The sequence below is a fragment of the Streptomyces sp. NPDC001507 genome, from assembly GCF_042894765.1.
GTDB lineage: Bacteria > Actinomycetota > Actinomycetes > Streptomycetales > Streptomycetaceae > Streptomyces.
Map to the genome: position 1 here is coordinate 649242 of NZ_JBIAVV010000001.1, position 115343 is coordinate 764584.

The following is a 115343-nucleotide window of genomic DNA, read 5'->3' on the forward strand; positions in this document are numbered from 1 at the left end:
CGCCGGGCTCCAGCTGGAACTCGGCGGACTCGTAGACCGGATCCGCCGACGCGCCGAGCAGCATGCCGGTCGGCCGGTCGAGTCGGTAGGCCCTGCCCCCGCGCACCAGGAGGGGCGGCGGGTGCCCCGCCTGGGCCCAGGCGAGACGCCGCTCGGCCGGGTCGTAGCGGGCCAGGACGAGCGTCGCGGTGGACTGGGAGTCGCGCGAGTGCAGAAGCAGGAAGTTGAGCCGGGCCAGCGCACCGGTCAGGGAGGAGCCGGTACTCACCATGCCCTTGGCGGTGAACCGCAGCTGGGCCATCGTGGCGACGGCGTCGACACCGTGGCCCGCGACGTCGCCGACCACGAACAGCGCGGCCTCGTCGGGCAGTTCGATGGCGCTGAACCAGTCGCCGCCGACGTGCACCCCCGCCTGTGCGGGCAGGTAGGCGACCTCGACGCGCAGCCCGTGCAGCTGCACCGGGTTGCTGGGCAGCGGCAGCAGCGCGTGCTGGAGCCGGGCGGCGAGCGCGCGCTCGGCGTCCAGGACGCCGCGCTGCACGAGGATCGCGCGCTCGCTGTCCACCAGGGCGAGTTCGGCGCTGCGCTGCGCGGTGAGGTCCTGCACGAACCCGTGCACCTCGACGACCGTGCCGTCGGCGGCGCTCACCGCCTCCGCGACGGCCCGCAGATGCCGCACCGCGTTCCCGGTCCTGATCCGGAACGGCACGTCGAACGACCGGCCGTCACGGGCGAGTCCGGCGACGGCACGGGCCAGCGCGTGGGCGTCCTCGGGCAGTACCAGGTCCGGCAGCAGGTCCAGCGGCACCGCGCCGCGTCCCGGGTCGCGGCCCAGGATGGTGTACACCTGGGACGACCAGTTGACCTGGCGGGTGACCAGGTTCCAGTTCGCCCAGCCGAGGTTGCCCAGCCGCTGCAGCTCCGCCAGCCGCTGCTCCTGGCGCTCCTCGGTGTCGTGCCGCAGCCAGGTCACCAGCAGCCCGTCGCCGAGCCGCGCCGCCCGCACCGAGTAGGTGGCGGACACGGTCACCCCCGCGACGATCTCCTCGTAGACGAACGGTTCGCCCTCGTACGGCTCGCCTCCGGCGAGCGCCTTCAGGTACCCCTGCCACAGCGCTTCGCCGGCGACGGAGGGATAGCTCTCCAGGATGTGCGAGCCGATCAGCTCCCGGCCGGTGCGGCCCAGGATGTCGACGGCTCCCGGAGTGGCCGCCTCGATGCGGTAGTCCTCCACGTCCCCGGCGGCGGTGCGCAGCGGGACCAGCAGGACCGTGGCCCCCGGCAGGGCGTCGAGGACCGGCTGCACCGCCGTGGCGAGGCCCGAGGCCACCGGCGCCGTGGGGGCACCGAGGGCGCCGAGGCGGCCGGCGCCGAGCCGGGCGACCGACTGCAGCAGCTCGCGGTCCGCCTGTCCGAAGGCGGCCGCGGGGCGACGCAGCACGCCGAGGACCGTGTCCGCCGTGACCGGCACCCAGGCCCGGGACAGCCAGTGCCCGGGCGGCTCGTCGATGAGCTGATAGACCTGCCGGTCCTCGGCGAAGTGCTCGAGCCAGAGCGGCTCGCCCGCCTTCAGCACCTCCAGGGGGGCGAACCCCTTCAGCGGCGGGACCTGGTGCCACCGGGCGGCGAGCGCCGCGTCGAGCCCCGCGTGCCCGACGAGTTCGAGCCCGCCGCTGGGCAGCCGCCGGTACAGCAGCACCGCGTCGGCGTCGGCCCCGGGTGCCAGGTGCTCGTGGAGTGCCTCGGCCAGCTCCTGCGGGGAGCCGACGTGCAGCAGGGCCTTGCCGAGGCGGCTGAGGACCTCGGCGGTGCCGGACGGGGCGGGCGATCCGGAGGGCGCCTGCGGGGCGGGCGGTTCGGCGGCGGGGACCGTGGCGGCGGGCGGGGTGGGCGTCAGGGCGCCGAGGGTGAGCCAGCACTCCTCCAGCAGGGTGCGGTTCCCGGCCTCGGCCCGCTGTGCCAGCGCCTCGTGCGCGGCGTCGGGGGAGCATCCCGTGGTGGCCATCAGCGCACCCTTGGCACGCTCCACCACCGCGGAAGTGGCCGCCGACTCCCGCAGCCGGTCCAGCTCGGCGCGCTGCCTGGACACGATCCGGGCCAGGGCTGCCGACTCGGCGACGGCACCGGTGTCCGCGGCAGGCACGTACTCGCTCGTCACGGGTCGAGCATGGCACAGGACGGTGCCCTCGATCACACCCGTACCTGATCCGTGAAAGATATGGGCATCCGTGCACGGATATGGTCAGCGTCCGGTGCTGTGCCCCACGAGCGCCTCGGTGACCACGCGCACGCTGCGGGCGATGTGCTGCAGCTGCATGACCTCCGCCGCGTACAGCTTGATGGTGTGCTCGATGACCGACTCCGGCAGGCCCAGCAGGGGCAGCTCGGCCCGCGCGGTCTGCAGCGCCGTGCGCGCCACCCGGACCTCCTGCTGCACCTGGATCTGCGCGTGCCGGGCGAGCAGCACGGGGTGCCGGATCAGTGCCGGATAGCTGGCGTAGCGGGCCGGGACCAGCTCGCGCAGCCACTTGGCGGCGGAGCGCTCCCAGTCGTAACTGCCCGGTGCCTTCACCTGGCAGGGCCAGTCGGGGCTGATGCGCGCGGTCGTCGTCAGAGTCATGATCATCGCTTCCGGGTGTGCGGCGTCGTGAGGGTGCTCGACGGAGGTCTTGGCGGCTCCGGCCTAGGGGATGGCCGGAGCCGCCGCGGGCGGATCGCGCAGGCGATGCCCGTTCGAACATCCCCGGCGCCGACGCGGGTAGGAGACGGCGGCTGGGGATGTCCGTGCGAGGCCCCGGCCGCCGGCCGCCGGCACTGCGGGTGGTGCTGCGTGCGCATGGGCGGTCCGTCGGCTTTCTCGGGGCGGGTGCGAGCGGTGCGTCCTCGGGTGCGGAACGTGCCCGGAGTGGGCCGGGTGGGTGATCCGTGAGCAGTATTTATATATGCCGTCCGGTTTGCAAGACGCATGAAAACATTCATGCGTGAAATGAGGTGAATACTCCCCTTACGAGATCCCGCGGGGGCACCGGCCCGGGTCAGTCCTTGAGGAAGAACTGATGTTCCTCGGCGACCTGCTCGTACTCCTCCAGCCGCGCCTGGGTGCGCCCGGGGTCGGCGTCGGTCATGGCCTGGAGCAGGGCGGCGGCCATCAGACCGGGCGCCGCGTAGGTGTCGAAGACCAGGCGGGACCCGATGCCGGTGCTGAAGGTGACGTCGGCCTCGTCGGCGAGCGCGCCGAGCGCCAGGTCGGTCACCAGCGCGACCCGCAGCCCCGCCGTGCGCGCCACCCGGATCGCGGTCAGCGTCTCCTGCGCGTGCCGCGGCATGCCGAACGCCAGCACCCAGGTGCCGCCCGCCTCGCGTGACTGCAGCAGGGCGTCGTAGGCCACGCTGCCGCCCCGGGTCACCAGCCGGACGTCGGGGTGGATACGGCGGGCGGCGTAGGCGAAGTACTCCGCCAGCGAGACGGAGATGCGCAGGCCCAGCACGGTCAGCGGCGACGACTGGGACAGCTCGCGGCCGATCCAGATCACCCGGTCCGGGTCGGCGAAGTCCCGGCGCAGGTTCTCCAGGTTCTCGATCTCGGCGTCCACGGCGGCCTGAAGCTCGTTGCTGCGCTGCTCGGTGGCGGCCCCGGTGCCGCCCGCCAGGGTGCGCAGCGCGATCGACTGGAGCCGCTCGCGCAGCGCGGGGTACCCGCTGAAGCCGACCGCGCCCGCGAACCGGGTCACCGACGGCTGGCTGACCCCGGCCCGGTCGGCCAGGTCGGTGATCGACAGGAAGGCCGCCTCGGTGATGTGGTCGATCAGGTACTGGGCGATGCGGCGCTGGCCGGGGGAGAGCCGGGGACCGTCGAAGAGTTCGCGGAGCTGGGAGGTGGGCGCGGCCTCCGCCTCCGGCACGGTTTTGCCCGAGGTGATCGCGGATGCCTGTGCACGTGCCTGCTGCGGCGATGGCACCGAAGCGCCTCCTTTGTCTCCCACGAGGACTCAACATAGCTCACGGACCGTGGTGACCAGGGGTTGTGCGGTACGCCGGACCGTCCCGTGGCCGGACGCCCGGGATGCGGAAACAGCACCGGGATTCCGGTGCTCACCGGCGGCGGATGCGGTGGCCCTCGCCGGTGGATCGGGTGGATAGTACGGTCACCGCCGATAGATGGTGATCGAATGACCGACATCATCGACCGGACGGCTGGTGTCGATCAATTCGGCCAGCCTGCCCCGCGCCTTGGCGGCCGACGAGTCCGAGACGACCAGCAGCCCGTGCACCTGCCCGGGCGGCACCTTGCGGGGGTCGGCGGCGTGGATCCCGTAGTACGCCGGGACGCCACTGCCCTTGTAGACGAGCCAGATCCGCTCGCCCGGGTAGCGCCCCTCGAGCCGGTCGGCGAGCCTGCCCAGGTCCTGCCCCCAGTCCACGTTGGAGTCGTGCAGCCACAGATGCGTCCTCGCCGGCCCCCCGAACGCCTCGTTGGCGTACGGCAGATAGAACGGGAACGTCCGCAGCGAGCTCACCGCGACGAACAGCACCAGCGCCCCGCCCACCGGCCGTGCCCAGCGCCGGCGCACCGTCACAGCCGCGGCCCCGGCCACCGCGAGGAACATCGGCATGAAGACCGCGTACCGCGTCCCGAAGTCCCGCGACCCGGTCATCGCCGAGGCCAGCAGCACGGCCGGCGGCACCAGCAGGTAGGGCGCGGCCCGCCGCAGCCGCCGTACCGCCACCAGCGCGACGGCACCCGCCGTCCACAGCGCCAGCATGCCGAGCGGGGTCTTCACCAGCAGGGCGGCCGGCAGGTAGTACCAGCGGGAGCCGGTGTAGAGGTGCCCGAACAGATAGCCCTGCCAGGGGTAGTCCTCCAGCGCGAACTGCATCCGCATGCCGTCCCGGTAGGACTCCGGGAAGGGCAGCAGGCCGGTCAGCAGGCCCCGCAGACCGTGCACCGCGGGCACCGGCTCGGCGGACGGCGCACGCAGCCGGGGATCGACCGCCAGGTAGGAGAGCCAGACGACGGCGACCGCCGTCACCGTCACCACGACCGCGGCCCCGAGGGCGCGCAGCGCACGGCCCGGGCGTGCCCCCCACACCGACACCACCGCCAGCGCCACGAGCACCGGGATCGCGGGCAGCGCGCTCATCTTCGTCGCCACCGAGGCCCCCAGCGCGGCCCCCGCCAGGGGCAGATACAGCCGGGGCCGGCGCCGGGCCCGCCACACCAGCCACGCCGACGTCAGCACGAACCCGGCCGAGGGCACGTCCAGGGTGGCCAGCGAGCCGTGCGCGATGACGTCGGGCGAGAAGCAGTACAGGGCGAGCGCCAGCAGCCCGGCGGCCGTACCGAGGACCTCGCGGGCGAAGGCGAACGCCACCAGGCCGAACAGCAGCGTCAGCACGATCACCGGCAGCCGCGCCCACAGCATCACCCGCCAGGGATCGTTGCCGGACGCGTACAGCAGATGCCGTCCCACCTGCCCCTGGTCGCCGTGGTACGACGGGTCGTAGTGCGGGTCGGCGACCGCGATCCCGGCCATGATGACGAGCTTGCCGAGCGGCGGGTGCTCGATGTTGTAGCGCAGCCGGTGCTCGTGGAGGTAGTCGGTGGCCGTGGCCACGTAGACCGGCTCGTCGATGGTGGGTGTCTGCTGGACCGCGGTGGTCACCATGGCCGCCGCCATCTGGGCGAGCAGCAGCACCGCGAGGACCGGCACCAGCCACCGGCGGCGGGCGCGCAGGGCGGCGGTCAGCCGGGCCGCGCGGGCGGGCGGGGGAAGGGGACCGGGGCCGTCGGGGAGGCCGGGAACGCCGGGTTCGAGGACCGACTGCTGTTCGCTTGCCATCATCCGCCCCGCGGGGACACCTGGCCCGCGGTGACGGGAGCGATCACGAGCAGTCATGGGCCCTACTGTCGCATCGCTCCCGTCACCGGGCGCGTCACCGCTTCACGAGTCGTACCGACAGACCGTCTGCCGTGTACACGGGTACGGCCCGCAGCGTGGCGGAGTTCAGCTCCACCGTGTCGAACTGGCCGCGCAGCCGCGGCGCGTCGACGACCGGCAGGGTGCTGCCCGCGGCCGGGGGGTGTTCGGTGTCGAGGGTGAGGGACAGGGTGGCGCCCGTGCCGAGGACGGCCAGGTGCTTCACCGTCAGCGGCGCCTTGCAGCCCTTCGCCACGGTGACCGAGAGGGCGCCCGCCTCCTGCGTGTACGTGCCGCGCACGAACAGCTCCCCGTCGACCCGCAGGGTGCCGGCCGAGACCCGGACGTCACCGCGGCCCAGCGCGTCCTCGGACGCGGCGACCAGGGTGCCGCCGGCCAGCACGGTGCCGCCCCGGTAGTCGTTGTCGCCGGTCAGGGTCAGCGTGCCGGTGCCCTTCTTGGTCAGAGAGCCGTGGCCGTCGATGTCGTTGCGCCAGGTGTCCGCCGCCGCGAAGCCGCCGGCCGCCGCGTCCAGGGTGACCGTGACGTCCGCGTCGAAGGCGCCGTAACCGTCCGCCGCGGCGAACAGGTTCAGGCGCCCCCACTGCTCCGGGCCGTCCAGCAGCACGTACCCGGAGGGCAGGCCGGTCGTGCGCAGCACCTCACGGCGCTGGTCGGCGGTGAGGTACGGCTGCCGGGTCTCCAGCAGCACCTCCGCGCCCTTGGGCACGTCGAACGGCAGCTCGCGGCCCTCCCGGTCCAGGATGTAGGTCAGCCGTGGCGTGGCCGCGCGCTCGTTGGCCTCGCGGTCGGCGTACGGGTCGGTCGCGGTGCCGGCCGAGTGGGCGTAGGCGTACAGGGTGTCGGCGGTGGAGCCGGTCTGCGCCGCGAAGTAGGCGAGGGCCTGGGCGCGCGCGGCCGCCTTGAGGCCGGCGTTGGCCGGGTCGGCGAGGGTGGCGGCGGCGAGCGCGGTGGCCATGATGCGGCCGCCGATCACGTCGACCGTGTTGTGCATACCCGCGACGATCCGGGTGTCGCTCAGCTCCAGGGCCCGGGTGACCAGCTCCTGGAAGCGCTCAGGCACCGCGTACGCGTAGGCGAGGCCCGCCAGGTGGAAGGCGTTGGTGTGGCCGGAGGGGAAGCCGCCGTCGTCGGTGGGGGAGGTGCTGCGCTGGCGCAGCAGCTGCGGGGCGACGACCACGTCGGACTCGTAGACCGGGTAGCCGTAGGCGTCCGTCGTGCCGGTGTCGACGACCTCGCTGTCCTCGTTCATGCGCCACGGACGCGGGTACTGGTAGGCGTACTTGGACGGGTTGCCGGACGCGTAGTTGCCGCGCAGGGTGTCGACCAGGGTGGCCACCTTGCCCAGCGCCGAGTCGTGCGAGCCCGCGCCGAGTGCGGCGCCCGCCGGGGCGTCGGCCGGGACGGCGTCGCTGACCGTGGTGGCGGGCGTGCCGTCGGGGGCGCTGGTGATCGAGGTGACGGCGAGGGCACCGGCCCGGTAGAGGTCGGCGAGCGGGCCGAGTCCGGCGATCATCGCGTAACTCTGGTGCTGGCGGTCGTAGATGAACGCCTTCTTCGCGTCGGCGGCGCTGCGCCTGCGGGTGATCTTCGCGCAGTAGCGCATGTTGTCGCGCAGGACGTCGGCGCGCAGCACGCTCCCGGTGTTCCAGGCGGAACCGGTCTTCCAGACCCGCGCGAAGCCGCCGAGGATGCGGACCACCGCGTTGGTGTCGGCGGTGAGGTTGGTGCTGATGTTCGTCTTGTAGTCGTCGACGAACGCCAGGGCGGTGGCGGCCTTGGCGTCGGCGGCCGCGAGCCAGCCGACGAAGGTCGGTGCCGCCAGCACACCCGCCGACGCACCGAGCGAGGTCTTCAGGAATCCCCGTCGGCCGACGGCGGTTCCACGGACCGGAGGAGCGGAGTGGTGCCCGGCAGGTGACGGCATGGGTGTGCCTCTCTTGAGTTCTTGGCGGAGTTCACGCGGACGGCCGGTGCTCCAGATGCGCGTGAGCGTGTGGGTTCGCGTGCGAAAAGTGTTGAACGAGCGCAGTTCTAGGGCGAGTTCGTGTCCCGGCGGTCATCGCCCGACGACCGTCGCGTGACCCGGAGTTGAACGGCGGCTCTGTGGTTCACCGGAGGAACCGGCCTGGACCTGCGCGTTCGCAGCCTCGAACGGCCCGTGGTCCAGTGGTGCGGAACCGGGCGGGCTGCGGACGGGTTTCTCACAGGATCGAACGCGCCAGCGCCACCGCTCCCTCGACCGGAGGGAGCCGCAACGGCTGCGGCCGGGCGCCGGGTACGGCCTCGGCGAGCGCGGCGGCGAAGGCGTCGTACAGCCGCGGCTGGGAGAGGATCGTGCCGCCCGCGACCACCACGTCGTCCACGGCGAGACCGCGGGCGGCGAGCCGGGCCACGAGGGCGGCGAGGGCGCGGCCGCCGTCGGCTATCACGTCGGCGGCGAGCCGGGAGCCCGCGTCGGCCGCGGCGAAGAGCACCGGGGCGTGCCGGCCCCACTCGGCGGAGACGTCGGAGGCGCCCTCCAGTGCGGCGCCGAGCGCGGGCACCTCGGCCACCCCGAAGGCGGCGACGAGCCCGGTCGCGAGGGCGTCGGGGCCCTCGCCGCGGTCGTGTGCGGCCCAGACGGTGCGGGCGGCCTCCCGGACCAGTCCGGCGGCGCCGCCCTCGTCGCCGAGGACCGCGCCCCAGCCGCCCACCTGCACGGGGCTGCCGTCGGCCTGCCGGCCGACGGCCACCGAGCCGGTGCCGGCCACCAGGCCGACGCCCTTGTCCAGGCCGGCGGCGGGGACGAGGAGTTCCGCGTCGCCCACCACCCGGACGGGCACGCCGAGGAGGTCCCGCAGCGCGGCGGCGATGCCGGCGCACTGGCGGGGCGTCTCACAGGCGTGCCCGCCGACGGCCAGGGCGGCCGGGCGGGTGCCGGTGGGGAGGGCTTCGTGGACCAGCGCGGCCAGCCAGCGGGCCGCGGCGGCCGCGTCGTGCGGCCGCCAGCCGCTGCTCGGCCGGACGTGGTCGGCGACCGGGTCCGGCCCGGCGAAGGCGCGGAGCTGGGTCTTGGTGCCGCCCACGTCGACGCCGACCACGAGCGAGGGAGAAGGTGTGTCCTGCACGGATCCTCTTTCGTCGTCCGGGCGAACAGCGCCGAAGAGCTTGGCCCGGAACGGGTCCGGCGAAGTCCGCCGCGGTTCGGCGGCGCCCCCAAGGGCGCGAGGCGGTAGCCGATGTTGCGGCTACCGCCGCATGGACGCGAACAGCCACGACGGCGCCGCGGGTGAACGACGGCGCATCGCGGCACTTCCAGCGGAGTGCTTGGCTGCGACGGCGGGCGAACCGTGTCTGGCCGAACAGGAGTTGGACAAGTAGGGAAGCCCCGGGACGGGCTTCTTGCGGAGCACGGCAGGCGAGTACCGTGTACTTCGTTAGGAAGTTAACTAACGAAGTACAGTGCGTCAAGAGTTGCCGCGGACTCGATCAACGGGACGCTGTCGAGGCCAGAACCGCGCGGCACAACGGCACCGCATCGCCGCGCTCCCCCGGCACCCGGGGGAGCGCGGCCCCTGACCCATGGGGGAACTGTGGAACACGTCGTGGCTGAGGCCCCCCGGCTCACCGAGAGCGCCGGCGCGGTCTTCGCCGTACTGACCCAGGCCGGCAGCGCCACCCGGCCGCAGCTCGCGAGCCTGGCGGGCCTGTCCAAACCGACGGTCTCCGCCGCCGTCGCGGAGCTGGAGGGGGCCGGGCTCGCCACCCACTCAGGCACCGCCTCCAGCGGCACCGGCCGCTCGGCCGCCGTCTACGGCCTCGGGCCCGCCGCCGGCTCGGTCCTCGCCGTCGACCTCGGCCCGGCCCGCACCCGGGTCCGCGCCTGCGCCCTGGACGGAACCCTGCTCGCCGAGGCGGACACGCCCCGCACCCGGGCGGCCGACGCCGTCCGCGAGGCCCTGGCCGCACTGCCCGCCGGGGCCCCGCTGCGGGCCATCGTCGTCGCCGTCGGCGACGTCACCGCCCCCGACCGGGCGGGCACCGGCATGCGCCCGGCGACGGCCAAGGCGGGGCCCGTCTTCGACGCGGTCTCCGTCGCCCTGCCGCCGGGGGTCCCCGTCCACCTGGAGAACAACGTCAACTGCGCGGCCCTCGCCGAACTCCACGAGGGCGCGGCCCGGGGCCGCCACACCTTCGGCTACCTGCGGATCGGCGTCGGTATCGGTCTGGGCATCGTCATCGGCGGCCACGTGCTGCGCGGCGCCAACGGCGCGGCCGGTGAGCTCGCCCGGCTGCCCTACCCCTGGGACGACGACCGGGAGCCCCGCCAGGAGGCCCTGGAGGCCTACGTCGGCTCGCAGGCCCTGCTGCGCCGGGCCGCCGAGGCCTGGCCGGAGACCGACGGTCCGTGCCCGCGCACCGCCGAACGGCTCTTCGCGCTGGCGGCCCAGGGCCGGGAGCCCGCCCGTGCCCTGGTCGCCCGGCACGCCGCCGACGTGGGCCGGCTGGCCGCCGCGGTGGCCGCCGTACTGGATCCGGGGCTGATCGTGCTGGGCGGCAGCACGGGCGCGGACCCGCAGGTCCTGCCCGGGGTGCGGGCCGAGCTGGGGCGGCTGAGCTGGCCCACCGAGGTGGTCAGCAGCCAGATCGGCGATCTCGGTACCGTGGTGGGCGCCGCCCGGCTTGCCGTGGCCAAGGGAGTCCAAACCGTGACCGAAGGCGCGCAGGCGAAGGATTGACGGTTCCTGATCGGTCTGCCAATGTCCGGACAAGCGCTTTCTAAGTCGGCCGGGACGCCGGCTTGGGGCGAGCCTCCCAGCCCGTACACGACGTACGGCAACCGCACGAGGGCGTGCCCGTGCGGTGACGGCCAGGACGGCCGGGGACCTCACTCCGCGTGGATGATGCGGCCGGGCGAGGCCGCACCCCCCGGAAAGCGACCTTTCCTTCAAAATGCACCAGTGCCGCCTCAGCCGGCGCCGTGCTCCGTCCGTTCGACGAAATGGGATCGAAGATGACCACTGTGGGTGTGCGGCGCACCAGCCGACTCGGCCGCGGCGGTATGCGCCGCCTGATTCCCCTCGCTGCCGTGGCCTCGGCAGGAGCCCTGCTGCTCTCCGCCTGCGGGTCGGGGTCCGGCTCGGGCGGTACCTCCAAGTCGCTGACGTTCTGGATCTCCACGGTTCCGGGACAGGACGCGGGCTGGAAGAAGCTGGTGGCGCAGTACAAGAAGGAAACCGGCGTCGACGTCAAGCTCGTCAACATCCCCTACGACGGCTACCCGACGAAGCTGCACAACGCCGCCCAGGCGAACTCGCTGCCGGATGTCGCCGACGTCCCGGCCCTTGACCCGATCTGGTCGAACAAGCTGATCGACCTCAGCTCCATCGCCGACAACAAGAGCTACAACATCAACGCCAACTTCCTCGCCAAGGACTCGTCCGGGAAGGTGCTGTCCATCCCCTCGGACGTCACCGCCTCCGGCCTGTTCATCAACAAGACGCTGTTCGAGAAGGCCGGCGTCTCCGTCCCGGCCTCGCCCTCGGACACCTGGACCTGGACCGAGTTCATCGCGGCGGCGAACAAGGTCCGGGAGAAGACCGGCGCCAAGTACTCGCTGACCTTCGACCAGTCGCCGTCCCGGCTGCGCGCCATGGTGTACGAGATGGGCGGCAAGTACGTCCACGCCGACTCCTCCGGCAAGTTCTCGGTGGACGACGCGACCAAGAAGGCCGTGAAGTACTTCGTCGGACTCAACGACGACAAGACCATGCCGAAGTCGGTGTGGACCAGCGGCGCCGACCCGTCCGCCATGTTCCAGAGCGGTGACGTGGTCGCCTACTGGTCCGGCGTGTGGCAGGTCGCCTCCTTCGCGGACAGCATCAAGAAGTTCGAGTGGGCGAGCGTCCCGACCCCCGCCCAGCCGGTGCAGGCCAGTGACGTCAACAGCGGCGGCATGATGGTCGGCTTCAACAACAACGGCGCCGCGGCCACCGCCGCGGAGAAGTTCATGTCCTGGGTGTACGACCCGAAGCAGTACACCGAGCTGGTCGAGACCTCCGGGTTCCTCCCGGTCGAGAGCGGTCTGAGCCCGAAGTACCCCTTCACCTCCGACGCGGCGCAGGCGGCGTTCAAGCTGTACAACCAGGAGATCCCGCTCTACGACCCGATCTCGGGCTACTTCAACAACGCGCAGTCCGCGTGGGTGCTGAAGGGCAAGAGCCTCACCACCGACCCGACCAAGACGGAGCTCGGCAAGGCGATCAACGGCCAGCAGTCGGCCGACAAGGCCCTCCAGAACATCGTGGACGGCTACAACCAGCAGGTCGGCGGCTGATCGCGGGCCGGCGGGCCGGGCAGCGGGGTCGAGACGCCGCCGCCCGGCCCGGGCGCCCCCACGAGCACGGGCTCAGGGCCTGGGCCCACGGCAATCCATCCCCACAGCACGGAGTCAGGAAGATGACAAAACGCGCCTCGGACGTGTCCGGGAGCCCGCCCAGGCGACGCAGCACCTACACCTTCGCGCCGCTCGTCCTCATCGCGGCCAACGTCGTGCTCTTCGCACTGTTCTTCGTGTGGCCGGCGGTGATCGGGCTCGTCTACTCCTTCACGAACTACACCGGCGTGGGAGCGTTCCAGTTCATCGGACTGGACAACTACACCAACCTGTTCGGCGACTCCACCTTCTACGACGCGCTGACGCGGACGCTGCTGTACACCGTGCTGGTCGTGCCGCTGAACTTCGCGCTCTCGCTCCTCATCGCCAACCTGGTGGTGAGCAAGCAGGCCAAGGGCGCGTCGATCGCGCGGGTCATCTTCTTCGTCCCGTGGCTCATCTCGCCCATCGTCGTCGGCGTCCTGTGGCGGTGGCTGTTCGGTGAGAACTTCGGACTGATCAACTACGTCATCGAGAAGCTCGGCGGGCACGCGATCGCCTGGCAGTCCAACGCCGACCTGTCGCTGGGCGTGGTCGTGATGGCCGGCGCCTGGTGGGGAACGGCCTTCTCGATGCTGCTGTTCATCGCGGCGATCAAGAACGTGCCCACCTCGTACTACGAGGCGGCCTCGCTCGACGGCGCCGGCCCCTGGCGCCAGTTCATCAGCATCACACTGCCGAGCATCGCGCCGACGTCCTTCATCGTCATCCTCCTCAACACGATCAACGCGATGAAGGAGTACCCGCTGTTCGTCTCCCTCAACAACGGCGGACCCGGCACCTCGAACAACCTGCTTGTCCAGTACATCTACCAGACCGGATTCAACCGGGGCCAGATCGGCTACGCGAGCGCCGCGTCGTTCGTGCTCATGCTCATCCTGATGGCCGTCGCGATCATCCAGCTGATCGCCAACCGGCGGATGGAGAACCGATGACCACCACAGACACGCCGCGTCCGGTCGACGCCGGTTCCGTGCAGGCCCTCTCCAAGAGGCGGCCCCGCGGCGGGCGCGACGGCGGGCTCAGGCGGGCGGTACCCGCGACGACCCTGCTGTGGGTCCTGGCCGCCCTCTACGGGCTGCCGGTGCTGTGGTTCGTCCTCAGCTCCTTCAAGCCGGCGGGAGACCTCTTCTCCCTTCCGCTGACGGTGGTTCCGCACCACCCCACCCTGTCGGGCTACAAGGCCGCGTGGGACAGCGCCAACTTCTCCCAGTACTTCATCAACACGGCCCTCGTGTGCGTGATCACGACGATCCTCACGGTGGGCGTCAGCTGCTGCACCGGGTACGCACTGGCCAAGTACGACAACAGATGGCTCAAGGCGTTCTTCATCTGCATCCTGGCCACCACGATGCTGCCGTCCGAGGTCATGCTCGCCCCGGAGTTCCTGGTCGTCCGCGACCTCGGCCTCTACAACTCGTTCGGCGGCATCATCCTCCCGGCCGTGCTCACCGCCACCGGATGCTTCATGTTCCGCCAGTTCTTCCTGACGGTCCCCGACGAACTCGTCGAGGCCGCCCGCATCGACGGCGCCCGTGAACTGTCGATCTTCCTGAGGATCATGGTGCCGATCTCCCGGCCCATCATGCTGACCCTCGCCATCCTGTCCTTCCAGTGGCGGTGGAACGACTACATCTGGCCGCTGCTGATGCTCAACGACCCCAACAAGTTCACCGTGCAGATCGGCATCCAGAGTCTCGTCGGGGCGCAGAACATCAACTGGTCGGTGCTGCTGGGCGGATCGGTCATCTCCATGATTCCGCTGATCCTCGTCTTCCTGGTGTTCCAGCGGTACGTCATGAGCGCCGACATCAACGCCGGACTGAAGGACTGACCTTGACCGCCCTGCTCGACCACGAGTTCGTCCGCGCAGTGGCGCTCGCCGCCGACAGGTCGGCCGCCCTGCTCGAGGCCGACCCGTCGGCGGAGTTCATCGGGCCGCACCGCGCCCTGGCCCGGCGGGTGAAGACCCTGGTCGCGGCGTACCGCTCGCCGGAGTCGGCCCTGCACGGCAGCGAGCGGGCCGTCGCCGCCGCGCTGACCCACCTCCGTGCCCTGCGGTCCCTGCAGACGGCCTCCGGCCTCTTCGCGGGCGGCGACAACGTGCAGTCGCCGCCGGACTCCGCGTTCACCGTCAACGACGTGTGCGACGCGCACGTCCTCGCCGCGGACGCGGGGCCGGAACTGGCTGACGTCACGGCGGCGCTCGCCGACATCGCGGGCGCCGCCACCGGCCCTCTGCTGACCGGCGGGGTGCACACCCCGAACCACCGCTGGGAGCTGTCCGCGGCGCTGGCCCGGCTGCACCGCTCGTTCCCGGACGCCCGGCTGCTCGCCCGCGCCGAGGAATGGCTCGCCGAGGGCGTCGACATCGACGCGGACGGCCTGTACTCGGAACGCAGTGCCGTCTACGCGTCCATCGTGACCAACCCGTCGCTGCTGTTGCTGGCCCAGGTGCTCGGGCGTACCGACCTGCTGGACGCCGTCGAACGCAACCTCACCGCGACCCTGGACCTGATCAGGCCGGACGGCACGGTGGAGACCGTCCACTCGCGACGGCAGGACCAGAAACACCCGTTCCCGCTGGCGCCCTACCTGCCGCACTACCGGCTGCTCGCGATCCGCACCGGCCGGGGCGACTTCGCCCGCGCGGCCCGCCTGGCGGCCGCCGACGGCATCAACGACCCCGACCTGCTCGCCCAGACCCTCCTCACCCCGGATCTGTGCCGTGCACTGCCGGCCCCGGCCGCGGAGAAGCTGCCGCGCGACCGGTACCTCCCCGCCGCACGCCTCGCCGCGCACGTCTCGGCCACCGCGCACACCGTGGTGTACGGCGGCTCCGACGTGCCCGAGCACCGGCGCATCCGCTCGGGCCTCGCCAGCAACCCCACCTTCCTGCGCCTGTTCGCGGGTGCCGCCGTCCTCGACGCGGTCCGCCTCTCGCGGGTGTTCTTCGACCTGGGCCCGTTCCGCGCCGCCGCCATGGAACAGCTCGCCGACAACCGGTACCGGCTCACCCAGACCCTCACCACCGCCTACTACCAGCCGCTCCCGAAGGACCGGAGGCGCGACGACGGCGCCTACCGTCTGGTGGACGAGGGCCGCTTCTCCGCGGCGATGGCCTTCCCCGACCGCCCTCAGGACGAGGTCTCCCACACGACCCGAGTCGAGGTCGACCTGCGGGAGGACGGGGCCGACCTGCGGATCGACATCAGCGGCCCCTCGGTGCCCTGGGCCCTCGAACTGACCTTCCGGCCGGGCGGCGAGCCGCAGGGCGCCGTACCGCTCGGGGACGGACGCTGGTGCCTGACGACCGAGCCGGTGACCTACCGCGTCGGCGACGACGAGATCCGGGTCGAGGCCGCCGTCGAGACGGGTGGACCGCTCGCCGGACCGGACCGGAGCGACGTACTGCGCTACGACCCGGGGCAGGACTACACCGTGGTCGGCGGCACGGACGCGACGACCGGCAACCGCGTCTACCTCGGCGGACACGGACCGCAGACACTGACCCTCACACTGCGCGCCACATCTCAGGCATGAAGGGCTGATCTCCTTGCACCTCCCACGCCAGCTCGGGCCGCTGCACGACCTGCCGGACACCCCGGAGGCATACGACGCCGTCCTCGCCGACGTCACCGAGCAGGCCCTCGCGCGCCTCACCCCCGAGGGCAACCTCGAACACCCGGAAGCCGACGACGACATCGGCGACACCTCGCTCGGCGTCACCTCCCTGCTGGCCCTCGCCTGGCAGCGCTCCAAGGACCCGCGCCTGCCCGAGGCGGTGCACCGCAGCCTCGCCTTCCATCTGCGGGAGCGGGTCTACCGCGAGGACAACCCCGGCTACCCGAACCTCAGGGTCCGCAACTCCGGCCTGCCGTACGCCCGTTACGTCCTCGATGCCGGCGCGCACCCCATCGGCGACTGGCCGAGCACCGTGTGGGCGCTGCTGCAGACGGTCAACCTGCTCGACCTGGCCGAGGGACTCGTCGACGAGGAGCAGCGGACCGAGCTGCTGGAGGTGGCGCGGGGCTACTGGCGCTGGCTCACCGAGGCGACCTTCTTCAACCCGCAGGAGGCCGGCAACCAGGCCATCGGGTGCGTGGTCGGCGGACTGATGCTCGCCCGCCATCTGCCGGACGCCCCGGCGGACGCGATGCGCGAGCGCGCCCTGCGGCTGTACCTCGACGAGATCCGCGCCCACCGGGTCCCGGACCGGGGCGCGCTGCTGCCGCCCGAGCACGGCGGCGCCTACGACAACAACTACGGCCCGATCTCGCTGTCCTTCCTCGCCCAGGCCCACCGGATCAGCGGCGCCGAGATGTTCGCCGAGGACGGCGACGCGCTCGCCCGCTACATCGACGCCCGCCTGCCGAACGGCGGCTTCGACAACGGCGGCCCCCGCTACAGCGAACAGCACTCCGGCTTCGAATCCGTGCTCGGGCTGCGCTACTTCGGCGCCCGGATCGGCTCCGACCTGGGCCGCTACCGGGGCGACACCAACTGGGGCCGGCACGCGGTCAAGCCGGACGGCGGTGTCGACGGGCACTTCGCCTGGATGCTGGTCTGGCAGATCCAGGACCCCACCCCCTGGCACCGCGAACCGTCGACGGCCCCCGCCCGCCACCAACTCCGCGCCGAGTCGGTCTCGGTGGCCTTCGACCACCGCATGACCCCGTCGCTGATCGAGGCGGGCGGCACCTACTACCTGCCGGCGGCGGTGAACCGGCAGCACGGCTTCGGCCCGGTCCTGGACGGCTTCCTGTACTGCCGGCCGATGGGCGAGGTCCGGGTCCGGGACGTCCATGCCGACGGCCTGACCGCCAAGCTGGTCAGCAAGCCGGTCGTGGGCCGCGACCAAGTCCTGCGCCACGTGCGCTCCCTGTACGTCACGGACGGCACCCGGCTCTGGGTGACGGTGGCCGTGGAACGCCTGGACGGGTCGCCGTACCTGCTGGCCGGGCTGCCCTATGCGGCCGACGACGGCGACCGGGTGCGGCGGGTCGCCGAGGGCGAGATCGCCGCGGCGGGCGCCCTGCGCCTCACGCACCCCGCCGGGCAGAGCGCGGACCACTTCGACGCGCGCGCCGAACTCACCCAGGAGCAGGCCGCGTTCGTCCTCGCCGCCGACCCGCGCGGGTACGGCAACCCGGACGAGGGCTGGCGCCACCTGGTCGCCTCCACGGCGTACGAGGCCGAACCGGCGCCGGGCGCGCCGGAGAAGCTGCACGTGTTCGCCGTGCGGTACGGGGCCGGTGGCGACTTCGCGCCGACGTTCGAGGGTGATCTGACTGTGCGGACCGAGGCGTTCACGGCCGTCGTCGGGGCCGAGGATGCGCACGGGGTTCCCGGACTGGCGCTCGCCGCCTGCTGAGCGCTGCCCGGGCACTGCGCGACAGGCCGTCTGCCGACTGCGGCGACGTCGTGGCTGGTCGCGCAGTTCCCCGCGCCCCTTACGGGGCGCTTCACCTGCCCGCGTCGTAAGGCGCGGGCAGGGCCGTCCCGGGAACGACCAGGTCCGCCCGGTCCCGGGTGGCGGCGACCAGGTCGGCGTTGAGCTGGTCGGTGCCCGCCACCCAGGCCACCGCCTGGTCGTGGCCCTTGCCGAACTCCTCGTGCCGGGCGACCAGCCGACGTACCCGCTCGCCCTCGTCGATCTCGCAGAACCACACCTCGTCCAGGGCCGGCCGCACCCGCGCCCACAAACCGTCCGTCAGCAGCAGGTAGTTGCCCTCCGTCACCACCAGCCGGGCGGTCGGCAGGACGGGGATGGCGCCCGCGATCGGCTGCTCCAGGACCCGCTCGAAGCCCGGCGCGTACACCACGACGTCCGGCTCCGCGCGCAGCCGCCGCAGCAGCGCCGCGTATCCGCCCGCGTCGAAGGTCGCGGGCGCCCCCTTGCGGTCCCGCAGGCCGAGGCGGTCCAACTCGACATCCGCCAGGTGGAACCCGTCCATCGGCACGTGTGCGGCCCACGGCTCACCGGCGCCGTTCAGCTCCCGCACCAGATGCTCGGCCAGAGTCGTCTTGCCGGCACCGGGGCTGCCCGCGATGCCGAGGATCGCACGCGGGGCCCGTTCGGAGAGTGAACGGGCACGGTCGAGAAGGTCGTCGAAAGTCAGCGGCACGCAAAAAGTGTGACACCGGGCCCGGAATGTGGTGTGCGCCACCCCCTTGAATCCGTCCGGTGGGGAAGATGCGGGTCATGACTGCACTCGGTCTGCCCGACACCATCCAGGCCTGTCTCTTCGATCTCGACGGGGTCGTCACCAAGACGGCCGTCGTGCACGCGGCGGCCTGGAAGGAGACCTTCGACGCCTTCCTGCGCGGCCACGACGGACAACGGCCCTTCGACGCGGTCGCCGACTACGACGAGTACGTCGACGGACGCCCGCGCGCCGACGGGGTCCGCGCCTTCCTCGACTCCCGCGGCATCCACCTGCCCGAGGGCACCGCGGACGACCCACCGGACGCCCCGACCGTGCACGGCCTCGGCAACCGCAAGAACGAACTGCTGCTGGAGAAGATCCGCACCCAGGGCGTCGAGGCCTACGACGGCACCCTGCGCTACCTGGAGGCGGTCCGCGCGCACGGGCTGCGCACCGCGATCGTCTCCTCCAGCGCCAACTGCCGTGACGTACTGCGTTCCATCGGCGCCGAGCACTTCTTCGACGTCCGGATCGACGGCGTCGTGGCCGCCGAGCGGCACCTCCCCGGCAAGCCGCACCCGGACACCTTCCTGGCCGCCGCCCACGACCTGGGGGTCGAACCGGCCGCCGCCGCGGTCTTCGAGGACGCCCTCGCAGGGATGGACGCGGGTCGCGCGGGCCGTTTCGGGTACGTCGTCGGCGTGGACCGCGTCGGGCAGACGGACGCCCTGTACGCACACGGCGCGGACACCGTCGTGAAGGACCTCGCCGAGCTGGGAGGCAAGGAGTGATCACCCAACGGGCGTACGCCGTGGAACCCTGGACGGTCCGCGAGACCGCGCTCAACCTCGACGTGCTCGCACAGAGCGAGTCGGTGTTCGCACTGTCCAACGGGCACGTCGGCTGGCGCGGCAACCTCGACGAGGGCGAACCGCACGGCCTGCCGGGCAGCTACCTCAACGGCGTGCACGAGGTGCACCCGCTGCCGTACGCGGAGGCCGGCTACGGCTACCCGGAGTCCGGGCAGACCGTCATCAACGTCACCAACGGCAAGATCCTGCGGCTGCTGGTCGACGACGAGCCCTTCGACCTGCGCTACGGCCGGCTCGTCGCCCACGAGCGGGTCCTCGACCTGCGCCGCGGCGTCCTGGAGCGGACCTGCGAGTGGACCTCGCCGGCCGGCTCCACCGTGCGGGTGCGCTCGACCCGGCTGGTGTCGCTGACCCAGCGGGCGATCGCCGCCGTCTCCTACGAGGTGGAGGCCGTCGACCGCCGCTGCCGGATCGTGGTCCAGTCCGAGCTGGTCGCCAACGAGCAACTGCCCGAGGCGAACGGCGATCCCCGTGCCGCGCTCGCACTGCAGTCGCCGCTGGAGCAGGAGGACGACTTCGCCTCCGGGCAGCGGCTGCGTCTCGTGCACCGCACCCGGCGCAGTGGCCTGCGGGTCGCGGTCGCCGCCGACCACACCGTCTCCGGCCCCGAGCGGACCTCGGTGCGCGCCGAGAGCGGAGTGGACGTGGCCCGGATGACCGTCACCTCCGTCCTGGAGCCCGGGCAGCGGCTGCGGGTGGAGAAGTTCGTCGCCCACGGCTGGTCCGGGGTGCGCTCGCTGCCCGCCATGGCCGACCAGGTGGACGCGGCGCTCGCGGCCGCCGCCCACGAGGGCTGGCAGGGGCTCGCCGACGAGCAGCGCGGCTACCTGGACGACTTCTGGTCCCGTGCCGACGTGGAGGTGGACGGCGACGAGGAGGTCCAGCAGGCCGTCCGCTTCGCCCTCTTCCACGTCCTGCAGGCGGGGGCCCGCGCCGAACAGCGGGCGATACCCGCCAAGGGCCTCACCGGCTCCGGGTACGACGGGCACGCCTTCTGGGACACCGAGATGTTCGTGCTGCCCGTCCTCACCCACACCGCCCCCGGCGCCGTCGCCGAGGCGCTGCGCTGGCGGCACAACACCCTGCCCGCCGCCCGCGAACGTGCCGCCCAGCTCGGTCTGGAGGGGGCCGCGTTCCCGTGGCGGACCATCGCGGGACCGGAGGGCTCGGCCTACTGGCCGGCCGGCACCGCCGCCTTCCACGTCAACGCCGACGTCGCCGACGCCGTGGTCCGCTATGTCGCCGCCACCGGCGACACCGACTTCGAACGGGACACCGGCGTCGAGCTGCTCGTCGAGACCGCCCGCTTGTGGCGCTCGCTCGGCCACCACGACAGCCGCGGCGCCTTCCACATCGACGGCGTCACCGGCCCCGACGAGTACAGCGCGGTCGCCGACGACAACACGTACACCAACCTGATGGCCCGCGCGAACCTGCTGGCCGCCGCCGACGCCGTCGAACGCCACCCGCGGCAGGCGGCGGAGCTCGGCGTCGACGCGGAGGAGAGCGCCGCCTGGCGCGACGCGGCCGAGGCCATGCACATCGCCTACAACCACGAGCTCGGCGTCCACGAACAGAGCGCCGGGTTCACCCGCTACCAGCGCTGGGACTTCGAGAACACCCGCCCCGACCAGTACCCGCTGCTGCTGAACTTCCCGTACTTCGACCTCTACCGCAAACAGGTCGTCAAACAGGCCGACCTGGTCCTCGCGATGTACACCTGCGAGTCGTACTTCGACGAGGAGCACATCGCCCGCAACTTCGCCTACTACGAGCCGCTGACCGTACGCGACTCCTCGCTGTCCGCCTGCTGCCAGGCCGTCGTCGCCGCCCAGGCCGGCCACCTCACGCTCGCCCACGCCTACACCGCCGAGGCCGCGCTGATGGACCTCGACGACCTGGAGCACAACACCCGCGACGGACTGCACATCGCCTCCCTCGCCGGCACCTGGATGGCCCTGGTCGCCGGGTTCGGCGGACTGCGTCACTACGACGACGGCGCCCGCTTCGCCCCCCGACTGCCCGAACGGCTGCGCCGTCTCGCCTTCAGCCTGCAGCTGCGCGGCAGCAGGCTGCGCGTGGAGATCGGCGCCGACAAGGCGACGTACACCCTGCTGGACGGCCCGCCGCTGACGGTGTACCACCACGGCGAGCCGGTGACGGTCGGCACGGAGAGCCCGGCGGTACGGGCGGTGCCGCCCACCAGGCCGGGGCCGACACCGACCCAGCCGCTGCACAGGGCACCGACTCGACCGGTGTGAGCGACGGCGCCCCGTCGTTCAGGGGCGCGGGGAACTGCGACCAGCCACACACGACCGGCACTCGACGACGCGTCGGTACCCCTACGGCGTGATCGGTCGTCCGCGCCGCCGTCGTGGCTGGTCGCGCAGTTCCCCGCGCCCCCGAAAAGAACCCCGAAAAGAAGGGGCGCTCACGTGAGGGCGTCGTACAGGAGCCGTACCAGGTCGCCCGTCGCGTCCGCCGCGAACAGGGCCGCCAGTGCGCCCAGGGCGAGGACGGCCGCTGCGGCGGGCCACAACTGCGGGGGCGGAGTCTTCTGGAGCGCCGCGATCCGGCGCGTCACCGCGCGGTCCGTGAAGTGGAGGGCGCAGGCCGGGTGCGCGGCGCGGCCCGCGCTGAGGGCCGCCCGGGCGAGCGCCCGGGCGGTGGTGCCGCGGTCGCCGACCTCGGTCGCCGCCTGCTCGTCCGCCCACCGCTCCGCCAGGAAGGTCACCGCGGAACGGACCGGTCCGAGCAGCGGATCGGCGGCGGCCGCGAGCGTCACCGCCGTCACCAGGCGGCCGTGCCGGTGGCGCAGGTGGGCGCGCTCGTGCGCGAGCAGCACCCGCCGCTCCGCCGGTGCCAGCGCGCCCAGCATCGCCGAGGTGACCAGGATGCGGCCCGGCCGGCCCGGGATCGCGAACGCCTGCGGCACCTCGCAGGCCGCCACCACCAGTTCGGTGTCCCGCGGATGCCCCTCGCACAGCCGCCGCAGCGCCCGCCGGGTGCGCCGCTCGGCCCGCACCGCCCGCTGCACCCGCCACACCACCACGACCAGCGCCAGGCAGGCGGCGACGCCGATCACCTCGGGCACCGGGTCGGCCAGCGAACGCCCGTCCTCGTGCGCCTCCCGGACCACCGACGGGGCGTCGCCCAGCAGGGCCGTCGCCAGGAGGATCAGCGACCAGGTGGCCGCGGCGGCGGTCAGCACCGCGGCGGACGCGAGGACGCGCGCCGCCAGCGCCGGCGCGACCCGGCGCGCTGTCACCGGGCTGACCAGGGACAGCAGCAGGGAGACCAGCAGCGGGGTGTAGACGTCGAACCTCATGCGCCGCCTCCGGCGAACAGGTTCCGCAGCGCCCGCTCCTCCTCCGGGCTCAGCCCGGACACGAACTGCTGGAGCGCCGCGATCGGGTCCGGTCCCCGGTCCAGGGCCTCGTGCATGGCCTCGGCGGTCAGCTCTGCCGCGTTCTTCGCCGGCCGGTACGCACCGCGCCGCCCGTCCGCGTCGCGCAGGACGAGCCCCTTGTCGTACAGCCGCTTCAGGATGGTGTGGACCGTGTTGTACGCGAGTCCGCCACCGATCTCGGTCTGGATCTCGGCCGGGGTCAACGGGCGCTCGGTCGCCCACAGGGCCGCCAGGACCTCGCTCTCCAGCTCTCCGGCGCTGCGCCGCTCCGTCCTGCCGCGGGACCCTGTGCCAGCCATGGCCCAACCTTACAGCGCGTAGTGCCGCCGTTCGTATGGACGTACCCGCGCTGCCTCCGCCGGTAAGTCCGGTTAATTTGTCAGTGTTTGTCCCTGAAGCCCGTTGAGGGTCCTGCGCGCCGCAGGGGAACAGGGGTGGGTGCCTCGATGGTCTCGAACGTGAACGCCACGCCCGTCATGGGCCGCCGGGGACTCTACTGGCGGAGCGGTGCCTGCCTGGTGCTGCTGCTCGGCGCGGGCTGGCTGGTCCGGGGGCACTGGCCGGTCGTGGTGCACGGGGCGGCGCGGCTCGCCGGCGCCGACCAGAGGTGGCTGCTGGTGGCGGCCGTGGCGGCGGCCGGGACCTGGGCGTCCTCCGCGCTCGCCCAGCAGGGCGCGGTCACCCGCCGGCTGCCCGGCGGCCGGCTGGTCGCCGCACAGTTCGCGGCGTCGGCCGCCAACCACGTGCTGCCCGCCGGGCTCGGTGCGGGCGCGGTGAACCTGCGGTTCCTGATGCGCTGCGGGATCACGGCGGGCCGCGGTGCGTCGGCCCTCGCGGTCAAGGCCGCCTCCGGGGCCGTGGTCCGGTTGGCGTTGATCGCCGTGCTCGCCCCCGCATGCCCGGGATTGCTGCAGATCCCGCACGTGTCCGCAGTCGCGCTGCTCGCCGTGGCCGCCGCGGCCGCCATGGGCGTGGTGCTGCTCCGGGTCCGGGTGTGGCCCCGCTGCCGGGGAGCGGTGGCCGTGGTGGCCGCCGACATCCGGGCCCTGCACGCCCGTCCGGTCCGCGCGGCCGCGCTGTGGGGCGGTTCGCTGGCCTTCGCCGGACTGCACGCGCTGGTGCTCTTCGCCGTCACCCGGGCGGTCGGACTGCCGCTGCCCCCGGCCCGGGTGGCGCTGCTCTACCTCGCCGCCAGCGGCGCCGCCGCGCTGCTGCCCACCCCGGGCGGCCTCGGCTCCCTCGACGCGGCCCTCGCGTTCGCCCTGACCGCCTCCGGGGCACCGGCCACCGCGGCCGCCTCCGCCGTACTCGGCTACCGGCTGCTCACCATGTGGCTGCCGCTGCTGCCGGGCCTGCTGGTGCTCGGCCTGCTGGTCCGGCGCCGGGCACTGTGACGACGACTCGGCGGCCGGCTGCCCCGGCCCCGGCCGGGGACCTGACCCGGGAGCCGGCCGGCCGGCGCCGCACCCGCCCGGACGGGCCGGGCGCCACGCCCTGACTCAGGGTGCGGCCACCGGTCTCTCCGGAACGCCGTCCCGCGCCCACGCGTCCGGAACCCACCGGGCCGCCAGGCACGCGCAGAACCCGAGCCACCCGGCCGCGAACAGCCAGCCGCCGAGCACGTCGGTGCACCAGTGCACACCGAGGAACACCCGGGTGGCCCCCACGGCGAGCCCCCAGCAGGCGACGGCCGCGCACCACGGGCCGCGGCCGTGCGGGGCCCTCGTCCAGATCGCGAGGACGACCAGGCCGGCGGCGAGCGCGGCGGTGGTGGTGTGGCCGGACGGGAAGGAATAGCCGGAGGCCGACGTCTGCCAGTCGGCCTGCGGCGGCCGGGGCCGCGCGACCAGCTCCATCACGCCCCACCGGACCGTCTGGCCCAGGGCGAGGCAGCCCGCGCCGAGCAGCGCGGCGACCAGCCGCTGTCGCCGGGTGCGGCCCACGACCAGCCCCACCGCCACGACCAGGGCGTACGGCACGACCCCGGTGCCGGTCGTGGTGATCCCCCGGGCCGCGGCCACGGCCACGTCGGTCCGGTGGCGGAGGGACCAGGCCAGCAGGGTGCGGTCCGGCGCGAGCGGGGTGCCGTGCCGGCCCGCCACCACCAGCGCGAGCACGGCGAACGCCGCCCAGGCCCCGAGCGCGACACTCCCCGCGAACTCCGCGGTCCTCTTGCGGTCCATGACGCCGACGACGGCCCCCTCGGTGTGACGAGCTGCAACGCGAGTGATGACTACGTACCTGTAGACGGTCTACCCGAATGTAGACGATTGCTGTCCCGTCGGTGTTCCCGGGTGTGCGCGTCGGCGGCCGGCCGCGGCTTTTACCGCACCATTGCCAGTTCATGACCGACTGACTACATGGGTGTAGTCATCATGGTCGGCGGAGTAAGGCATGCCTTCACTAAGTTCGAAGCCAAGGGGCGGGGACGGGCCTGCCGGGGAGGGCTGCGGCCGATGTGGGACGACGCGTTTCCGAGTTTCCTGATCGGACTGAGGGAAGGTCTTGAGGCCGGGCTGATCGTGTCGATCCTCGTCGCCACGCTGGTGCGGGCCGGGGCCAAGAAGCGGCTGCCGCAGGTGTGGACGGGTGTCCTGGCCGCGATCGCGCTGGCGATGAGCTTCGGCGCGGTCCTCACCTTCACCGCCGCCTCCCTCTCCGCGACCGCCCAGGAGGCCTTCGGCGGCACCCTCAGCGTGATCGCGGTCGCCTTCGTCACCGCGATGGTCTTCTGGATGCGCCGCTCGGCCCGCAGCCTCTCCGGGGAGATCAAGGAGAAGGTCACCGGCGCCCTGGCCATGGGCTCGGGCGTGCTGGTCCTGACCTCGTTCCTCGCCGTCGGCCGCGAGGGCCTGGAGACCGCGCTGTTCCTGTGGACCACCGCCCGGGCGGCCGGCGAGTCCGCGGGGCCGCTGACCGGCGCCGGGATCGGCCTGGTCCTGGCGGCCGGCCTCTGCTGGGGCCTGTACCGCCGGGTACTGAAGATCAACCTCACGAAGTTCTTCACCTTCACCGGCGCCGTCCTGATCGTGATCGCGGCCGGCGTCCTCGGCTACGGGCTCCGCGACCTCCAGGAGGGCGGCGTCCTCCCTGGCAACACCGCCTACGCCTTCGACCTCGGCAGCCACATCGACGCGGGCTCCTGGTACAGCACCCTCGTCCAGGGTGTCCTCAACATCACGCCGACGATGACCTGGCTGCAGGTGGCCGGGTACGTCGGCTACCTGGCCGTCGTCATGACCCTGTTCGTGCGCGGAGTGCGGACGTCCGTACCGAAGCCGGCCGCCCAGCGGAACGAGCCGACCGCTGCCGCGAACCGGCCGGAGTCGAAGCCGGAGCCGCAGCCGGTCGAGGGTGCGGCCGAGGCGGAGTCCGCTGCCGGCGGATCCGTGCCGGATCCCGGCGCGGAGGGGCTCGTCGAGCCGCGGCCTGAGCCCGCCGCAGGGGAGCCCGGACCGCAGGCGCGGCCGGACCTCGCCGCCGGCCGGCCGGAGCCGGGCCCGAAGGCCGCCGGGCGGCCGTGGCGCAGGCCCGCCTGGGTGGTGCCCGTCGCCGTGGTCGCCGTCCCCGCCGTGGTCGCCGGACTCGTCGTCGCCCTGGCCCGGCCCAAGCCGGGCGGCGGGCAGACCGTCGCCGTCTCCGCAACCGAGTGCGGCAAGGGCTTCACCGCGCCCAAGCCGGGCCGCCAGACCTTCCAGATGCAGAACACCGGCGACAAGACCTCCGAGGTGTACCTGATCGACCCGAGCAGCAACGCGGTCTACGGCGAGATCGAGGGCCTCGCCCCCGGCACCACCCGCGACCTGGTCGCCACGGTCGCCGGCGGCACCTACGCCTGGCGCTGTGTCCCCTCCACCGGCAAGGCCGTCACCTCCAGGTCGGTCACCGTCAGCGGCGGCACGGGCAGCACCAAGGCGGTCGTACCCGTCTCCGAGAACGACCTCGCGGCGCCCCTGGAGGCGTACAAGGCGTACGTCGAACAGGGCCTGGCCACCCTCGTCGCCCAGACCCGCACGCTCGACGCCGACATCGCGGGCAACCACCTCGCCCAGGCGCGCACCGACTGGCTGGCCGCCCACCTCACCTACTCCTCCCTCGGCGCCGCCTACGGCACCTTCGAGGACTACGACCAGAAGATCAACGGCCGTGCCGACGGCCTGCCGGGCGGGGTGGCCGACAAGGACTTCGCCGGGTTCCACCGGGTCGAGTACGGGCTGTGGCACGCGCAGACCGCCGGACAGCTGAAGGCTCCGGTCCAGGCGCTCGCCGACGCGGCGGCCGGGCTGCAGAAGGCGTTCCCCGCCCAGGACTTCGCCCGGGGCGACCTGCCGCTGCGCGCCCACGAGATCCTGGAGAACACCCTCCAGTTCGAGCTGACCGCCGACACCGACGAGGGCAGCGGCACCAACCTCGCCACCGCGAACGCCAACCTCGCCGGTACCCGCGAGCTGCTCACCGTGCTGCGGCCGCTGCTGACCACCCGGGCGCCGCAGCTGCTCCCGGCCGTCGACGCGGACATCGCCCGTCTCCAGCAGCTCCTGGACGCCGAGCACCAAGGCGCGAGCTGGACCCCGGTCGAGCAGGTCGACACCGTCACCCGGCAGCGGATCACCGGCGCCACCGGACAGCTCCTGGAAGACCTCGCCCCGGTGCCGGACCTCCTGGAGATCAGGAAGTCCGCCTGATGAACCCCGCACAGCACCCGCACCCGTACGACGAAGGGAACCCTCCGATGTCCGCTGCCGACACCCCGTCCTGCCCGATGGGCACGGGCCGCCGCTCCTTCGTGCGGACGGCACTGGGCGCCGGCGCCGCGGGCGCGGTCCTGGCCGGCGGCGGCTTCGCGCTGAGCCAGGCCGGGGGCACCGCCGAGGCCAGGGCCGCGGACGCGACCGGCACCGCGAAGGTCCCCTTCCACGGCACCCACCAGGCGGGCATCCTCACCCCCGCCCCGGCGGCCGCCACCTTCGTCTCCCTCGACGTCATCGCCGAGAGCCGGCAGGAGCTCGCCGACCTGCTGAAGACGATCACCGAGCGGGCCCGCTTCCTCACCTCCGGCGGCGCCCCCGAGGACCTCGGTGTCGGCGCACCGCCCGCCGACAACGGCATCCTCGGCCCCGAGGTCCCCTCCGACGCGCTCACCGTCACCGTCGGCGTCGGCGCCTCCCTGTTCGACGACCGCTACGGCCTGGCGAAGGCCAAGCCGGCCCGGCTGACCCCGATGCGGACCTTCCCCAACGACAACCTGAAGCCCGCCGAGTGCCACGGCGACCTCTCCCTCCAGATCTGCGCCAACAGCACCGACACCGTCCTGCACGCACTGCGGGACATCACCAGGCACACCCGTGGCGCCATGCAGATCAAGTGGCGGATCGACGGGTTCCAGAACGCCCCGCGGCCGACCGGCGCCCAGCGCAACCTGCTCGGCTTCAAGGACGGCATCGCCAATCCGGACGTCACCTCGGCCCGGGAGACCAACCGGCTCATATGGGTCGGTGCCGGGCAGGGTGAGCCCGCCTGGACGGCGGGCGGCAGCTACCAGGTGGTCCGGATCATCCGGATGCTCGTCGAGTTCTGGGACCGGGTCTCGCTGAGCGAGCAGGAGCTGATGTTCGGCCGCCGCAAGGACACCGGCGCCCCGCTGGACGGCGCCAAGGAGACCGACATCCCGAACTACGCCAGGGACCCGAAGGGCAACGCCATCCCGCTGGACGCCCACATCCGGCTCGCCAACCCGCGCACCGCGAAGACGGACAGCTCCCGCATCCTGCGCCGCGGCTACAACTACGACCGGGGCGTGGACGGCGTCGGCAACCTCGACATGGGCCTGGTCTTCTGCTGCTACCAGCAGGACGTCCAGCGCCAGTTCGAGGCCACCCAGACCCGGCTCATCGACGAGCCGCTCGTCGACTACATCTCCCCGACCGGAGGCGGCTACTTCTTCGCCCTGCCGGGCGTGCAGGACGCCAAGGACTGGCTGGGGAGCGGACTGCTGGCGGCCTGACCGGCCTTTACCTTCTCATGACGTTCTCTTGGTGAAGGCCTGTCGCGGGCCTTGCTGCGAACCATGTGCAAGTACGGGAGGATGGCACAAGGCTGCCGATGGCAGCTGCCCATCGCTCGACCGAAGGATGTCACCTCCCGATGACGGCCGCCCCTGGTTCCGCTCCGTCCCTCCCCGCCCAGGCCGAGACCAAGCGCTCGGCCTGGCGCCGTGTCCGCGGCTCCATGACACGCCAGGAGTGGATCAGGGTCGGCGGGATGGCGGGCTTCGTGCTGGCCCTGCACGTCATCGGCTGGGGCACCCTGGTCGGGATCATCGCGCCGCAGCACTTCAGCGTGGGCACCGAGTCCTTCGGCATAGGCATCGGCGTGACCGCGTACACGCTGGGCATGCGGCACGCCTTCGACGCCGACCACATCGCGGCCATCGACAACACCACCCGCAAGCTGATGGGGGAGGGCCAGCGGCCGCTGTCGGTCGGCTTCTGGTTCTCCCTCGGCCACTCCAGCATCGTCTTCGGCCTCTCCCTGCTGCTCTCGTTCGGGATGAAGGCCGTGGCCGGACCCGTCCAGAACGACAAATCGAACCTCCACGACGTGACCAGCCTGATCGGTACGACGGTCTCGGGCACCTTCCTCTACCTCATCGCCGGCATCAACCTCGTCATCCTGGCCGGCATCTGGAAGGTCTTCCGGCAGATGCGCTCCGGCGCCTACGACGAGGCCGCCCTGGAGACCCAGCTCAACAACCGCGGTTTCATGAACCGGCTCCTCGGCCGGGTCACCGGCTCGATCAGCAAGCCCTGGCAGATGTACCCGCTCGGGCTCCTCTTCGGCCTCGGCTTCGACACCGCCACGGAGATCGCCCTGCTGGTCCTCGCCGGCTCCGGCGCCGCCTCCGGCCTGCCCTGGTACGCCATCCTGACCCTGCCGGTGCTCTTCGCGGCCGGCATGTCGCTCCTGGACACCATCGACGGCTCGTTCATGAACTTCGCCTACGAGTGGGCGTTCTCCAAGCCGGTCCGCAAGGTCTACTACAACCTCACCATCACGGGCCTGTCCGTGGCCGTCGCCCTGATCATCGGCACGGTCGAACTCCTCGGCCTGCTCGCCGACAAGCTGGACCTGCACGGCCTCTTCTGGGACTGGGTCGCCGGGCTCGACCTCAACACCGTCGGCTTCGTCATCGTCGGCCTCTTCTTCGTCACCTGGGCGATCGCGCTGGTCGTGTGGAAGGCGGGCCGCATCGAGGAGAAGTGGACCAGCGGCCTCGCCGAGCAGACCGAGGGCTGAGCAGTGCCCCGTAAGGGGCGGCGTATCAACCACGCATCTTCAGATCCGCCCGCCACTTGATGATCTGCTTCTCCGCGTCACCCGTGTACGACCACGGCGTGCGGGTCGCACGCCGCCCCTGGAGCCGCAGCAGCTCCACGGCGAGTTCCATGACGCCCGCCTGGCAGGCCGCGTGCGTCAGGTGGTTGAGGTCCCGCAGCTCGCCGGGAGCGACCGGGCCCTCGGGGCGCTGGGCGATCCAGCGCTCCCAGGTGCGCCGTACGTCGCTGACCGCGCCGTCGTGCTTCCAGTGCTGGCTGAGCGCGACCGCGTTCTGCTGTCCCTGCGCCGCGTCCAGGGCGTACCGGAACTCCTCGACGCGGGCGTACTGCACCAGGACGGGCAGCGCGCAGCCCGGCGGGGCGACCCCGGCCGCGTCCCGGGCGAAGTCGTACATCAGGCCGTGCGTGCCGTGCCAGCGCGCCGAGTAGTAGTGGAGCACCTGGAGGTGGCCCTCCACGTTGTAGGGGTCGCGCCGGTGCAGTTCGTCCCACCAGCGGGCGAGTTCCTGCCGGCGCACCCCGGTCGGGTACAGCCGGGCCACCGAGATCAGCGAGACCCAGGGGGTCGGGTCCTGCGGGTACGCGTCGGCGGCGGCCAGGCAGGCCAGCACGGCGGTGTCGATCCGGGCCCGGTCGATCGGGACGCCCCGGCCCGCCGAGATGGCCAGGGTGAACGCCCGGGCCGTCTCGGTCGCCGCCCGCAGCACCAGCGCGTCGGCGCCGTGCGGCTCGGCGGCCAGCCAGGACTCCGCCGTCGAGTTGCCCGCGCAGGCCTGCGCCAGCAGCCGGACCCGGTGCCCCCGGGCCAGCCAGTCCGGGCCGGTGGTCCGGAGCAGATCCCTGAGGCCCTGCCAGCGGCCGATGACGATGTCCTGCCGGGCCGAGGTGAGGGATGCGTCCCCGCAGTCCGGGTCGAAGTCGGGGGCGAAACGGTCGCGCGCCATCTGACTCGTACCTCAGAAGTCGGTGGGGAGGCCTTCGTAAGCCCGGGCGTGCACGGTGGCGGGTTCGTCGGGGACGTAGTCGGCCTCGACCGTGCGGGTGGCGTCCAGCTTGGCCGGCCGGTAGTAGTCGCTGCCCTGCTTCCAGTACCAGAGCATCGGGACCAGGCCGGCGGCCAGGCCGCCGATGCCGATCGCGATGGCCGCGGTGCTCAGCTCGCCCAGTGACTCGACGAAGATCCAGAACATGAACACCGCGCCGCACAGCGGCCACAGGCCGCCGAGCAGGAAGTTGCCGGCCGACCTGAAGAGCGTCTTGCGGTAGGCCACGACCACCGCGAGGCCCGCGAGGCCGTAGTAGACGGCGATCTGCAGGCCGATCGCCTTGATGGCGTCATCGAGGATCTCACCCACCGAGCCCAGTGCGTTGGAGGCGATGAACAGGGTCAGCGCCACCGCGCCGACCACGCCGATCGCCACGTGCGGGGTGTTCCAGGTGCGGTGCACCCGGCCCAGCGCGGTCGGCATCGTCCGGTCGCGGCCCATCGCGAACAGCGAGCGGGTGACCTGGATGAGCGTCGTCTCCAGGGTCGCGATGGTGGACAGCAGCACGGCGGCGATGAGCAGCTTGCCGCCCCAGCCCGGCCAGATCTCCTCGCCCAGCACGCCCAGCACGTTGGCCTTGTTCGCATCGATCTGGTCCGAGGAGAGGATGACGTTCGCGGCTATGGTGAACACCTCGAAGAGGGCGAAGACGATGCCGACGCCGATCAGGCCCGCGAGGCCGGTGGTGTGGCGGGAGTTCCGGGTCTCCTCGCTGAGATTGCTGGTGACGTCCCAGCCCCAGTAGTAGAAGGCGGCGATGAGCGCGCCCGAGGCGAAGCCGGAGACGCCGTCGAAGTGCGAGAAGCCGAGCCAGGACCAGTCGAAGCTGCGGGCGTTGCCGGTGTGGAAGAGGGCCAGCACCGCGAAGAGCAGCAGGATCGCCAGCTCGATGCCGGACATCAGCAGCTGGGCGCGGACGGTGAGGCGGGCGCCGCCGAGCACCACCGCCAGCATGACCAGGAACCAGGCGGCGCCGACCACCGTGGACAGGGCCACGTTGTCGGCGAGGTCCGCGTCGAACAGGGACAGGGTCATCGACCCGGCCGGCAGGGAGCCGGCCACCATGAAGATGGTCGCGGACACCACCAGCGCCCAGCCGCTGACGAAGCCGAGGAACGGGTGCAGGGTGCGCCCCACCCAGGAGTAGCTCGCGCCCGCGTTCACGTCGATCCGGCCGAGGTAGCTGAAGGCGAGCGCGATGCCCAGCATCGGTATCGCACACCACAGCAGGGCGGCCGGACTGGCCAGCCCCACCGCCCCGGCCAGCACCGCGGTGGTCGCGGCCAGCGAGTACGCCGGTGCGCTGCCCGCGACGGCCATGACCACGGTGTCGGACGTGCCCAGGGCGTTGGCCTGGAGCCCTCTGCCCCTGTTGTTGCTCATGGTTGTGCTGCTTTCCGGTCGTGCAGGGCGCACGGGAGTGCAGACCCGCGGCGGTACGGGTGGGGGGTGCACGACCTGCCCCGCACCCGGTGAGGGATGGCCTCGGGCAAGGACCGGTCGGAAGAGAAAGGGTGGGTGAGGGCCGCATGCCCAGAGTCGGCGAACGGTCACACCGCGTGTGTGGGTGTGACTATAGCGGCACGCTTTGACCTTTCAAGCTGACCGACCAGTAATCACATATGCCACTTGGTGCCGACAACTCTCACACCGGAAGCAGCGGTTCCTCCGGCCCCTCAGTCCTCCAGCCGGTCGAGCTGCCGCAGTTTGTTGGTGGCGTCCAGGGCCGCAACCTTGTACGACTCCGCGAGCGTCGGGTAGTTGAACACCGCGTCCACCAGGTAGTCGACCGTGCCACCGCAACCCATCACCGACTGACCGATATGGATCAGTTCTGTCGCTCCGGTACCGAAGCAGTGCACACCGAGCAGCCGCCGGTCCTCGGGAGAGACCAGGAGCTTGAGCATGCCGTGCGAGTCGCCGATGATCTGGCCCCGGGCCAGCTCCCGGTAGCGGGCCACTCCGACCTCGAACGGCACGCTGTCCGCGGTGAGTTGGTCCTCGGTCCGGCCGACGAAGCTGATCTCGGGAATCGTGTAGATGCCGATGGGCTGGAGATTGTCCATCTGCCCGACCGGTTCCCCGTACGCGTGGTAGGCGGCGACCCGGCCCTGTTCCATCGAGGTCGCCGCGAGCGCCGGGAAGCCGATGACGTCGCCCACGGCGTAGATGTGCGGCACCTCGGTGCGGAAGTGCTCGTCCACCTTGATCCGGCCGCGCCGGTCCGCGGACAGGCCCGCCCTGTCCAGGTCGAGTCCGTCGGTCAGGCCCTGCCGGCCCGCCGAGTACATCACCGTGTCCGCCGGTATCTTCTTGCCGCTCTCCAGCACGGTCAGCGTGCCCCGCGCATGCCGCTCGACGGCGGCGACCGTCTCCCCGAACCGGAAGGTGACGGCCAGGTCCCGCAGGTGGTACTTGAGCGACTCGACGACCTCGACGTCGCACATGTCGAGCATGGCCGCGCGCTTCTCGACGACGGTGACCTTGCTGCCGAGCGCGGCGAACATGCTGGCGTACTCCATGCCGATGACGCCGGCCCCGACGATGACCATGGAGCGCGGGACCCGCTCCAGCGACAGCACGTTGTCCGAGTCCATGATGGTGCGGCCGTCGAACTCGACGCTGTCCGGCCGGGCCGGCCGGGTGCCGGTCGCGATGATGATGTGCTCGGCGGTCAACAGCCGTTCATTGCCGTTGGGTTCGCGCAGGGCGACGGTGTGCGGGTCGACGAACCGGCCGGTGCCGGAGCAGAGGGTGACGTGGTTGCGGGAGAGCTGGTTGCGGATGACGTCCACCTCGCGGCTGACCACGTGCTGGGTGCGCGCGGTCAGGTCGGCGACGGTGATGTCCTCCTTCAGCCGGTAGCTCTGGCCGTACAGGTCGCGCTGGGTCAGGCCGGTCAGGTAGAGGACCGCCTCGCGCAGGGTCTTGGACGGGATGGTCCCGGTGTGGATGGACACGCCGCCGACCATGTCGGGGCTGTCCACGACGGCGACCCGGCGGCCGAGTTTGGCCGCCGCGATGGCGGCCTTCTGGCCGCCGGGTCCGGAACCGATGACGAGCATGTCGAAGTCGGGCACCCTGCGAAGTCTGTCAGCAGCCGCCCCCGCTTCGAAAGGGTGAACGGGCAACCTTCCCGTGAAATCCGGTGGGGGCCAGGCCCGTTGCGCGTCTCACCGGCCCCGCGGGCCGCCGGGGTCAGGGCAGGAGCCGCTCGACGCAGTTCGGCCCTTCGCGCTCCATCTTCTTCCTGGCCCATTCCAGGGTCTCCGGGGTGACGTCCCGGCCCGACGCCATCACCAGGTCCTCGGGCGCCACCCCGGTGCCGGGGGCGCTGTGCAGCAGGGAGTCCGGGGTGGCGCGGTCGTCGGACGACCGGGACGCTTCGGGTTCTGAGGTCGACATGGTCCCTCCTTCGCGGAGCGGGGGTGCACACTTTCACGATTGCCCGCCCGGCCGCACCCCGCATCCCGGGAAGGAATTCGCCCCTTTTAGGTTGTAAGGTGACCGTACATCCGTTCCGGGGAGGCCGTCACGATGGCCGAGCAGGCGTTTTACCAGAATGCGCCCGGGAGCCCCCGCTACCTGCCGATCGCCGAGCACGGACTGATCGGCGATCTGCGCAGCGTGGCCCTGGTCGGCAGCAACGGCACGATCGACTGGTACTGCAGCCCGTCCTTCGACGCCCCCAGCGTCTTCGCGGCCGTGCTGGACGCCGAGCGCGGCGGCTTCTTCGCGCTGGCCGCCTCCGTGCCGGCCCGGACCAAGCAGTTCTACTTCCCCGACACGAACGTGCTGATCACCCGGTTCTTCACCGACGAGGGGGTCGGCGAGGTCCAGGACTTCATGCCGGTGACGGGGGAGTCGCAGGAGTGCGCGCGCCACCGGCTGATCCGCCGGGTGCTGTGCGTGCGCGGCACCGTGCCCTTCCGGGTCCGGGTGGCCCCCCGCTTCAACTACGGCGCCGACCCGCACACCCTGTGCATGCTCGGTGACACCGCGCTGTTCGAGTCCGCGGACAAGTCCCTGCTGCTCACCTCGACGGTGGCCCTGGAGAGCGACGGGCCGGACGCCTGCGCCGACTTCAAGCTCACCGAGGGCGAGTCGGCCGTCTTCGCCCTCGACCAGGCCGGCGAGGACATCGCCCCCCGCGGTTGCGCCCGCGCCGAGGCCGAGCAGCAGTTCGAGACCACGGTCTGCTTCTGGCGGCGCTGGCTCCACCAGTCCCGCTACCGGGGCCGCTGGCGCGAGATGGTGCACCGCTCGGCGCTCACCCTGAAGCTGCTCACCTACGCCCCCACCGGCGCCATCGTCGCGGCACCCACCACCAGCCTGCCCGAGCAGTTCGGCGGCGAGCGGAACTGGGACTACCGCTACGTCTGGATCCGCGACGCCGCCTTCGCCGTCTACGCCCTGCTGCGGCTCGGCTTCAGCAGCGAGGCCGCGGCCTTCATGAAGTTCGTGACCACCTACATCAGCCCCGGCGACGGCTTCGCCTCCGGCCCGCTGCAGATCATGTACGGCATCGACGGCCGCTCCGACCTGCCCGAACGCGAGCTGACCCACCTGGAGGGCCACTGCGGCTCGGCCCCGGTACGGGTCGGCAACGACGCGGCCGGCCAGCTCCAGCTGGACATCTACGGCGCCCTCATCGACTCGATCTACCTCTACGACAAATGGGCCGAGCCCATCTCCAGCGCCCAGTGGGACGACGTCACCCGCCTCGTGGGCTGGGTCTGTGACCACTGGGACCAGCCCGACGAGGGCGTGTGGGAGACCCGTGGCGGCCGCAAGAACTTCCTGTACTCGCGGCTGATGTGCTGGGTCGCCATCGAGCGGGCGATCCGCCTCGCCAACCGGCGCGGCCTGCCCGCCGACCTGCCCCGCTGGCGGCAGGCCCGCGACACCATCTACCGGCGGATCATGGACCGCGGCTGGTCCGAGCGGCGCGGCGCCTTCGTCCAGTACGAGGGCGGCGACGTCCTGGACGCCTCGCTGCTCATGATGCCCCTGGCCAAGTTCATCGCCCCGACCGACCCCAAGTGGCTGTCCACCCTGGACGCGCTCACCGAGGACCTGGTCTCCGACTCCCTCGTCTACCGCTACGACCCGCAGGCCAGCCCCGACGGCCTCCGAGGCGACGAGGGCACCTTCTCGATCTGCTCCTTCTGGTACGTGGAGGCCCTGGTGCGCGCCGGACGCGTCGACGAGGCCCGGCTCGCCTTCGAGAAGATGCTCACCTACGCCAACCACCTCGGCCTGTACGCCGAGGAGATCGGCCGCACCGGTGAGCAACAGGGCAACTTCCCGCAGGCGTTCACGCACCTCGCCCTCATCAGCGCCGCCTTCAACCTGGACCGCGCGCTGGGCTGAGGATCACGGCAGCGGCTGCTCCGCCCAGATGACCTTTCCGGCGGGCGTGTAGCGGGTGCCCCAGCGCTCGGCCATCTGCGCGACCAGGAACAGACCCCGGCCCCCCTCGTCGGTGCTCGCCGCGTACCGCAGGTGCGGGGAGGTGGTGCTGCCGTCGGAGACCTCGCAGATCAGCGTCCGGTCGCGCAGCAGCCGTACCCCGATGGGCGCCCGGCCGTGCCGGATGGCGTTGGTGACCAGCTCGCTGAGGATCAGCTCCGTCGTGAAGGACAGCTCGTCCAGGTTCCAGTCCGCCAGCTGACGGGTCACCCTGGACCGCACCTCCGAGACGGCCGCCGGATCCGCCGGCACCTGCCACTCGGCGATCCGGTCCGCGCCGAGCGCCCGGGTCCTGGCGACGATCAGCGCGACGTCGTCGCTGGGGCGGGCAGGCAGCCGCTCCAGGACGGCCGCACAGGTCTCGTCCGGGGTGTCGCCGGCCGCCGACTCCAGCGCGCCGGCCAGCAGTTCCAGCCCCTCGTCGATGTCCCGCTGCCGGTCCTCCACCAGCCCGTCGGTGTACAGGACCAGGCTGCTGCCCGGCGCCAGGTCCAGCTCGGCCGTCTCGAAGGGCAGCCCGCCCAGGCCCAGCGGAGGGCCGGCCGGCACGTCCGCGAACTCCACTCCGCCGTCCGGCCTGACCAGCGCCGGCGGCGGATGACCGGCACGGGCCACCGTGCAGCGCCGCGACACCGGGTCGTAGATCGCGTACAGACAGGTCGCGCCGCTGATCGCGGCCGTGGTGTCCGCGTCGTCCTCGGAGGTCTCGTCCTGATCGATGCGGCTCACCAACTCGTCCAGCAGGCCCAGCAGCTCGTCCGGCTGCAGGTCCAGTGCCGTGAAGTTGTGCACGGCGGTGCGCAGCCGCCCCATGGTCGCCGCCGCGTGCAGCCCGTGCCCCACCACGTCGCCGACCACCAGCGCCACCCGGGCCCCGGACAGCGGGAGCACGTCGAACCAGTCGCCGCCCACGCCCGACTGGGCCGGCAGGTACCGGTAGGCGATGTCCAGGGCGCTCTGCGCGGGCAGGCTGCGTGGCAGCAGACTGCGCTGCAGGGTGACCGCCATGCTGTGCTCGCGCGTGTAGCGGCGGGCGTTGTCGATGGAGACCGCGGCGCGGGCCACCAGTTCCTCCGCGAGGGCCAGCTCCTCCGTGTCGAACGGGGTGGGCTTCTCCGAGCGGCAGAAGTTGGCCACGCCCAGCACCATGTTCCCGGCCCGCAGCGGAACCGTGATCAGCGAGTGGATGCCGAACTCCAGGATCTGGCCGGTCAGCTCCACGTCCTGGGCCCGCCAGCCGGGCGCCTCCCGCAGCCGCGGCTCGACGACCGACTCGCCGCTCAGCAGGCTCCGGCCCTGCGGCGAGGACGGCACGAACTGGAACCTCTCGCCGACCGGGTACAACGGGGCGTCCTTGCGGACGCCGGTGCACGCCACCCGGCGCAGTGCGTCCCCGGGCTTGGGCTCCTCGCCCTTGAGGACGGCCTCGTACAGGTCGATGGCGGCGTAGTCCGCGAACCGCGGCACGGCCAGCTCCGCGAGTGCCTCAGCGGTACGGGTGACGTCCAGGCTGGTGCCGATGTCCACCCCGGCCTCGTACAGCATGTTCAGGCGCTCGCGGGCCACCTCGGCGCGGCCGGAGAGAGCCCGCAGCTCGGTGGAGTCGCGCAGCGTGATGACGCTGCCGGGCGGGCCGCCGCGCACCTCGATGGGGCGCTGGTTGACGGCCAGCAGCCGGTCCTTGACCAGATGCACCTCGTCGGTGGCGACCCGCCCGGAGGCGATCAGCGTCGCCGTCTCCGGGTCCAGGCCGAGGTCCAGGACCCGGCGGCGCTCGGCGTCCGCCGGCAGGTCCAGCAGGCGCTGCGCCTCGTCGTTGGCGAGCATCAGCCGGCCGTCGCCCCCGACGATCAGCACACCCTCGCGCACGGAGTGCAGCACCGCGTCGTGGTGCTCGTACATCCGGGTCATCTCGTCCGGGCCCAGACCGTGCGTCTGGCGCAGCAGCCGCCGGCTGACCAGCGCGGTGCCCGCCGTCGCCAGGGTCAGCGCCGCGGCGGCCGCGGTGAGCAGCAGCGGGAGCTGCTGGTCGGCGGTGCCGCCCACGTGCGCGGTGGTGATACCGGCCGACACCAGGCCCACCACCTTGCCGTTCGCGTCCCGGACCGGGACCACGGCCTGCACCAGCTCCCCGATGGTGCCGTGCACCTCCTCGGTGACGGTCCCGCCGGCCAGCGCGGGCCCGATGGTCCCGACGAACTTCTTGCCGATGCGGTCCGGCTTGGGGTGCGTGTACCGGATCCCGTCGGTGTTCATGACGACGATGAAGTCCACGCCCGTCGCCTTGCGGGCCGCCTCCGCCCGCGGCTGGAGCACCGTCGTCGGGTGGGGCAGCCGCAGCGCCGCGGCCGTGCCGGGGGCGTCGGCGAAGGTCTGGGCGACGGCAAGGGACCGGTTGCGGGCCTCCATACTGCTGTCGCGCCGTACCTGGAGCACCAGCGCCAGCACCGCCGCCACGATCAGCAGCAGCACGATCGCGACCTGCAGCACGAACACCTGCCCGGCCACGCTGCGGCCGCTCAGCGTCGACCACAGCCGTCCGGACCGGATATGCCCCGGCCCGCTGGGCTTCCGCTGGGCGAGCGGCGCGCGCGGAGTCCCGGATCGGGACGGCCGAGTGTCGGACCGGCCGGGCTGACGGACCATGAGCCCATGTCTACACTGCCGCGCCGCCCGAGGCGAGAGCGTCCCCAGAGGTAACCAGGACGATACCCCGTTGTGCCCCGGTCACCCCCGGTCCGCGGCGCCCGGCCGCCGGGTGGCGAGCAGCAGCGCCACGTCGTCGGGGCGGTCGGTGGCGTGCCGGGCCATGGCGGTGAGCCGGTCGGCCACCCCGGTGAGGGTACGGGCGCCGCGCCGCCCCGGCGCCGCCCCGGCCTCGGCCAGGGCCGCACCCAGCGCCGCGATGCCGTCGTCGATGTCGGCGCCCGGCCGCTCCACGAGACCGTCCGTGTACAGGGCGAGGATCGCGTCCGGCGCCAGCTCAAGACCGGTCACCGGATACCGGGCCCGCGGGTCGACGCCCAGCACGACGCCGCCGGGGACCTCCAGGACCCGGGTACGGCCGTCCGGGGCCCGCAGCAGGGGCGGCGGATGACCGGCCCGGGCGATCCGGGCGCGCCCGGTGGCGGGGTCGAGGCGCAGGTAGCAGCAGCTCGCGAACTGGCCCGGGTCGAGGTCGATGAGCAGCCGGTTGGTGCCGCTCAGCACCTCGTCGGGCGGCCGGTCGCTGAGCGCGAACGCCCGGACCGCGCTGCGCAGTTGTCCCATGGTGGCGGCCGCCTGCACGCCGTGCCCCTGGACGTCGCCGATGACCAGCGCGAGGCCGTCGCCCGCACCGACCACGTCGTACCAGTCGCCGCCCACGTCCATGCCCTGGGTACCCGGCAGGTACCGGCCCGCGGTCTCCACCTGGGGGTGCGCCGACAGGCGGCGGGGCAGCAGCGCCTGCTGGAGACCGCGGGCCAGGGCGGCCTCGCTGTCGTAGCGGCGGGCCTTCTCCATGGCGTGCGCGATCAGGCCCGCCAGTGCCATGAGGACGGTCCGCTCCTCGGTGCTGAAGCTCCGCTCGGACTCGAAACCGAGGATGCAGGTGCCGACCGGGCGCCCCGAGGCGATCAGCGGCAGGAAGGCGCGGGAGCCCACGTCGGCGTCCAGGGCGAGACCCGGGTAGGTGTCCGCCAGCCGTCGCATCGACTCGAAGAACAGCGGCCGGCCGGTGGTGAGGGCCTCCACGCCGGGGATGTGGGCGTCCAGACCCACACCGTCGAACGGGGCGAGGAAGCCCGGCGGGAAGCCCGTCTCCCAGGCCAGGTAGAAGTGCCGGTCCTGGAGCAGGTAGATGGCCAGCCGGCGGCCGCCGAACGCGGGAAGCAGCTCCTGCATCACCACCGCGGACACCTGCCGGGCGGTCACCGCGTCGGTCAGCGCGATCGCCAGGGCGATCGGCCGGTACAGCGGGGCCATCGAGGAGCCGCCGGACCGCCCGAGCGTGCCCGGCCCGGCCGCGGGGGACAGGTGCACGGGTGGGTCGATCCGGCTGGCCGGGACGACCGTGCAGGTGACCAGGTCGGAGCCCGGATGCACCGACAGGGCGAGGAAGTCGCCCTCCGCGGCGCCGCGCCTGACCTGGAAGTGCACCGGGCCGCGGGCGAGCAGCGCCCCGCGCCAGTGGTCGTCGTACGACGGCCCGCTCAGCCACGGCATCGCCTCCCACAGGGGCCGGCCGAGCAGCTCGGCGCGGGGCCGGCCGGCCAGTCGGACGGCCGCCGGGTTGGCGTAGCGGACGATGCCGGAGCGGTCCAGGCAGAAGACGCCCTCGGGGAGCAGGTCGGCCGCTCCGTCGGCGGCGGCGGACGGGCCCGGGTCGACGACGATCCCGGCGACCAGCGGGGGGTCGGCGGCGCCGGGCGGCCACAGCTCCAGCAGGAGCGGGGCGCCGTCCGCGGCCCGCACCCGCAGCGGGGCGGGCGGCGGCTTGCCGGCCGCGGTCTCGTGCAGAGCGGTCAGCACGTCGTCCGCGTCGGCGGGCGTCACGGCCACGGCCAGCTCGGCGCCGGTACCGGGGAACTCCGCCGGCGCCGTGCCGAGCAGCGCGTGCAGCCGGTCGTCGGCGTGCACCGCGGAGGTCACCGGGTCCCAGGTGAAACGGCCCACCCGGGCCGGCCCCGGCCGGGGCGCGGGCGGCCGGACGCACACCGGCTCGCCCTCCCAGGCGACCGCCGCGTCCCCCTCCTCGGCCACCAGCTCGCGCAGCCCGGCCCCCAGCCGGTCGGCCGCCCGGCACAGCCGGTCCAGGTCCGGCAGCTCGTCCACGGTGTCCGCGGTACCGGGAAGCAGCACGGTCAGCACCCCGAAGGACGGCTCGGCCCCGGGCACGGGCGTGTACACCGAACCGAACTGGAACGGCAGGCCCGCCGCGAACTGCGGGTACCGGCGCACCGTCTCGGTCGCGTTGGGCAGGACCACCCGCGTACCGAGCCGGTAGGCGTCCGCGACCGGGAACGGCCGGTCCATGTGCAGCCGCCACCAGGGTCTGAAGAGCTGACCGGGCAGCCCCACCAGCGTGGCCAGCCGGAGCAGCCCGGGCGTGCCGGAGCGCAGGTACACCCCGGCGACGTGGGCACCCGCCGCGCCGAGGGCGCCGGTCGAGGCCTCGACCAGCAGCGCGGTCAGCCGCTCACGCGCCCGGCCCACGTGCTCGTCGCTCCCAGTCATCGGGTCCTGCCTCGTCCGCGCACCGGCGGGTGGGTGACACAGCAAGAATGCGTCACGACGGCGCGAACCCGCACCCCAGGGACACGGACCGGTGCGGTCCCGGCGGGCTCAGCCCCCGCCCACCGGCCGCAGCACCAGGTGACCGTCCTCCCGGGCGGCCGCCATGGCGAACGGGAAGGCGTCCGTCTCCAGGCACATCGGTACGTCCTCGGGGTGCACGCCCTCCCGGCCGAGCCGCAGGCCCTCGGCGAGCCGCGCCGCCCCGCCGGAGTTCCGGGCCCGCTCCACGAACGGGCCCGGGGCGACGGAGCCGTCGCTCACCAGCCCGGCGATGTACTCGGCGCAGGCCAGGTCCTCCGCGGCCCGCCCGCCGTCCCCGGTGACCACGAAGGTGACCGCCGCGGGCCCCTCGCGCCGCAGCACGGCCGCGGTGGCCCCGGCGACCACGAAACTCGCGCACAGCAGCAGCCGGGCGCCGGCGACGGCGAGCGCGCCGGTCGTCCCGGCGGTGGTCTTCTGCACGACCGTACGGCCCGCGACGTCCAGCGAGCGCAGCTGGGCCGGAGAGTTGGCCAGGTCGAAGCCCGGCACCACCGGGCCGTCCTGGAAGGCCAGCCAGCCGGGGTGAAGGGCCTTCAACTCCAGCGCCTCGTCGAGGGTTTCGGCGAACACGATTCGCTCGGCGCCCCGGTGGAACGCCCAGGCCGCCACGGTGAACGCGCGCATCACGTCGACGACCACGGCGACTTCGGGCTTCGAGGACAGACCGGGGACACCGGTGAAGGTGGCTCGCATCACCTCATCATGCCCGGCCGGTCACAGCTCCGGCTCCTCCGCGGCCGGCAGGGCCGCGCGCATCGAGCGCAGGGCCAGCAGCAGGACGCCGATGTCGTCCAGGTAGATCGGGTCGGGCAGCAGGTCGGTGGGGAGCACCAGATACAGGACGGCGCCCCAGAACACCCAGCGCGAGCCGGTCGGCAGCCCGGCCCGGCGCAGGGTGCGCCGGGTGCGGACCAGCCGCACGAGTACGGCGACGGCGCCGGCCAGCAGGGCCGCGGCGACGATCGAGCAGATCACGAGCACGGTCGTGGTGGTGTCCATGGCTGTCCTGTCGTCCGGCCCCGATCCGGCCCGGGGTCTCTCACTGGTCCGTCTTCCCGGTTTCGTCCTCGGGCATGGCCGCCGGCCCGGCACCGTCCTTCGGGGCCCGCAGTCCCTTGAAGGCGCGGGTCAACTGCTGGAAGGGCGAGGCGGGCAGGGGTGCCGGTGCGGCCGGGGCGGGGGTGTCGCGGAGGGCGGCGAGCGCCTCGCCGGCCCGCTCGGCGGCCTCCCGGTACAGGTCCCGCGACCTGGTCATGGCCTCCAGCGCCTCGGCGTACTGCGCGACGCGCTTGCGCTCGCGCGCCAGTTCCTCCTCCAGCGTCATCAGGGTCCAGTTGTCCCGCAGATCGGCCAGCGCCTCCTCGGCGCCCAGCGGCGAGGGCTTCGGCAGCGTGGCGAACCGGCGCACGGCGGCGATCAGTTCGGTGGGCTCCGAGCCGTCGAGGAAGACGCTGCGCACCGCGTACTCCTGCGCGTCGTAGCCCGACGGCGCCGGGTCCGGGGGCAGCAGTACGGCGCCCCCGCGCGGGACCTCGACCCCGAGGTCGCGCAGCGCCCAGTTGACGGCACGGAACTGCTGGGGGGCGGCCCGGTGTTCCACGACGCGGTGCGCCAGGCCGGGCGGCAGCTGCCGGACCAGCGGCAGCCGGCCGAGCGCGTCGGGGGTCATCGCCTCGTGCACGACGAGGTTGACGCACCAGGCGTCCTTCGCCGCGTCCCGCAGCACGCGGCGCATGTCCTTGTCGTCGGCGGGCAGCGGGTTGACCGTGCGGAGCCTGACGCCCGCCACCGCCGGGTGGTAGTCCCAGGCGGCCTCGCCGCCGTCACCGGCCTCCTCGCCGTCGGGCCAGAACATCACCGCAGGGGAGGGCCAGGCCTCGTCGCAGGGCCGGTCGGCCTCGGCGACGAGCTGCCACTCCCGCCCCGCCTGCCGGCCCTGCAGGTCGACGGCGAGGACCAGCCGGGCGCGCACCGTCACGGTGCCGTCGCCGACGCGCCAGCGGGCCTCGAAGACGCGCCGGGCGGAGTCCTCGGGCACGGGGGGTTCCGCGAAGTCGTCGAGGACGCCGGTCTCCTTGCGGCTGCGCAGGATCCTGCGGATCACCTCCTCGGAGTCCGGACCCGTGTGACGGCCGCGGGCGGCCCAGACGGTCGGCGGAAGGGCGGCACGGTCGGCGGCGGAGTTCGACATGGGCCAATCTGCTGGTGGGAGGGGAGTGCGTCCTCCAGTATCGCCGCCCGGGAGCGCGTCTCATAGGGCGGGGGTCGCCCGCGCACGGCGAGTGCGCCCCGCACCCGGGGTGCGAACCGAGTGCGTCGTACGACGCCGGTTCACCCGTGCCCCTGATCCGGCCGGCCTCGCAGAATGGTGCCGGGCACGGGGCCCGCCCGACCATCCGCAAGGGGCGGGCCCCGTGCCCGCCGCCGGGAGGCATGAGCAAGAAGCACGAGAAGGACGCACGAGAGGGGGCCGACGGCAGTGCGCCGGCCCCCTCCCACAGGTCACGTCCGAGCGCCTCAGGCGCCACTCTCGCGGAGCATGTCCTCGCGCTCGACCAGCTTGACGCGTTCGCGGCCCTGCGGCTCGCCCAGCGCCTTCTCGGCGGCGTCCAGCCGGTACCAGCCCTCCCAGGTGGTGAAGCGGACGCCGCGCTCGGCGAGGAAGGCCTCCACGGCCTCCGGCGCGGGCGCCTCGGGGGTGTGCAGGCGGCCGTTCGCGTAGTCGTCCAGCAGGTTGGACACCGTCTCGTTGGCGTCGCCCTTGGTGTGGCCGATGAGGCCGACCGGGCCGCGCCGGATCCAGCCGGTGACGTACGTCGACTGCAGGTGGCCGCCGCTCTCCTCGATGACCCGGCCGCCCTCGTCCGGGACGGTGCCCGACTCGATGTCCCAGGGCAGCTTGGGCAGCCTGTCGGAGAGGTAGCCGACGGCGCGGTAGACCGCGGTGACGTCCCAGTCCTTGAACTCGCCGGTGCCCTTGACGTTGCCGGTGCCGTCGAGGGCGGTGCGCTCGGTGCGCAGTCCGGTGACCCTGCCGTCCTCGCCGAGGATCTCGGCCGGCGACTCGAAGAAGTGCAGGAAGAGCTTGTGCGGGCGGTCGCCGACGTCGCGGATCGCCCAGTTCTCCAGGGTCTTGGCGACCATGTCGGCCTGCTTGTTGCCACGCCGGGTCTCGATCGAGCCCGCGTCGTAGTCGATGTCCTCGGGATCGACGATGACCTCGATGTTGGGGGAGTGGTCCAGCTCCCGCAGCTCCATCGGGGAGAACTTCGCCTGCGCCGGGCCGCGGCGGCCGAAGACGTGGACCTCGAGGGCCTTGTTGGTCTTCAGGCCGTCGTAGACGTTCGGCGGGATCTCCGTCGGCAGCAGCTCGTCGGCGGTCTTGGCGAGGATGCGGGCCACGTCCAGGGCCACGTTGCCGACGCCGAGGACCGCGACCTTCTCCGCCTCCAGCGGCCAGGTGCGCGGCACGTCCGGGTGGCCGTCGTACCAGGAGACGAAGTCGGCGGCGCCGTAGGAGCCGTCCAGCTCGATGCCGGGTATGCGCAGCTCGCGGTCGGCGGTGGCGCCGGTCGAGAAGACCACGGCGTCGTAGAACGTGCGCAGGTCGTCGAGGCTGATGTCGGCCGGGTAGTCCACGTTGCCGAAGAGCCGGATCTGCGGCTTGTCGAGCACCTGGTGCAGGGCCGTGATGATGCCCTTGATGCGCGGGTGGTCGGGGGCGACGCCGTAGCGGATCAGGCCGAACGGGGCGGGCATCCGCTCGAAGAGGTCGATGGACACGCCGGGCTCGGCGGCCACCGCGGACTTGAGCAGGGCGTCGGCGGCGTAGATCCCGGCGGGGCCGGCTCCGACGATGGCTACCCGCAGGGGGCGCGGCATGATCAGGTTCCCTTCGAGTGAGGACAAGCGATCTCGAACGGGAAGCCTAAACTAAGGCAGTCCTAAGTTAGTACGCGGGTCCGCCCTATGACCTCATAAGCCGATCTTATGACGTGTATCGGGTCCGGCTTATGGCCTCGGGGGCGGCCCGGTGGCTTCCGGGTGCTTGGCGGGCACACGTCACATGCACCACCCTGTCCTCTGCGGCGCACCGAGGCGCGGTGGCCGGAGGGCGAGGGGTGAGAGCGTGGCAGCACGCGGGGAGACGGCCGTCGTGGTGACCGGCGGCAGCGGATTCGTCGGGAGCCACCTGGTACGGCGGCTGCTGGAGCGCGGGTACCGGGTCCGGGCGACCGTCCGCCGCGCCTCCGACACGGCGAAGGTACGGCCCCTGTGGGAGCTCCAGGAGGCCTTCCCCGGCCGGCTCACCCTGTTCGAGGCGGACCTTCTGAAGGACGGCTCCTTCGACGAGGCGTTCCGCGGCTGCGTGACCGTCTTCCACGTGGCCTCGCCGTTCCTGATGCCGGAACGGATCGAGGACGGTCAGCGGGACGTGGTGGACCCGGCGCTGCTCGGCACCCGCAACGTGCTCGGCGGCGTCGAGCGCACGCCGGAGGTGGAGACCCTGGTCCTCACCTCCACCGTGGGCGCGATCTTCGGCGACTACGCCGACGTCCGCGAGATGGCCGGCGGGGTGCTGACCGAGGAGTACTTCAACACCACCAGCACCGTGGCGAACAACCCCTACCACTACGCCAAGACGGTCGCCGAGCGCGCCGCCCGCGAGGCCGAGGCCGCCCAGGACCGCTGGCGCCTGGTCTCCGTCAACCCCGGCCTGGTCCTCGGCCCCTCCCTCACGCCCGCCTCCGAGTCCGGCAGCCTCTTCCTGCTCGACGAGCTGTTCAAGGGCTGCTTCTGCTACGGCGCCCCGGACTTCAGCTTCACCACCGCGGACGTCCGTGACGTGGCCGACGCGCACATCGCGGCCGCGGAGAACCCGGCGGCCAGGGGCCGCTACATCGTGGCCAACGAGACGATGACGTCCTTCCACGAGATGTCCCGGATCATCCGCACCCGCCACCCCTGGGACCCGCGCCTGCCGCGCACCGCGCTCCCGCACGGCCCGGTACGCGTCCTGGGCCCGCTCTTCGGCCTCACCCAGGACTACATACGCAAGCACCTCGGCATCCGCTTCCGCGTCGACAACGGCCGCAGCGTCCGCGAACTCGGCCTCGCCTACCGGCCCGTCGAGCAGACCCTCCTGGACCACCACGAGAGCTGGCGCACCCGGCGGCGGAGGGTGTGAGCCCGACGGCCACGGGGTCAGGCCGGGCGGATCACCCGGTGGATCGCCGACTCCCCGGCGTTGTAGATCGACTCCTCGCGGATGAGCGCCCCGGGGCTCGGCGCGTGCACCATCGTGCCGCCGCCCGCGTAGATCCCCACGTGGCTGTCGTCGTCGAAGAAGAAGACCAGGTCACCCGGCTCGACGGCGGCCAGCGTGATCGGGGTGCCGGCCAGCGTCTGCTCCGCCGCGGTACGCGGCAGCGTGACGCCGGCGGCGCGCCAGGCGGCCTGGGTCAGGCTGGAGGCGTCGTACGCCCCCGGCCCGGTCGCGCCCCAGACACACGGCCGGCCGATCTGCTCCCGCGCGAACGCGAGCGCCTTCATCGCCTTGCCCGCCTCGGCCGCGACGCCCGGCAGGAGGAAGGCACCGGCGTCGGCGTAGCCGCCGGGCACCGGCGCGGCTGCGGCGGGCACCGGGGCCGGGACCTGCGGGGGCGCGGTCGGCAGGGGCGTGGTGGGGAGCGGAGCGGTGACGACCGGGGCGGGGGCGGCCATGGGCATCGCCATCGCGGGCGCGGCAGCCGTCATCGCCTCGGGCGGCGCGGTCATGGCCGGCGGCATCGCGGCGGTCGGCGGTGCGGGGGGTGCCGCCATGGGGGCTGCCATCGGCGCCATCATGGGGGCTGCCGCGGGTGCCGCTATCGGCATGGCCATGGGCGCGGGCATCGCCGCGGCGGGCGCGGCCATCGCGGTGGGCATGGCCATGCTGGCGGCGTAGGCGTACGCGCCGTCGGCGGACTGCATGCCTTCCGGATAAGCGCCGGCCTGCATGCCCGCCGGATAGGCGCCGGCCATGTCGGCGGCGGGTGCGGCGGCGAAGGGAGCGGCCATCGGCATGGCGGCCATCGGCATGGCGGCCGTGGGCGGGGCGGGGACGGCGGGGGCCGTCACGGGGTACCCGCCGGTGCCGTAGGCCGTGTCGGCGGCGACCGGCGGAACGTCCGTGTACGAGGCGGCCGCGTTCGGCGACATGATCCGGAAACCGCCGGCGTCCATCGGGCTGGGGGCCGGGGCGGGAGCGGCGGGCGCCGCGGTCGGGAATGCGCCGCTGTTCGTGGGAGCCGCGGTCGGGAAGGCGCTGCTGCCCGTCATCGGGTCGGCGGTCGGGAAGGCGCTGGTGCCCGTCATGGGGTCCGCCGTCGGGAAGACGCTGGTGCCCGTCATTGGGTCGGCGGTCGGAAAGGCGCTGCTGCCCGTCATGGGGTCCGCCGTCGGGAAGACGCTGGTGCTCGCCATGGGATCAGCCGTCGGGAAGCCGCCCGCGTCGGCCGGCGTCGGCATCGGGAACGAGCCCGTGGCACCCGGCGTCATGATGCGGAAGGAGCCGGTGTCCACCGGCGCCGGAGCCTGGGCGGCGCCCGTGTCCATGGCGGGCGCGCTCTGGTAGGTCCCGCCGCCCGAGCCGCCCGGGGTCATGAGGCGGAAACCGCCCATGTCGGCCGCGGCCCGGGTCGGGGCACGGTCGGCACCCCCCGGGGTCATGATGCGGAAGGTACCGGTGTCCGAAGGGGACACGATCGGGATGCCGCCCGTCTCGGTCACCGCCGGGAGCGCGCGGGTGGCGGCAGGGGAGTCGGACCGGGCGGAGCCGCTGCCGGTGCGCTGGTTCGGTATGCCGGCGGCGGGAGCCTGCCACTGCTGCGGCGGGGCCTGGGCCTCGGGCGCCGGCCAGGGGCTGGGCGACTGCGGAACACCCTGGGTGACAGGGGCCGGGGCCGCGTCGAGGGCGGCGATCGCGCGCTGACCGGTGCGCTGGGACAGCACCTCGCGCGCCTTGGCGAGCTTGAGCTGGTTCCTGGTCTTCGAGGCACCCGGCGTGGGCCGCTGCTGCCCGGCGGCGGGCAGCGCCCTGGGCGCACCCGGGGTCCCCGCGGGCAGCGCTGCGGCGGACCCGGCCGTCAACTCCAGCTTCGGGCGCGCCGGCAGCTCGCGGACGACCTCGATCTCGCTCTGTGCGGACGGTCCCGCGGTCAGCTCCAGCCGGGCCGGGCCGGAGTCCTCCAGCTGGCCGAGGAGGTCGGCGGCCATGGCGCTGACGGGCCGCCGCGGGCCGGACCGGGCGGGCTGCCGGTCGGAGGGCAGCGCGGCCGGAACGCTCGGCCCGAGCTTCGAGCGCGCCCCCTCGAACCACTCCCGGGCGATGTTGTCGAGGCCCGGGTCGTCACGACGGGGCCGTTTGAACAGCGGGACGCCGCGTGAGCGCGAGCCCCCGCTCATCGCACGGGTGGCGTTGTAGTTCCCGGTGGCGTTCTCGGCCTGGTCGTAGAGGCTGTCGATCCGCTGTCGAACCTCGTCACGGCTCTCGGGCGCCATTGAGGGGTCGTGCTCCTTCCGTACTCCGCCTACCGGGTTAGCTGTCGGGTTCGGGCGGTCGAATCCGGAAGGCATGCCCTACGGCCTTTGCCCTTGCGGACGGCGGCCGATTCACCCCAGTGGTCGGTTGGGTCCCCGGCTCCGGATCAGCCCCTGAGGGGCACCGGACTCGGCGGAGGCCGCGCGGCCCGACGGGATTCGCCGGGGGGAGCCGAGCGGCTTGCCCGTCAACTTAGCCAACTTGTGTCACTCGTGTGAAGGTTGAAGTGGCTAATGTCCGATACGTATTTGTGATGTTCGTCTTAGCGTTCGGAACTCGACCGTACGGAACGGCATTTCGCGCGCATCCATTGCATTCGCAGGGTCACCGGGGCGTTGCCGTCGGTCGCGTTCGCCTGTTCCGGTGCACGCGCTTTCTGTGAGGTCACCGTGAATTCGTGGGTCTGTTGAACACGGTGGCGCCGTGGGCCGTATAGAGCGGGGGATTTCCATGCCCGGCCGCCCACGACACGCAGGGGAACGACCTTGAGACGCAACAGGCGCAGACGCCCGACCGGCGCACAGCGCGCGACCTTCGCAGCGGTCGCCCTGATGCTCGGCGGCGGAGGACTGGTCGCGGTGAACGTCTATGCCTCGGCCACCGAGAACGGCGGTGGCCAGGGGCAGGTCGCCACCGGCCAGGTGCTGTCCGCGCCCACGATCTACTGCCCCGACGTCGGCAGCCGGCTGACCGCGGTTCCCGACGGCGCCCGGGCGGACGTCGACCGTGAACTCGCCCAGCTGGACCAGCAGATCGCCGCCGCCTACCAGCAACTCACCCAGTCCGCGGCCGAGATCGAGCAGAACCCCGGCTTCGCCGGCCAGACGATCATCGACCCGCTGAAGGCGGAGCGGTCCGAGTCGCTCCAGCGCATCGCCGACGCCATCGGCCGTGAGGGCGACCGCCCGCAGGGCCTCGACGACCTCGCCGCCTGCACCCTGCGCTCCTCGAACCAGGACGCCGGGCAGTCGGCGGCTCCCCAGGGCAGTGCCACGCCGAGCCAGAGCGGCCAGGGCAGCGCCGCGCCGAGCCAGGGCACCGGCGCCGGCGGCCAGGGCGGCAACGGGCCGGTCGCCGCCGACTACGCGGACATCACCTCGGTCCAGCCCAACGTCTCCACCCCGGCCGAGCAGCCCGGCGGCTCCACCGGCACCTTCTCCTCCAGCTGCGGCGTCAACGCGAACGGCCTGTTCAACTCGGACAACGTCATCGTCGCGCCCGGCGTCTCCAACGGCGCCCACCACTTCCACGACTACATCGGCAACCAGTCCAACAACGCCTTCGCCAGCGACCAGGACCTGGCCAACGCGCAGACCAGCTGTGCGGACCAGGGCGACAAGTCCACGTACTACTGGCCCGTGCTGCGGCTGCAGAACGGCAAGCAGGAACGGGACGCCGACAAGCCGGGCGGCGGCACCGAGGGCAACGCCGGGCAGATCGTCACGGCGAAGCAGGTCACGCTGACCTTCGAGGGCAACCCCACCTCCAAGGTCACCGAGATGCCACGGCTGCTGCGCATCATCACCGGCGACGCCAAGGCGTTCGTCAACGGCCCGGCCAACGCCAACGCCTCCTGGAGCTGCACCGGTTACGAGGACCGGCAGCTCAAGGACAAGTACCCGCTCTGCCCCTCCGGCAGTGACGTCGTGCGCACGTTCCGGTTCCAGAGCTGCTGGGACGGCCGGAACATCGACAGCGCCAACCACCGCACCCACGTGGCGTTCGAAGGCCCCGACGGCAGCTGCCCGGCCGGTTTCCAGGCCATCCCGCAGCTGGTGCAGCGCATCGTCTACGCCGTGGCCGCGCCGAGCCTCCAGGACGGCGGCCGTACGGTCCCGCTGTTCGCGGTGGACTCGTTCCCCGAGCAGCTGCACAAGCCGGTCACCGACCACGGAGACTTCATCAACGTCTTCGACGAGAGCCTGATGCGGAAGATGGTCGACTGCATCAACTCCGGCCGCAAGTGCGGCGCGGGCGCCGACGAGCAGCCGCCGTCCCAGAGCGCGGAGCCGTCCCGGCCGAGCGAGACCGCGAGCCCGTCCGAGCCGCCGGCCGAGACGCAGAGCGCCGAGCCGTCCGAGCCGGCGACCCAGCAGCCGTCGTCGGACCAGCCGTCGTCCGAGCCCCCGGCCGGCACCCCGGCCACGGAGACCGCCACCGCCACCGCCACCGCCCCTGGCTCCGGCTCCGGATCCGGCTCCACCGGGCTGCCGAGGGTCTACGCGACCCCGTCGCCGAAGAAGACGTCGACCACCAAGTCGTCGGGCGGCGGTGTGATCAGCGAGCCGACGCAGCGGCCCGACACCGAGGCACCCGCCGGCACCTCCGCCGCCTCGCCGACCGGCACCGCCGTCGCCGCCCCGGCCGGCCAGGAGACCCCGGGCACCGGTGCACAGACCGAGCCCCAGACCGAGCCCCAAGCCGTCCAGGGCGGTCTCGCCGAGACCGGCGCCCACCTGTGGCCCGCGGTCTTCGGCGGCCTGCTGCTGGTCTCCGGGGCCGCGTTGCTGTGGCGCACCAAGCGGACCTCGTTCTGACCTGTCACCTGCTGCGCAGCGTGTCCTGGGCGGGCTCGGACGCGGGGAGGGTCTCGTCGTGCTGCAGCCAGGGCGGCGGCGCCACCGCCGCGGCCACCGACCAGGGCGACGCCACCGCCCGGCTCACCGCCCGGCTGTCCGGTGTGCCGGCCGGCTCCACCTGCTGGAGCATGCCCGTACAGCCCTGAGTGCCACCCGCCGGCATTTGCCGCCGGCGGGCGGCACACGGCAGGGTGCGGGTGTGCCCACCTTGCTGATCGTCCACCACACCCCCTCACCGCACTGCCAGGCCATGTTCGAGGCCGTGGTCTCCGGGGCGACGACCCCGGAGATCGAGGGCGTGCGGGTCGTGCGGCGGGCGGCGCTGTCCGCCACCGCCGCCGACGTGCTCGCGGCCGACGGATACCTCCTCGGCACCCCGGCCAACCTCGGCTACGTCTCCGGTGCCCTCAAGCACTTCTTCGACCAGATCTACTACCCGTGCCTGGACGAGACGCGCGGCCGCCCCTTCGGGGCCTACGTGCACGGCGGCAACGACGTCACCGGCGCCCTGCGCGCCCTCGACTCGATCACCACCGGCCTCGGCTGGCGCCGGGCGGCCGAGCCGGTCACGGTGACCGGCGAGCCCCGCAAGGCCGACATCGAGGCGTGCTGGGAACTGGGCGCGACGGTCGCCGCCGGCCTCGCCGGCGACGCCTGACCCCGATCCGGGCGCAGGACACCCGGACGGACGAAGGTGCGGGCGCCGGAGCCAGGGCACACGATGGGAGCAGGCCATGTCGTCGATCCCAGGGAGCGCCGGATGGCAGCGGAGCGCCGTGCCTGCGGGCCGCCCGCGGCGGAGATGCTGCGGGAGTGCGCCCGCGACGTGGTGGCCGTCGCCGAGGGCATCCGCGAGGTCTCCGCACGGACCAGCTCCGCCCTGTTCGCCCCGGCGCTGACGGGTTCCGCGCGCCGCCGCCCGCGCACCGGCGTGGCCGCCCGCTGGGCGCTGCTGCGGACGCTCACCAACAGACAGGGCCTCGGCGGCTCGGCGATCGTCGCACCGGACGGCGTGGGTCATCTGCTCGGCGCGGCGGGGGAGGCGCTGGGCCGGGCGAGCCTGGCCCAGCTGGTGGCGGTCACCTCGCTGCGACTGCGGATCGCCGCCGTACTCCTCGACCACCCCGAGTTCGGGCGCGACCCGGGCATGCGCCGGCTGGCGGACGCGGTCGGCGCCGACCGCGACCCGGAGGCGGCCGTCCGCGCGCTGCGGGCCCTCTTCAAGGACCGGGACGCCCAGCGCCCGCTGTCCGCGCTCGCCCCGATCCTGGCGGACCTCCTCGCCGTCCGGGGCCTGCTGGACGAGGACCCGCTGAGCGACGAGACGGCCTGGGCGCTGGCCGCGGGACGGCGGCTGACCGCCGCCCCGGGCCGGGGCTCCGGCACCTCCCACCTCGCCGGTACGGACCGGGGCGTGGGCGCCGCCCAGGCCGTCGAACCCTCAGCCCAGGAGGCCACGTCCCTCGCCACCGAGGGCTCCTTCCTCGGCTTCCTGCGCAACATCGACGCGCTCGCCGGGGACGCCCGCGTCCTCGTCCAGGAGGTGCGCGGCCCCGACGGCGTGCTCCGGTACGTCGTGCAGGCGCCCGGCACGGCCCCCGGCCGCCCCCGCGACGACTCCCCGCAGGACTTCGCCGGCGCCTGGCGCAACCTGTTCCTGACCGACTCGCCGTACGCCCGCTCGATCCTGCTGGCGATCCGGGACCACGGCATCCCGCGCGGCGCCGACCTCGCGCTGGTCGGGCACGGCGAGGGCGGGATCGCGCTGCTCAGCCTCGCGCAGGACGACGAGTTCTGCCGCGCCTACCGGGTCACCCACGTGGCGGTCGTCGGCGCGCAGACCGACGACCGCAGCCCGGCCGACCCGCGCACCTGGGTGGCCGGCATCACCAACCGGCACGACATCGTCCCGGTCCTGGACGGCCCCGGCGCCCCGCACCCCAACAGGTACCGGGTCGACTACCCCGGCCCCACCCGCGAGTTCCCGCGCTGCCACCTGCTCCGCGTGTACATCGACGACCTGGAGACGGTGATCCCGCAGGCCCGGGCCGACGTCGACCGGGCCCTCGCCCGCTACCGGGGCCCGGTCGAACGCACCCGTGTCTACCGGCTCAGGGACCGCGGCCGCCCGCCCGAGGGCTATCCGTTCCTGGCCGTCCCGACCGCCGGCCTCGCCACCTCGGCGGGCCCGGTCGACGTGCCGGTGCGCTACTACGACTCCTCCGCCGCGCACCTGTGCTTCCCGGTCGACACCGACGTGGCCCGCAGCCTGCTGCCCGACGTCGCCTGGATGGTCCCCACCCGGCTCGGCCGCCGCGCCCTCGCCGTCCTCTCCCTCTACGAGCACCGCTGCACCACGATCGGCCCCTACACGGAGCTCGGCCTGTCGGTGCTGGTCGACGACCTGTGGCGGCCGCACGCGTACGACCTCGCCGCGGACCTGCTGCGCCGCGCCGACCTGCGGCGCACCGGACGGTACGTGGTCGCGCTCGCCGTCGGCACGGAGGAGGCGCGGGCGGTGGCCGAGGAGCTCTGGGCCCAGCCGGCCGTGCACGGCGCCGCCGACGTCGAGCTGCAGGGCCGGGAACTGCGCGTCCACGCGCCCGAGCTGGGAGTCTCGGTGGAGGGCCGCCCGGGCCCCGGAGCCCGCTGTCCCGAGGCGGACTGGGTGCTCTACGGGCGCCGGGGCGAGAGCACCGTACGTACCCTGGTCCGCGCTCACGGCAGGCCGCGCGTCCATGCCCGCCCCCGGCTGCGGTTGCGGCTGGACGGTGCCCACGGGTCGCTCGCCCGGCACCTGCAGATCCTCGAACTCGACGCCGTGCGGCCCGGGTTCGTCCTGACCAGCCCGCGGTTCGTGGCCCACAGAAGTGCCGGCGCGGTGCTGCCGCGCTAGGCATCCCTCCGAGTACAGGTGAACCTCATGGCGACCGAATCCCGTCCCGCCACCGCCGCCCCGGAACTCCTCGCGTACGTGGACGGCCTGCGAGTCGACGCGGACCGGATGGACGGCTACGCCGAGCGGCTGCGCGGCGCCGCCGAGCGGCTGGGCGACTGTGCCGGGGCCCCGGAGTGGAGCGGCGCCGCCCTGGAGCGGCAGGCGACGGCCTGTGTGACCGCCGCGGTACAACTGCGGGCGGCCGCCGCCGCGTTGCTGGCCCACGCGGCGGAGTGAACGGCGGTGCCCGGCCGGCTGGACGGCAGGGCCGGGACGGACGCGTCCCGGCCGCGGTGTGGTGCCGGCGGCTCAGCCGGCCGGAGCGGTGTGGGGTTGCTCCGGGCCGGGCTTGGGGCGGGTGCGGGTCCAGGACGGGTCGGCGGCGGGTTCAGGAGTGGGGGGACGGTCCATGGGTCGGGGGGCCTCCTGAGGCGTGGGGGGTGGTGAGCGGTGCGTCCGGTGCCGTCGACAGCTCGGCCCAGACGAAGCGGGCGGCGGGCCGCCCCTCCGGCGCGGTCGTGACGCCCCAGTCGAGACTGAGCGCGTCGACGAGGAACAGGCCGCGCCCGTTCTGCTCGTCGGGCTTGGCCCGGCGGGGCGCCGGGAGCGCGATGCTCCCGCTGTTCTGGTCCTCGACCTCGATGCGGATCCGGTCGGCGCCGGCGTGCACCCGGCAGACGATCCGCCGGCCGGCCGAGTGCACGATCGCGTTGGTGACCAGTTCCGAGGTCACCAGGACCGCGTTGTCGAGGGCCTCCTCGCACACGCCCCACGAGCCGAGCAGCTCGCCCACGCTGCGGCGGGCGTTGCCCACGGCGCGCGGGGTCGGCGCCAGGTCGAAGACCCGGCTGCGCGGGGCGAGGCGGTCCCCGGAGGCGAACCGGTCGAGGCCTTGCGGCCCAGGGAGTCGACCGAGGCGTTCGCCTCCGGGTGGTCTGGGGACGCCCGTCGCGTCCGACGGGCGGTACGGGCCCTCGCCGGCGGCCGCCAGGGCCGGCCGGGGCAGGCCGGGTATGTGGTCCTCGGGCAGTCGGTCGAGCGGCTGGGGGAGAGAGGGCGGGGCCATCGCCGTGCGCCTTTCGTCCGGCTTCGCAGCGTGGGGGCTGATCGGTCGCGTCCGTCCCGGGCCGCTCCAGGGCAGACGACGACCCGTGCCTGGGCGGCGCCGGACCGCAGCTCAGTCTCCCCCAACTGGACTGCTTCGCCTGCTCCTTGGTCGGCCGGAGCAGTGACTCCACTTTGGCATCTGCCAACATCGCCTCGCAACCGGCAAGTTGAAAATTGCAAGAAGCGAAGTGCATGCTGCTCCCGGCAGGAAGTGATCGAACGCGTACGTGAACGATCACAGGTACGTGAGACGGTGACCCTGGAACCTGGTGTGAGGGGGTAGGGCGTGACCTCGGAGACCGACTGGGGCGGAGCCCCTTCCGTCCTGCGCATGATCCTCGGCCGGCAGCTGGAGGAGATGCGGACCCGGGCCGGCCTGACCTACGAGCAGGCGGCCGCCGCGATCGGGGTCAGCCACTCCACGATCCGCCGGATGGAGGCCGCCAAGGTGGCCCGGCTCCGGCTGGCCGACGCCGAGAAACTCCTGCAGGTCTACGGCGTGACGGACCGCCAGGAGGTCGACACCTTCCTGCAGTCGGTGCGCGAGGCCAACAAGCGCGGCTGGTGGCACACCTACCGCGATGTGATGCCGGACTGGTTCGCCGCCTACCTGAGCCTGGAACAGGCGGCGTTGCAGATCCGTGCCTACGAGAACCAGTTCGTGCACGGCCTGTTGCAGACCCGCGAGTACGCCGCCGCCCTGCTCGGCGCAGGCAACCCGCACGCGCCGAGCGAGGCGACCGAGCGCATGGTGGCGCTGCGCATGCGCCGGCAGGAACTGATCACCCGGCCCGCGCCGCCCCGGCTGTGGGTCGTGATGGACGAGACCGTGCTGCGCTGGCCGGTCGGCGGCTCCGGGGTGATGCGCGCCCAGATCGACCATCTCATCGAGATCAACCGGCTCCCCAACGTCACTGTGCAGATCATGCCGTTCGCCAACGGCCCGCACCCCGCCATGCGTGCGGGCGCGTACCACCTCTTCCGGTTCAAGGCCCCGGAGCTGCCCGACATCGTCTATCTCAACGGCCTGGTGGGCGCTGTCTACCTGGACAAGGGCGTCGACGTCGTGGTCTATCGCGAGGCCCTGGACCGGCTGGGCGCGCAGGCGACGCCCGCCAGAAAGACCGAGGCCGTCCTCGGTGCGATTCGCAAGGAGCTCTGAGTGCACCACCCCATACGCAACGGCATCCCGTCCCGGCAACTCGGCGCGCGCGGCTGGTCCAAGCCGTGGAGCGACGACGCCGGCGGCGCCTGCGTCGAAGTGAAGAAGCTCGCCGACGGCCGGGTCGCGGTACGTCAGTCGACCGACCCCGACGGACCGGCGCTGGTCTTCACGCCGCGTGAGATGACGAGTTTCCTGGCCGGAGTGAAGGCGGGTGACGCCGACTTCCTGATGTGATCGGATTTCCGGGAACTTCCTTGCTATAGCTGATCGTTCAACCAGCCCCCCCACATCCCACGCAGCACAGCGCAGCCCCCCGAACACCCCCCGCATCCCTCACCTGAATGGGAGACACGGCGTTGCCCGACAACGGATGGCCGGCCGACCGCATCGACACCGAGAACGCGCACTCCGCGCGGATCTACGACTACATCCTGGGCGGCAAGGACTACTACCCCGCCGACCAGGAGGCGGGCGACGCGATGTCAAGGGAGTGGCCCGCCCTCCCGATCCACATGCGAGCCAACCGCGACTGGATGAACCGCGCCGTGCGCTGGCTCGCCGAGGAGGCGGGCATGCGCCAGTTCCTGGACGTCGGGACCGGCATCCCCACCTCCCCGAACCTGCACGAGATAGCCCAGGCGGTCTCCCCGGACTCCCGGGTCGTCTACGTGGACAACGACCCCATCGTCCTCACCCTGTCCCAGGGCCTGCTCTCCAGCACGCCCGAGGGCCGGACGGCGTACATCGAGGCCGACTTCCGCGACCTGACGGACCTCTACGAGGCCCCCGAGCTGCGCGAGACCCTCGACCTGGACAGGCCGGTCGCGCTCACGGTGATCGCCATCGTCCACTTCATGCTCGACGCGGACGACGCGGTGGGCGTCGTGCGCCGCCTCCTCGAACCGCTGCCGTCGGGCAGCTACCTGGCGATGTCCATCGGTACCGCCGAGTTCGCCCCCGACGAGGTGGGCCGGGTCGCCCGCGAGTACGCGGCCCGCAACATGCCGATGCGGCTGCGCACCATCGACGAGGCCCACGAGTTCTTCGAGGGTCTGGAACTGGTGGAGCCGGGCATCGTCCAGGTGCACAAGTGGCACCCGGACGGCACCGGCGAGCAGGGCATCCGCGACGAGGACATCGCGATGTACGGAGCGGTCGCCCGCAAGCCGTAGCACGGGTTCCGTGCCGGGGCCCGGCTCACCTTCCCGGCCCCGGCACGGTCGTCTCGCCCCGAGGACGGCGCCCGGCTCAGGCGTTCGGGTCGAACGAGATCCCGGACGGCATGGAGTACCCCAGGTTGGCGTTGAACGAGCCGTCCTTGATCTTGATGGTGGCCTCGCCGAAGTCCGCGTTCATCAGCTTGTCGCGGTAGCCCGCCGGGTAGCCGTCCCAGCCCACCAGACGCGGGTAGAACCAGCCACCGGTCACGTTCTCCGGCGGGTCGTCGTTGGAGTTGGCGAACCGGAAGTCGTGGGTGGACAGGCCGTCCTTGTGGTACACGATCTTCGGGTGCGTGCCGTCGAACCGGATCGCCGAGGCCGGCTGTACCAGGTAGCTGCTGTGCTGGGACACCGAGACGTACTGCACCTGGTTGTTCTGGATCCACACGATGACGTGTTCCCAGTCGTGCCGGTGCCCGATGGCCAGCGGCCCGTACGTCGCCTGGTCCTTCTCGAAGTAGCTGGCGTACATCACCGCGCACCAGCCGTTGTTGCACTTCTCGCGCGAGTACGTGTTGGCGTTGGCGAGCTGCGCGTAGTCGTGGCAGTGGCCGTTGACGTCGCCGCCGAGCGAGAGACCCGGGTTGATGGTGCCGTCGGCGCCGATGGCCGCGGTGGCGTAGCAGCCGTCGCCGTCGTAGTCGTAGGCCGGGGAGAACGTCTGCTCCAAACCGTCGGCGTTCTGCGGCAGCAGCGTCAGGACGTCGGCGTGCGCGGTGGCCGGCACGGCGACGACCAGCGCGAGCGCGCCGAGGGCAGCGGCGAGGGCCTTGCGGAGCGGCCGTCTGCGGGTGGGGGTTTGCAGTTCGGTCATGGGGACTCCCTGTCGGTGAAAGGCGAAGCGGAGTCTCGCAGTCAGCTCCTGCCGACGACCACCCTTACGACTTAACTTTGACCCAAAGACAATTGAACAGCTCACCCAACTCGTTTGCTGCCAGCGGCTGTTGACCTGCTGTGAGTCCGCCGGATGCGGTTGCCGCAGAGCGTGCCCGAGGCCAGGCTGCTCGTCGGTCCGTCCCCCCACCGCCCCGAGAGGCAACCCCCGTGAGCGACACAGACATGCCATCCGCCCCCTTGAACCGGCCGAACCGGCTGAACCGGCGCGGCTTCCTCGGCGCCGCCGCCGCGGCCGGGCTGCTGGGCACGCTGCCCACACCGGCCGAGGCCAGGACCGCGGCCGCCACCACGGTGTCCACGGAGTCCGGACAGGTCACCGGAGTCCAGGGCGGCCTGCGCGGCGTCACCGTCTACAAGGGCATCCCGTACGCCGACACCACCGCCGGCGCCAACCGCTGGCGCCCGCCGCAGCCGGCCCCCACCTGGGACGGGGTCCGCGCCGCCGACTCCTGGGGCCCCGCCTGCCCACAGCCGGTCACGGGCATCCCCGGCGACCAGGTGCCCGCGTTCGGCGAGGACTGCCTGAACCTCAACATCTGGACGGCGGCCACCGGTTCGGGGAACGGCAGCCCCGTCCTGGTCTGGCTGTACGGCGGCGACCGGGCCCTGTGGTCGGGCCAGGAGATCTACAACGGCTCGCTGCTCGCCGCCAAGGGCGTGGTCGTCGTCACCCTCGACCACCGCGTCGGCCCGCTCGGCGGTCTGGCCCACCCCGAGCTGACCGCGGAGTCCGCGTACGGCGGCTCGGGCAACTGGGGGATCCTGGACGTCGTCGCCGCGCTGGAGTGGGTCCGGCGGAACATCGCCGCGTTCGGCGGCGACCCGGACCGGGTCACCCTGGCGGGCTGGGCCGAGGGCGCGTCCGTCGTGCACATCCTGCTCGCGTCCCGGCAGGCCCGGGGCCTCTACCACCGCGCACTGCTGTCCTCCGGCGTCCGGTACACGAAGGACCCGGCGCTCGCCACCGGGCCCGGCCGCTACCGGACCCTCGCCGCCGCCGAGGCCGACGGCACCGACTTCGCCGCCCGGCTGGGCGCCGCCGACCTCGCCGCCCTGCGCGCGCTGGACGCCGACGACATCGTCAGCGGCGCCGAGGCCGGCACCGCCGCCGACTTCGGCCACGTCCTCGACGGACACGTGCTGCCCGACACCTACACCGCCGTCCTGACGGCCCGCGCCGAGACCGACGTACCCGTGCTGACCGGCGTGTGCAAGGACGCGAACGGCGCCTCGCCCGAACTGAAGCTGACCCTGGACGCGTTCCGGGCCTACGCCCGCTCCGAGTTCGGCCCCCTGGGGCTCGCGGACACCTTCCTGGACCTGTATCCGGCGGACAGCGACACGACGGCCGCCCAGCAGTTCAGCGCCTACGCCCGCGACGAGGAACGCGTCTCCGCCTTCCTGTGGGCGACCCAGTTCAAGGACGCGGCCGCCGACTCCAGCGCCGTCCACACCTACTTCTGGACCCGCGTCCCGCCCGGGTACGACGACACCAACCCGGTCATCGGCACCGCCGCGACCGGCGCCTTCGAGGGCTCCGACGTCTACTACCTGCTCGGCTACCTCTACAACACCGACCGCCCCTGGACCTCCAAGGACTACGACACCGCCGACACCACCGCCTCCTACGTCGCCCGCTTCGCCGCCACCGGCGACCCGAACGGCGGCTCCCTGGCCAACTGGCCCGCCCTCGCCACCGACACCCCGCGAACCATGGAACTCGGCGCGAACTCCGGCACGATCGCGGTGGCCGACAGCGACGCCAAGCTCGCCTTCCTGACGACGTACCTGGAGTCGCAGACCACGGAGTTCTGAGACCCACCCGTCAGGCCCGCGCGGAGCCGTGGCCGAGGACGCCGTGGTGGTGACGGGTGTGCACGGTCCGGGTGCGGTGCAGGGCGATCAGCGCCGCGTCGTCGCCGAGGTGGCCGCCCGCGTGCGCCAGCAGGTCGCGCCGGATGTGGTGCATCAGCGCCTCCGGGGAGGCGTCCGTCCACTGCGCGACCCGCTCGGCGAGCGGGTAGAAGCGGCCCTGCGCGTCCCGGGCCTCCACGACACCGTCGGTGTAGAGCAGCAGGGTGTCACCGGGCTCGAACGAGAACACGTCCAGGGTGCGCTCGGTGCCGCCCGCACCGTGCACACCGAGCGGCGGCGACGGGTGCAGGCTCGGCACCGTGACCGCGTGCCCCGGGCTCAGCAGCAGGGGCGGGGGATGACCGGAGCTGGTCATCCGGGTCACCAGGTCCTCGTCGGGGATCTCGACCAGCAGCGCGGTGGCGAACCGCTCGGCCGCCTCCTCCCGGGGCTCCAGATCCTCCGCGTACCGCTGCACGCTCTGCTCCAGGGCGGTGGCGAGGTCCGGCAGGGTGACGTGCCGGTGGGCGGACTCCCGGAACGCACCCAGCAGCAGCGCCGCCTCGCCGATCGCGGACAGGCCCTTGCCCCGGACGTCACCGATGAGCACCCGGACCTCGTCGTCGCAGCGGGTGGCCGCGTACAGGTCGCCGCCGATCTGCGCCTCGTCCTCGGCGGCCAGGTACAACGAGGCGATCCGCAGCGGGCCGATGTGCTCGGGCAGCGGCCACATCAGGACGTGCTGCGCCGCCTCGGCGACCGTGCGCACCTGGGCCAGCTGGGCACGGCGCCGCTCGCGGACCACGCTGTAGACCACCACGATCACCGAGAGCAGCGCCAGGGTGACGAGCTGCACGATGTGGTTCGCCGTGGTCAGCCCGCCGTGGAACACGGCGATCAGCAGCTGGGCGCCCACCGCGAGCGCCCCGACCAGCGCGGTGGACCGGGGGCCCGCGAAGGACGGGGTGAGCGCCGGGGCGATGACCAGGGCGGGCCCCAGATGGATGTCCCTGGGCGTGCGCAGGTCCACCACCGTGATCACCACGATGAGCAGCACCGGAAGCAGCAGCAGTGCGTGCGACGACTGCCACGACCGCCGCAGCCCCGCCACACACCCCTGCAGCTTGCCCATGGCACCAGCGTGCGCCACCACCGGGGGACCGGCCACCGCGAGCCGGACGGCGCCCCGGGTAGTCTTCCGGCTCTCCGGGCGCGCCTCCGGAAGTGCCGCGACATGCTGTCTGCCGGCTGCGCCCGCCGTCGCGGCTGGTCGCGCAGTTCCTCCCCCAGCCTTCGGCCGGGGGTACCCCCAGCGCCCCTGCGGGGGCGCTGCTCAGAGATTCACGGACCGCATCCCGGCCTCGTCGTAGCGCTCTCCCGCCGCCCGCGGCACCTCGGCCTCGATCCGGGCCAGGTCCTCCTTGGTCAGCTCGACGTCGACCGCGGCAGCGTTCTGCTCCAGGTAGGCGACGCGCTTGGTGCCCGGGATCGGCACGATGTCGTCGCCCTGGGCCAGCACCCAGGCGAGGGCCAGCTGGGCCGGGGTCACGTCCTTCTCTGCGGCGATCTCCTTCACCTTGGCGGCCAGCCGCAGGTTCGCCTCCAGGTTGTCGCCGGTGAAGCGGGGGCCGGTGCGGCGCCAGTCGTTCGCGTCGAGGTCCTCGGGGGAGGAGAACCGGCCGGCGAGGAAGCCGCGGCCCAGCGGCGAGTACGGGACGAACCCGATGCCCAGCTCCCGGCAGGCGGGCAGCACCTCGTCCTCCGGGTCCCGGGTCCACAGCGAGTACTCGGTCTGCACCGCCGCGATCGGGTGCACGGCATCGGCCCGCCGGATCGTCTCGGCGCTCGCCTCGCTCAGCCCGATGTGCCGCACCTTGCCCTCGGCGACCAGCTCGGCCAGCGCGCCCACGGTCTCCTCGATGGGCACGTTCGGGTCGACACGGTGCTGGTAGTACAGGTCGATGTAGTCGGTGCCCAGCCGCTCCAGCGAGCCGTGGACCGAGCTGCGGACGTGCTCGGCCGAGCCGTCCTGCGGGCCGATGCTGCTCATGTCACCGGGGACGGCGTGGTCCATCCGGTAGTTGAACTTCGTGGCGATCACGTACTCGTCCCGGTGCCCCCGGACCGCCTCGCCGACCAGCGACTCGTTGGTGAGCGGTCCGTACAGCTGCGCGGTGTCGAGGAAGGTGACCCCGAGTTCCCGCGCGCGGTGGATGGTCCGCACACCCTCGTCCTCGTCGGCGGTGCCGTAGAAGGCGGACATGCCCATGCACCCGAGGCCGATGCTGCTCACCTGAAGATCCCGCAGATTGCGCTGTCGCATGTGTGACTCCCAGCCTTTCCCGCTGACGTGCTCTCCTTCTGGACGCTACGACTTCAAGAGCACTCGAAGTCAAACGGGCGACCGCCGATCCGGTACACCTGGACCCGGAGCCCGTACCCCGTACCCGTCACCGGGACCGCCCGCGGAGGCCGCATGCTGCTGCGCCAGCTCGAATACCTCGTCGCGCTCGCCCGGGAACGGCACTTCGGCCGGGCGGCCGCCGCCTGCCATGTCTCGCAGCCCTCGCTGTCCGCCGCGATACGACGCCTCGAACACGAGCTGGCGGTCCCGATCGTGCGCCGGGGCCGCCGCTACGAGGGCCTCACTCCCGAGGGCGAGGTCGTGCTGGCGTGGGCGCACCGCATCCTCGCCGAGGGGGACGCGCTCCGCCAGGAGCTGTCGGCGCTGCGGGACGGGCTCACCGGCACCCTGCGCCTCGGCATCGTCCCCACGGCCGTCCCCGTCGCCTCCCTCCTCACCGGTCCCTTCTGCGACCGGCATCCGCGTGCCCGGGTGGCCCTGGAGTCCCTGTCGTCCGCCGACATACGGCGCGGCCTCGCCGAGTTCGAGCTGGACGCGGCCATGACCTACCTGGACGACGGCGAACTGCGTCAGGTCCGCCGCTTCCCGCTCTACGAGGAGCGGTACGTCCTGCTCACCCCGGTCGGCGGCCTCCTCGGCGACGCGGCCACGGCCACCTGGTCGCAGGCCGCCGCCCTTCCGCTGTGCCTGCTCGGGCGGCGGATGCGCAACCGGCGGATCATCGACGACTGCTTCGCCGCCGACGGCGCCGCCCCCGTCCCGGCCGTCGAGTCCGACAGCGTGGCCGGCCTCTACGCCCACCTCCCCGGCGGCCGCTGGTCGAGCGTGATCTCGCACGCCTGGCTGCACATGTTCGGCGTCCCGGAGGGCATGCGCGTGGTCCCGCTGGAGGGCCCGGCCCACGGCCCCCGGGTCGGACTCGTCGTCGCCCGCAGCGAACCCCAGTCCGTGCTCGCCCGGGCCCTGGTGAAGGTCGCCCGGGAGGCGGGCCTCAGAAACGCCCTCGACAGCCGCCTGCACGCCGTCCTGGACGGCCGCGGCCGATGATAGACACGGCCTATCACGGGATAGCGACGTTCGCTTTGACCTGCGCAGTTACCCCCGAGGATCGTGGAATGCACCATCCGCGACGGAGCTGAGGAGCCGCCATCATGGCAAAGGTGCTCTGCGTCCTGTACGACGACCCGACCGACGGATACCCCAGCGGCTACGCCCGCGACGACATCCCGGTCATCGACCACTACCCCGGCGGCCAGACCACCCCCACCCCCGAGGCGATCGACTTCACCCCCGGCCACCTCCTCGGCAGCGTATCCGGCGAACTCGGCCTGCGCTCCTTCCTGGAGAAGGCCGGCCACACCCTCGTCGTCACCTCCGACAAGGACGGCGCGGGCTCGGTCTTCGACCGGGAGCTGGCCGACGCGGACGTGGTGATCTCGCAGCCGTTCTGGCCGGCGTACCTGACCGCCGAGCGGATCGCCGCCGCGCCCCACCTCAAGCTGGCGGTCACCGCCGGCATCGGCTCCGACCACGTCGACCTGGACGCCGCGATCGCGCACGGGGTGACGGTCGCCGAGGTGACGTACTGCAACAGCATCAGCGTCGCCGAGCACGTGGTGATGATGATCCTCGGCCTGGTCCGCAACTACCTGCCCTCGCACCAGGTGGTGCTCGACGGCGGCTGGAACATCGCCGACTGTGTGAGCCGGTCCTACGACCTGGAGGGCATGCACGTCGGGACCGTCGCGGCGGGCCGGATCGGCACCGCGGTGCTGCGCCGCCTGGCGCCCTTCGACGTGAAACTCCACTACACCGACCGCACCCGGCTGCCCGAAGCCGTCGAGCGCGAGCTGAACCTGACCTTTCACGAGAGCGCGGCCGCCATGGCCCCGCACTGCGACGTGGTCACGATCAACGCGCCCCTGCACCCGGAGACGGAGGGCCTGTTCGGCGACGAGCTGCTCGGCACGATGAAGCGCGGCGCCTACCTCATCAACACCGCCCGGGCCCTGATCGTCGACCGGGACGCCGTCGACCGGGCGCTGCGCAGCGGGCAGCTGGCCGGGTACGCGGGCGACGTCTGGTACCCGCAGCCCGCGCCCGCCGACCACCCCTGGCGCACCATGCCGCACCAGGGGATGACCCCGCACATCTCAGGATCCAGCCTCTCCGCGCAGGCCCGCTACGCCGCCGGTACCCGGGAGATCCTGGAGTCCTGGCTGGCCGGCCGGCCGATCCGCGACGAGTACCTGATCGTCGACGGCGGCAGGCTGGCCGGCACCGGAGCCAAGTCGTACTCCGTGCACACCCGCTAGGGGTTCAGCCGTACCGGCAGTTCGAAGAGGTCGTTCTGGGTGACGACCGGCTTGTTGCGCAGTTCGGACGCCGGTACCGCGAGGTCCAGGCCGGGGAAGCGGTCGTACAGCGCGGGCAGCGCCACGCCCGCCTCCAGCCGGGAGAGCGCCGCACCCGGGCAGACGTGCGGTCCGTGCCCGAAGGAGATGTGCCGGTTCGGCGACTCCCGGGTGACGTCGAACTCCCCGGCGCTCGGCCCGTGCGCGTTCTCGTCGCGGCCGATCGCGGCGTACGACACGATGAGCGCGTCGCCCGCCGGGAGCACCTTGTCGCCGACCGGCACGTCCTCGGCGGCGAACCGGATCAGCACGTGCGAGGTCGGAGTGGACCAGCGCAGGGTCTCCTCGACCACCGCGGACCAGTCCACCTCGCCGGAGAGCACCATGGCGCGCTGCTCGGGGTGGGTGGAGAGGTTGACCACCGCGTTGACGATCAGGGAGATCGTCGTCTCGTGCCCGGCGGCCACCATCAGCTGGAGGGTGGAGACGATCTCCTCGTCGGTGAGGTGGTCGCCGTCCTCGGAGGCCAGGATCAGCGCGCTGGTGAGGTCGTCGCCGGGCTCGGCCCGCTTGGCGGCGACCGTCGCCGCCATGATCCCCGCCAGCTCGGTGAGGGTCGCGACGACCTCCGCGGGCGGGGTCTGGGTGGAGAAGAACTTCTCGAACAGCACCTTCAGGCGCGGCAGTTCGGCCTCGTCGATGCCCATCAGGTCGGCGACCACGAACATCGGCAGCGGGTAGGCGAAGGCCGCCTTGAGGTCGACCGTCTCCTGGTCCGCCGGGAGGCCGTCGAGCAGGTCCTGGGTGAGCTTCTGGATCCGCTCCCGCATCTGCTCCACCCGGCGCGGGGTGAGCGCCTGCGCGACCAGCGTGCGCATCCTGCGGTGGTCGGCGCCGTCCACGGTCAGCATCGAACGGCCGGGGTTGGCGAGCCCGATCAGCGGCCAGTCCGGCGCGATCTCCCCGCGCTGCCAGGCCCCCCACACGTTGATGTCCTTGACCAGGCGCGGGTCGGTGAGCAGCGCCTTGGCCTCGGCGTGGTGCGTGACGGCCCACACGGGAACCCCGCCGGGCAGTTCCACGGCGGCGAGGGGACCGGCGGCGCGCAGCCGCGCGCTCTCGCCTTCGAGGTCGGTGACGAAGGGGTCGAGGGCGATCCGGGCTTGTTCGGTACCGGTCGTCATCGTGACGTGCCTCCCAGGGCAGGGTCGGAGTACTGCGCCGATCGGTGCTGCGCCGCACTGTCGGTGGTGACTACAGGGCGGGTACGGGCGTGAACCTGACGGGCAGTTCGGTCAGCCCCCGCAGCCAGGGCGAGGGCCGGCGGGTGAGGGTGTCGGCGGGCACCGCGAGGTCGATGTCCGGGAGCCGGTCGAGGACGACCTCGATGCCGGTCCGCGCGACCACCTCGGCGACCTCCTGGGCGGGGAACGGGCAGCGGTGCTCGCCGTGCCCGAAGGAGAAGTGCGCGTAGTTGCCGCCGGTCAGCGCGGAGGCGTCGGTGCGCACCTGCGGATCGGAGTTGGCGCCCTGCAGGCCGAGGATCAGCAGGTCGCCGGCGCGGATCCGGCGACCGCCCAGCTGGGTGTCGCGGGAGGCCCAGCGGCCGGCGATGTTCTGGCTGGGGGTGTCCTCCCAGAGCACCTCGTTCATCGCCTCGGCGACACTGTTGCGGCCGCCGAACAGCGAGGCGGCGAACCGGTCGTCGGTGAGCATCAGCCGCAGCGAGTTGCCGATCCAGTCGGCGGTCGGCTGGTGCCCGGCGGCCATCATGACCATCAGGTCCTGCATGATCTCTTCGTCGGTGAAGCCGCTCTCGTCCTGGAGCATCCGCGACACCACGTCGTCGGCGGGGGCCGCCTTCCGGTCGGCCAGCAACTGCGCCATGGACGAGCCCAGATGCTGCTGCCCGGCGATCGCCCGCTCCCGCCCGTCGATCATGTCGTTGAGTGCGGTGACCAGGCCGGGCCCGTCCTCGTCGGGGAAGCCGTACAGCCGCGCGAGCACCCGCACCGGCAGCAGCATCGCGTACTGGGCGATCAGGTCCGCCTCGCCGCTCGTGCACAGCCCGTCGATCAGCTCGTCCGCGAACCGCTCGGCGTGGCCGCGCAGTTCGAACGGGTCGACGGCCTCCAGCGCGTCGCTGATCATCCCGGCCCGCTCGCGGTGCCGCTCGCCGACCGTGTAGAGGATCGACGGCTGCTTGCGGCCGATCATCGGCAGCAGCGGCCAGTCGTCGGGGATCATGTCCCACTGGTTCCACAGGTCCGAGTCCCGGCTGAACAGCACCGGGTCCCCGGTCACCTGGTGCAGCTCGCGGTAGCCGACCACCAGCCAGGCGGGCACGTCCCCGTCCAGCACGACCGGGGTGACGGCGCCGTGGTCGCGCCGGATCTCGCGGTACAGACGCGCCGGTTCGGTCTGGAACCGGGGGCCGCCGAGCGGCACGGCTTCGGGGGTCACACGAACTCCTGTCGGGGCAGGTCCGCCGGTGCGGACGGGCCGGCGTACCGGTTCTTGACGTGCTGGACGAGCGTGATCAGCACCTGCTTGCCGGACTCCCGGGAGCGGGCGTCGCAGTCGACCAGCGGGACGTGCGGGTCCAGGTCGAGGGCGTGCCGGACGTCCCGGGGCGTGTGCACGGGGCCGCCGAAGTCGTTGCAGGCCACGATGAACGGGGTGCCGTGCTTCTCCAGCCGGTCGATGGCGTACCAGGAGTCGCCGATCCGCCGGGTGTCGACGAGCACCACCGCGCCGAGGGTTCCGGAGAACAGCCGGTCCCACAGGAACCAGAACCGCTCTTGGCCCGGCGCCCCGAACAGGTACAGCACGTTGCGGGCGTCCAGGGTGATCCGGCCGAAGTCGAAGGCGACGGTGGTCGCGGACTTGCCGCGCACCTCGCGGATGTCGTCGACCGCCTCGCCGGCCTGGGTCATCGTCTCCTCGGTGCTGAGGGGGCGTATCTCGCTGACCGAACGGACCAGGGTGGTCTTGCCGACGCCGAAGCCGCCCACGACCACGATCTTGAAACCGTGGTCGGCGGAGGCACCCAACGGGGTGCGCGCGTCAGAGGTTGCGGAGTCCAACGAGCACCTGCTCCAGGATGTCGGGGTCGGTGATGGCCGGCCGGTGCGGGTGGCGGGCGCTGACCCGGCCGGCCGCCTGCAGGTCGCCCAGCAGGATCTTGGTGATGCTCACCGGCAGCCTCAGCTCCGCGGCGATCTCCACCACCGAGGTCGGGAACTCGGCCAGGCGCAGGATCGCCGCGTGCTCCGACTGCATGCCGGGCGCCGGCTCGGACTCGGCGACGACCAGGGTGACCAGGTCGAAGGGGCTGTCGGGGCCGGTGCCGCTGCGGCCGCCGGTGATGGTGTACAGGCGGTCGGGCGCGTCGTCCCTGCCCGGTCGGCTCATGACGTACGGGGCTGCGCGGTCAGGTGCTCGCCGAGCTGCTCGACCAGTTCGCTCATGTTGTGCCCGACCAGCCCGGGATCGGCGTCCTCGCTGGTCACCACGGCCAGGTGGGCGCCCTCGCCGGCCTCGACGATGAACAGCACGCCCCCGTAGAACTCGGTCATCGCCGACCGCACGCCGCCGCTGCCGTCGCCGAACTCCACGGACGCCCCGTGCGACAGCGACTGGATGCCGGCGGCGATCGCCGCGAGCTGGTCGGCCTGGTCGACGGAGAGCTCCGGGGTACGGCAGAGCTTCAGCCCGTCGCGGGAGAGCACCAGGGCGTGCCGCGCGCCGGGGGTGCGCTCCAGGAGGCCCTCGACGAGCCAGGTGAGCTTGGAGTCGGCGGTGGTCCTGCCGGTCATGGAGTGGGGTCGCCTTCCGGGTACGCATGTGGGTGGGACGTGAGCTCTGGGCCGGACTCCGGGTGGGGCGCGGGGACCGGGTCGTGCACGGGGGTGGGGGCGTACGGGGCCGCCGGTTCGCCGGCCGCTGCGGGGGCCCCGGCGGAGTGGGAGTCGTGCGGTACCGGGCGGACGGCCTGCCGGAAGCTGGTGAAGCGGGCGGCGCGGACCTGGGCGTCCGCGGCTGCGGGCACGGGGCGCGGCTCCGCCGGCTGGGGCGCCGCCCGGCGCTCGGCCTCGGCGAGGGTCCGGCCGCGTCGCCGCCTGGGCAGCCCGGTGGGCCCTTCCTCGCCCTCGTCCCCGTCCTCGTTCGGCCCGGCGGCGGACTCGTGCACGGGGGCCGGGTCGAGCGGTACCGGTGCGGCCGGCCCCGTCTCCTGTGCCGAGGCGGGTTCGCCGGCGACCGGGCGGGTCAGCAGGTCCTGCGGGACCAGCATCAGCACTCCGGTGCCGCCGCGTGCCGACGGCCGGAACGACACCTTCAGGCCGTGCTTGCGGGCCAGCCGGCCCACCACCGCGAGCCCCAGCCGGGTGCCGGTCAGGCCGCCCAGCTCGGTGCTGTCACCGGAGACCGCGCGCTCGGCGCGGCGCAACTGCACCTCGCCCATCACCAGCCCGCTGTCCTCCACGGACACGATGACCCCGGCCGGCACCTCCTCCACGTACACGTGGACCTCGGCCGTGGGGGGCGAGAAGTTGGCTGCGTTGTCGAGGAGTTCGGCCAGCGCATGCATGACACCCTCGGCGGCGTGTCCGGCGACGGCCGTCTCGCTCACCGAGTGCACCCGCACCCGGCGGTAGCCGCTGATGCGGCCCATCGCGCCCCGCAGGATCGACTCCATGCTGATCGGACGCGCCCACCGGCGGCCGGAACGCGCCCCGGTGAGCACGGCGATGGAGTCGGCGAGCCGGCCCGCCTGGGCCGTGCGGTGGTCGAGGTGAAGCAGGTCGGCGAGGACCTCCTCGTCGGAGTGCCGGTCCTCCATGGCCCGCAGATCGGCGAGGGTGGCGGTGGCCAGGGCCTGCATGCGCGCCGCCGCGTTGCCGGCGGCGGCGATCGCCGCGGCCCGTTCCCGTGTGGCGCGCTCCAGTTCGTCGGTGAGCCGGGCGTTCTCCTGCTGGTACCAGTCGAGTTCCTGGCCGCTGTCCTGCTGGATCCGCGCCCGCTCCTGCTCGAAGGATTCGGCGAACTCGCTGCGCTGCTCCGCCAGTTCGTCGATCAGCCGCTGCTGCTCCTGGCGTGCCTCCTCGGTGGCCCGGGCCTGCTGCTGGAGCAGCCGCCCGATGTCCTGGCTCACCGCCTCCAGCCTGCTCCGGGCGGCGCGGGCGGTCCGCGCCGCGTGCACGGCCCAGGTAACCGCCGCGCACAGCAGCAGTGCGGCCGCGCTCGCAGCCAGGGCGAGGGGCGTGCGGACCGAGGCCGGCGCGGCGGTCGCCGCGGCGACGACCGTGAGGGCCGACGCCACCGCGGTCAGCGCGAAGGTCGGAACGAGCGTACGGAGGGCAGGTCGTTCGCCGGGATGCGTGGGCGCGGTCATCGGTCCGGTCTGGTCCTCGGAGCGGTAGGGACGGGTGTCCGGTGAAGGAGTTGTGACGCTCGGTGCTGAACTGCGCGTCACTATACGAGAGTTGGTGATCGAAACAGAACGGTTCCGGTCTCATCGCGGAAATCGCGCTACGGCAAGGAGACTTGCTGTGCTCCGGCTGTGAACGATCTTATGCGCCGCCGTGTCCGAAGGCGTCCGCCACGATCGCGGCGGCGTCCCTGACCAGCGGGGAGTCGGCCTCGGCGGCGGCATCGGCATGGGTGGAGAGCACGGCGACGACGAGCGGCGCGCGGCCGGGGGGCCAGGCGATCGCGACATCGTTGGCAGTGCCGTAGTCGCCCGTTCCGGTTTTGTCGCCGACCGTCCAGTCGCCGGGGAGTCCGGCGCGGATCCGCTCCCCGCCGGTGGTGTTGGCGCGCAGCCACCCGGTGAGCCGCCGTCGGCCGGCGCCGTCCAGGGCATGACCGACCGTCAGTTTCGCGTAGGTCGTCGCGATGGCCAGGGGGCTGGTGGTGTCGGTGACCCGCCCCGGCTCCGCCGAGTTCAGCTCCGGCTCCCACCGGTCCAGGCGCGTCACCCCGTCCCCGAGCGAACGGCACAGCCTCGTCACCGCCACCGGCCCGCCCAGTTGCTCCAGCAACAGGTTGGCCGCGGTGTTGTCGCTGTACTCGATCGCGGCTCCGCACAACTCCGCGACCGTCATTCCCGCGGCCAGGTTCTCCGGTTTTCCGGTGACCGGAGCTCCGCCCGCCCGCTCGACGTCGCCCTCGTCGTAGTGCACGACTCGGCCGAGCGCGTCCTCGCCGAGGTCGCGCAGGACGGCGGCCACCGCGACCGTCTTGAACACCGAGCACATCGGGAAGAGTTCGCCTGACCGGAACCCGAGCCGGGCCCCCGAACCGGTGTCCCGGGCGAACACCCCCAGCCGGGCCCCGTGTTCGCGCTCCAGGGCACGCAGTCTCGAGGTCGTCCCCGGGGCGGGCCGGGCGGTCACCGCCGCCCCCAGAGCCGAGGCCAGCACCGTGCGACGCGACAGGTTGGGCATTACTGCTCCTTTACCGGGACGACGCTCAGGGGGACGCGATCGCGGCCGTGCGGGTTCAGCCGCTGACGGGTGATAAATCCGACGTCGGGATCCGGCCGACCGTAGCTCCCGCATCGTCGCAAATGATCCAAACGTCTATACGATGACGCGTGGAACGGCCCGGGCGCGGAGAACCTACTGGAGTGCGCAGGCCGACGACGGGGACGGTGTCGAGGGGGGCGATGCCTTTCATGGCAGGCGACTGGAGCCGGGTGGCCGCGCGGGCGGTCCGGTTCGTGTGGCGCACACTGTACGGCGAATGGCACGCCATCGTGGTGGACCCGGTCCGGCAGCTGGTGCGGCGCGGGCTGTCCGGGCTCGTGCTGGCGTTCGTGGCCGGGTTCGGCGTCATCTTCTTCCACGGCATCGCCCAGCACCCCTTCGGCCGGCGGCTGGTGTGGCACCTCGGCGGCGTCACGGCCGACCTGCCCCTGTGGCTCTCCCTGCTGCGCACCCCGGTGTCGCTCTACGTCCCGGCGCTGGACCTGCCCGTCTGGGCGGGCATCACCCAGCTCTTCCTCGCCTTCGCGCTCGCCGAACTCACCCTCGGCCGCGGCCGCACCCTCGCCGTCGCCTACATCACCACGTTGGCCGGCACGATGACCGCACGGGTGATGGTCGCGCTCGGCCCCGGCTGGTGCGGTTTCGGCCTGCCCCCGGAGGCCGGCCGGATCCTCGACACGGGGCCGTCCGCCGCCGTGGTGGGCCTCTTCACCTACTTGGCGGTGGTGCGGCGCGCCCCCGTCGTCTTCACCCTCACCGGCGGCTCGATGGTGTGGGAGTCCGTCGCCGTACCGAACCTCGCCGGCCGCGAGCACCTGATCGCCGTGGCCGCCGCGATCGTCCTCGGCCTGCTGCACGGCCGCAGGCTGCCGCTCCTCGCCCGCCTCGCCGGCCGCCTCGACGCCGCACCCCAGCCGCCCCGGTCCGACCCGCCGGTACCCCGCCCGGGCCCACCGCGCCACTCCGTACCCTTCCCGCGCCGCCCCGCGAACTCCCCAACCCTGCCGACTTCCCCGAAACCCCATATGTCACGCGGCTGACCCGCCGAACTGCTCAACAACGTCAATGTGATGGTTTTCGCACTTCAGCCGGTCCGGCCAACCCCTAATGTTGCGCGGGCTACGGCAGGGCGCGGCTGACACCATGGTGTTCGTCGCCGGCAGGCTGAAGGGATCCAGGGATGTTCCGCAAGGTGCTGGTCGCCAACCGTGGAGAGATCGCCATCCGCGCGTTCCGCGCGGGCTACGAGTTGGGTGCGCGCACGGTCGCCGTCTTCCCCTACGAGGACCGCAACTCGCTGCACCGGCTGAAGGCCGACGAGGCCTACGAGATCGGGGAACCCGGACATCCGGTACGGGCCTACCTCTCCGTCGAGGAGATCGTGGCCGCCGCCCGGCGGGCCGGGGCCGACGCCGTCTACCCCGGCTACGGGTTCCTCTCCGAGAACCCCGAACTCGCCCGCGCCTGCGAGGAGGCGGGCATCACCTTCGTCGGGCCCAGCGCCCAGACGCTGGAACTGACGGGCAACAAGGCCCGCGCGGTCGCCGCCGCCCGCGCGGCCGGCGTACCGGTGCTCGGCTCCTCCCAGCCCTCCAACGACATCGACGAGCTGGTCCGCGCGGCCGACGAGATCGGCTTCCCGGTCTTCGTCAAGGCCGTCGCCGGCGGCGGTGGCCGTGGTATGCGCCGGGTCGAGGACCCGGCCGCGCTGCGCGAGTCCATCGAACAGGCCTCCCGGGAGGCGGCATCCGCGTTCGGCGACCCGACCGTCTTCCTGGAGAAGGCCGTCGTCGACCCCCGCCACATCGAGGTGCAGATCCTCGCCGACGGCGAGGGCAACGTCATCCACCTCTTCGAGCGCGACTGCTCGCTCCAGCGCCGCCACCAGAAGGTCATCGAGCTGGCTCCCGCGCCCAACCTCGACCCCGAGCTGCGCGACCGCATCTGCGCCGACGCCGTCCGCTTCGCCCGCGAGATCGGCTACCGCAACGCCGGCACCGTCGAGTTCCTCCTCGACCGCGACGGCAACCACGTCTTCATCGAGATGAACCCCCGCATCCAGGTCGAGCACACGGTCACCGAGGAGGTCACCGACGTCGACCTGGTCCAGGCCCAGATGCGCATCGCGTCCGGCGAGACCCTGGCCGACCTCGGCCTCTCCCAGGAGACGGTGAAGCTGCACGGCGCCGCCCTCCAGTGCCGCATCACCACCGAGGACCCCGCCAACGGCTTCCGCCCCGACACCGGCCGCATCAGCGCCTACCGCTCCCCGGGCGGCTCCGGCATCCGGCTCGACGGCGGCACCACCCACGCCGGTACGGAGATCAGCGCCCACTTCGACTCCATGCTGGTCAAGCTCACCTGCCGGGGCCGGGACTTCAAGGCCGCCATCGGCCGCGCCCGGCGTGCCGTCGCCGAGTTCCGCATCCGCGGTGTCGCCACCAACATCCCGTTCCTCCAGGCCGTCCTGGACGACCCGGACTTCCAGGCGGGCCGGATCACCACCTCGTTCATCGAGCAGCGCCCGCACCTGCTCACCGCCCGGTCCTCCGCCGACCGCGGCACCAAGCTGCTCACCTACCTGGCCGACGTCACCGTCAACAAGCCGCACGGCGAGCGCCCCCACCTGATCGAGTCGACCACCAAGCTGCCCCCGCTGCCCGCCGGCGAGCCGCCCGCCGGGTCGCGGCAGCGCCTGGTCGAGGCCGGCCCGGAGGGCTTCGCCCGCTGGCTGCGCGAGTCGCCCACCATCGGCATCACCGACACCACCTTCCGCGACGCCCACCAGTCCCTGCTCGCCACCCGCGTGCGCACCAAGGACCTGCTCGCCGTCGCCCCGGTCGTCGCCCGGACCCTGCCCGAACTCCTCTCCCTGGAGAGCTGGGGCGGCGCCACCTACGACGTCGCGCTCCGCTTCCTCGCCGAGGACCCCTGGGAGCGCCTCGCGGCCCTGCGCGAGGCCGTCCCCAACATCTGCCTGCAGATGCTGCTGCGCGGCCGCAACACCGTCGGCTACACCCCGTACCCGACCGAGGTGACCGACGCCTTCGTGCAGGAGGCCGCCGCCACCGGCATCGACATCTTCCGCATCTTCGACGCCCTCAACGACGTCAACCAGATGCGCCCCGCCATCCAGGCCGTACGTGAGACGGGCACCGCGGTCGCCGAGGTCGCCCTCTGCTACACCGCCGACCTGTCCGACCCGGACGAGCGCCTCTACACCCTCGACTACTACCTGCGCCTCGCCGAGCAGATCGTCGAGGCCGGCGCGCACGTCCTCGCCGTCAAGGACATGGCCGGCCTGCTGCGCGCCCCGGCCGCGGCCAAGCTGGTCTCGGCGCTGCGCAGCGAGTTCGACCTCCCGGTCCACCTGCACACCCACGACACCGCGGGCGGCCAGCTGGCCACCTACCTGGCCGCCATCCAGGCGGGCGCGGACGCGGTGGACGGCGCGGTGGCCTCCATGGCCGGTACGACCTCGCAGCCGTCCCTCTCGGCGATCGTGGCCGCGACCGACTACTCGGAGCGTCCCACCGGGCTCGACCTGCGGGCGGTCGAGGACCTGGAGCCGTACTGGGAGAGCGTCCGCAAGGTCTACGCCCCCTTCGAGGCCGGCCTCGCCTCGCCGACCGGCCGCGTCTACCACCACGAGATCCCCGGCGGCCAGCTCTCCAACCTGCGCACCCAGGCCGTCGCGCTCGGCCTCGGCGACCGCTTCGAGGACATCGAGGCCATGTACGAGGCGGCCGACCGCATCCTCGGCCGGCTGGTCAAGGTCACCCCGTCCTCCAAGGTGGTCGGCGACCTCGCCCTGCACCTGGTCGGCGCCGGGGTACAGCCCGAGGACTTCGAGGCCACCCCCGACAAGTTCGACATCCCCGACTCGGTCATCGGCTTCCTCCGCGGCGAGCTGGGCACCCCGCCCGGCGGCTGGCCCGAGCCGTTCCGCACCAAGGCCCTCCAGGGCCGCGCCGCCGCGAAGCCGGCGCCCGAGCTGACCGCCGAGGACCGCGAGGGCCTCGCCAAGGAACCCCGCACGACCCTCAACCGGCTGCTGTTCCCGGCCCCCACCCGCGAGTTCGAGACCCACCGCCAGACCTACGGCGACACCAGCGTCCTCGACAGCAAGGACTTCTTCTACGGCCTGCGCCCGGGCAAGGAGTACGCGGTCGACCTGGAGCCCGGCGTCCGGCTGCTCATCGAGCTCCAGGCGGTCGGCGAGGCGGACGAGCGCGGCATGCGCACGGTGATGTCGAGCCTCAACGGGCAGCTGCGGCCGATCCAGATCCGCGACCGGGCGGCGGCCTCCGACGTCCCGGTCACCGAGAAGGCCGACCGCTCCAACCCCGGCCATGTCGCGGCCCCGTTCGCCGGTGTCGTCACCCTCGCGGTGGAGGAGGGCGCGGAGGTCGAGGCCGGCGCCACCGTGGCCACCATCGAGGCAATGAAGATGGAGGCCACCATCACCGCCCCGAAGGCCGGCCGGGTCTCGCGGCTCGCCATCAACCGCATCCAGCAGGTGGAGGGCGGCGACCTGCTGGTCGAGATCGCCTGAGGCCGGACCCGCGCGGGGGAGGGCCGGGTCCGCCCGGCCCTCCACGGCTACGAGCGGGAGAAGTGCGCGCCCAGCAGGGCCTTGAGCAGGTTGGGGTCGCGCTGGGTGAAGTAGGCGGAGCTCGCCACGAACACGTCCCGGCCGCGGACCGCCAGCGAGGTCGGGTTGGACAGCCCCTCCTGCACGGTCAGGACGCCGGCGTGGCTGCCGTCCGGCGCGACCAGCGCGACCTCGTTGGACGGGCTCAGCGCCGCGAGCACGAGGTCCGAGTGCCCGGGGAAGACGAAGTCGTCGACCCCGGTGAGGCCGGTCGCCCTCGTCTCGGTGGGCCCGGCCGAGCCGTCCGCGCCGACCGGGATGCGCAGCAGCGTTCCCCGGTCGGTGTTGGTGACCCACACCGCGTCCTTGTGCACCTTGACCCCGTTGGCGCCGAAGCCGGTGGCCGAGGGGAGTCCGGAGAGTTCGGCGCCGGTGGCCCAGGCGGTGGGCGTGCCGCCCGACTGCGGGATGCGCCAGACCGTGCCCAGGGCCGAGTCGGCGGCGTAGAGCACGCCGTGCCGCTCGTCGAGCGCCAGACCGTTGGGCAGGCCGTCCGCGGGCAGCTGGGCGATCTGCTCGGGCGAGCCGCCGCCCGCCGGGATCCGCCAGACGCCGGTCCTGCTCGTGCCGGTGGCGTAGTTGACGTACAGCGTGCCGTCGTGGGCGCGGGCCAGGCCGTGCGTGACCGGGCTGCTCACCAGGGGCGTCCGGGGATGGCTCTCGTCGGGCAGGGTGGCGAGGACACGGACCCGGCGCTCCCGGGTGACCTTGACGACCTGCCGGGCGAACGCGAAGGACATGTCGACCGAGCCGCCCTGCTCGGCGACGACGCTCTCGGGCGTCTGCCCCTGGGCCAGGTCGAAATGGGCGACGGTGTGCGGGCGGGAGAGGACCGGCTCGTCGCTCGCGGCCGGAACCGCCGCGAGCAGGCCGATGGCGACCACGGCCGGGGCGACGACGGCCCGGCGGGGGAATCGGGGCATGTGACCTCTTTCGACGGGAGCGCAAGGCTCCGGCGTACCGGTCACACCAACATGACGCCTCCCCGTCCCCGGGCCGCGGCAGCCGTGGCCGCTACGTCGCCCGCCCGGCGCACGGCGTGGCCCCGCATGCCGCGCAGCCGGGTGACGGCCTCGTTCAGTTCCACATGGCGTACTTCATGACCTGCGCGTATCCTTCCGGCTTCGCACCGGAGTAGGTCAGGTTCAGCCGTGTGAAGTGCTGTACGTTCGGGTGCTTCGTCCAGGCCGTCGGGCGGTCGAGCCGTACGGTCACCGGGTAACTGCGGAACTTCCCGGCCGCGCAGTACGGCTTGCAGTCGTTCACCATGTTCACGCCCTCGGCGACCGCCGTGGTGTCGTTCCACTGGGTCCAGTGCATGCCGGTGAGGAGGCTGTTGCCGTCGCCGCAGGCCAGGATGAAGTCGCTCGGCCGGTACCGCTGGTGCCAGAGGCAGTCGACGAGCACCGGGTGCTGGGCCGAGGCCCGCGCCGGGGGCGGTGTCGGCGGCGTCGCGGAGGCCGTCGTCATGCCCGCCGTGAGCAGCAGGGCCGCCCCGAGTCCGATCGCCGTTCCCACCACTGGTCGCATGGTTGCTCCCGCCCGTTCGGTCGTACAGGTCCTCTTCGACGCTACGACCGTGATGCGAGATGTACCACTTGCGGAGTATTCGGCAGTCCGTTCATGTCGTGCCCGCCGGTGGAGCCTCCTTGGCGGCCGGTGCCGGGATGCCGGGCGCCGGCCGCGATGCGGGGTCGTCCGCCGTGGCGGGAGGACCGGGCGGACTCAGCCGTGTTGGACGGTCAGACCGTAGAACGCGACCCGGGCGCCGTTGGTCGTGCTGTCGGAGGACGACTGGTTGTACGAGCCCGCCTTGAAGTACTGCTTGTACTGGTTGAAGGAGGACGGGATGGCGTAGTGGGTCGTGGTGCCGTTGACCGTCAGGTCGATGGTGTTCCCGCCGGAGACCGCGATGGTGTACGTCCAGGTCTTGCCGATCGACACGTGGCCCACGCTGTGCGTGGTCTGGCCGCCGTCCGGGGAGTTCTCGGTGCCGAGGACGATGTCGCCGTTGGAGTGGTAGTACAGCTCAAGGAGCGGTTTGGTGGAGGAGCCGCCGGTGCCGAGGTGGATCTGGCCCACGCAGACGTTCTTGGTCACCGAGACCACCCGCAGCGTCGCGCTCATCTTGTGGCTGCCGCTCAGCGACCAGTTGGCGGCGCTGCCGTCCCGGTTCATCTCGCGCAGTTCGGAGCGGGCGTAGTTGGAGTTCGGGGTGGTGACGCCCTTCTCGGGCGCCCAGAAGGTCATCGCCCCGTCGCGGGTGTCGGTGTAGAAGTAGGCGTCCTGGTAGCCGTTCGCGCCCTGCAGGCGGGACGAGGGGATGGTGGTCGGCGAGCCGGGGGAGCCGACCGGCTCCTGGAGCTGCCATATGGACAGGTCGAAGTTGCCGCCGGGTGCGACGTTCGGGTTCGCCGCGTCCGCGCTGCCGCCGAACAGGACGGTGAGGGCGAGGGCGAGGCCCGCGGCGGTGGGCGCCGCGAGCAGCCGGGATCGGTTCACGTGGGGGGTCCTTTCGTCAGAGGGCTGCGTCCGGAACCCACTTGGAGTTCATACCTGTGAACTCCGGACGCATCCGTAACCGCCGATGACCCGTGAAGCTAAAGGTCCGGACCAGTCCCGTCAAGGGGTTCAGCAGGCGCCCTCGTCCTGCCAGGGGCCCCACTCCGAGGCGCCGGGCACCTCGTTCTGGGTCCACCACTTGGCCTTCCAGTTGTGGCTGTTGTACGAGACCTCGTTCCCGGCCGTGTACACCGCCGTCGCGCTCCAGGCGGTCTTGCACGAGGTGGGCGTGGGTGTCGGGGTCGGGGTCGGGGTGGGCGTGGTGGTCGGCGGGGTGACCCCGGCGAACTTCACCGAGTACTTGGCGAAGTCCCAGGCGCCCTGCGCCACGCTGGAGCAGGTCCCGGACGTGGTCCCGTTGTTGTCGACCGGGCTGCACTGGCGGTCGCGGTTCAGGGACCAGAACGTGAACCGGTCCATGTTGTGGCTCGTCGCGTAGTCGAGCACGCTCTGGAAGTCGGCCTGGGTGAAGTACTCGCCGGTGTCGCTGCGGCCGTTCATCCCGGAGAAGCCCTCGTGGGCGTAGGCGGTCGCCTGGTCCCAGCCGAAGGTGGACTGCAGGATCGAGTTGAAGTTGGTGAGCGCGCTGGTCTGCGAGGCCGCCCCGCTGAAGCCGCCGTCGAACGGCATGATGGAGAAGTTGTTGGGCGTGAACCCCTGCGACTTCGCCTCCAGCAGCATCTGCTTGCCGAACCAGCCGGTGCCGTCCGCCGTGCCGGCCGTCGTCACCGACACGTACAGGCCGGGGTTGTTCTGCTGGAGGATCTTCGCGGCGCCGATCTCGTTCTTGATCGCCGCGGTGTTCTCGTACTCCGGCTCCTCCAGGTCGAAGTCGATCGCGTGCAGCCCGTACTTGGTGATGACCTGCTGGTAGGCCGCCGCGGTGGAGGCCGCGTCCGCGCAGGCCTGCCCCAGCTTGGTGCCGCCGTAGCCGCCGATGGAGACGGAGACGTCGCCGCCCTTGGTGCGGATCGTGTTGATCACCGACTGGACGGCGGTGTCCGAGGAGACCGCCGCGGTGCCGCCCCAGGTGGGCGAGCAGCCGCCGCCGTTGGGGGCGAGGACGAACGCCAGCTGGAAGGCCTTGAGGCCGGTGGCGTCCATGATGGCGGCCGCGTCCGGCGGGTTGTTGTCCAGCGGCATCAGGTAGGGGGCGGCCGCGTACCACCGGTTGCTCAGTGCGCTGGTCGCGCCCGAGGCGTTGCTCGCGACGAGCGCGGTGGTGCCGGCGGCGGCGAGGGTGACGGCGGCCGCCGCGCCCAGACATGCGCGAAGGGGTCTCACTGGTGCCTCCAGGGGGCGGGGGGAGGTGGGGTGGGTCCCAGCTTCCGGAGGTGTCGCGGTCACGTCAATGAATTGGACTGGACCAAAGCTCACTTTGGACTAGACCATACGATTTCTTTACCCGGCGGGGCGGAGCAGTTCCAGCGTCCCGAACCGCACCTTCACGCCGGGCGACCAGAGCACGCTGACCGGCGGACCGGCCATCGCGGGCAGGCCCGCGGCCTCCATCAACTCATCGTCCAGATCCAGGAGTTCCGCCCGGTGCAGCGGCCAGGGCGCGTGCTCGTTCGGCAGGTGCGCGGTACGGCCGTGCCAGGTCACGTGCAGCCCCCAGCGCGCGGTCAGGAAGTGCTCAAGCGGCGACGGCTCGCCGACCGGCGCCCCGATCCGCACGACCGCCCGGCTCTCGGCCGCCGGGCGCCGCCGGCGGCAGGTGTAGGTGATCACATCACCCTCGCGGCGCAGCCGCATCGCGGACCAGACGTACGGCAGCCGGAACCCCAGCCGGCCCACCAGCACCGGGAGCAGCCGGGTCGCGTCCAGCGACCTGAACACCACCGCGCGCCGGCCCTGCCCGTCCACCGAGTACAGCCGTACGTTCGTCTCGCAGAAGGTGCCCAGATACGGCAGTCCCGGCCCCGGCCCGAAGCCCGTGCCCCGCATCAGGAACGGCACGAGCCCGACGTAGGTGACCCCGTCCAGGGTGTCCGGCCGGGTGCCGGCGGGCAGCAGCCCCGCCACCCTCTCCGGCGCCACCGGCCAGTGCAGGAAGGTCAGCCGGTGCCACCCTTGCACCATCGTCGGCACCCGGACGGGGCGTGGGGTGGACGGGGTTACGGGCTCGGCCGCCACGGTCTCCATGACACCGGTCATAGCACACCAGTGCGAGCTGACGGGAATGTTCCGCGAGAGCGGTGCGGAACCGGTCCCGCCGGTGCGCTTCGGCGGCGACGGCCCGCTGATCAGGACTTCCGCGCCGCCCGGCCCGGTAACACGGGTAAACTGTGGGCGACACGCAGGCCTTGAGAAGCACGCAGGCCTTGAGAAGGAGGAGCCGGGATGCCGCCGCACAGCTCTTCCGCGGCCGGGGTCCCGGGCGACGGCGACGGACCCGGCGAGCCGCCCCCCGTCCGGCAGGCGCTGTCGGACAGCGTGTACGAGAGCATCAAGGCGATGGTCATGGACCACGAGATCGCCCCCGGCGCCCGCGTCGGCATCGACGCGCTCTCCCGCACCCTCGGCGTCTCGCCCACCCCGGTCCGGGAGGCACTGGCCCGGCTGGAGTCCGACGGCCTCGTGGTCAAGCGCGCCCTGTCCGGGTACCGGGCCACCGAGCTGCTGACCCGTCAGGGCCTCGCGGAACTCTTCGAGATGCGGCTGCTGCTGGAACCGCGGGCCGCCGCCCTGGCCGCGGCCCACGCCACCGAGGAGCAACTCGACGGTCTGGAACGGATCGTGGAGGAGATGCAGGACCAGCCCAGCCCCAACGGACGGTACGCGTCCTACCGCGACTTCGCCGCCCTCGACCAGCGCTTCCACGAGGCGATCGGACAGGCCGCGCACCGGCCGCTCCTCGCGGACGCCGTGCGACGCCTCCACGCCCACCTGCACATCTTCCGGCTCGGCGACGTCGTCGGCGCCGGCGGCCCGACCGTCGCCGAGCACGAGCGGATCGTCCGGGCCGTGCTCCGCCGCAACCCCGAGCGGGCGGCCGAGGCGATGACCGAGCACCTCACCCGCAGCATGGAACGCCAGCTCCCGGACGGCGGCGAAGAGGACGGCGGCGAAGAGCACGACGGCGAGGACGGCGACGGCGAGGACGGCGACGGCGAAGACGACGGCCGCGGCGGCGTTGCCGGGCCGGCTACTCCATGAGGAACACCTGTTCCGCGGTGGCCCACCACTCGCCCGGGGCCGCCTGCGGAACCGGCGCCTGACAGGGCGCGGTGCGCCGCCACCACTCCTGGGTCGCCTCGTCCGCGGCCATCAGCGCGAAATCGGCCGTCAGGTCCTCGCCGTGATACTCGAAGTAGGCGAACAGCCGGTCGCCGAGCAGATGGATCGAGTAGTTGGCGATGTGGCAGCGCCGGAGCCGCTCCAGGACCGGCTCCGGCACCGCACGGTGCAACTCCCGGTACTCGTCGAGCTTTTCCGGGCGTACGGCGATGACCAGGGCCACCCGCCTCATGAGCGCACCGCGTCGCGGTCGTGGATCAGGCGGATGATCCGGCCGCTCATCCGGTCGTAGTCCCGGTCGTTGCCGACCTCGCCGCGGACTCGGTGGTCGGTCATGACGACGACCCGGTCGGCGAGGGTGACCATCTCCGCGAGGTCGCTGCTGATCAGCAGGATGGGCAGCCCGCCGTCGGCCAGGTCCCGGATGAGTTCGTGGAAGGCGCGCTTGGTACGGACGTCGACGCCCACCGTCGGCTCGTCCACGACCAGCAGCCGGGTGTCGGCGGCCAGCCACTTGGCGAGGCTGACCTTCTGCTGGTTGCCGCCGGAGAGTTCACCGGCGTTCTGCGCGAGCCCGGTGATCCGGATGCCCAGCCGGTCGACGAGGTCCCGGGCGACGGCGCGCTCCTCGCCCGCCGGGACGAACCCGAGCGCCCTGGCCAGCCGCTTCCACACCGTCACCGTGATGTTGCGGACGATCGGCTGGTCCAGGAAGACGCCCTCCTCCTTGCGGTTCTCGGTCACGTACCCGATGCCGAACTCGTGCAGGGCCTGGCGGGGCGAGCCGATCCTGGCCGGCCTGCCGTGCACCCGGACCTCGCCCGCGGTGATGCGGTCCAGGCCGAGCACCGCCTTGACCAGTTCGCTGCGCCCGGCGCCGACCAGCCCGTACAGGCCGACGATCTCGCCGGGGCGCACCGCCAGACTGATGTCCCGGTGCCCGCAGGACGTGGCGACCCCGTCCAGCTCCAGGACCGGCGCCGCGGACCGGTCGACCGTGCGCGTCCGCGGCTCGGCGGCCGTATGGGCACGGCCCACCATCAGGCTCACGACGTCGTCGTGCGAGTGGTCGGCCAGCGGCGCGGACTCCAGCACCGACTTTCCGTCCCGCAGCACGGTGACGGTGTCGCAGAGGGCGAAGACCTCCTCCAGCTTGTGGCTGACGAAGACGACACAGGCGCCGCGCCCGGCGAGCCGCCGGACCGCCTCGAACAGCCGGTCCGTCTCCTCGGGGGAGAGCGACGCGGTGGGCTCGTCCAGGAGCAGTACCCGGCTCTCGGTGTACAGGGCCTTGGCGATCTCCACCAACTGCTGCTGTGCGACGGACAGTTCGCGCACCGGCCGGGCCGGGTCGAGGTCGACGCCCAGCTCCGTGAGGCAGGCGACGGCGGGTTCGGTCATGGCCGCGTAGTCGACCAGTCCCCGGCGCGCGGGCGGCTTCTGCAGGGTGATGTTCTCGGCCACCGAGAAGCCCGGGATGAGGTTGCGTTCCTGGTGGACGACGCCGATGCCGGTCCGGGCCGCCTCGAGGGGCGAGCGCAGCCGGACCGGTTCACCGCACCAGGTGAGGGTGCCGCCGTCGGGGGAGTGCACCCCGGTCAGGACCTTGATCAGGGTGGACTTGCCGGCGCCGTTCTCGCCGAGGAGCGCGTGCACACTGCCGGCGGTCAGCCGCAGCCCCACGCCGTCCAGGGCGCGGACCCCGGGGAAGGCCTTCACCAGGTCGCGGCATTCGAGGAGGACCGTGCTCATCGGGCGCCTCCCGGCTGTGGTGACGGCGTCGTGGCGGCCTTCGCCAGCCGCGTCTGGTGCAGGTGCCCGCCGGCGACCGTGCCGAGGACGACCAGGCCGATCAGCAGGTTCACCCAGCTCGGGTCGAGTGAGAACTGGGCGCGGGCCGCGTCGATGAGCCGGGTCACGAAGGCCGCGAGCACGGTCCCGAACACCGCGATGCAGCCCCCGGTGAGCGCGACCCCGCCGATGATCGGCGCCGCGAAGCTCGGCAGCAGCCAGTCGCCGCCGACGCTGCGGTTCACGCCGGGCAGCGAGGCGGCCGCCGTCACCGCGGCCACCCCGACCAGCAGCCCGGACAGGGTGTGCGCGGCCACGATCTGCCGGTCGGTGGAGATGCCCGACAACCGCGCGGCCAGCGGGTTGCCGCCGGCGGCGAGCAGCCGCCTGCCCGCGACCGTGCGGTACATGAACGCGCCCAGCAGGACGGCCGCCGCGATCGCCGTGACGAAGACGAGCGGGACGTCCAGCGGTGCCGCCGTGCCGAGGTCGCGCAGCGTGGACGAGTAGCCGTCGACGGTCCGGGTGCCGACCAGCCGGTACTGCGCGCCCAGGAGGATCGTCATCGTGGCGAGGGTGACGATGAAGCCGTTGATCTGCGTGGCCACGATGACGACACCGGTCACCAGGCCGACGGCGGTCGCCGTCAGCAGTCCCACGAGCACGGCCACCGGGGCGGGCACCCCGTGGTCGGCCATCAGGACGCCCGTCAGGCAGGCGGTGAAACCGCCCAGGGCGCCGACGGCGAGATTGAGCTGGCCCACGCAGAGCGCGACCATCTGGGCGAGGCCGATGAGGATGGGCGTGGCCAGGTACTGGAGGAAGACCCGCACCGAGGGCCCCTCGAGGAAGGAGCCCGACGACGCCACCTCCAGCGCCACCGCCCCCGCCATGACGACCAGCAGCAGCATGGCCGTCGTCGTACGCGAGAACCGGTGCAGCGCCGCGGCGGTCCGGCTCCGCCGGTCTCGGATCGTGTTCATGCGGCTCATGTGGAGCGCACCACCTTGCGATAGGACACCACGGTGCGGATCCGGTCGGCCGACAGGGCGAGCAGCAGGATGCAGCCGAGGTAGATGTTCAGGCTTTCCAGGCCGACGCCGAGCAGGTCGAGCCCCTTGCGGATCACGCCCACCAGGGCGGTGCCGAGGAGCGTGCCGAGCACGGACACCACCCCGCCGGTGAGCAGGGTGCCGCCGAGCACCGCGCCGAGGAAGGACGGCAGCATGAAGTCGTCGCCGATGGAGGCGCGGAACGTGCCCGTGCCGGCCGCGGCCATGAACCCGGCGAGCGCCGCGAGCAGCCCGGACAGGGTGTGCGCGAGCACGATCCGGCGTCCGGTGGGGATGCCGGACAACTCGGCGGCGGCCGGGTTCGCCCCCGTGAGGAGCAGCTCCCTGCCGATCCGGGTGCAGCCGTACAGGAAGCCGAGACCGAGCATGGCGAGCACGGTGAACTGGGCCAGCTGCGGGACGGCCGGCGAGCCGCAGACCGGGCCCACGCAGATGTCGGCCAGCGAATAGGACCGCAGGGCGTCGATGCCGGCCGGGCGGCTGGTGAAGGCGGCGTCCTCGGTGAGGGCCGAGTACATGAGGGAGACCAGGCCCAGCAGGGCGAAGTCCATCGCCAGTGTGACGACGAAGGAGCTCACCCCGGTACGGGCGATCAGCCAGCCGGTGACCGCGCCGATCGCCGCGCCCGCGGCCAGGCACGGCAACAGGCCCAGCTGCATGGGCAGATGGAGCTTGTCGTAGCCGAGGCCCGCGAACATGGCGCCGAAGGCCGCCATCCGGCCGATCGCGAGGTTCATGTGGCCCACGGACAGGGCGACCAGCTGGGCGAGCGCCACCACGGTCAGCGTGGCCACGTCCCGCAGCAGCGGGAAGAGCACCAGACGCTGGTCGAGGAAGGCGGGCCGCAGCGCGCCGAACAGGACGCTCAGTGCGATCACCAGGACCAGCAGACCGAGCCGCTGGTTCACCCAGAACGGCATCCGGTGGCCGGTGGTCCTCTCCTCGGGGACGGTGTCCGGGGGACTGACGGAGGTCGTCATGCCACCCTCCGGTCGTCGAGCGCGTCCGGGTCCCAGTCGATGCCGATGCCCGGCTCGTCCGGGGCCACGGCCAGGCCGTCGCGGATGGCCAGTTCGGTCCGGGTGACGGCCCGCAGCTGCGGGATGTACTCGACGAAGCTGCCGTTGGGCACCGCGGCGGCGAGGCTGACGTGCAGCTCCATCAGGAAGTGCGGGCACACCGCCACGTTGTGGCTCTCGGCGAGGTGCGCGACCTTCAGCCACGGGGTGATACCCCCGATCCGGGCCGCGTCGACCTGGACGACGGATGCGGCACCGGTCTCCAGGTAGCTGCGGAACTGCATGAGCGAGTACATCGACTCGCCGACCGCCACCGGGATCCGGGTCGCCCGCGCGAGCCTGGCGTGGCCGCTGATGTCGTCCGCGGGCAGCGGCTCCTCCAGCCAGTACGGGTCGTACGGCTCCAGCGCGGCCGCGAGCCGGAGCACCGAGGAGGCCGTCTGGGACTGGTTGGCGTCGGTCATGACGTGCAGCGTGGGCCCGACCGCCTCGCGTACGGCGCGCAGCCGCTCGGCGTCCTCGGCGGGATGCGGCTTGCCCACCTTGATCTTGACGCCGGCCCAGCCCGCCTCCTGGGCCCGCAGGGCGCCCTTGACCAGGTCCTCGGTGCTCAGGTGGAGCCAGCCGCCCTCGGTGTCGTAGACCGGCACCTCCCGGCGGTGTCCGCCGGCCAGCCGCCACAGCGGTTCCCCGGCCCGCTTGCAGCGCGCGTCCCACAGGGCCGTGTCGACGGCGGCGAGGGCGAGTGAGGTGATGGCGCCGGTGGTGGTGGCCCGGGTCAGGGCGAACAGCCGCTGCCACAGCGCCTCGACGTTGCGGGCGTCCTGCCCGACGAGGGCGGGCAGCAGATGGTCCCGCAGCAGGGCCAGGACGGAGGTCCCGCCGGTGCCGATCGTGTACGCGTAGCCGGTGCCCGCGAGACCGTCCGCCGTCGTCAGGTCGACCAGGATCGTCTCCTGTTTGACGAAGGACTGCACCGCGTCGGTGCGGTCGGTCTCGACGGCGATGTCGACCAGCCGGGCGGTCGCGGTCGTGATGATGCTCATCGATGTCCGTTCTCTTTCGGGCTCTCAGGGCTCTTCTTCGGGACGCAGGGCTCTTCGGGGTCCTTCGAGGCGGTCAGCCGCACGAGAGGTACTTGTCGGCGAACGCCGTCTTCAGCTGCCGGGTCTTCTGCTGCCGTGCCTCGTCGTAGTCGGCGACGTTCGCCTTGGTGACGACGAACGAACCCGAGTCGACCTTCACGCCGGGGTCGCGCACGGTGCACTGTTTGGTCTGGAGCAGCGCGAGCGCCCAGGTGCCGATCTCGGCCTGGCCGGTGGGGTTCTGCACCACGGTCGCCGTGACCGTGCCCTGCCGGATGCCGCTGAGGATCTTGGCGTCGTCGTCGATGGCGATGACCTTGGCCTTCGAGCCGGACGACCGCACGGCGTCGGCGGCGGCGACGGCCGGGTTGTAGGCGGTGGCGACGATGCCCGTGATCTGGCCGCCCTTGGCCGCCATGAGGTCGGACACCGCCTTCTGCGCGGTCTGCAGGTCCGTGTCGATGTCGGTGACGGTCTGCAGGAGCTTCACCCTGCCGCCGGACTCCTTGACGGCACGGGCCACGCCCTTGATCCGCAACTGGGTGTTGGCGTCCACGTTGTTGCCGGTCAGATGGACCAGCGTGCCCGTGCCGCCCATGGCCGTGATGGCGGCCTTCGCGGCCTTGTAGGCGGCGAGTCCCACATCCGTGGAGAGGCAGAAGTCGGCCTCGTCCTTGTCGCCGGCCGGACAGGAGCCGAGGGACGCCACCGGGAAGCCCTGCGACCTGAGGTCGGCGAAGGTCGTGTTGATGTCGGTGGGGGAGACCCCGAACACCCCGAAGGCGTTGTAGCCGCGGGCCGCCAGCGTGGACAGCAGGTTGTTCTGCTTCTGCTGGTCCCACTCCGCCGTCTCGTCGAAGGTGACGTCGCCGAGTCCGTAGGTCTTCTTCGCGGCGGCCCCCGCCGTCTTCCACGGCTGGAAGTACGGGTGCGCGCCGCCGGGCACGAGGGCCACCCTGGTCCCCGACCCGTCGGCCAGGTCGGCGCCGTCGCCGGTGCGTCCGGCCGCCGAGGCCTGCCCGGCGGCCGGGGCGGGTGCGTTGCGGTAGGTGCAGGCCGCGGTCCCGGCAGCGAGCAGTGTCGCTGCGAGAGCCCCGGACAGCACGGATCTGGTCGGGAACTGCATCGCCCACCCCTGCGAGATCAGATAGGAAATCGATGCGGTGATCGTGAGGCAGGGGGGTGCCTGCGTCAAGTCCTGTGGCAAGAACCGTTCCATCTGGGGTGATTGGACATTTGATGGATCTTGCGTAAAGGAGGGGGGCGAGAATCCTATAGGAAACACTTGCCGCGCGGCTCGGCCGTAGGTATCGGCGATCCGGCGGCGACCCGACGGAAAGGGCCGGGAAAGTCCGAGTCACCCACTCCCAACCTGCCCCGGCAGTGGCACTCTTGACAGCGTGCGTACTGTTTCGCGACGTTTGAGCGACACCTCCGGACCGGCGACCCCGTCGCCGGTCCCGGACCGAAGGTGTACAGCGGGGAACAGGAGCTGTTCGTAGAAGCGGCAGAACGCTGAATGCGCGTTATGGGGGGAGCGGTCGCCCGTGCGATCCAGAGGCCAGTGCAGTCATGCTTCACACACCTCGTCGGCCGAGGGGCGGTTGATCTGAGGTGGACATCACGATCCACAGACCCGGCGAGCTGACCGAGCCGCTCCGCCGGGCCTGGCACCACGCGATGGACGAGTCGCCGGAGTACGCCAACCCCTTTCTGGCCCCGGAGTTCACGATCGGCGTCGGCAGACACCGGGCCGGTGTACGGGTGGCGGTCCTGCGCGAGGGCGGCGAACCCGTCGGCTTCCTCCCGTACGAGCGCAACGCCCTCGGCGTCGGCCGGGCCGTCGGTCTAGGCCTCTCCGACTGCCAGGCGCTGGTGCACCGGCCCGGCATCGGCTGGGACACCCAGGAACTGCTGAGCGCCTGCGGGATGTCCATCTTCGAGTTCGACCACCTGGTCGCCGAGCAGGGGCCTTTCGCCCCTCATGTGACCGGCACCTTCGCCTCGCCGGTGATCGACGTGAAGCCCGGCGACGGCGGTTACCCCGAGTGGCTGCGCGCCACCTACCCGGGCCTGGCGAAGACCACGCTGAAGAAGGAACGGCGCCTCGGCCGCGACATCGGCGACCTGCGCTTCGAGCCCGACGAACGCGACCCCGCGGCCCTGCGCACCCTGATGCGCTGGAAGTCCGCCCAGTACCGGCGGACCGGCCGCATGGACCGCTTCGCCCGCCCCTGGATCGTCGACCTGGTGGACCACCTCTTCCACGTCCGCGAGGAACACTTCACCGGGATGCTGTCCGTGCTCTACGCCGGCGACCGGCCGGTGGCCGCGCACTTCGGCCCGCGCTCGGCCACCGTACTCGCCGCCTGGTTCACCGCCTACGACCCCGAACTGCACTACTACTCACCGGGGCTGATGATGCATCTGCGCACCGCCGAGGCGGCGGCCCGTGGCGGTGTCACCCTCGTCGACCTCGGGCGGGGCGACAAGGAGTACAAGGACTGGCTCAAGACCCGCGAACTGCGGGTGGGCGAGGGCTTCGCCACCCGCGCCCATCCGGTGGCCGCGGCGCACCGCCTGTGGCGCCGGCCGGTCCGCGGGCTGCGCAACACCGTCCTCGCCCATCCCCGGCTGCGCGACCCGGCGGACCGGCTGCTCAAGAGGGTCGGCACGCTGCGCGCGTCCCGCCGCCCGGACGGCATGCGCGAGGGGTGAACCGAGCCGCCCGGCGGCGGCGGGGCGGCCGTGCCAGGCCGTCGTCGCCGCCGGCGTCCGCTCGCCCGCCGTTCGCACTATGATCCTGTAAAGGTGAAAACCTACGGGTTTGCCCTGGTAGGGATGAATCCCCGGCCGGAGAGATCCATGCCCCGCAAGCGCGCAACGGACGACGACGAGCTGCTGGCCAGACTGAGGTCGCTCACCGCCCAGGCACGCGAGCGGGCCGAGTACCAGCGCTCTCAGGTCGAGCTGGCCGTCGCCCTCCAGCGCGGCATGCTGCCCCGGGACCTGCCCGACACCCCCCGCTTCCACCTGGCCGTCCGGTACGCGCCCGCCTGCTTCGGGCTCAACGTGGGCGGCGACTGGTACGACGCCTTCACCCTGCCCGACGGCCACATCGGCCTGTCCATCGGCGACGTCCAGGGGCACAACATCGAGGCGGCCGCGTTCATGGGCCAGGTCCGGGCGGCCCTGCGGGCGCTCGCCACGGTGACCGGCGGGCCCGGCGAGCTGCTCGCCCGCACCAACGACCTCCTGGTGTCCCTGGGCAGCGACCTCTTCGCGACCTGTACCTTCATGCGGCTAGATCCGGAGACCGGGGTGCTGGAGAGCGCCCGGGCCGGCCACGTCCCGTTCGTGTGGGCGACCGCCGACGGAAAGTCCGGCCTCGGGGAGGACGAGGGCGGCCCGCCGCTGGGCATCGAACCGGGCACCGAGTACCCCGTGGCCCGCCACCGGCTCACCACCGGAGGTATGGTCGTGCTGCTCACGGACGGGGTGGTGGAGGGGCCGTCGATGCCCATCGAGGAGGGGCTCGACCAGGTGGTGCGGCTCGCGGGCATCGCCGCCGTCGCCGGCCTCGAGGCGCAGTCCCTGGCCGCCGCCGTGATCAAGGGCGCGGAGCGGGTGGGCCACGAGGACGACGCGGCCGTGCTGGTCATGGGCCACGACGACCCGGACGACGGCACGCCGTAGCCTCCGGGCACCGGCGCGCCTGCGCCGGGCCGGCCGCGGACGGCTCCCGCCTCGCCGAGACGGCCGCCTCGGTGTGTGATGGCTGGTGTGGTGGGTTACCAGGAGCTGCGCCGGCCGGCCGCCTTCGCCCTCCGGACGCTGGCCGTCGCCGCCTGCTACTTCGCGGCGGCGCGGCTCGGCCTGCTGTGCCGGCTCACCGCCCAGAGTGCCGTCTTCACCCCCGTCTATCCGTCGACCGGCGTGGCGCTGGCCTGTCTGCTGGTCTTCGGCCTGGGCTGCTGGCCGGGCATCTCGCTCGGCGCCTTCTTCCTCGTGCTGTCGCTCGGCCCGCCCGGGCCCGACGTCGTGGGCATCATGGTCGGCAACACGGCGGGGCCGGTCTGCGCCTGCGTGCTGCTGCGCCGGGTCGGGTTCCGTACCGACCTGGGCCGGCTGCGGGACGGCGTCGCCCTGGTGTTCCTCGGGGCACTCGCCGCCATGCTGATCAGCTCGACCGTCGGCGTGGTCTCGCTGCTCCTGGCCGGCAAGCTCGCCGCGCCCCACTTCTGGTCGACCTGGCTGGCGTGGTGGGTGGGCGACGCGATGGGCGTACTGCTCGTCACCCCGGTCCTGCTGGTGCTGTGGGAAGCCCGACGGCCACCGTCCGCGGCCCGCTGGAAGGAGGCACTGGCCCTCGCGGTCGTCACGGTCGTCCTGGTCACGGCGGCCACGCACAGCACCATGAGCGCGCTGTTCCTCGTCTACCCCGTGGTGATCTGGGCCGCGCTGCGGTTCCGGCTGCCGGGGGCCATGTTGTGCGCGCTGTTCGCGTCGGTCATGGCGGCGATCGCCGCGAGGGACGGCGTCGGCGCGTTCGCCCGGCTCTCCCCGGTGCAGGTGATGCTGAAGCTGCAGCTGTTCAACGGCTCGCTGGCCCTGACCGCACTGCTGCTGTCGGCCGTCATCACCGAGCAGCACCACACCCGGCGCTCCGTCGAGGAGGCCTGCAAGGAACTGGCCGAGGTTCTGGAACACCTCACCGCGCACGGCTCCCCGGCGGGGCGGGCCCCGGCGCAGGCGGAACAGCGGCGCGAGCGCGGCGCGCGGTGAGCGACGGCACGGGGGACCGGGCGGATCGCCCGGTCCCCCGGGGAAGGACGCCGGTCCGGGATCAGACGGTGCCGCTCGCCGTGATCTCGACCTTGGCCTTGGGGGTGCCGCTCTGGGAGCCGTAGCTCTCGATCTTGTCGACGATGTCCTGGCCCTCGACGACCTCGCCGAAGACCACGTGCTTGCCGTCCAGCCAGGACGTCACGACGGTGGTGACGAAGAACTGCGAGCCGTTGGTGTTCGGGCCCGCGTTGGCCATGCTCAGCAGGTACGGACGGTCGTGCTTGAGGTCGAAGTTCTCGTCCTTGAACTTCTCGCCGAAGATGCTCTTGCCGCCGGTGCCGTCACCGCGGGTGAAGTCACCGCCCTGGAGCATGAACTGGGGGATGATCCGGTGGAAGCCGGAACCGGCGTACCCGAAACCGTGCTGCCCGGTGGCGAGCTCACGGAAGTTGCGGGCCGTCTCGGGCACCACCTTGTCGAACAGGCTGAACACGATCCGGCCGGCCGGCTCGTTGTTGATCGAGATGTCGAAATAAACGTTGTCGCTCATGCAGGTCAACCTATCGCGAACCGCTCCCCGGTCCCTCCTGTGGGGCCGCACGGCCCGGGGTGTCGGGGTGCCGGGGCCGGTCAGGGGCCCACCAGAGAGTCCAGGAGCTCCCGGCCGGCCGGCCAGTCACCGAGCCCGCTCGCGGAGTTGAGGTGCCCGTGCGCCCCCGCGGAGTGCCTGCGCGCACCCCAGCCCGCGGCCAGCGCGGCCGAGGCCGTGGCATCGCCGTACGGGTCGTCGTCGCTCGCCACCACCAGGGCCGGGCCGCTCAGCGGACGGGCGGTCAGCTCCAGGAAGGTCGGCGCGGCCGCGGCCGGGAACGCCGGTCCCCGGGGATCGGGCGGCGCGGCCAGGAACGCCGGGACCCGCCCGGGCCGCGCCCGCGCCAGCCACTCGGCGGCCGCCCAGCAGCCGAGGCTGTGCGCCACCAGCACCACCCGGCCGCCCCGTGCCGCAGCGGCGTCGTGGGCGGCCTGCACGGCGCCGACCCAGTCCCGCAGCTCGGGCCGCGTCCACGAGCGCGGGGCTATCCGCACCGCGGCGTCGCCCCACGCCCGCTCCCACCGGCTCTGCCAGTGCCTGTCGTCCGACCCGTCGATCCCGGGGATGATGACGTACGCGACCACGGCCGACCGCCCTTTCCGTCGTGACCCGGTGCTTGCCGGGTTCGTCCTGCGGGCGATTCTGGACGGACCAACGGCAGCGGGGCGGCCCGGCAAGTGATCCAGAGGAAAGCGGGGACGACGACGATGGAATCACTCGACGACATCGACCGGGCCATCCTGGAGCTGCTCCAGACCGAGGGCCGGCTCACCGGGGCCGAGGTCGGCCGGCGGGTCGGGCTCTCCCAGCCGGCGGCGGGAGCCCGGATCCAGCGGCTGGAGAAGAGCGGTGTCATCACCGGCTACCGGGCCGTCGTCACCCCTGCCGCGCTCGGGCTCAACATCCACGCGGTGGTCCGGCTGCGCACCACGCACGCACAGCTCCCGCAGGCGCTCGCCCGCGCCGCCCGGATCCCGGAGGTCGTCTCGACACTCCGGGTGACCGGTGAGGACTGCCTGCTCTTCGACGTGCACTGCACCCACGCCGAACGCCTGGAGGAGATCGTGGACTCCCTGGCCCGCCACGGCCCGGTCACCACGTCCCTGGTACTGCGCACCTATCCGCCCAAGCCACTGCCGACGAACAGCGCCCCGTGACCAGCGGCGCCCCGTAGGGGCCGGTGGGGGTACCCCCGGTCGAAGGCTGGGAGAGGAACTGCGCGACCAGCCACGACGGCGCCGCAGTCGCCAGAGGGCGCACACCGGCACTCCCGCCGAAGCGCTCAGTGACGCCGCTCCAGCCGCTGGAGCACCGCCTGGGCCATCGCCGCCTCCCCCTTCGCATTGGGGTGGGCCGGGGCCGCCGGCGAGGCCGGCTGGAGGGGCTCGATCCAGCGGTCGGCGGGCGCCTTGCACATGTCGTGGCCGACGGTCGGGCCGTACGTGTCCACGTACCGTGCACCGTTCCAGGTGGCCACCAGCCGGAGCATGAGGTTCAGCCGCTCGCCGGTGTCGCGGAGGTAGGGGAAGTCCTTGGCCGCGAAGGGCACCGTCGGGTAGCAGCCGCTGCCGTCGTCGGGCAGCAGGTCGGGGTAGCCGACGACCAGGATCCGGGCGTGCGGGGCCCGCGCGCGGATCGCCCGCAGCACCTTGTCGACCTTGGGTGCGGTCTGCGCGATGGCGAGCACCAGCTGGTCGTATCCGGAGGAGTTGTAGTACTGCTGGCAGGGGTCGCCGGTCAGGTCCTTGGAGCTGAGGGCCGCGCAGGTGCCGATGATCGAGCTGAATCCGATGTCGTTGCCGCCGATCTGGACGGTCACCAGGTCGGTGCTGCGCTGTACGGCGTCGAGCTGGGGGCCGTTGGTGCCCTGCGCCTTCCACATCTCGGCGGTGGTCGCGCCGGCACAGCTCACGTCCTTGAAGGCGCTCACGTGCCGGGCCGCCGCCACCAGCGAGGGGTAGTTGTGGTCGGAGCGGGCGCAGTTCGCGTCGACCTGCGCCGGGATGACCGGTCCCGAGGTGTAGGAGTCGCCGAGCGCCACGTAGGCGGTGCCGCGGTCGTGGCCGGGACCGTGGTCGCCGCCGTGCGCCGCGGCCGGAGTCGTGGACGCGGCCACCAGGGCGCAGCCGCCCAGCGCCGCCGCCACGGTGGCCCTCCGCCGGTGCCGTCTTGCCGGACCGTCGGACGGGATGCCGTACGCCATGGAGATCCCCCCTGGAACCAGGACGCGCACGGAGCCGGTCCCGACGGGCGGCCCGCACGCGTGTGTCGGGGGTCTGTATACCGCCCGGTAGGAGTCCGTAGCCAGAGGTCGGACGCAAGGAACTGGATCGAGTAACCCGCCCTGCCCGTAAGGGCATCCGGTCCGGGCGGCGGCCCGGTGGCGCCCTCTGCGATTGAAGATGGAAACCGATCGGTTTACGATGGCCGGGAACCGAGGGAAACCGATCGGTTTCCCATCTGTGCACACGTCTGGAGCGTGAGTGTCATGACCGCTATCAAGGACTCCGTCGTCCTCGTCACCGGTGGCAGCCGAGGCGTCGGAAAGGCGCTGGTGGAAGAGCTGTACGCGCGCGGCGCCGGCAAGGTCTACGCGACCGCCCGCGACCCGCGCACCGTCACCCACCCCGACGCCGTGGCGCTGGCCCTGGAGGTGACCGACCCCGCCTCCGTGGCGGCGGCCGCCGAGCAGGCGCAGGACGTCACCGTTCTGATCAACAACGCCGGCGTCGCCAGCGGGACCCGGTTCCTGACCTCCTCGCTGGACGACATCCGCCGGGAGTTCGAGACCAACTTCTACGGCCCGCTGCTGCTCGCCCGCGCCTTCGTCCCGGTCATCGAGCGCAACGGCGGCGGCCACATCCTGAACGTGCACTCGGTCCTGTCCTGGATCGCCGAGGGCGGCGCCTACGGCGCCTCCAAGGCGGCCCTGTGGTCGCAGACCAACAGCCTGCGCCTGGCGCTCCAGCCGCGCGGCATCGGCGTGACCGGCCTGCACATGGGCTACGTCGACACCGACATGGCGGCCCACGTCGAGGGGGCCAAGGCGAAGCCCGAGGACATCGCCGCGGCCGCCCTCGACGGGATCGAGTCGGACGCCTGGGAGGTGCTCGGCGACGAACTCACCCGCTCGGTCAAGGCCGGACTGTCGGGCGACCCTGCCGACCTGTACCGGCAGCTCGGCCGGTAAAGAGGGCCCAGCGGTGGAGGGTTGGGGACCGGTCGTTGAAAATTCCGCCGTCGCAAGGGTTGTCGGCTGGTTGCCTCACCACTTAAATCAAATCCTGAACTAAGCAGCGGGGTGCGCCGGTTGCGTGCACCCCGTGCCCACCTCAGGGAGCCGCTGATGAGACTGAGATCCTTGGGTGTAGTGCTCGCCGCCCTGGCAGCACTGCTCGCCCTTCCCGCCGTTCATGCCCCGGTGGCCCAGGCCGCCGACACCCTGTTGTCGCAGGGCAAGGCGGCTACCGCCTCCTCGGAGGAGAACGCCGGGACCGCCGCCGGGAACGCGGTGGACGGCAACACCGGCACCCGCTGGTCGTCCGGCTTCACGGACGACCAGTGGCTGCAGGTCGACCTCGGTGCCACCGCCCAGGTGAACCAGGTGGTCCTCAACTGGGAGACCGCCTATGGCAAGGACTACAAGGTCCAGATCTCCGCGGACGGCAGCAACTGGACCGACCTGCAGTCCGTGACCGGAGGCGACGGCGGCACCGACACCCTCACCGTCTCCGGGCAGGGCCGCTACGTCCGGATGCTGGGCGTGCACCGCGCCACCCAGTGGGGCTACTCGCTCTGGGAGTTCCAGGTCTTCGGCACCACCACCGGCACGCCCCCGGTCCAGGGCGGCGGCGACCTCGGCCCCAACGTGATCGTCGTCGACCCGTCCACGCCGAACCTCCAGGCCAAGTTCGACTCCGTCTTCGCCCAGCAGGAGTCGGCCCAGTTCGGCACCGGCCGCTACCAGTTCCTGCTCAAGCCGGGCACCTACAACGGCCTCAACGCCCAGATCGGCTTCTACACGGGGATCTCCGGGCTGGGCCTCAACCCCGACGACACCCAGATCAACGGTGACGTCACGGTCGACGCCGGCTGGTTCAACGGCAACGCCACCCAGAACTTCTGGCGTTCCGCGGAGAACTTCGCCATCACGCCGTCGAACGGCACCGACCGGTGGGCCGTGGCTCAGGCGGCCCCCTTCCGCCGCATCCATGTCAAGGGCGGTCTCAACCTCGCCCCGAACGGCTACGGCTGGGCCTCCGGCGGCTACATCGCCGACTCGAAGATCGACGGCACGGTCGGCCCGTACTCCCAGCAGCAGTGGTACACCCGCGACAGCTCGGTCGGCGGCTGGACCAACGGCGTCTGGAACATGACCTTCTCCGGCGTCCAGGGTGCACCCGCGACCGACTTCGCCACCGGCTCCTACACCACGCTGGACAACACCCCGGTCTCGCGCGAGAAGCCGTTCCTCTACCTGGACGGCAGCGCCTACAAGGTCTTCGTCCCGGCCAAGCGCACCAACGCGCGGGGCGTCTCCTGGCCGGCCAACGCGGGCACCTCCATCCCGCTGGACCAGTTCTACGTCGTCAAGCCCGGCGCCACCGCCGCCACCATCAACCAGGCCCTCGCCCAGGGCCTCAACCTCCTCTTCACCCCGGGCATCTACCACCTGAACCAGACCATCAACGTCACCCGCGCCAACACCGTGGTCCTCGGCCTCGGCCTCGCCACCCTGGTCCCGGACAACGGCGTCGACGCCATGCACGTCGCCGACGTCGACGGCGTCAAGCTCGCCGGGTTCCTCATCGACGCGGGCACCGTCAACTCCGACACCCTGCTGCGGATCGGCGACCCCGGCTCCACCGCCGACCACTCCGCCAACCCCACCTCCATGCAGGACGTGTTCGTCCGCATCGGCGGCGCCGGACCCGGCCTCGCCACCAACTCCGTGGTCGTCAACAGCAACAACGTGATCATCGACCACACCTGGCTCTGGCGCGCCGACCACGGCAGCGGCGTCGGCTGGGACACCAACCGCGCCGACTACGGCCTCAGAGTCAACGGCAACGACGTCCTGGCCACCGGCCTGTTCGTCGAGCACTTCAACAAGTACGACGTCTACTGGAACGGCGAACGCGGCCGCACGATCTTCTTCCAGAACGAGAAGGCGTACGACGCCCCGAACGCCGCCGCCATCACCCACGACGGTGTCGTCGGCTACGCGGCCTACAAGGTCGCCGACACCGTGACCACCCACGAGGCGTGGGGCCTGGGCAGCTACTGCAACTACACGGCCGATCCGTCGATCGTCCAGTCCAACGGCTTCCAGGTGCCGACCGGTTCGGGGATCAAGATGCACGACCTGCTGGTGATCTCCCTCGGCGGCATGGGGCAGTACGCCCACGTCGTCAACACCACCGGATCGCCGACCTCGGGGACCAGCACGACCCCGTCCAAGGTGGTCCAGTTCCCGTAGCCGGGCAGGCCAGGCCGGGCCTGCCCGGGCCCGGCTAGGCGGTCCGTCGCCGTGCCGGTCGCAGCAGCAGCCGTCGCGCGGGCCGTTCCACGCCCTCGTAGAGGAGCCAGGACAGGCCCAGCGCGACGGTGAACGCGGCGACGGCGACGACGGTACCGGTGAACAGGTGGAAACGCGGGCGGGTGCCGAGCAGGTGGGTGCCCGCCCGCAGCACGAGGAGATGGACCATGTAGAACGCGAACGACAGCTCGCCGAGGCGGACCAGCCACCGGCGCCGCCACAGCGAGGGCAGCCCGTGCAGGTCCGCGACGGCCGCCGCCGGGATGAGCAGCGCGAAGCCCGTGAGGGTGCACGCGGTGGCCGCGTACTCGTCGGTGACCTGCGGGACCAGGAAGTAGCCGATGATCGCCAGCGCCAGCGAGGCCTCCAGGCCCGGGCCGCGCCACCGGCCGAGCAGCACGAGCCGCGCGGTGGCCGCGCCCAGCACGAACTCGGGCAGCCGGGCGGCCGGGAAGGAACTGATCGGCTGCGCCCACCAGTGGTGCGCGTCCGTCCAGGCGAGCGCCAGCACGGCCAGCACGGCCAGCGCGGCCAGCGCCGTGGCGCCCCGCCCGCCCAGGCGGCGCAGCAGCAGCGCCAGCAGCGGGAACGCGGCGTAGAAGAAGGCCTCGCAGGCCAGCGACCAGCTGACCGGGTCCAGTGTCTGCCACCACGGCCGCCACCAGGAGTGCACCAGGAACACGTCCGCCAGGCCCTGCAGCAGGGTCGGCCTCGGCTGGCGGGGCAGCGTGCACACCATGACCAGCGCGAGAGCGACGGTGACCAGGTGCACCGGGTAGATCCGGGCGACCCGCCGCCACCAGAAGCGCGTCGCCCGGTCACCGGGCCGCGCCGACCACATCAGGACGAAACCGGACAGGATGAAGAAGAACGACACCCCCGAGGCGCCGGCCTCGAACCCCCAGGACACGATGCGACCGCCCGTGCCGCCGAAATAGCGGAAGTTGTGCACGTGCAGCCCGAAGACCAGCAGCGCGGCCATCCATCTCAGCCCGGTCAGGGAGGGCAGCGAGGGGGCGGGGGTGGACGGCAGGGTGCGGGCGGTGGGCGCGGCGGCGGGAGCGGTCGGAGGGGCCTGGGTCGCCGTCGTCATCGAGTCACCTGCCGGAGGGTTCGCGCGTGGAGCATGAAACGGAGCGTTGCCCGTTCCACGCCTTTCATTCCGGCCTCGTACGAAACATCACACCAACGCCGAGGCGCATCCTCGGCCATCCGGGCCGTCGCCCCCACCGCGCCCCGCACCCGCCGGAGTGGCGCCTTGACCCGCGCCTTTGGGAAGCGACGCCACGCCGGAAGCCGCGCTCACGGACGGATGACACCGGCCGCCGCCGCATTGACGGCGAGGCTCGGCAGCGCCCCGCAAGGGGCGCTGGAGGTGCCCCCGGCGGAAGGCTGGGGGAGGAACTGCGCGACCGGCCACGACGGCGCCGCAGTCGGCCGACAAGGTGACGCGGCCTTTCCCGCGCGGCGCTCAGCGCTCAGCGCGTGGCCGTCGTGGCGAGGGCGCTCGGCCGGTACTCGGACGGTACGTCCCGGACCGCGGACGGGGCGGTGGACGGAGTGGCCGACGCACCCCGGGCGGGAGCCTGTGTGGTCGCCCGTTGCGTCGGCGCGACACTGGGACGCGGGCTGGGTGTGACCGGCGTCGGTGATCCCGACGAGCGGTGCGGTGCGGTGGGGGTGGCGGCCGGCGGTGCCAGGGGCACCTGCGGGGAGACGGGCGCCGCGGGGGCCGTCAGGTGCAGCGACAGGGCGACGCACACGGCGACGGCACAGGTCACCCCGGCTCCGGCCGCCGTACGGACCAGGCGGCGGCGGCTCGCGGCGCGCCGGATCTCCTCGTAGCGGCCCGGCGGCGGACCGAGGTGCGCGGCAGGCGGCCGCAGGATGACCGCCAAGGGGTCGTCGGGGCCGTCGAACTCGGGCTCGTCGTCAAAGCGTGTGGTCAAGGCTTCTCCTCAGATGACCGCGGAGCAGTTCTCGGGCCGCGTGCAGATCGGCCTTGACGGTTCCCTCCTTGCGCCCGGTCAGCTCGGACACCTCCCGGATCGGCATGTCAGCGTAGTAGTGCAGCAGGATCGGCACCCGCAGCCGCTCGGGCAGCGACTGCACCAGCAGGCGTACCGAGGGATCCGCCGGTTCGGCGTGCGGGCGGATCGCGGCCTCCGTACCGGCCCGGCGCACCGCACGGCGCTCGCGCTCCAGCTTGCGCCAGTGGTCCCGGACCAGGTTGGCCGCGGTGACGTAGAGGAAGCCGCGCGGCTCCTCCACCTTCGCCCACCGGGCCCACAGGCGGGTGAAGGCCTCCGAGGCGATCTCGTGCGCCGTCTCGTCGTCGTCGACCAGACGGCGGCACCAGCCGGCCAGGCGCGGGTACAGGGCGGCGAACAGCTCGGAGGCCGCCGTGTCACGGGACCGTTTCAACGTTCTCCAGGTTTGTGGGGGGAGGGCAGCTCGTCCGGCTCGCCCGGCTCGTCCGGGAGGATGCGGGACCGGCGGCGGGCGTTCCACCGGTCCCGCATCCGTTCCGGCGGGTCAGCGTGCGGTGCCGGTCAGCGTGGCGAAGACGATCACGTTGTCGAGGTAGCCGTCGCCGCCGCGCGGACCGCCGCAGGTGATCAGCCGCAGCTCCGGACGGTCCACGTCCCCGTACACGTCCTCGGTCGGGAACGCGGCCTTGGCGACCGTACGCACCCTGTCGACGGTGAACACCGCCGACCTGCCGTTCTCCAGGCGCGCCACGGCCTGCTCGCCCCTGCGCAGCTCCGCGAGCCGGCGGAACACCCCGTCCCCGTAGGCGCCGACCGTGACATGGCCGAGGATCACCGACGGCCCGGTCTGCCCCGGGGTGGGGGAGTAGCGGTACCAGCCCGCCCGGTCGTGCGCGGTGACCGGCGGCACCTGCACCGTGCCGTCGGCGGCGAGGCCGAGGCGCAGCAGCGGGGTGTCGACCCCGATCGCCGGGATGCGCAGCCGGACCGGCGTGGACCGGCCCAGTGCGGACGGCGTGCCGGAGGCGGCCGTGGTCGTGGCCGGGGGCGGCGAGGATGCCGGACGGGGGCGGGCGGCCGGGGCCGTCCGGTCCGGTGTCCGGTCCGCGCAGCCCGCGAGCAGCGAGGCCGCCGCGGCGGTGACCACGGTGCGCCTGGAGAGGGGGGTCATGCCCCGGTCGCCCGGCGGCGCCGGACGGCGAAGACCGTCGCGCCCGCGGCGAGCACGGCCGCCGCGCCACCGCCGATCAGCGCGTTCTCGGAGCCGGAGCCCGATGACGGCTCCGTCACCCCGGTGTCGGGCGCGCCCTGCGGCACCGCCGCGACCTGGCGCGAGTCCCGCGTCGGCGCGGGGGTCGAGGCGCGGGTGGGCGCGGCGGACGGCGCCTCGGACGGGACGGCGGACGGCTCGGCGGAGGCCGCGGCGGAGGGTGCCACGGTGGCCACCGGGCTCGGGGTGGCGCTGTCGGCGAACGCGGGCACGGTGCCCGCCAGCACGGCGGTGCAGGCGAGTGCCGTGGCGCTCAGGACGGTTCGGCGCATGAGGACGCTCTCTTTCGTCGGCCCGCCGTGGTCGGGGCGGGCTGAGTTACGGATCGAGCGGAGAGACGACGCGGCGCCGGGGCGGGTTGTAAAGAGATGGCAAAGCCGGGCGGCGGGTGGCGCGGCGGATGACGGGTGACACGGGCGTTGGCCGGTTCGCCACCAGACTTGAGTGGTTTGTTTTCTTGAATCACTCGTGTTTATGGCGATAGGTTGGCGCCATGACCGCCTCCCAGCCCCCGACGACCGCCGATGAGCTGCGCGGTGCCGGCCTGCGGGTGACGGCCGCCCGCGTCGCGCTGCTGGAGACCGTCCGCCACGGCGACCACCTGGACGTCGAGGCGATCGCCTCGGGCGTCCGCGAGCGGGTGGGCCACATATCGCTTCAAGCCGTGTACGACGCGCTGCACGCGCTCACCACGGCCAGACTCATACGCCGCATCGAACCGGCCGGCAGCCCGGCCCGCTTCGAGGGGCGTGTCGGCGACAACCACCACCACGTCCTGTGCCGGTCGTGCGGCGCCGTAGCCGACGTCGACTGTGCGGTCGGCGACGCCCCGTGCCTGACCGCTTCGGACGACCACGGCTTCGCGATCGACGAGGCCGAGGTCATCTACTGGGGCCTGTGCCCCGCCTGTTCCACCGTCAGCAGTTCCTGAGTACGTCCAGCTGTTCCTGAGTACGTCCAATAGTTCCTGAGTAAGTCGATCCGCCCCTTCCGGAAGGATTTCCCCCATGTCTGAGGCCCAGGAGAACGCGGGCAAGTGCCCGGTCGCGCACGACCGCGCACCGCACCCCACCCAGGGCGGCGGCAACCGCCAGTGGTGGCCCGAGGGGCTCAACCTGAAGATCCTTGCCAAGAACCCCACCGTCTCGAACCCCCTCGACGAGGGTTTCGACTACGCCGAGGCGTTCCAGAACCTCGACCTCGCGGCCGTGAAACGTGACATCGCGGAGGTGCTCACCACATCCCAGGACTGGTGGCCGGCCGACTTCGGCAACTACGGCCCGCTGATGATCCGCATGGCCTGGCACAGCGCGGGCACCTACCGCATCTCCGACGGCCGCGGCGGCGCCGGCGCCGGCCAGCAGCGCTTCGCCCCGCTCAACAGCTGGCCGGACAACGGCAACCTGGACAAGGCGCGCCGTCTGCTGTGGCCGGTCAAGAAGAAGTACGGCCAGGCCATCTCCTGGGCCGACCTCATGATCCTCACCGGCAACGTGGCCCTGGAGTCGATGGGCTTCAAGACCTTCGGCTTCGGCGGCGGCCGCGAGGACGTCTGGGAGCCGGAGGACGACGTCTACTGGGGTCCCGAGAAGGTCTGGCTCGACGACCAGCGCTACACCGGTGACCGCGACCTGGAGAGCCCGCTCGGCGCCGTCCAGATGGGCCTCATCTACGTCAACCCGGAGGGCCCCAACGGCAACCCGGACCCGATCGCCGCGGCCCGCGACATCCGCGAGACCTTCCGCCGGATGGCGATGAACGACGAGGAGACCGTCGCCCTCATCGCCGGCGGCCACACCTTCGGCAAGACCCACGGCGCAGGACCCGCCGAGAACGTGGGCGCCGAGCCCGAGGGCGCGCCGATCGAGCAGCAGGGCCTCGGCTGGAAGAGCACCTACGGCACCGGCAAGGGCGGCGACGCCATCACCAGCGGTCTGGAGGTCACCTGGACCACCAAGCCGACCCAGTGGAGCAACGACTTCTTCGGCATCCTCTTCGGCTACGAGTGGGAGCTGACCCAGAGCCCCGCCGGCGCCCACCAGTGGGTGGCCAAGGACGCCGAGGCGATCATCCCGGATGCGCACGACGCGTCGAAGAAGAAGCTCCCGACGATGCTCACCACCGACCTGTCGCTGCGCTTCGACCCGATCTACGAGCCGATCGCGCGCCGCTTCCACGAGAACCCCGACCAGTTCGCGGACGCCTTCGCCCGCGCCTGGTTCAAGCTGACCCACCGTGACATGGGCCCGAAGTCCCTGTACCTCGGCCCGGAGGTCCCGGCGGAGACGCTGATCTGGCAGGACCCGCTGCCGCAGGCCGAGGGCGAGGCCATCGACGCCGCCGACGTCACGGCCCTGAAGGCCAAGCTCCTCGACTCGGGCCTGACGGTCTCGCAGCTGGTCAAGGCCGCGTGGGCGTCGGCCTCGACGTTCCGGGGCAGCGACAAGCGCGGCGGCGCCAACGGCGCCCGCATCCGGCTGGAGCCGCAGCGCGGCTGGGAGGTCAACGACCCGGACGAGCTCGCCCAGGTCCTGCGCGTCCTGGAGGGCGTCCAGCGCGACTTCAACACCGGCGCCAAGAAGGTCTCCCTGGCCGACCTGATCGTCCTCGGCGGTGCCGCCGCGGTGGAGAAGGCCGCCAAGGACGGCGGCGTCGACATCGAGGTGCCCTTCACCCCGGGCCGGGTCGACGCGACCGACGAGCACACGGACGCCGAGTCCTTCGCGGCCCTGGAGCCGACCTCGGACGGCTTCCGCAACTACCTCGGCAAGGGCAACCGCCTGCCGGCCGAGTACCTGCTCCTCGACCGCGCCAACCTGCTCGGCCTGAGCGCCCCCGAGCTGACCGTCCTCGTCGGCGGCCTGCGCGTCCTCGGCGCCAACCAGGGCGGCTCGAAGCACGGTGTGCTCACCGAGACGCCGGGCGTGCTGACCAACGACTTCTTCGTCAACCTGCTCGACATGGGCACGACCTGGAAGTCCACCTCCGAGGACCAGTCCACCTTCGAGGGCCGCGACGCGGGCGGCGCGGTCAAGTGGACCGGCACCCGTGCCGACCTGGTCTTCGGCTCCAACTCCGAGCTGCGCGCCGTCGCCGAGGTCTACGCGAGCGACGACGCCAAGGAGAAGTTCGTGAAGGACTTCGTCGCCGCCTGGACGAAGGTCGCGAACGCGGACCGGTTCGACCTGGTCTGACCGACCGTGGTCTGACCGACCGTGGTCTCACCGACCGTGGTCTGACCGACCGGGGCCCGATGCCCGGGCCGGCTCCCCGTGAGCCGGCCCGGGCATCGCCGTCTTTACGGCTGCTTGGTCAACTCCCCACCGGGACAAGCGCGTAGCGCGCTGCACATGAGTCGTTCTTTACCCCACCATGACCTCGACTCCCGTTGTTCACGCGACCTTCGCAGACTCTGCACGTCCTGAGTCACCCCCCGTACCGGTCGCCCGCGGGAGTTCCGAACATGAGCCACGGTCACAGCCACGACCACGGTCACCACCACCATCACCACCACGGGGACGGCGACGCCGCCTCGTCGCTGCCGCCCGCCCTCGATCTGTCGGTCCCCGAAGCGGAGCTGACACCCGGTCAGCTCTCCCGCCGCTCGATGCTGCGCCGCACCGGCCTGCTCGGCGCCGGTCTCGCGGCGGGCAGCGTCCTCGCCGGCGCGGGCCAGGCCGCCGCCTCGGTCTCCTCCGCCCACTCCCGCAGCGGCCGCTCCGGCGGCTACCTGTGGCTGGCCGGCGACCACCACATCCACACCCAGTACAGCTCCGACGCCAAGTACCGGGTCATCGACCACGTCCGCCAGGCCAACGCGCACGGCCTGGACTGGATGGTCATCACCGACCACGGCAGCGAGACGCACGCCAAGATCGGTGTCGAGAAGGTCAACCCGGACATCGTCGCCGCCCGTGACCAGATCGAGGACACGCTGGTCTTCCAGGGCCTGGAGTGGAACATCCCGGCCGCCGAGCACGGCACGGTCTTCGTCCACCCGGGCAAGAACGAGGTCGCCGTCCTCAAGGAGTTCGAGAACTCCTTCGACGGCTCGGTGAAGGGCGCGTCCAGCAGCTCCCCCGCCAACGAGGCGCTGGCCATCTCCGGCCTCAACTTCCTCGCCGAGCAGGTGCAGCGCCGCAACGTCAGGGACGCGCTGTTCCTCGCCAACCACCCGGCGCGCAAGGGCATCGACTCGCCGCACGAGATCCGCGCCTGGCGCGACGCCCAGCCGTCGATCGCGGTCGGTTTCGAGGGCGCCCCCGGCCACCAGGCGGGCGGCCTGCCCAAGCCCAACGGTCCCGGCTCGGCCCGCGGCATCTACGACAACAGCCCGAGCGCCGACTCCTTCGCCGGCTACCCGCTGGAGAGCTACCGCACCTGGGGCGGCTTCGACTGGATGACCGCCACCGTCGGCGGTCTGTGGGACAGCCTGCTCGCCGAGGGCAAGCCCTGGTGGATCACCGCCAACTCCGACTCCCACAACGTCTACGCCGACACCGCGGTGCGCGGCCCGAACGGCGACTTCAACGCCAACGGCCGGTACAACGACCCGGTCTACGGCACCGGCATCAGCCTCACCGACACCGACTTCTGGCCCGGCCAGTACTCCCGCACCCACGTCGGCGCCTCGTCCTTCTCCTACAAGTCGGTCATGGACGGCATCCGCGCGGGGCGGGTCTGGGTGGACCACGGCGGCCTGATCAGCGGCCTCGACGCCCAACTGCGCTCCGGCTCGCAGGCGGTGACCCTCGGCGGCGTGCTGCACGTCCGCAAGGGCGGCAAGGTGGACCTGGTCATCGAGATCAGCCTCGCGGGCGGCCCCAACTGGGCCCAGTTCGTGCCCTCGCTGGCCCGTGTCGACGTCATCCAGGGCGATGTCACCGGCACGGTGAGCGACAAGGACACCTTCGCCACGCCGTCCACCAAGGTCGTGAAGTCCTTCGAGGTCAACAGGGCGACCGGCTCGGTCAAACTGACGTACTCCCTCGGCCGCCTCGACAAGCCGGTCTACGTCCGGCTGCGCGGCACGGACGGCAACCGCTCCGCGGTCGGCTTCAACGGAGCCGCCGTGGACCCGGCCGGCCCGGCCATCGACGTCCTCGGCGACGCCGACCCGTGGAAGGACCTGTGGTTCTACTCCAACCCGATGTGGGTCCTGCCCGCATGACCTCCCCGCACCACGCGTCCGGCGTCCGCTCCGTCATCGGGGTGGACGCCGGTACGGCGACCCTGCGCGAGGCCGACCACCTGATCCACCGGCTGCTGGACCAACTGGCGCTCACGGACGATGTGTTCGCCTGCACCCACTTGTTCCGCACCGATGAACGCCGGGGGACGGCGGTCTCGCTGACCGTCCCGCACGCGGCCGTGGACGACGTGTGGCGGGAACTCCTCACCTCGCTCCCGGCGGGTACCGGCCTCGCCCTGGCCGGCCGCACCCACGGCCCCGGCGACGCGGTGGAGACCGCCCGGCGGGCCGCCGCCGCACCCCCCGCCTCCGGCCGGGCCGTGGCCTACCCGGGCGTGGCGCACCTGACCGGCACCGTCACCGTCGCGGACCTGCTCGACCGCACCGCCGTCGAGCGCCTGGTCGTGCTCGGCGCACCGGACGCCGAACTCCCGCCCACCACGGAGGTCATGACGCAGGATCACGTGCGCCCCGAGTGGCGCGACGGTGTCCTCACCCTCGCCCTGGTCCCGGCGGCGGGCGGCCTGCTGGCCCCCTTCGAGGTCCCCAACCCCACCCCCTGCTGTGCGGACCATTCCTGACGCGAGGGTAACCCCTTAGTGACATGGCCTGGTCAAGTCTGTCAGGCTTCCGACTCGCACCACTGCGCAACGCGTGAGGCCGCCACCGGCGCACCCCAGCCGGACCGGCGGCCACTCAGCAGGCCAGGATCCCGGCCTCCGCAAAGGAGTTTCGTGTGAGATCGACCCCCCACAAGGCCTTCGCCACCAGCGCGCTGGCCATCGCGGCGCTCGCCGCGGCCCTGCTCCCCGGCAGCACGGCGTCGGCCGCCGACCAGGCGGCCTGCACGCCCGCCCAGGTCGTCACCAACGGCGGCTTCGAGAGCGGCACGTCACCCTGGACCCAGTCCTCGACCAGCGTGATCACCAGCCGCTCCGGCCAGTCCGCCCACGGCGGCTCCAGCTTCGCCTGGCTGGACGGCACCGGCTCCACCCACACCGACACGCTCTCGCAGAGCGTCAGCGTCCCCTCCGGATGCGCTGCGACGCTCTCCTTCTGGCTGCACGTCGACACCGCCGAGACCACCTCGTCCACGGCGTACGACAAGTTCACGGCGAAGATCGGCAGCACCACGCTGGCGACCTGGTCCAACCTGGACAAGAACACCGGGTACGTGAAGAAGTCGTTCGACGTGTCCGCCTTCGCCGGCCAGACCGTGACCGTCGCCTTCACCGGCACCGAGGACTCCAGCCTCCAGACCAGCTTCGTCGTCGACGACGTCGCCCTCGACACCTCGGCCGCCACCACCCCCGGCGACACCACCCGTACCCCGGCGTCCCCGTCGTACACCGTCAGCCTGACCAGCAACTCCACCGGCACGGGCTGGACCGGCCACGAGAGCGTGACCTTCACCAACGCCTCCGCGACCGCGCTCAGCGAGGTCTACCTCCGGCTGTGGGACAACTACCACGGCACCTGCTCGGCCCCGCCGATCACCGTCAGCAACGTCACCGGCGGCACCGCGGGAGCGCTCTCGGTCGCCTGCACGGCCCTGCAGGTCGCCCTGCCGGCACCGCTGGCCCAGGGCCAGAGCACCACGATCGGCTTCGACCTGGGCATCACCGTCCCCAGCGGTGCCGACCGCTTCGGCTACGACGGCGCCTTCAGCATGATCGGCAACGCGCTGCCCGTCCTCGCGGTCCGCGACGGCTCAGGCTGGCACCTGGACCCGTACACCAACAACGGCGAGTCCTTCTACTCCCTGGCCGCCGACTTCAAGGTGACCCTGGACCACCCCAGCAGCCTCCTGGTCCCGGCGACCGGCACCTCCGTCGACACCCCGGGCACCAGCGGCCGTACCGTCACCACCGCGACCGCCTCCAAGGTCCGTGACTTCGCCTGGGCGGCCGGGCCGTTCAGCAAGATCTCCGGCACCTCCCCGGGCGGGGTCCCGATCAACATCTACTCCGTCTCGGGCATCAGCTCCTCCAGCGCCCAGTCCATGCTCACCACCGCCAAGTCGGCGGTCGACGCCCACGCCGGCCGCTTCGGGGCCTACCCCTACGGCGAACTGGACGCGGTCATCGACAACAACTTCTGGTTCGGCGGCATGGAGTACCCCGGCTTCGTCCTCGACCTCGTCAGCACCACCGCGCTCACCCACGAGATCGGCCACCAGTGGTGGTACGGCATCGTCGGCGACGACGAGTACAACAGCCCCTGGCTGGACGAGGCGTTCACCGACTACGCCACCGACCTGGCGCAGGGACTCACCGGCACCAACTGCTGGAACAGCGTCTCCTGGGCCTCGTCGGCCGAGAAGATCACCAACTCGATGGCCTACTGGGACGCCCACTCCTCCCGCTACTCCACCGTCGTCTACGGCTACGGCAAGTGCGCCCTGCACGACCTGCGCCGCCTCATCGGTGACACCGCCATGACCAACCTCCTCAAGAGCTACGCCGGTTCGCACTGGTACGGCGTCTCGACCACCGCCGAGTTCAAGGCGGCGGCCCAGGCCGCGACCAGTACCGACCTGACGTCGTTCTGGACCACGCACCGCATCGACGGCTGACACCCGTCCGGAAGGGGCGGGGAATTTCCCCAACGGGCACAGCACAGACCAGGGGATCTTTCCCGCTCCGTCCGTACACCGCCGTGTGGTACCTCTGTCGTCGTCCCCACGCCGACGAGCCCCTGGTGTCCTTCACATGAGGAACTCCCGCCCCTTCACCCTGCGCCGCAGCGAGATCGCCGTGAGCCCCGAGCGACTGGCGATGCTCGGCGACGCCGTCTTCGCCATCGCCATCACCCTGCTCGCCCTCGACATCACCGTCCCCGAAGGCCTGCACGACTCGGAAGTCCCGCACGCCCTGCGGGAGTTGCTGCCCGCGATCGGCGCGTACCTGCTGAGCTTCGCCGTCATCGGCGTGCTCTGGCTGACCCAGCACGCCCTGTTCCGGCTGATCGCGACCGTCGACCGTTGGCTGCTCTACCTGTACTTCGCCCTGCTGGCGGTCGCCGCGGCGCTGCCCTTCCCGACCAAGCTGATCAGCGAGTACGGCCGGACGGCGGCGGCCACGGCGTGCTACTCGGGCTCGATCGCGCTGTCCCTCGGCTTCCTCGGCGCGATGTACCTGCGCCTGCTGGCCGCCCCGGCGCTGGCCGCCCCCGGCACGGACCCCGCGGAGCTGCGGACGTCGGTCCGCCGCAGCGCCCTGCACGTCCTGGTCTTCGTCACCGCGATCCCGCTGGCGTTCTGGTCACCCGGCCTCGCCAAGTACTGGTGGCTGCTGGTGATCCCGGTCCGCGCCCTGCACCGGACACCGGCACCGGCCGGACCGGCCACGGCCGGGGACCAGCCCTAGGCCCGCGCGGGTCAGGGGAGGGCCAGCTCGGCCCAGATGGTCTTCCCGGAACCGGTGTAGCGCGTGCCCCAGCGCTGCGACATCTGGGCGACGAGGAACAGACCGCGGCCCCCCTCGTCGTCCCGGCGGGCCCGCCGCAGGTGCGGTGCCGTGTGCGCGTTGTCGGAGACCTCGCACAACAGGCTGCGATCCTTGATCAGCCTCAGCATCACCGGCCCGCTGGCGTACCGGATGCTGTTGGTGACCAGCTCGCTCACCACCAGCTCCGCGGTGAACGCCAGGTCGGCCAGGCCCCAGGTCTCCAGCTGGCGCTCCGTGTCCGTGCGCGCCCGGGCCACCATCGCCGGGTCGGGCGGCAGCTCCAGGTCCGCCACCTGGCCGGCCCCCAGCCGCCGGGTGCGGATCAGCAGCAGGGTGGCGTCGTCCGCCTGCGGCCCCGGCGGCAGCGTTGACAGCGCCCTGTCGCACAGTTCCTCCAGCGGGCACCGCTGCCAGGTGAGCACATGGGCGAGACGGTCGATACCGCTGTCGATGTCCGTGCGCCGGTCCTCCACCACCCCGTCGGTGAAGAACGCCACCACGCTGCCGCTGGACAGGCTCAGCTCGACGTTCTCGTAGGGCAGGCTGCCCAGCCCCAGGGGCGGCCCCGGCGCCAGCGCGGACAGCGCCACCGAGCCGGTCGCGTCGGCCACGATCGGCGGCGGATGACCCGCGCTCGCCCAGACACAGCGGCCGCTCACCGGGTCGTAGATCGCGTACAGGCAGGTCACCCCGAGCGCCTCGTCGCCCAGCCCGTCGTCCGCGTGGGGCTCGGAGTCCTGCGCGACCAGGCCGTCGAGGCGGGTCAGCAGCTCCGCCGGGTCCAGGTCCAGCAGGGCCAGGGTCCGTACGGTGGCGCGCAGCCTGCCCATGGTCGCGGCCGCGTGCACGCCGTGGCCGACCACGTCGCCGACGGTCAGCCCCACCCGGGCACCGGAGAGCGGGATCAGGTCGAACCAGTCGCCGCCCACGCCCACCCGGCTGTCGGCGGGCAGATACCGGTACGCCACGTCGACCGCGCTCTGCTCGGGCAGGTGCTGCGGCAGCAGGCTGCGCTGCAGCACCAGGGCCGCGGCGTGCTGGCTCGTGTAGCGGCGGGCGTTGTCGATGCCGACGGCGGCCCGCTCGGTCAGCTCCACGGCGAGTGTCTGCTCCTCGGGCCCGAAGGGGTCCGGGTTGTGACTGCGCCGGAAGGTGGCGAGGCCGAGGACCGCGTCCCGGGCGAGCAGCGGGACGAAGAGGCTGGAGCGCCGGCCGTCCGGAGCGGGGCCGGCCGGTGACGTGGGCGGGGCGGCATCGACGACGGGGCGGCTGGTGGCCAGGCTCAGGGCCTGCGGCGACGACGGCGGGTAGGAGACGGGAGTGGTCCGGAACTCCTCCGGGGTCCGGCCGTGCATCCGCAGCAGGCTGTGCCCCGGCGCCGAACCCGTCGGCGGCTGCCGGCCCTCGATGACCGCAGGCGGGAGGTCGACCAGTACCTCGTCGGCCAGTTGCGGCACCGCCACGTCGGCGAGTTCCGCGGCGGTGCGGCGCACGTCCAGCGAGGCGCCGATGCGCTTGCCCGCCCGCACGAGCAGCGACAGCCGTTCCTGGGCCCGGTAGCGGTCGGTGATGTCCAGGGACTCCTCGAACAGGCCCAGCGGCTCGCCCCTGGCGTCCACCAGCCGGTGGTACGAGCAGGACCAGACGTGCTCGCGCACCGGGTCGGCGGGGGCCCGTCCCCGGTAGTGCATGCCCATGATCGGTTCGCCCGTCGTGAGCACGTGCTCCATGATCTGGTCCTCGTCCGGAGGATGGTGCCGGGAGATGAACTCGCCCTCGGGAAAGAGGTCCGCCGCCGGACGGCCCACGTACTGGGCGATCCCCGCGAGCTCCAGATCGGTGGAGACGTTCCCCCAGACGACCCGCATGTCGGTGTCGAAGATCGTCAGGCCCACGGAGGACTCGGTGGCCAGCCCCTGCAACATGGCCAGCTGGGACTCCCAGCAGCGCAGCTCCTTGAGCTCCGCCGCGAGCACGACGGTCGCGGCCATGTCCTGGGTCGCGACCGGGCTGAAGGTCACGGCCGCGCGCAGGGTACGCCCGTCCCGGCAGGTCAGGTCCAGGACCGTGCTGCGGGGCCGGTGCGCCGTGCAGAGCGAGGAGGGCCGCTGTCCCGGATCCGTCGCCAGCAGCAGGGCCGCCGGCCGGCCGAGCACGTCCTCGGCCGGATGCCCGAGGAGGCGCTGGGCCGAGGGGCTCCAGCCCGAGATGCGGCCGTCGGCGTCCAGCACCGCGGCCGCGGCCTTGGTGAGGTCCAGAGGACTGTGGAAATCGACGTCGGCCGCGTTCGGAAAACGATCCATGGGCACCGCTTCCCTCCGTGCCCCCTCAGCATCCCGTGCCGCAGGACGGACGACAACCGCACGGCCGGCCCGCTGCAGCCGCGCCACGAAAAGCTCCTGATCGCCCGGGGCGCGGGACCGTCCCTCGGCACCTGTGACGCAACGCCGCTCGGCACGGTCCGGGGAGGAGGACCGTGCCGAGCGGGTCAGGACGGGGGGCGTCAGGCGGTGGTGCGCTGCCTGCGGCGGAGCGTCAGGTACGTGCCCGTGGCGCCGGCGGCCACCAGGGCGCCCGCACCGAGGGTGACCGGAAGGGCCGGGAACCGGCCGGAGCCGGTCGTCGCGGCCGTGTTCACCATCGCCGGGCCCGGGGTGATGTGGGTGCTCACCGCGGAGACGTGGCGGATCGGGCCGATGTGCTTGACGGAGCCGTCCGCGTTCAGCAGCACCTGCTTGTTGTTCGGGTGCCGGAAGTCGAACATGTTCGTCAGCGAGCCCGCGGTCGCGTCGAAGGAGTGGTCGCCGACGCGGCCGGTGTGCCAGTTGTCCTCGATGAAGCGGGTGATCGAGGCCTGGTCGGTCTGGGTGTGGTCGACCTTGTTCACCTTGCTGTACGGCGAGACGACCAGCAGCGGCTGCCGGGTGCCGGGGCCGCAGCGGTCGGCGTAGCCGCCGGACGCGGCCGGGCCGGCCTGGCAGGCCGCGCTGTCCAGGGCCTTGCCGTTGGAGCCGACCGTGGTGTCCTTGGAGCCGTTGCGGGGCTTGGCGTACGCGTGGTCGTACCAGCCGTCGGAGTCGTCGTAGGCGACGACGATCGCGGTGGACTTCCACTGCGGCGAGCTCTGGATCGTGTTGATCTCGTTGACGAGGAAGTGCTGCTCGTCGATCGGGTCGGAGTAGCCGGCGTGGCCGTCCTGGTACTCACCGGCCTTGAGGAAGCTGACGGCCGGGAGCCTGCCCGCCTTGGCGACCGCGGTGAAGTCGGTCAGGTCGTAGTTGTGGTTCGCCCGGCCGTTGTGACCGATCTCGTTCACGTTCTTCGGCGCCACGTGGTGCGGGTTGGACGTCGACTTGTAGTACGAGAACGGGTTGTGGTGCGGGCTGTAGTCGACCACCGAGGCGCCGCCGACGTTGGTGTGCGTGGTGTCGCACTTGGCGTAGGAGCCGGAGGTGCCGTTGTAGGCCGTGGACGGACGGAAGCCGCCCTGGAACCAGCCCCACGTCACCTTCTTGGAGTTGAGCAGGTCACCGATGTTCTTGCCCTGCAGCGCGGCCAGCGCGCTGGTGCTGGTGTGGTCCTTGTCGGAGCAGTCGTCGAAGGCCGGGTCGGGGTCGTTGACGACCGTGCCGACGCCCTTCGCGTCCGGGGAGGCGATGGCGTACGAGTCCGGCGTCGACGTCTGCTTGCCGGTGACCGGGTCCACCGAGACCGCGCCGTGCGTCTGGCCCGAGACCAGGTTGAGCGCGCCGGGCGTGGACGGGCCGTAGACCGAGCTGTAGGAGCGGTCGTTGAGGGCGTACTGCTGGGCGTAGTTCCACAGACCGGTGACGGTGTTGCCGTCGTAGTAGTCCATGACCAGGCCCGGCTCGCCGAACAGGCCGCCGGAGCACTTGTCGACCTCGGTGTTCTGGACGAACTGGTCGGCCCTGCCACCGTCGTAGGCCAGCTGCTCGGGCCCGTAGGAGTGGTTCTGGTCGCAGGTCATCGCCTGCGCCGGGGAGAGCCGCTTGGGCGCGTACTGGTTCGGGTTCTTCGTCAGCAGCCCGGCGTGCGCGACGGTGTCGACGTCCTTCGGGGTCTTCTTGGACGCCGTGAACTTCGTGCCGTCGGTGTTCGCGGCCTTCGGGTAGGTCGCGAAGTAGTGGTCGAAGGAGATGTTCTCGTCGAACAGCACGACCACGTGCTTGATCGGGGTAGCGGTCGACGAGCCGCCGTGCCCGGCGGGTACGGCGGCCCAGCTGGGCGCGGTGCCCCCGAGGACCGTGAGCGCGGCGGCCCCCGCGAGGGCGCCGAGGCTCCTCATCGCCGTTCGTCTTCCTGTGCTGGCCATGCTGGTTCCCCTCCGGGCATGAACGTCACTGCGTCGTACAGGCAGGGATGCTTCGCCCGCTTGCGGGCGCCGCGGCGGAGTCATGATGGCGTGCGCATGAACACCGGGTCAGGGATGTTGGGGCAAAACTTGACTGTGTATTGACCATGTGGGTTACGGATTTGCCGCGGAGTTGTTCGAACAAGCTCAGGCGAGCAGAGCGCGTCCGTACCAGTCGTTGCGGTCCCGCACCCCGGGCAGCGCGAAGAAGTAG

General features: G+C 72.4%; 94 protein-coding genes and 1 riboswitch (2 of these 95 cut by a window edge). Of the genes, 39 read left to right on the top strand and 55 right to left on the bottom strand.

Annotated elements, in window-relative coordinates:
- The 6 genes from ACFY0K_RS03055 to ACFY0K_RS03080 all read right to left on the bottom strand — a co-directional run.
- A protein-coding gene (locus ACFY0K_RS03055; RefSeq protein WP_388712924.1) for a SpoIIE family protein phosphatase crosses the window boundary here: on the bottom strand, positions 1-2158 show its 5' portion. 230 nt of this gene lie to the left of the window's left edge; only the first 2158 of its 2388 coding nucleotides appear in the window; the start codon lies at positions 2156-2158; its stop codon lies off the left edge, out of view.
- Between the two features lie 84 nt (positions 2159-2242).
- Positions 2243-2626, bottom strand: coding sequence for a hypothetical protein (locus tag ACFY0K_RS03060; RefSeq protein WP_093506788.1), 384 nt, complete (start codon positions 2624-2626; stop codon positions 2243-2245).
- A 409-nt stretch (positions 2627-3035) separates the two neighbouring features.
- A complete protein-coding gene (locus ACFY0K_RS03065) occupies positions 3036-3959 on the bottom strand; it encodes a MurR/RpiR family transcriptional regulator (protein WP_388712927.1) in 924 nt (307 codons plus the stop codon).
- 186 nt (positions 3960-4145) lie between these two features.
- Entirely contained in the window at positions 4146-5843 is a 1698-nt protein-coding gene (locus ACFY0K_RS03070; protein WP_390638306.1) for an ArnT family glycosyltransferase, read from the bottom strand.
- 91 nt (positions 5844-5934) lie between these two features.
- Positions 5935-7866 carry a phosphatase PAP2 family protein gene (locus tag ACFY0K_RS03075; RefSeq protein ID WP_390638307.1) on the bottom strand — a complete coding sequence of 644 codons (1932 nt, stop codon included), beginning with the start codon at positions 7864-7866 and terminating at the stop codon, positions 5935-5937.
- A gap of 277 nt (positions 7867-8143) precedes the next feature.
- Positions 8144-9049, bottom strand: coding sequence for an N-acetylglucosamine kinase (locus tag ACFY0K_RS03080; RefSeq protein WP_390638308.1), 906 nt, complete (start codon positions 9047-9049; stop codon positions 8144-8146).
- A gap of 477 nt (positions 9050-9526) precedes the next feature.
- Here ACFY0K_RS03080 and ACFY0K_RS03085 point away from each other — a divergent pair, with 477 nt between their 5' ends.
- From ACFY0K_RS03085 to ACFY0K_RS03110, 6 genes are all read left to right on the top strand, one after another.
- Positions 9527-10660, top strand: a complete 1134-nt coding sequence (locus ACFY0K_RS03085) for an ROK family transcriptional regulator (protein ID WP_390638309.1) — start codon at positions 9527-9529, stop codon at positions 10658-10660.
- Positions 10661-10935: 275 nt separating this feature from the next.
- Positions 10936-12258: an ABC transporter substrate-binding protein gene (locus ACFY0K_RS03090; RefSeq protein WP_390638310.1), complete on the top strand. Its 1323-nt coding sequence runs from the start codon at positions 10936-10938 to the stop codon at positions 12256-12258.
- 122 nt (positions 12259-12380) lie between these two features.
- On the top strand, positions 12381-13292 hold the full coding sequence (locus ACFY0K_RS03095; RefSeq protein WP_390638311.1) for a carbohydrate ABC transporter permease: 912 nt from the start codon (positions 12381-12383) through the stop codon (positions 13290-13292).
- Positions 13289-14191, top strand: coding sequence for a carbohydrate ABC transporter permease (locus tag ACFY0K_RS03100; protein WP_390638312.1), 903 nt, complete (start codon positions 13289-13291; stop codon positions 14189-14191). Before ACFY0K_RS03095 ends, ACFY0K_RS03100 begins: the two co-directional genes overlap by 4 nt.
- 2 nt (positions 14192-14193) lie before the next feature.
- A complete protein-coding gene (locus tag ACFY0K_RS03105) occupies positions 14194-15900 on the top strand; it encodes a hypothetical protein (RefSeq protein ID WP_390638313.1) in 1707 nt (568 codons plus the stop codon).
- 13 nt (positions 15901-15913) lie between these two features.
- On the top strand, positions 15914-17731 hold the full coding sequence (locus tag ACFY0K_RS03110) for a hypothetical protein (RefSeq protein ID WP_390638314.1): 1818 nt from the start codon (positions 15914-15916) through the stop codon (positions 17729-17731).
- 91 nt (positions 17732-17822) lie between these two features.
- Here the strand turns inward: ACFY0K_RS03110 and ACFY0K_RS03115 are convergent, their stop codons facing one another.
- A complete protein-coding gene (locus ACFY0K_RS03115; RefSeq protein WP_390638315.1) occupies positions 17823-18485 on the bottom strand; it encodes a nucleoside/nucleotide kinase family protein in 663 nt (220 codons plus the stop codon).
- A 77-nt stretch (positions 18486-18562) separates the two neighbouring features.
- Between ACFY0K_RS03115 and ACFY0K_RS03120 the strand changes: the two genes are divergently transcribed.
- Both ACFY0K_RS03120 and ACFY0K_RS03125 read left to right on the top strand, forming a co-directional pair.
- On the top strand, positions 18563-19297 hold the full coding sequence (locus ACFY0K_RS03120) for a beta-phosphoglucomutase family hydrolase (protein ID WP_390638316.1): 735 nt from the start codon (positions 18563-18565) through the stop codon (positions 19295-19297).
- On the top strand, positions 19294-21639 hold the full coding sequence (locus ACFY0K_RS03125) for a glycoside hydrolase family 65 protein (protein ID WP_390638317.1): 2346 nt from the start codon (positions 19294-19296) through the stop codon (positions 21637-21639). The genes ACFY0K_RS03120 and ACFY0K_RS03125 overlap by 4 nt, the downstream gene beginning before the upstream one ends.
- 170 nt (positions 21640-21809) lie before the next feature.
- Here the strand turns inward: ACFY0K_RS03125 and ACFY0K_RS03130 are convergent, their stop codons facing one another.
- Together ACFY0K_RS03130 and ACFY0K_RS03135 are read right to left on the bottom strand one after the other, a co-directional pair.
- A complete protein-coding gene (locus ACFY0K_RS03130; RefSeq protein WP_390638318.1) occupies positions 21810-22706 on the bottom strand; it encodes a M56 family metallopeptidase in 897 nt (298 codons plus the stop codon).
- The gene (locus tag ACFY0K_RS03135; RefSeq protein WP_294007099.1) at positions 22703-23086 is read right to left on the bottom strand and encodes a BlaI/MecI/CopY family transcriptional regulator; all 384 of its coding nucleotides are present in this window, start codon (positions 23084-23086) and stop codon (positions 22703-22705) included. The genes ACFY0K_RS03130 and ACFY0K_RS03135 overlap by 4 nt, the downstream gene beginning before the upstream one ends.
- Before the next feature lie 147 nt (positions 23087-23233).
- Between ACFY0K_RS03135 and ACFY0K_RS03140 the strand changes: the two genes are divergently transcribed.
- Positions 23234-24181 carry a lysylphosphatidylglycerol synthase domain-containing protein gene (locus ACFY0K_RS03140; RefSeq protein ID WP_390638319.1) on the top strand — a complete coding sequence of 316 codons (948 nt, stop codon included), beginning with the start codon at positions 23234-23236 and terminating at the stop codon, positions 24179-24181.
- Between the two features lie 105 nt (positions 24182-24286).
- On the opposite strand, the gene ACFY0K_RS03145 is transcribed toward ACFY0K_RS03140, so the two are convergent.
- Positions 24287-24970 (bottom strand): phosphatase PAP2 family protein, encoded by a 684-nt coding sequence (locus tag ACFY0K_RS03145; protein WP_390638320.1) that lies wholly within the window; start codon positions 24968-24970, stop codon positions 24287-24289.
- 273 nt (positions 24971-25243) lie between these two features.
- Here ACFY0K_RS03145 and efeU point away from each other — a divergent pair, with 273 nt between their 5' ends.
- The 3 genes from efeU (at position 25244) to ACFY0K_RS03160 (ending at position 30083) form a co-directional block, all read left to right on the top strand.
- Positions 25244-27472, top strand: coding sequence for an iron uptake transporter permease EfeU (gene efeU, locus ACFY0K_RS03150; RefSeq protein WP_390638321.1), 2229 nt, complete (start codon positions 25244-25246; stop codon positions 27470-27472).
- 47 nt (positions 27473-27519) lie between these two features.
- Positions 27520-28791 carry an iron uptake transporter deferrochelatase/peroxidase subunit gene (gene efeB / locus ACFY0K_RS03155; protein ID WP_390638322.1) on the top strand — a complete coding sequence of 424 codons (1272 nt, stop codon included), beginning with the start codon at positions 27520-27522 and terminating at the stop codon, positions 28789-28791.
- Positions 28792-28931: 140 nt separating this feature from the next.
- Positions 28932-30083: a HoxN/HupN/NixA family nickel/cobalt transporter gene (locus ACFY0K_RS03160; protein WP_390638323.1), complete on the top strand. Its 1152-nt coding sequence runs from the start codon at positions 28932-28934 to the stop codon at positions 30081-30083.
- Positions 30084-30108: 25 nt separating this feature from the next.
- On the opposite strand, the gene ACFY0K_RS03165 is transcribed toward ACFY0K_RS03160, so the two are convergent.
- From ACFY0K_RS03165 to ACFY0K_RS03180, 4 genes are all read right to left on the bottom strand, one after another.
- On the bottom strand, positions 30109-31068 hold the full coding sequence (locus ACFY0K_RS03165) for a hypothetical protein (RefSeq protein WP_390638324.1): 960 nt from the start codon (positions 31066-31068) through the stop codon (positions 30109-30111).
- Between the two features lie 12 nt (positions 31069-31080).
- Positions 31081-32553, bottom strand: coding sequence for an APC family permease (locus ACFY0K_RS03170; protein ID WP_390638325.1), 1473 nt, complete (start codon positions 32551-32553; stop codon positions 31081-31083).
- Positions 32554-32846: 293 nt separating this feature from the next.
- Positions 32847-34250, bottom strand: coding sequence for a Si-specific NAD(P)(+) transhydrogenase (gene sthA, locus ACFY0K_RS03175; protein WP_388712962.1), 1404 nt, complete (start codon positions 34248-34250; stop codon positions 32847-32849).
- Between the two features lie 118 nt (positions 34251-34368).
- A complete protein-coding gene (locus ACFY0K_RS03180) occupies positions 34369-34575 on the bottom strand; it encodes a hypothetical protein (RefSeq protein ID WP_390638326.1) in 207 nt (68 codons plus the stop codon).
- A 132-nt stretch (positions 34576-34707) separates the two neighbouring features.
- On the opposite strand from ACFY0K_RS03180, the gene ACFY0K_RS03185 reads away from it, so the two are divergent.
- Positions 34708-36543 (top strand): glycoside hydrolase family 15 protein, encoded by a 1836-nt coding sequence (locus ACFY0K_RS03185; RefSeq protein WP_390638327.1) that lies wholly within the window; start codon positions 34708-34710, stop codon positions 36541-36543.
- Between the two features lie 3 nt (positions 36544-36546).
- Here the strand turns inward: ACFY0K_RS03185 and ACFY0K_RS03190 are convergent, their stop codons facing one another.
- The 6 genes from ACFY0K_RS03190 to ACFY0K_RS03215 all read right to left on the bottom strand — a co-directional run bounded on the left by ACFY0K_RS03190 (position 36547) and on the right by ACFY0K_RS03215 (position 45843).
- Positions 36547-39288 carry a SpoIIE family protein phosphatase gene (locus tag ACFY0K_RS03190; protein ID WP_390638328.1) on the bottom strand — a complete coding sequence of 914 codons (2742 nt, stop codon included), beginning with the start codon at positions 39286-39288 and terminating at the stop codon, positions 36547-36549.
- Between the two features lie 81 nt (positions 39289-39369).
- Positions 39370-41859 (bottom strand): SpoIIE family protein phosphatase, encoded by a 2490-nt coding sequence (locus ACFY0K_RS03195; protein WP_390638329.1) that lies wholly within the window; start codon positions 41857-41859, stop codon positions 39370-39372.
- A 108-nt stretch (positions 41860-41967) separates the two neighbouring features.
- Positions 41968-42654: a 2-phosphosulfolactate phosphatase gene (locus ACFY0K_RS03200; protein WP_390638330.1), complete on the bottom strand. Its 687-nt coding sequence runs from the start codon at positions 42652-42654 to the stop codon at positions 41968-41970.
- A gap of 21 nt (positions 42655-42675) precedes the next feature.
- Positions 42676-42960 (bottom strand): YkvA family protein, encoded by a 285-nt coding sequence (locus ACFY0K_RS03205; RefSeq protein ID WP_390638331.1) that lies wholly within the window; start codon positions 42958-42960, stop codon positions 42676-42678.
- 40 nt (positions 42961-43000) lie between these two features.
- Entirely contained in the window at positions 43001-44152 is a 1152-nt protein-coding gene (locus ACFY0K_RS03210; RefSeq protein WP_390638332.1) for a hypothetical protein, read from the bottom strand.
- Between the two features lie 326 nt (positions 44153-44478).
- Positions 44479-45843, bottom strand: coding sequence for an FAD-dependent oxidoreductase (locus tag ACFY0K_RS03215; RefSeq protein ID WP_390638333.1), 1365 nt, complete (start codon positions 45841-45843; stop codon positions 44479-44481).
- Between the two features lie 247 nt (positions 45844-46090).
- Here ACFY0K_RS03215 and ACFY0K_RS03220 point away from each other — a divergent pair, with 247 nt between their 5' ends.
- Entirely contained in the window at positions 46091-47149 is a 1059-nt protein-coding gene (locus tag ACFY0K_RS03220; protein WP_390638334.1) for an NAD-dependent epimerase/dehydratase family protein, read from the top strand.
- A 17-nt stretch (positions 47150-47166) separates the two neighbouring features.
- On the opposite strand, the gene ACFY0K_RS03225 is transcribed toward ACFY0K_RS03220, so the two are convergent.
- Positions 47167-49503, bottom strand: a complete 2337-nt coding sequence (locus ACFY0K_RS03225) for an NlpC/P60 family protein (RefSeq protein WP_390638335.1) — start codon at positions 49501-49503, stop codon at positions 47167-47169.
- A gap of 10 nt (positions 49504-49513) precedes the next feature.
- Positions 49514-49688, bottom strand: a riboswitch (cyclic di-AMP (ydaO/yuaA leader).
- Positions 49689-50094: 406 nt separating this feature from the next.
- On the opposite strand from ACFY0K_RS03225, the gene ACFY0K_RS03230 reads away from it, so the two are divergent.
- Complete coding sequence (locus tag ACFY0K_RS03230; RefSeq protein WP_390638845.1) at positions 50095-52080, top strand: DUF1996 domain-containing protein; 1986 nt, start codon at positions 50095-50097, stop codon at positions 52078-52080.
- Between the two features lie 4 nt (positions 52081-52084).
- Here the strand turns inward: ACFY0K_RS03230 and ACFY0K_RS03235 are convergent, their stop codons facing one another.
- Positions 52085-52252, bottom strand: coding sequence for a hypothetical protein (locus tag ACFY0K_RS03235; RefSeq protein WP_390638336.1), 168 nt, complete (start codon positions 52250-52252; stop codon positions 52085-52087).
- A 69-nt stretch (positions 52253-52321) separates the two neighbouring features.
- Between ACFY0K_RS03235 and ACFY0K_RS03240 the strand changes: the two genes are divergently transcribed.
- From ACFY0K_RS03240 to ACFY0K_RS03250, 3 genes are all read left to right on the top strand, one after another.
- A complete protein-coding gene (locus ACFY0K_RS03240; RefSeq protein ID WP_390638337.1) occupies positions 52322-52780 on the top strand; it encodes a flavodoxin family protein in 459 nt (152 codons plus the stop codon).
- Between the two features lie 102 nt (positions 52781-52882).
- Entirely contained in the window at positions 52883-55018 is a 2136-nt protein-coding gene (locus tag ACFY0K_RS03245; RefSeq protein WP_390638338.1) for a hypothetical protein, read from the top strand.
- Between the two features lie 27 nt (positions 55019-55045).
- A complete protein-coding gene (locus ACFY0K_RS03250) occupies positions 55046-55297 on the top strand; it encodes a hypothetical protein (protein ID WP_390638339.1) in 252 nt (83 codons plus the stop codon).
- Between the two features lie 151 nt (positions 55298-55448).
- Here the strand turns inward: ACFY0K_RS03250 and ACFY0K_RS03255 are convergent, their stop codons facing one another.
- Positions 55449-56126 (bottom strand): ATP-binding protein, encoded by a 678-nt coding sequence (locus tag ACFY0K_RS03255; protein WP_390638340.1) that lies wholly within the window; start codon positions 56124-56126, stop codon positions 55449-55451.
- A gap of 327 nt (positions 56127-56453) precedes the next feature.
- On the opposite strand from ACFY0K_RS03255, the gene ACFY0K_RS03260 reads away from it, so the two are divergent.
- The 3 genes from ACFY0K_RS03260 (at position 56454) to ACFY0K_RS03270 (ending at position 58504) form a co-directional block, all read left to right on the top strand.
- On the top strand, positions 56454-57329 hold the full coding sequence (locus tag ACFY0K_RS03260) for a helix-turn-helix domain-containing protein (protein WP_390638341.1): 876 nt from the start codon (positions 56454-56456) through the stop codon (positions 57327-57329).
- Positions 57330-57566, top strand: a complete 237-nt coding sequence (locus ACFY0K_RS03265; RefSeq protein ID WP_351960556.1) for a DUF397 domain-containing protein — start codon at positions 57330-57332, stop codon at positions 57564-57566.
- A gap of 122 nt (positions 57567-57688) precedes the next feature.
- Positions 57689-58504, top strand: a complete 816-nt coding sequence (locus tag ACFY0K_RS03270) for an SAM-dependent methyltransferase (protein ID WP_390638342.1) — start codon at positions 57689-57691, stop codon at positions 58502-58504.
- Positions 58505-58580: 76 nt separating this feature from the next.
- Here the strand turns inward: ACFY0K_RS03270 and ACFY0K_RS03275 are convergent, their stop codons facing one another.
- Positions 58581-59366 (bottom strand): NPP1 family protein, encoded by a 786-nt coding sequence (locus ACFY0K_RS03275; protein ID WP_351960558.1) that lies wholly within the window; start codon positions 59364-59366, stop codon positions 58581-58583.
- 260 nt (positions 59367-59626) lie between these two features.
- Between ACFY0K_RS03275 and ACFY0K_RS03280 the strand changes: the two genes are divergently transcribed.
- The gene (locus tag ACFY0K_RS03280) at positions 59627-61264 is read left to right on the top strand and encodes a carboxylesterase/lipase family protein (protein ID WP_390638343.1); all 1638 of its coding nucleotides are present in this window, start codon (positions 59627-59629) and stop codon (positions 61262-61264) included.
- A 10-nt stretch (positions 61265-61274) separates the two neighbouring features.
- On the opposite strand, the gene ACFY0K_RS03285 is transcribed toward ACFY0K_RS03280, so the two are convergent.
- Both ACFY0K_RS03285 and ACFY0K_RS03290 read right to left on the bottom strand, forming a co-directional pair.
- On the bottom strand, positions 61275-62435 hold the full coding sequence (locus ACFY0K_RS03285; protein ID WP_351960560.1) for a PP2C family protein-serine/threonine phosphatase: 1161 nt from the start codon (positions 62433-62435) through the stop codon (positions 61275-61277).
- A 201-nt stretch (positions 62436-62636) separates the two neighbouring features.
- Positions 62637-63626, bottom strand: coding sequence for an aldo/keto reductase (locus ACFY0K_RS03290; RefSeq protein WP_390638344.1), 990 nt, complete (start codon positions 63624-63626; stop codon positions 62637-62639).
- Positions 63627-63779: 153 nt separating this feature from the next.
- On the opposite strand from ACFY0K_RS03290, the gene ACFY0K_RS03295 reads away from it, so the two are divergent.
- Positions 63780-64715: a LysR family transcriptional regulator gene (locus tag ACFY0K_RS03295; RefSeq protein ID WP_390638345.1), complete on the top strand. Its 936-nt coding sequence runs from the start codon at positions 63780-63782 to the stop codon at positions 64713-64715.
- A gap of 104 nt (positions 64716-64819) precedes the next feature.
- Positions 64820-65983 carry an NAD-dependent formate dehydrogenase gene (locus ACFY0K_RS03300; RefSeq protein WP_388599158.1) on the top strand — a complete coding sequence of 388 codons (1164 nt, stop codon included), beginning with the start codon at positions 64820-64822 and terminating at the stop codon, positions 65981-65983.
- Here ACFY0K_RS03300 and ACFY0K_RS03305 read toward each other — a convergent pair.
- The 7 genes from ACFY0K_RS03305 to bla form a co-directional block, all read right to left on the bottom strand.
- Entirely contained in the window at positions 65980-67206 is a 1227-nt protein-coding gene (locus ACFY0K_RS03305) for a cytochrome P450 (protein WP_390638346.1), read from the bottom strand. The two genes, ACFY0K_RS03300 and ACFY0K_RS03305, sit on opposite strands and share 4 nt — an antisense overlap.
- Before the next feature lie 70 nt (positions 67207-67276).
- Complete coding sequence (locus ACFY0K_RS03310) at positions 67277-68485, bottom strand: cytochrome P450 (RefSeq protein ID WP_390638347.1); 1209 nt, start codon at positions 68483-68485, stop codon at positions 67277-67279.
- On the bottom strand, positions 68482-69108 hold the full coding sequence (locus ACFY0K_RS03315; protein ID WP_390638348.1) for an ATP/GTP-binding protein: 627 nt from the start codon (positions 69106-69108) through the stop codon (positions 68482-68484). Before ACFY0K_RS03315 ends, ACFY0K_RS03310 begins: the two co-directional genes overlap by 4 nt.
- The gene (locus ACFY0K_RS03320) at positions 69089-69436 is read right to left on the bottom strand and encodes a DUF742 domain-containing protein (RefSeq protein ID WP_351960566.1); all 348 of its coding nucleotides are present in this window, start codon (positions 69434-69436) and stop codon (positions 69089-69091) included. The genes ACFY0K_RS03315 and ACFY0K_RS03320 overlap by 20 nt, the downstream gene beginning before the upstream one ends.
- Positions 69433-69840 carry a roadblock/LC7 domain-containing protein gene (locus ACFY0K_RS03325; RefSeq protein WP_390638349.1) on the bottom strand — a complete coding sequence of 136 codons (408 nt, stop codon included), beginning with the start codon at positions 69838-69840 and terminating at the stop codon, positions 69433-69435. Before ACFY0K_RS03325 ends, ACFY0K_RS03320 begins: the two co-directional genes overlap by 4 nt.
- On the bottom strand, positions 69837-71417 hold the full coding sequence (locus ACFY0K_RS03330) for an ATP-binding protein (RefSeq protein ID WP_390638350.1): 1581 nt from the start codon (positions 71415-71417) through the stop codon (positions 69837-69839). Before ACFY0K_RS03330 ends, ACFY0K_RS03325 begins: the two co-directional genes overlap by 4 nt.
- Positions 71418-71595: 178 nt before the next feature.
- Positions 71596-72471: a class A beta-lactamase gene (bla, locus tag ACFY0K_RS03335; RefSeq protein ID WP_390638351.1), complete on the bottom strand. Its 876-nt coding sequence runs from the start codon at positions 72469-72471 to the stop codon at positions 71596-71598.
- A gap of 221 nt (positions 72472-72692) precedes the next feature.
- Between bla and ACFY0K_RS03340 the strand changes: the two genes are divergently transcribed.
- Positions 72693-73553, top strand: a complete 861-nt coding sequence (locus tag ACFY0K_RS03340) for a hypothetical protein (protein ID WP_390638352.1) — start codon at positions 72693-72695, stop codon at positions 73551-73553.
- Positions 73554-73693: 140 nt separating this feature from the next.
- A complete protein-coding gene (locus ACFY0K_RS03345) occupies positions 73694-77068 on the top strand; it encodes a pyruvate carboxylase (protein ID WP_390638353.1) in 3375 nt (1124 codons plus the stop codon).
- Positions 77069-77115: 47 nt separating this feature from the next.
- Here the strand turns inward: ACFY0K_RS03345 and ACFY0K_RS03350 are convergent, their stop codons facing one another.
- The 5 genes from ACFY0K_RS03350 to ACFY0K_RS03370 all read right to left on the bottom strand — a co-directional run bounded on the left by ACFY0K_RS03350 (position 77116) and on the right by ACFY0K_RS03370 (position 81874).
- Complete coding sequence (locus ACFY0K_RS03350; protein WP_390638354.1) at positions 77116-78090, bottom strand: SMP-30/gluconolactonase/LRE family protein; 975 nt, start codon at positions 78088-78090, stop codon at positions 77116-77118.
- Positions 78091-78244: 154 nt separating this feature from the next.
- Entirely contained in the window at positions 78245-78697 is a 453-nt protein-coding gene (locus tag ACFY0K_RS03355) for a hypothetical protein (protein ID WP_390638355.1), read from the bottom strand.
- 195 nt (positions 78698-78892) lie between these two features.
- Positions 78893-79669: a polysaccharide lyase family 7 protein gene (locus ACFY0K_RS03360; protein ID WP_390638356.1), complete on the bottom strand. Its 777-nt coding sequence runs from the start codon at positions 79667-79669 to the stop codon at positions 78893-78895.
- Between the two features lie 129 nt (positions 79670-79798).
- The gene (locus tag ACFY0K_RS03365; RefSeq protein WP_390638357.1) at positions 79799-81013 is read right to left on the bottom strand and encodes a carbohydrate-binding protein; all 1215 of its coding nucleotides are present in this window, start codon (positions 81011-81013) and stop codon (positions 79799-79801) included.
- Positions 81014-81130: 117 nt separating this feature from the next.
- Complete coding sequence (locus ACFY0K_RS03370) at positions 81131-81874, bottom strand: YqjF family protein (protein WP_390638358.1); 744 nt, start codon at positions 81872-81874, stop codon at positions 81131-81133.
- Between the two features lie 198 nt (positions 81875-82072).
- On the opposite strand from ACFY0K_RS03370, the gene ACFY0K_RS03375 reads away from it, so the two are divergent.
- Positions 82073-82888, top strand: coding sequence for a GntR family transcriptional regulator (locus ACFY0K_RS03375; protein WP_390638359.1), 816 nt, complete (start codon positions 82073-82075; stop codon positions 82886-82888).
- Here the strand turns inward: ACFY0K_RS03375 and ACFY0K_RS03380 are convergent.
- The 6 genes from ACFY0K_RS03380 to ACFY0K_RS03405 all read right to left on the bottom strand — a co-directional run bounded on the left by ACFY0K_RS03380 (position 82878) and on the right by ACFY0K_RS03405 (position 89063).
- Entirely contained in the window at positions 82878-83201 is a 324-nt protein-coding gene (locus ACFY0K_RS03380; RefSeq protein ID WP_390638360.1) for an L-rhamnose mutarotase, read from the bottom strand. The two genes, ACFY0K_RS03375 and ACFY0K_RS03380, sit on opposite strands and share 11 nt — an antisense overlap.
- Entirely contained in the window at positions 83198-84721 is a 1524-nt protein-coding gene (locus tag ACFY0K_RS03385) for a sugar ABC transporter ATP-binding protein (protein WP_390638361.1), read from the bottom strand. The genes ACFY0K_RS03380 and ACFY0K_RS03385 overlap by 4 nt, the downstream gene beginning before the upstream one ends.
- Entirely contained in the window at positions 84718-85743 is a 1026-nt protein-coding gene (locus ACFY0K_RS03390) for an ABC transporter permease (RefSeq protein ID WP_390638362.1), read from the bottom strand. The genes ACFY0K_RS03385 and ACFY0K_RS03390 overlap by 4 nt, the downstream gene beginning before the upstream one ends.
- 5 nt (positions 85744-85748) lie before the next feature.
- A complete protein-coding gene (locus tag ACFY0K_RS03395) occupies positions 85749-86813 on the bottom strand; it encodes an ABC transporter permease (RefSeq protein ID WP_390638363.1) in 1065 nt (354 codons plus the stop codon).
- The gene (locus tag ACFY0K_RS03400; protein WP_390638364.1) at positions 86810-87898 is read right to left on the bottom strand and encodes a mandelate racemase/muconate lactonizing enzyme family protein; all 1089 of its coding nucleotides are present in this window, start codon (positions 87896-87898) and stop codon (positions 86810-86812) included. The genes ACFY0K_RS03395 and ACFY0K_RS03400 overlap by 4 nt, the downstream gene beginning before the upstream one ends.
- A gap of 73 nt (positions 87899-87971) precedes the next feature.
- On the bottom strand, positions 87972-89063 hold the full coding sequence (locus ACFY0K_RS03405) for a sugar ABC transporter substrate-binding protein (protein WP_390638365.1): 1092 nt from the start codon (positions 89061-89063) through the stop codon (positions 87972-87974).
- A gap of 488 nt (positions 89064-89551) precedes the next feature.
- Here ACFY0K_RS03405 and ACFY0K_RS03410 point away from each other — a divergent pair, with 488 nt between their 5' ends.
- The 3 genes from ACFY0K_RS03410 to ACFY0K_RS03420 all read left to right on the top strand — a co-directional run bounded on the left by ACFY0K_RS03410 (position 89552) and on the right by ACFY0K_RS03420 (position 92722).
- Positions 89552-90655 (top strand): GNAT family N-acetyltransferase, encoded by a 1104-nt coding sequence (locus tag ACFY0K_RS03410; RefSeq protein ID WP_390638366.1) that lies wholly within the window; start codon positions 89552-89554, stop codon positions 90653-90655.
- A 147-nt stretch (positions 90656-90802) separates the two neighbouring features.
- On the top strand, positions 90803-91633 hold the full coding sequence (locus ACFY0K_RS03415; protein WP_390638367.1) for a PP2C family protein-serine/threonine phosphatase: 831 nt from the start codon (positions 90803-90805) through the stop codon (positions 91631-91633).
- Between the two features lie 78 nt (positions 91634-91711).
- Positions 91712-92722, top strand: a complete 1011-nt coding sequence (locus tag ACFY0K_RS03420; RefSeq protein WP_390638368.1) for an MASE1 domain-containing protein — start codon at positions 91712-91714, stop codon at positions 92720-92722.
- 61 nt (positions 92723-92783) lie between these two features.
- Here the strand turns inward: ACFY0K_RS03420 and ACFY0K_RS03425 are convergent, their stop codons facing one another.
- Positions 92784-93275, bottom strand: a complete 492-nt coding sequence (locus ACFY0K_RS03425; protein ID WP_351960586.1) for a peptidylprolyl isomerase — start codon at positions 93273-93275, stop codon at positions 92784-92786.
- 80 nt (positions 93276-93355) lie between these two features.
- Positions 93356-93901 (bottom strand): RBBP9/YdeN family alpha/beta hydrolase, encoded by a 546-nt coding sequence (locus ACFY0K_RS03430; protein WP_390638369.1) that lies wholly within the window; start codon positions 93899-93901, stop codon positions 93356-93358.
- Positions 93902-94024: 123 nt separating this feature from the next.
- Between ACFY0K_RS03430 and ACFY0K_RS03435 the strand changes: the two genes are divergently transcribed.
- Positions 94025-94474, top strand: a complete 450-nt coding sequence (locus tag ACFY0K_RS03435) for an Lrp/AsnC family transcriptional regulator (protein WP_390638370.1) — start codon at positions 94025-94027, stop codon at positions 94472-94474.
- A 125-nt stretch (positions 94475-94599) separates the two neighbouring features.
- Here ACFY0K_RS03435 and ACFY0K_RS03440 read toward each other — a convergent pair whose 3' ends face one another.
- Positions 94600-95520 (bottom strand): SGNH/GDSL hydrolase family protein, encoded by a 921-nt coding sequence (locus ACFY0K_RS03440; protein ID WP_390638371.1) that lies wholly within the window; start codon positions 95518-95520, stop codon positions 94600-94602.
- A 285-nt stretch (positions 95521-95805) separates the two neighbouring features.
- Between ACFY0K_RS03440 and ACFY0K_RS03445 the strand changes: the two genes are divergently transcribed.
- Positions 95806-96507: an SDR family oxidoreductase gene (locus ACFY0K_RS03445; protein ID WP_390638372.1), complete on the top strand. Its 702-nt coding sequence runs from the start codon at positions 95806-95808 to the stop codon at positions 96505-96507.
- Positions 96508-96663: 156 nt separating this feature from the next.
- Positions 96664-98796 (top strand): discoidin domain-containing protein, encoded by a 2133-nt coding sequence (locus ACFY0K_RS03450; protein WP_390638373.1) that lies wholly within the window; start codon positions 96664-96666, stop codon positions 98794-98796.
- A 34-nt stretch (positions 98797-98830) separates the two neighbouring features.
- Here the strand turns inward: ACFY0K_RS03450 and ACFY0K_RS03455 are convergent, their stop codons facing one another.
- The 5 genes from ACFY0K_RS03455 to ACFY0K_RS03475 all read right to left on the bottom strand — a co-directional run bounded on the left by ACFY0K_RS03455 (position 98831) and on the right by ACFY0K_RS03475 (position 102389).
- On the bottom strand, positions 98831-99949 hold the full coding sequence (locus ACFY0K_RS03455; protein WP_390638374.1) for an acyltransferase family protein: 1119 nt from the start codon (positions 99947-99949) through the stop codon (positions 98831-98833).
- Positions 99950-100334: 385 nt separating this feature from the next.
- Positions 100335-100805: a hypothetical protein gene (locus ACFY0K_RS03460; RefSeq protein WP_390638375.1), complete on the bottom strand. Its 471-nt coding sequence runs from the start codon at positions 100803-100805 to the stop codon at positions 100335-100337.
- A complete protein-coding gene (locus tag ACFY0K_RS03465) occupies positions 100789-101280 on the bottom strand; it encodes an RNA polymerase sigma factor (RefSeq protein ID WP_351960594.1) in 492 nt (163 codons plus the stop codon). The genes ACFY0K_RS03460 and ACFY0K_RS03465 overlap by 17 nt, the downstream gene beginning before the upstream one ends.
- 111 nt (positions 101281-101391) lie before the next feature.
- On the bottom strand, positions 101392-102018 hold the full coding sequence (locus ACFY0K_RS03470) for a class F sortase (protein WP_390638376.1): 627 nt from the start codon (positions 102016-102018) through the stop codon (positions 101392-101394).
- Positions 102015-102389, bottom strand: a complete 375-nt coding sequence (locus ACFY0K_RS03475) for a sortase-dependent protein (protein WP_390638377.1) — start codon at positions 102387-102389, stop codon at positions 102015-102017. The genes ACFY0K_RS03470 and ACFY0K_RS03475 overlap by 4 nt, the downstream gene beginning before the upstream one ends.
- Before the next feature lie 221 nt (positions 102390-102610).
- Here ACFY0K_RS03475 and ACFY0K_RS03480 point away from each other — a divergent pair, with 221 nt between their 5' ends.
- From ACFY0K_RS03480 to ACFY0K_RS03505, 6 genes are all read left to right on the top strand, one after another.
- Positions 102611-103048 carry a Fur family transcriptional regulator gene (locus tag ACFY0K_RS03480; protein WP_351714790.1) on the top strand — a complete coding sequence of 146 codons (438 nt, stop codon included), beginning with the start codon at positions 102611-102613 and terminating at the stop codon, positions 103046-103048.
- A gap of 76 nt (positions 103049-103124) precedes the next feature.
- Positions 103125-105311, top strand: coding sequence for a catalase/peroxidase HPI (katG, locus tag ACFY0K_RS03485; protein WP_390638378.1), 2187 nt, complete (start codon positions 103125-103127; stop codon positions 105309-105311).
- 269 nt (positions 105312-105580) lie between these two features.
- Positions 105581-107287: a PHP domain-containing protein gene (locus ACFY0K_RS03490; RefSeq protein ID WP_390638379.1), complete on the top strand. Its 1707-nt coding sequence runs from the start codon at positions 105581-105583 to the stop codon at positions 107285-107287.
- Entirely contained in the window at positions 107284-107889 is a 606-nt protein-coding gene (locus tag ACFY0K_RS03495; RefSeq protein WP_390638380.1) for a hypothetical protein, read from the top strand. The genes ACFY0K_RS03490 and ACFY0K_RS03495 overlap by 4 nt, the downstream gene beginning before the upstream one ends.
- Before the next feature lie 155 nt (positions 107890-108044).
- A complete protein-coding gene (locus ACFY0K_RS03500; protein WP_390638381.1) occupies positions 108045-109883 on the top strand; it encodes a M1 family aminopeptidase in 1839 nt (612 codons plus the stop codon).
- Positions 109884-110019: 136 nt separating this feature from the next.
- Positions 110020-110676, top strand: a complete 657-nt coding sequence (locus tag ACFY0K_RS03505) for a TMEM175 family protein (RefSeq protein ID WP_390638382.1) — start codon at positions 110020-110022, stop codon at positions 110674-110676.
- A gap of 11 nt (positions 110677-110687) precedes the next feature.
- On the opposite strand, the gene ACFY0K_RS03510 is transcribed toward ACFY0K_RS03505, so the two are convergent.
- The 3 genes from ACFY0K_RS03510 to efeB (ACFY0K_RS03520) all read right to left on the bottom strand — a co-directional run.
- Positions 110688-113060 (bottom strand): SpoIIE family protein phosphatase, encoded by a 2373-nt coding sequence (locus ACFY0K_RS03510; RefSeq protein WP_390638383.1) that lies wholly within the window; start codon positions 113058-113060, stop codon positions 110688-110690.
- Between the two features lie 200 nt (positions 113061-113260).
- Positions 113261-115090: a phospholipase C gene (locus ACFY0K_RS03515; protein ID WP_390638384.1), complete on the bottom strand. Its 1830-nt coding sequence runs from the start codon at positions 115088-115090 to the stop codon at positions 113261-113263.
- 186 nt (positions 115091-115276) lie between these two features.
- Positions 115277-115343 carry the final stretch of an iron uptake transporter deferrochelatase/peroxidase subunit gene (efeB, locus tag ACFY0K_RS03520; RefSeq protein ID WP_390638385.1) on the bottom strand. Its footprint extends 1166 nt past the window's final position, so 67 of the gene's 1233 nt are visible here — the last part of the coding sequence; the start codon falls outside the window, past its right edge; the stop codon is at positions 115277-115279.

Coding starts and splice junctions, on each gene's coding strand:
- ACFY0K_RS03325 (WP_390638349.1), bottom strand. CDS start 69,840: ATGACCGGCAGGACCACCGCCGACTCCAAGCTCACCTGGCTCGTCGAG.
- ACFY0K_RS03505 (WP_390638382.1), top strand. CDS start 110,020: ATGAGGAACTCCCGCCCCTTCACCCTGCGCCGCAGCGAGATCGCCGTG.
- ACFY0K_RS03060 (WP_093506788.1), bottom strand. CDS start 2,626: ATGATCATGACTCTGACGACGACCGCGCGCATCAGCCCCGACTGGCCC.
- ACFY0K_RS03350 (WP_390638354.1), bottom strand. CDS start 78,090: ATGCCCCGATTCCCCCGCCGGGCCGTCGTCGCCCCGGCCGTGGTCGCC.
- ACFY0K_RS03490 (WP_390638379.1), top strand. CDS start 105,581: ATGAGCCACGGTCACAGCCACGACCACGGTCACCACCACCATCACCAC.
- ACFY0K_RS03210 (WP_390638332.1), bottom strand. CDS start 44,152: ATGTCGAACTCCGCCGCCGACCGTGCCGCCCTTCCGCCGACCGTCTGG.
- ACFY0K_RS03510 (WP_390638383.1), bottom strand. CDS start 113,060: ATGGATCGTTTTCCGAACGCGGCCGACGTCGATTTCCACAGTCCTCTG.
- ACFY0K_RS03290 (WP_390638344.1), bottom strand. CDS start 63,626: ATGCGACAGCGCAATCTGCGGGATCTTCAGGTGAGCAGCATCGGCCTC.
- ACFY0K_RS03455 (WP_390638374.1), bottom strand. CDS start 99,949: ATGACGACGGCGACCCAGGCCCCTCCGACCGCTCCCGCCGCCGCGCCC.
- ACFY0K_RS03405 (WP_390638365.1), bottom strand. CDS start 89,063: ATGCAGTTCCCGACCAGATCCGTGCTGTCCGGGGCTCTCGCAGCGACA.
- ACFY0K_RS03450 (WP_390638373.1), top strand. CDS start 96,664: ATGAGACTGAGATCCTTGGGTGTAGTGCTCGCCGCCCTGGCAGCACTG.
- ACFY0K_RS03160 (WP_390638323.1), top strand. CDS start 28,932: ATGACGGCCGCCCCTGGTTCCGCTCCGTCCCTCCCCGCCCAGGCCGAG.
- ACFY0K_RS03470 (WP_390638376.1), bottom strand. CDS start 102,018: ATGACCCCCCTCTCCAGGCGCACCGTGGTCACCGCCGCGGCGGCCTCG.
- ACFY0K_RS03135 (WP_294007099.1), bottom strand. CDS start 23,086: ATGGCTGGCACAGGGTCCCGCGGCAGGACGGAGCGGCGCAGCGCCGGA.
- ACFY0K_RS03170 (WP_390638325.1), bottom strand. CDS start 32,553: ATGAGCAACAACAGGGGCAGAGGGCTCCAGGCCAACGCCCTGGGCACG.
- ACFY0K_RS03070 (WP_390638306.1), bottom strand. CDS start 5,843: ATGATGGCAAGCGAACAGCAGTCGGTCCTCGAACCCGGCGTTCCCGGC.
- ACFY0K_RS03390 (WP_390638362.1), bottom strand. CDS start 85,743: ATGAACACGATCCGAGACCGGCGGAGCCGGACCGCCGCGGCGCTGCAC.
- ACFY0K_RS03395 (WP_390638363.1), bottom strand. CDS start 86,813: ATGACGACCTCCGTCAGTCCCCCGGACACCGTCCCCGAGGAGAGGACC.
- ACFY0K_RS03200 (WP_390638330.1), bottom strand. CDS start 42,654: ATGCGAGCCACCTTCACCGGTGTCCCCGGTCTGTCCTCGAAGCCCGAA.
- ACFY0K_RS03130 (WP_390638318.1), bottom strand. CDS start 22,706: ATGAGGTTCGACGTCTACACCCCGCTGCTGGTCTCCCTGCTGCTGTCC.
- ACFY0K_RS03195 (WP_390638329.1), bottom strand. CDS start 41,859: ATGACTGGGAGCGACGAGCACGTGGGCCGGGCGCGTGAGCGGCTGACC.
- ACFY0K_RS03185 (WP_390638327.1), top strand. CDS start 34,708: ATGGCCGAGCAGGCGTTTTACCAGAATGCGCCCGGGAGCCCCCGCTAC.
- ACFY0K_RS03340 (WP_390638352.1), top strand. CDS start 72,693: ATGCCTTTCATGGCAGGCGACTGGAGCCGGGTGGCCGCGCGGGCGGTC.
- ACFY0K_RS03495 (WP_390638380.1), top strand. CDS start 107,284: ATGACCTCCCCGCACCACGCGTCCGGCGTCCGCTCCGTCATCGGGGTG.
- ACFY0K_RS03215 (WP_390638333.1), bottom strand. CDS start 45,843: ATGCCGCGCCCCCTGCGGGTAGCCATCGTCGGAGCCGGCCCCGCCGGG.
- ACFY0K_RS03225 (WP_390638335.1), bottom strand. CDS start 49,503: ATGGCGCCCGAGAGCCGTGACGAGGTTCGACAGCGGATCGACAGCCTC.
- ACFY0K_RS03295 (WP_390638345.1), top strand. CDS start 63,780: ATGCTGCTGCGCCAGCTCGAATACCTCGTCGCGCTCGCCCGGGAACGG.
- ACFY0K_RS03385 (WP_390638361.1), bottom strand. CDS start 84,721: ATGAGCACGGTCCTCCTCGAATGCCGCGACCTGGTGAAGGCCTTCCCC.
- ACFY0K_RS03140 (WP_390638319.1), top strand. CDS start 23,234: ATGGTCTCGAACGTGAACGCCACGCCCGTCATGGGCCGCCGGGGACTC.
- ACFY0K_RS03435 (WP_390638370.1), top strand. CDS start 94,025: ATGGAATCACTCGACGACATCGACCGGGCCATCCTGGAGCTGCTCCAG.
- ACFY0K_RS03205 (WP_390638331.1), bottom strand. CDS start 42,960: ATGGACACCACCACGACCGTGCTCGTGATCTGCTCGATCGTCGCCGCG.
- ACFY0K_RS03250 (WP_390638339.1), top strand. CDS start 55,046: ATGGCGACCGAATCCCGTCCCGCCACCGCCGCCCCGGAACTCCTCGCG.
- ACFY0K_RS03370 (WP_390638358.1), bottom strand. CDS start 81,874: ATGGAGACCGTGGCGGCCGAGCCCGTAACCCCGTCCACCCCACGCCCC.
- ACFY0K_RS03230 (WP_390638845.1), top strand. CDS start 50,095: ATGCTCGGCGGCGGAGGACTGGTCGCGGTGAACGTCTATGCCTCGGCC.
- ACFY0K_RS03255 (WP_390638340.1), bottom strand. CDS start 56,126: ATGGCCCCGCCCTCTCTCCCCCAGCCGCTCGACCGACTGCCCGAGGAC.
- ACFY0K_RS03305 (WP_390638346.1), bottom strand. CDS start 67,206: ATGACGACCGGTACCGAACAAGCCCGGATCGCCCTCGACCCCTTCGTC.
- ACFY0K_RS03245 (WP_390638338.1), top strand. CDS start 52,883: ATGGCAGCGGAGCGCCGTGCCTGCGGGCCGCCCGCGGCGGAGATGCTG.
- ACFY0K_RS03440 (WP_390638371.1), bottom strand. CDS start 95,520: ATGGCGTACGGCATCCCGTCCGACGGTCCGGCAAGACGGCACCGGCGG.
- ACFY0K_RS03355 (WP_390638355.1), bottom strand. CDS start 78,697: ATGCGACCAGTGGTGGGAACGGCGATCGGACTCGGGGCGGCCCTGCTG.
- ACFY0K_RS03445 (WP_390638372.1), top strand. CDS start 95,806: ATGACCGCTATCAAGGACTCCGTCGTCCTCGTCACCGGTGGCAGCCGA.
- ACFY0K_RS03425 (WP_351960586.1), bottom strand. CDS start 93,275: ATGAGCGACAACGTTTATTTCGACATCTCGATCAACAACGAGCCGGCC.
- ACFY0K_RS03165 (WP_390638324.1), bottom strand. CDS start 31,068: ATGGCGCGCGACCGTTTCGCCCCCGACTTCGACCCGGACTGCGGGGAC.
- katG (WP_390638378.1), top strand. CDS start 103,125: ATGTCTGAGGCCCAGGAGAACGCGGGCAAGTGCCCGGTCGCGCACGAC.
- ACFY0K_RS03300 (WP_388599158.1), top strand. CDS start 64,820: ATGGCAAAGGTGCTCTGCGTCCTGTACGACGACCCGACCGACGGATAC.
- bla (WP_390638351.1), bottom strand. CDS start 72,471: ATGCCCAACCTGTCGCGTCGCACGGTGCTGGCCTCGGCTCTGGGGGCG.
- ACFY0K_RS03095 (WP_390638311.1), top strand. CDS start 12,381: ATGACAAAACGCGCCTCGGACGTGTCCGGGAGCCCGCCCAGGCGACGC.
- ACFY0K_RS03515 (WP_390638384.1), bottom strand. CDS start 115,090: ATGGCCAGCACAGGAAGACGAACGGCGATGAGGAGCCTCGGCGCCCTC.
- ACFY0K_RS03275 (WP_351960558.1), bottom strand. CDS start 59,366: ATGACCGAACTGCAAACCCCCACCCGCAGACGGCCGCTCCGCAAGGCC.
- ACFY0K_RS03420 (WP_390638368.1), top strand. CDS start 91,712: ATGGCTGGTGTGGTGGGTTACCAGGAGCTGCGCCGGCCGGCCGCCTTC.
- ACFY0K_RS03075 (WP_390638307.1), bottom strand. CDS start 7,866: ATGCCGTCACCTGCCGGGCACCACTCCGCTCCTCCGGTCCGTGGAACC.
- ACFY0K_RS03380 (WP_390638360.1), bottom strand. CDS start 83,201: ATGAGGCGGGTGGCCCTGGTCATCGCCGTACGCCCGGAAAAGCTCGAC.
- ACFY0K_RS03475 (WP_390638377.1), bottom strand. CDS start 102,389: ATGCGCCGAACCGTCCTGAGCGCCACGGCACTCGCCTGCACCGCCGTG.
- ACFY0K_RS03180 (WP_390638326.1), bottom strand. CDS start 34,575: ATGTCGACCTCAGAACCCGAAGCGTCCCGGTCGTCCGACGACCGCGCC.
- ACFY0K_RS03235 (WP_390638336.1), bottom strand. CDS start 52,252: ATGCTCCAGCAGGTGGAGCCGGCCGGCACACCGGACAGCCGGGCGGTG.
- ACFY0K_RS03190 (WP_390638328.1), bottom strand. CDS start 39,288: ATGGTCCGTCAGCCCGGCCGGTCCGACACTCGGCCGTCCCGATCCGGG.
- ACFY0K_RS03415 (WP_390638367.1), top strand. CDS start 90,803: ATGCCCCGCAAGCGCGCAACGGACGACGACGAGCTGCTGGCCAGACTG.
- ACFY0K_RS03090 (WP_390638310.1), top strand. CDS start 10,936: ATGACCACTGTGGGTGTGCGGCGCACCAGCCGACTCGGCCGCGGCGGT.
- efeB (WP_390638322.1), top strand. CDS start 27,520: ATGTCCGCTGCCGACACCCCGTCCTGCCCGATGGGCACGGGCCGCCGC.
- ACFY0K_RS03320 (WP_351960566.1), bottom strand. CDS start 69,436: ATGAGCCGACCGGGCAGGGACGACGCGCCCGACCGCCTGTACACCATC.
- ACFY0K_RS03120 (WP_390638316.1), top strand. CDS start 18,563: ATGACTGCACTCGGTCTGCCCGACACCATCCAGGCCTGTCTCTTCGAT.
- ACFY0K_RS03330 (WP_390638350.1), bottom strand. CDS start 71,417: ATGACCGCGCCCACGCATCCCGGCGAACGACCTGCCCTCCGTACGCTC.
- ACFY0K_RS03375 (WP_390638359.1), top strand. CDS start 82,073: ATGCCGCCGCACAGCTCTTCCGCGGCCGGGGTCCCGGGCGACGGCGAC.
- ACFY0K_RS03100 (WP_390638312.1), top strand. CDS start 13,289: ATGACCACCACAGACACGCCGCGTCCGGTCGACGCCGGTTCCGTGCAG.
- ACFY0K_RS03480 (WP_351714790.1), top strand. CDS start 102,611: ATGACCGCCTCCCAGCCCCCGACGACCGCCGATGAGCTGCGCGGTGCC.
- ACFY0K_RS03285 (WP_351960560.1), bottom strand. CDS start 62,435: ATGGGCAAGCTGCAGGGGTGTGTGGCGGGGCTGCGGCGGTCGTGGCAG.
- ACFY0K_RS03145 (WP_390638320.1), bottom strand. CDS start 24,970: ATGGACCGCAAGAGGACCGCGGAGTTCGCGGGGAGTGTCGCGCTCGGG.
- ACFY0K_RS03400 (WP_390638364.1), bottom strand. CDS start 87,898: ATGAGCATCATCACGACCGCGACCGCCCGGCTGGTCGACATCGCCGTC.
- ACFY0K_RS03345 (WP_390638353.1), top strand. CDS start 73,694: ATGTTCCGCAAGGTGCTGGTCGCCAACCGTGGAGAGATCGCCATCCGC.
- efeU (WP_390638321.1), top strand. CDS start 25,244: ATGTGGGACGACGCGTTTCCGAGTTTCCTGATCGGACTGAGGGAAGGT.